Consider the following 114,020-nt stretch of genomic DNA (forward strand, 5'->3'; position numbering starts at 1 on the left):
TAGTCGAAGCCCTTGGAGACGAACTGGGTGAGGATGACCCGGCCGCCGGCGGTGAGGGGCGCGGCCGAGCAGTTGCCCTTGGCCCCGCTGGCCGTGCGGGCGCCGGGGAGCCAGCTGGGGAGGTTGTAGAGGTTGCTGCCGGGGCTGACCTGGCCAACGATCTGTCCCCACTGGACACCGGTGGAATAGATGCCCACGTCCGCGTCGATGCTGTGGAAGAAGTCCGTCATGCCCTCAAGGTCTGCCCTGTTGGCGTCTTTGTTGCCGGACCAGCTGTTGCCCGTTTCCACATCCAGCCACCACAGATAGTCCTCCGGATTAGTGATGCTGCGGAGGTAGGCGTCATCGAAGGCCTTGGCATATCCGTACATGTAGGCGCACGGGACATCCACCTGCCCCTTGCACTCGCCGTAGGGGTTCGGCACGGTCTTGCCACCATAGTTGTTGCTTGTGGGCCACCAGGATCCGGCACTGCCGGGGTTGGCGGTGTTGATGTAGAGGGCCACGCCCGGCTGTCCGGTCAGATCGGAAGAGATGTCATCTGCCCAGTCCAATTGCTGATGCAGGCACGGGTTGGTGGTGTTGGCCAGTCCGTTGTTGACGCCGACGATTGCGAACGCCGGGTCCTTGGGCAGGGCCTTGTTGCACTGCGGCCAGGACACGTCGTTGCCGAGCAGCATGGTGCCGCCTGCCGAGGGCTGGGGCGCGGACGGTTGCGCCAGAGTCGACGGGGCCGCGGGCTGGGCTGGAGCAGCCGGGGCGGTGGCGGACGCCGCGGCCGTAGGCTGAATGATGGAGGACTCCGGGGGAGTGCCATCGTCCAGGCGGGGGCCCGGCACGAAGCCCACCGCCGTGGCTACCACGAAGGAGAGAAATGCGGTGGCCTGCTGCCTGGAGGGGCGCTTCTCGCCGAACACCGCGGAGTTGAAAATGGACAAGGCGGCCTCCCGTTCCCTTAACTGGCCGCAACCGGTAGCGTTAGCTTGCTCCCGATGGCTTCCCGGGTCAAGGCCAGCGGCTGTGTCGGTCCGCCGCCTCGCCAGACCTGGTGGCCTGCGCCTCGCTGCCTGCTGCCGGTAGCCCAACCCGCTCTCGTTATCGCACAGGGCGGGTAAATTCTGGAATTCAACGGGCACCGGCCCGACTTTGCCGCCAAAATACATCATTTGTGATATTTTTTTGTTATGACACAACAGACTGCTGAACACGTTGGACTCATGCTCCGCGACGCCCGCGGGCAGAAGGGCTGGACCCAGGGGCAGCTCGCCGCGGAACTCGGAACCAGCCAAAGCGCCGTCGCCCGAATGGAGCAGGGCAAGCAGAATCTGAGCCTGAAAATGATCCAGCGGCTTGAGGCGATATTCGGCCAGAGCATCGTAAAGCTCGGCAAGTCCCAGATGACCCACCTCCGCGTGGAAGGCGGCCGGACACTCTCTGGCTCCGTTGACGTCAACACCAGTAAGAACGCCGGCGTCGCACTGCTTTGCGCCAGCCTTATCAACCGCGGCACCACCACACTGCGCCGGCTGGCCCGGATCGAGGAGGTCAACCGGATCGTCGAGGTGCTCGTGAGCATCGGCGTCGAATGCATCTGGCTCAACGACAACGATCTCCAGCTCCGCCGGCCCGCCGTGCTGGACCTGGAGTCCATGGACGTTGAGGCCGCCCGCCGCACCCGCAGCGTGATCATGCTCCTCGGCCCGCTGCTGGACGAAACGGCACAGTATCGGCTGCCGTACGCCGGCGGATGTGACCTTGGCACCCGCACAGTGGAGCCGCACATGCAGGCGCTGCGCCAGTTCGGGCTTTCGGTGGAGGCCACCGCGGGCTTCTACACGGTGCAGGCGCCGACGTCGGACGCTCTTGACCGTTCCTTCGTGCTCACCGAGCGCGGAGACACCGTCACCGAAAATGCCATCATGGCCGCCGCCCACCGGGGCGGCACCACCATCATCCGCAACGCCAGCCCCAACTACATGGTGCAGGACCTCTGCTTCTATCTGCAGAGGCTGGGAGTGGAGATCGACGGCGTCGGAACCACCACGCTGAAGATCACCGGCAAGCCGTCCATCGACGTCGACATTGAATACTTCCCCTCCGAGGACCCCATCGAGGCGATGAGCCTCATCACCGCCGGTATTGTGACGAATTCCGAGGTGACCATCCGCCGCGTGCCCATCGAGTTCATGGAAATCGAGCTGGCCACGCTGGAGCAGATGGGCCAGAAGCTCGAAGTTTCGGGAGAGTACATGGCCCGCAACGGCCGCACCCGGCTGGTGGATGTGACCACCAAGCCCTCTGAGCTGCGGGCGCCGGAAGACAAGATCCACCCGATGCCGTTCCCGGGGCTGAACATCGACAACCTGCCGTTCTTCGCCGTGATTGCCGGCAACGCCGAGGGCCAGACAATGATCCACGACTGGGTCTACGAGAACCGCGCCATCTACCTCACGGAGCTGAACAAGCTGGGGGCCCGGGTGCAGTTGCTGGACCCGCACCGGATCTACGTCAACGGCCCCACCCGGTGGCGTGCCGCGGAGATCGGCTGCCCGCCTGCCCTCCGCCCGGCGGCGTGCCTGCTGCTCGCCATGCTTGCGGCGCGGGGCGTGTCTGAGCTGCGCAACATCTACGTCATTGAGCGCGGCTACGAGGACCTGGCCGAGCGGCTCAACACCATCGGCGCCAAGATCGAGTATTTCCAGGACTAGGTTTTCCCAGCACCAACAGAGCGCGAGCGGAGGCTTGAGGCCCTCCGCAGAGCGCGAGCGGACACTTCCGCCCCTCGGGCCAGCCTGCCGCAGGGCCCCCAGTGATCGTTCGCGCTTTTCGTCATGTCAGGGACGTTTCGGCTGGTCTGACGGACAATGTACGCATGCGGACTTTTGGGGTCGAGGAAGAACTGCTGATCGTGGACCCGGGCAGCGGGGAGCCATTGGCGCTCGCTGATGCGCTGCTCTCCGGCCGGAAGCTCGCGGCCGACGACGCCCCGGACAAACCGCGGCTGCTGCAGAAGCAGACCAGACCCGCTTGCGACGACGGGATGGGCTTGAGTGCCGAGCTCAAGCTCGAACAGATCGAGACCCAGACCCGGCCGTGCCTGGATTATGAGGAACTGCTCCGCCAGATACGCGCGGGCCGGGCGATGGCCGATGAGGCCGCCCAGCGGCACGGCGCACGGGTCGCGGCGCTCGCAACCTCCCCTTTGTCCCTCGCAAGCCACACGACGCCGGACCCGCGGTACGCCCGGATGCTCGAGCGCTTCGGCCTGACCGCCCAGGAGCAGCTGACCTGCGGCTTCCACGTCCACACCTTCATCGAATCCCAGGATGAAGGCGTGGCGGTCCTGGACAGGATCCGGGACAAGCTGGCCGTCCTGATCGCGCTCAGCGCCAACTCCCCCTTCTGGCAGGGCGTGGAAACCGGGTTCGAGAGCTACCGTACCCAGGCCTGGAACCGCTGGCCGACATCTGGCCCCACCGCCATTTACGGGAGCCTGTCGGCGTACCGGCGGGTGGTGACCCGCCTGCTGGACAGCGGGGTGCTGCTGGATGAGGGCATGGTCTACTTCGACGCGCGGCTGTCCCGGAACCACCCCACGGTGGAGGTCAGGGTGGCCGACGTCTGCCTCCGGGCCGAGGACGCCGCACTGATCGCCGTCCTGGTCCGGGCGCTGGTGGAGTCCGCCAGCAGGGAATGGCACCAAGGCGTGGAGCCGGCCCCGGTTCCCACGGTGCTGCTGCGCATGGCGGCGTGGCAGGCCAGTAATTTCGGCCTCCGCGGCGAGCTGCTGGACTTCGGCAGCTTCCGGCCCGCGCCCGCCGCGGAGGTGGTGCGCTCGCTCGTGGATTTCCTGGAACCGGTGCTCACCGAGAACGGCGAAATCGACCTGGTGCGGCAAGGGGTCGAGGAGATCCTCTCCCGCGGCACCGGCGCTGCAGAACAGCGCTGCGTCCGGGAGACTGTGATGGAGAAAGCCGCGCCCGACGACGGCGGGCTGGGCGCCGTCGTCGCGCACGCCGTGCGGGCCACGCTGCGGGGGACGGTCGGCTATGCCGACGCGGAAGCAGAGCCCGTGCCGGAGCTGCTGCGGGTCCGCCAGTCCTGACCTCCTATCTGAAGCGCGCCCCGGACATGCGCTGAGTGGCGGGGAGGTTTCCGATGGTCATTTCCCGGCAAACCGCACGAAATATTGTCTGGCTAGGGTGGAAGCACAAGATCCACTCGGGGAAGGCATGACCATGCGTGTAGGTGTCATCCGGGCTTTGACGACGTCAGACCGGCGTCTGCTCAACTCCCACGGAAAGCTGCTGCAGGAATCTTTCGGCTTCGAGGTGACGTCGCGCTGCATTCCGGCCCAGCCGTCGGGCGTCTACGACGCAGAGTCGCTTCGGCTGGCCGTTCCTAAGGTTGTGGAACTGGCGCTCGAAATGGCGGGTGAGGTTGACGCCCTGATTGTCAGCTGCGCCGCGGACCCGGGACTGGCCGAGGTGCGCGCCCTGCTGGATATTCCGGTGGTCGGGGCCGGCTCGTCGGCTGCCGCCGCCGCGCTTACGTTCGGCGGGCGGGTGGGCGTGCTGGGCCTGAAGCACTCGGTTCCCGGACCCATTTCCGACGCCCTCGGCGACCGCATGCTGCTGATCGACGGGCCGGAGGGCGTGGAAACGTCCGAGGGGTTCCTCATGCCGACGGGTATTTTCGATTCCCTCGCTGCGGCCCACATGCTGGTGGATGCCGGTGCTGACGTCATCGTTGAGGCGAGCACCGGCCTGACGAGCATCGGCATGGCGGATGTCTTGCGCCGCAGGCTGGGCATACCCGTTATCGATCCCGTTGTGGCTGCCGGTTCCATGCTCGTCTCTGCGGTGGCGGCCCGGGAGCTGCAGGCAGTCTAAGGGCTTGCTAAGCACCCATCGTGGACGCCTTCGCGCCCGCCACGGCTGACCGGGCCGTCCTCCTGTGTGCCTTCCACCGGTTTGCCGAGCTGGCAACCCGCGTGCACAGGGCCCAGTAGGCCAACCCTGCGGCAAGCGAGGCGGTGACGGCCAGCGCGGGGCTGATCCCGGCCAGCGGCGGAAAGACCAGCCAGTGGACCAAGTAGGCGTACAGAGAAGCGCTGGCCAGCACCACCGTCAGGCGGCGGAGGCCCGTCGGCACAGGAATGGCCGGCAGCCACACCAGCACGAGTATCCCGATGAGGAGTGTTGCTTCCCGGTTCGCGTTGTCGAAGAACCCGGGAACAGTCAGCGCTGCAATGGCCGACACGGCGCAGCGGTGGCCCAGGTTCCGGGACCGCGCAATCGCCCAGCCCAGTGCGAAGAGCCAGAGTGCCGGCGCTGTGTGTGGCACTCCGGGGTCGATAATCCCGAAGCGGGTGAGAAGCCCGACGCCGGTCAATGCCAAGGGGAAGAGCAGGGGGAAGCGCCGCTCGGCACGGCTTGCCCACGGGATGGCGAGCAGGGCGGTCATGCCGACGAGCAGATAGACGAGCACCTCGATGAACCAGAAGTGCCACCGCGTGGTCACGGCCTCGGGCCCGATGATGGCGTTGAGGAGCACCACGTTGGCAGGACTGTATCTGTCCGTGATCAGGTACGCTGCACCGATGAAGGCCATGCTCGGCACCGCCACCTTGGCCGCGCTCCTGAGCTGCCGCCGCAGGCGGGGGAGCCGTTCCCCCGAGAGCTGGAAACGCGCAAAGTTGTAGCCCGCCACGGCCATGAGAACGTGGGCCGTCCCTTGCAGGCTGAACAAGCCGACGTGAGTGCTGACGATGCAGACGATCGCGGCCGCCCTGAGGACGATGCTGGTTTCCAATGGTGCGAAGAACCGCCGCAGCTTCCGGACTGGCACATCCTCGCGGCGCGGTTCCAGATCGCGGACGGGCGTCAGATGCCAGTCCGCCGGAAGACGCCCCAGAGCCTGCTCGAGCCTGACGGATGCCGCCACATAGGACAGGGAATCGCCGCCAAGCGAGACGAAGGTGTCGCTGTCGGAGATGTCCGCACGCTCCAGGGTGTCCTCGAAAATCCTTCTGACGTTGTCCGGCCCCGTTGCGGCGGCGGGCCCCGATGCCGGCTCCGCCGGCTTGGAACCGGAAAGGGCGAGAACTGCCGGGTAGTCCAGCTTGCCGGTGGCCAGGCGCGGGAGATGTTCGACGGCGTGCACCTCGAGGGCCGCCCGCGGCAGCCCGATACCCTGCGCGAGGACCTTGCTGAGCAGCCGCGGGTCGTGCTCGCCCTCGACGGCGACGACGAGTCCCTGGTCCGTTCCCGCACTGGCCGCCTGCACCCCGAGGTCCGCGAGCATCCGTTCCACCTGACCGAGGTCCACGCGCAGTCCCACGATCTTGACGAACCGGCTGCGCCGGCCCACCACCTCGTAAACTCCGGCGGGATGCTGCCTGGCGAGGTCGCCGGTGCGTAGCTCATGGATGGTCCGGCCCGCTGCGAGATCGTCCGGGCTGCCGGCATAGCCCAGCATGACGTTCGGGCCTGTGTAGACGAGCTCCCCGTCGTCCAGCCCTGGGACAGGATCGATGCGGAAGCTCCCGCCGGGCACCGGGGTCCCTATGGCGCCGGGAAACGTGCTGGCGAGTTCCGCGGGCAGGTAGGACATCCTGGCGGTGGCCTCCGTCTGGCCGTACATCACGAATAAATCCCAGCCGTTGCGGCGTCCCAGCTCCGCGTAGCAGCGCACGTTCTCCGGGGCCAGGCGGCCGCCGGCCTGGGTGACGTAGCGAAGGAGGGGCAGGTCCATGTCCGCGAACCCTACCCGTTCCAAAAGTTCAAAGGTGTAGGGAACGGCCGCGAAGGACGTCGCCGCCTGGCTTCGGAACAGGTCCCAGAAGCACGGGTCAACGACGGAGAGGTCAGTGAGCACCAGGCCGGCGCCGCGGAGCAGGTGGCTGTTGATCACGGACAGCCCGTAGCAGTACGACATGGGCAGCGTTGTTGCCGCGCGGTCGTGCGGACCGATGCCGAGGTAGTCGGCAATGGACTCGGCGTTGGACTGCAGATTCTGGTGTGAGAGCCGGACGAGCTTGGGGGAGCCGGTGGAGCCTGACGTGCTGAGCAGGAGGGCAAGATCCGGATGCAGTTGGTGCCGCGTCCCGGGCCGGCGTTCCTCCAGGACGGTCTGCCCGTTCGCGGACCTCAGGATGACGTCGGGATCGTAGGCCGCCACGAGGGACTCCAGGGCAGCCGGTTTGTCCTCCGGAAGAAGGATCAGCGGATGGCCGGAGGTCAGCGCCGCCAGGTAGGCGACGAGCGAGTCGAGGTCGTTGGCGGCGGCCAGCGCCACGAGGCGCCGCTCGGTGCCGAGCCGGAGGGCAAGGGCATCGACGCGGTCCGCCAGGTCCCGATAGGTCAGGGCTTGTCCGTCGGTGAGGATGGCGGGCCTGTCCCCGTGGCTCGCAAGATCCGCGGCAAAGGACGCCCGCGCGAAATCTAGCTGCATGGTCACCCGGACGATGATATTAGCCAAGCCTTACCTAAGTAAAACTGTGACGGGTCTTGTTACGTCGCCTGAAATGTGTCGCTTCAGGCTCCTACAAGGCTGCGGGCGGCTGCGGTGATGTGGCGGGCGGAGATGCCGGCGGCGTCGAGCAATTCCTGGGGTTTGCCGGACGTGGGCAGTGACCTGACGGCAAGCAGGACGGTGTGGAGTTCGGGGGTGTCTGTGCCGGCGAGGGCTTCGAGCACGGCGGATCCGATGCCGCCTTCGGGGTAGTGGTCTTCTGCGACGACGATCCGGCCGCCGGTCTCGAGGCAGGTCCGGCGCAGGGTCTCCGCGTCGATGGGTTTGATGGAGTAGAGGTCGATGACGCGGGCTTTGATCCCGGCTTCGGCCAGTTGCCCCGCCGCCATGAGGCATTCGTGCAGCGTGACCCCGGCACCGATGAGCGCCACGGCGTCATTGGGGCCCGCGCGGTGGACTTTGCATCCGCCGAGCGGGAATTTTTCGTCTGGCCCGTAGATGACCGGGTAGGCGCCGCGGGTGGCGCGAAGGTAGGAGATTCCGGCGGTGTCCGCCATGGTCTGGACGAGTTGGGCGGTGGAGGGGGCGTCGGCGGGGTAGAGCACGGTGGAGGTGTGCACGGCCCGCATGGCAGCGATGTCCTCCAGTGCCATTTGCGACGGGCCGTCCTGGCCGATTTCGACGCCGGCGTGGGTGCCAACCAGCCGGATGCTGGCCTGGGAGACGCCGGCCATCCGAATGAAGTCGAAGGGCCGGGATATCAGGAACGCGGCGAAACTGGCCGCGAACGCCACGTAGCCGCGGACCGAGAGCCCGACGGCGGAGGCGATGAGCTGCTGTTCGGCGATAAACATTTCGAAGTACCGTTCCCGGGCAGCGTCCTCGAATTCACCGGCGTGGGTCGAGTTTCCCACTTCGCCGTCCAGAACGACGGTTTCGGGACGCGCGGCCAGCGCGGATACAGCGGCACCAAAGGCGGCCCGGGTCGCCACCTCGTCGCCCACCTCCCAGCGGGGCAGGCGGACAGATGCCAGGGGGTTGGCGGTGATGGCGGGTGTGCCCGGTTCGGGCAGAGCCGTGGTTATCCGCAGGCTGCCGGGCCCGCCGAGGGCTGCCACGGCGCGTTCGGCCATGTCCTTCGGAAGGGCTTTGCCGTGCCAGCCGTTCTGGTCTTCGATTTCGGGCACGCCTTTGCCCTTAATGGTTTTCGCCAGAATGACGGTCGGCTGGTCGGGATTGGAGCGCGCGCGGGTGAGTGCGTCGTCGATCGCGGCAAGATCGTGGCCGTCGATGACGAGGGCGTCGGCCCCGAAGGCTTCCACGCGCCGGGCGTACCGGTCCATGTCCCATTGGAGTTCCGTGGGCCCGTCCTGGCCCAGGCGGTTGACGTCCACGACGGCTGTGAGGTTGCCGAGCTTGTAGTAGGCGGCCTTGTCCAGGGCCTCCCACATGGACCCTTCGGCCAGTTCGCTGTCCCCGCACAGCACCCACGTCTGGTACCGGAGCCGGTCCAGGTACCGTCCGGCCAGTGCCACGCCCACCGCGGCCGGCAGGCCCTGGCCCAATGATCCGGTGGCCACATCAACCCAGGGCAGGACCGGTGTGGGGTGGCCTTGCAGGCGGCCGCCGAACTGCCGGTAGGTATTGATCAGTTCGTCCTCATCGACCACGCCCACCGCCCGGTACATGGAGTACAGCAGCGGGGAGGCGTGGCCCTTGGAAAAAATGAGGTGGTCATTGGCAGGCAGCGATGGCTGGTCCCAGTCATAGCGGAGGTGCCGCTCGAGCAGGACGGCCATGAGATCCGCAGCCGACAATGATGAGGTGGGATGGCCGGACCCGGCCTGTGTGCTGCACCGGATGGAGTCCACCCGCAGTTGAGCGGCCAGGCTCCCGATGACGCCGGCCTGTGCTGCGGTCATCGGCGCCGGGGCCAGTCCCTGATGTTCGGTCATCGCAAATCACCTTTCGCCGGCTCAAAGGCGCCCTCGTGTCCGGAACGCCTATACCTGTCATACCCGCAAGCCAGTGCCTGCGGAAGACGTGAGTTGTCCGCCACCGCCCATAGACGTGTGTGAGGGGTGGCTGTGTGGTGGCGGCCGGTAGTAAAGTCAGCCCACCAATCAAGGAGGCTCCCATGGCTATGCAAGTCCACCACGTAGCCCAGCTCGACCGGGACGTGGCGCACGAAGTCACCCAATGGCTGAAGTACCTCAAGGGCCAGGTGACAAGCGTTCAGTTCCTCACCACCACCATTCCTGATCCCAAGAACCCGGAGAAGTGGCGGGTGCAGTACGAGGCCTACATCACCTACCAGCAGTAGGCTTCAGGGCTGCAAACTCACTCAGATCTGCTTGAGCGCCTGCTCCAGGTCCGCGATCAGGTCTTCCGGATCCTCCAGGCCCACCGACAGCCGCACCACACCGTCGCTGAGCCCGATGGCTGCACGGCCTTCCGGGCCCATGGCGCGGTGCGTCGTGGTGGCCGGGTGGGTGATGAGGGACTTGGCGTCGCCCAGGTTGTTGGAGATGTCGATGATCTTCAGCGCGTCCAGCAGCGCGAAGGCGGCTTCCTTGCCGGACCGGCCGCCCGACGTCGCGAGTTCCAGTGTGAGCACGGTGCCGCCGGCCTTCATCTGCTTTGCGGCCAGCTCGTACTGCGGGTGGGACTTCAGCAGCGGGTACTTGACCCAGCTGACGGCGGGATGTTCTTCAAGCCATTCGGCCAGGCGCAGTGCGGTGGCCGAGGAGTGGTTTACGCGCAGCGCCATGGTCTCCAGGCCCTTCGTGAGCACCCAGGCGTTGAACGCGGAGAGTGCGGGCCCGGTGTGGCGCATGAGCTGTTTGACCGGCCCGTCGATGAATTCCTTGGTGCCGAGGATGGCGCCGCCCAGCACGCGGCCCTGGCCGTCGATGTGCTTGGTGCCGGAGTAGACGATCACGTCCGCGCCGAGGTCGCCGCAGCGCTGCAGCAGGGGTGTGGCAAAGACGTTGTCGACCACGACGGTGGCGCCGGCCGCATGGGCCAGTCCGCTGACGGCGGCGATGTCTACGATCTCCTGCATCGGGTTGGACGGCGACTCGAAGAAGACGGCGGCGGTGGGCTCCGAAAGGGCAGCGCGCCACTGCTCAAGGTCCGGTCCGTCCACGAAGACCGTCTCCACGCCCCAGCGCGGCAGGATTTCGTTCAGGATCACAAAGCAGGAGCCGAACAGCGAGCGGGCGGCCACCACACGGTCCCCGGCACCCAGCAGGGCACCCAGGGCGGTGAATACCGCCGACATGCCGGACGCCGTCGCAAAGCACGCCTCGGTGCCCTCGAGCAGGCGGAGGCGTTCCTGGAAGGTGGCCACGGACGGGTTGCCGTAGCGGGAGTAGACGAAGCGTTCGTCCTCGCCTGTGAAGGCCCGCTCGGCCGCGGCAGCGGACTCGTACACGAAGCCCGAGGTCAGGAAGATGGGTTCGGTGGTTTCCTGGAAGTTGGTGCGGTCCAGCCCGCCGCGGACGGCCTGGGTTTCGGGGCTCCAGCCGGCGGCATCTTGATTGAAGGTCACTTAGTTCTTTCCCAGGTTCGTTGGGAGGCCGCGGTTCTTCCAGCCGTTGACGGTGCGCTCGCCGTAACGGTCCGGTTCGCCTTCAAAGCCTTCGAGGACGTTATACGAGGTGAAGCCCGCCTGGGTCGCTGCGACGGCGGCCGCGATGGAGCGCTGGCCGGACCGGCAGAGGAAAACGAGCTCCGTGGAGGTGTCCGCCGGAGCCTGCTGCTTCAGCTGCTCGATGAATGCAGGGTTGGGGATGCCGCCCGGGAAGGTCCACTGGATGAACAGCGGGTCATTCCGCTGATCGTTTGCGGTTGCGGTTTCCGGGATGCCGATGTGGGCCCATTCGCCCTCGGTGCGGACGTCCACCAGGATGGCGCCGTCTTCGAGTTTGGCCCATGCCTCCTGCGGCGTGAGGTCTCCCGCGTAGCTCATGCGTGGCCCTCGAATGCTTCGGCGTTGAGGTCATCGTCCGAGTCCAGCCGGTCCACGGCGGTGGCCACCGCTGCGTCGGCCGTGGCGATGGCGGCGGGCAGGATCACGGCCTGCGCCACGATCACGTCCCTGCCGTTGAAGGCGGCTGCGGGGCTGCCGTGCAGCACATACCCCTCCGCCAGGGCAGCGGAGATGCGTTCACAGAAGTCGCGGTTGTCCGGCCCCGTGATGAGGCGGTAGGACAGCTTTTTCTCAGGTTTGTCCTGCTGGGACGGCAGGGTGTCGCCGGCGGGGGCGTCCGACATGACGGATCTCCTTCTCTCACGCTTGCAGCTCGAAGTGGTCGATATGCCGAGTATTCACCTGAGGCACCCCGCCGCGAAAGGGAGGGTTGCCGACCGGCCAGTCAGGGCTTGGCGCCGGTTCTCATTACTCCCCAAAAACGTAACACCGACGACGGCGGCTGGCACCGCCGCCGTCGTCATGTTCCGTAACGCTCGACGCCGGTTGCTTCGGTTACAAAGCCGCTGGCCGGGGGGATAATGACGGGAGATGAACCACCGTAACGCCGGATGAAACCAGGCAACAGTGAACGCGTCGAACGCCAATACAGTCAGTCCCATGCTGCATTTTGGATGGTTTGTGGGCCACGGCTTTGGTGTGCAGGGCTGGGGGACGCCGGGCTACGGCATCGGCTACGACTGGAAGAAGCCCTCGCTGTACCAGCATGCCGTGCGGGAGTTCGAGCGGGCGGGCCTTGACCTGTTCATCATCGAGGACTCCCTCACCGTCCCGGACACCTACGGCGGCAGCGCGGAGGTGAGCCTGGCGCAGGCATCCTTCGCGCCGAAGCACGATCCGCTGGCCCTCGTGCCGTACCTGCTGTCCGCCACCGAGCACCTGGGGATCGTGCCGACTGTCAGTGCCTCGTTCTATCCGCCGTTCACCGCGGCCCGGCTGCTGGCCACGCTCCAGCACTTCTCCAGCGGGCAGCTGGGCTGGAACGTGGTGACGTCCGGCAGCGACCTCGCCGCCCAGAACTACGGCCTGGACCAGCAGATCGAGCACGACCTCCGCTACGAGAAGGCCGAGGAGTTCGTGGACGTGGTCCGGAAGCTTTGGCGGAGCTGGGACGGGGACGCCATCGTGGAGGACGCCCAGGGCGGCGTCTTCGCTGACCACACCAAGGTCCGGCCCATCCACCACGCCGGCGAGTTCTTCAAGGTCCGGGGTCCGCTGAACACGGCACCCCTGCCGGAGGAGCCCGTGCTGGTGCAGGCCGGGGCTTCCCCGCGCGGCAAGGCGTTCGCCGGTGGCAATGCCGACGTCGCCATTGCGCTGGCCCGCGGAGCCGACGGCATGAAGGCGTACCGCGACTCCATCCGCTCCGAGGCGGCCGCCGCCGGCCGGAACCCGGACGACGTCAAGGTGCTGTTCGTGCTCAAACCCACTGTGGTGGGCTCCAAAGCAGAGGCGGAGGACTTGCGTGCCGCGCGGAAGGAACTCACGCAGCGGGACATCGACAGCCAGCTCAACTCGATCTCATACCTGTCCGTCATCGACTTCAAACAGTTCGACCTGGACGAGCCCTTGCCGGACCTCACCACCAACAGCAACCAGGGAACGCTGGAGCACTTCTCCAAGGCTGCCCCGCCGGGCTCGACCCTCCGTGAAGTCCTGCAGGCCCGGAGCGGCGGCGCGGGGGACAGCATCGTCGGCACAGCCGAGGAAATCGCGGACCACCTTGAGGAAACGGGCGCCGCGGTGGGCGGGGACGGCTTCCTCTTCTCCGGCTTCGTTGACCCGGCCACTGTCCACGGGGTGCTGGACAAACTCGCGCCGGTGCTCCGGCGCCGGGGACTGCTGCGGACGAGCTACGGTGACGGCGGGTTCCGCCGGAACCTGCTGGATTTTTAGTGCCATGGCCGGAGTCAGAGCGTCCGGGGGCCTTTTGCCGGGAGTCCGGAGGGGCAGCTTCCTGATCGGAACGGCGCACCTCCGCGCCGCCGACGTCGCGCAGGCCGCCGCTGATCCGTCAGTGGAAGTCGTCCTGAGTGCGGAAGCAACGGAGCTCATGGGGCTGTCCCGCGACGTGGTCCAGGCTGCCATCGATTCCGGCCACAGGGTCTATGGGCTCAATACGCTGCTGGGATCGGGCCGGGACACGGCTGTGGAGGAGGAGTCCATCCTTGCCTACCAGGTTCAGGTGGTCCGCTACCACCACAGCGGCGTGGGGGCGCTGCTCGCGCCGGATGAAGTGCGCGCCGTCATGCTCGCGAGGCTCGTCGGTTTCACCCGCGGCGGCTCGGGCGTCCGCCCCGAAATAGCCAGATTCTATGCCGAACTGCTCAACCGGGGAGTGGTTCCTGCCGTTCCACGCGACGGTTCCGTGGGCTCCTCTGACCTGACGCAGCTGGCCGCGGTGGCCGCCGTCGCCATCGGCGAGGGGCAGGCGCTGGCCCCCGACGGCAGTCTGGTGGCCGGTGCCGCTGCGCTCGCCGAGGCCGGCCTTGAGCCGCTGGTCCTGGCCCCTGGCGAGGCACTGGCGCTGGTCAGCGCCAACTCCTACTCAATCGGCGCCGGCGCGCTCGAGCTCGGCCGGCTCCTGCGGTTTGCCGACCTCGCGGATACCGCTCTGGCCCTGTCGCTGGAGGCAACCGCAAGGTACGACGGCGGCGGGAACCTCAGCCCGTTTTCGCCGGCCGTGCAGTCGGCCAAGGCGGTGGACGGCCAAAGAATCTCGGCCGCCAATGTCCGGCGGCTGGTGCGCGGCGGCTGGCTGGAGGACCCACGGCGTGAAGCCTCGGTGCAGGATGCCTTGTCCTTCCGTGCCGCGCCGCAGACGCACGGAGCCTTCCGCGCCCAGATCACCGCCCTTGCCGATGCGCTCGAGGTGGAGCTCAACGGCCGGGGCGACAACCCGCTGACGGATGTGGTCGCCGGCCGGATGGTTTCCGGCGGGAACTTCCAGCCGATGCAGCTGGCGCTGGCCTTCGAAGCCCTGCGCCTGGGACTGGCGCACGTGGGCATCAGCAGTGAACGGCGGATCGCCAAGCTCTACCCGCCGCAGCGGCTCATCCGGCAGCTGAACCTGGCGGCGGCCCGCAGCGGCACGGCCCTGGCGTCCGAGGAACTGCCGGGCCTGCTCTGGTATTCGGCCGCGGGGATGGCGGCCGAACTGAAGTTCCTCGCGGCGCCTGCAACACTGGGCGCCCCCACGCTGTCCGCCGATGTGGAGGACCACTCGACGCTGGCCCCGCTGGCGCTCCAGCAGCTGGAGCGCTCGGTGGAGGTCGCCGGCAGACTCCTCACGATCGAGGCGCTGACGGCCGCCTATCTGCTGGCGGAAGCGCAGTCAGCGCACACCCGCGGGAGCGAGTCCGCGGATGAGGTGCGGCCGCTCGGCAAGGGGACCGGCGTCGTCGTCGTCCTTTTATCAAAGCTGCTGGCCGAGCAGCTGCCGGCGGCAGCCCTAGTGGAGCGGGGACGGGACGAACTGGGGGAACTGCTGGCGGTGCTCCCGGAGCTGCGACTCCCGCCGCCGGGTGACGTGGACGGGTCGGGAGGAGAAACATGAGCACCATGACAGGCAGGCACGAGCCGCCACGGCATGCGGCGCCAGTCGTGGATCTGGGGGCAGACGCCGGGTCCGTGCTGGCGAAGGTGGGCAACACGCCGCTGGTGCCCCTGCCCGTGCTGAGCCGGGGCCTTGGCAGCACGGTTTTCGCCAAGCTGGAATCGGAGAACCCGGGCGGGTCCATCAAGGACCGGACGGCCCTGAGCATGGTCCGCGCGGCCGAGCGCAGCGGCGAGCTGCAGCCCGGCGGCACGATTGTGGAGAGCACGTCAGGGAACACCGGGATCGGGCTGGCCCTGATCGGAGCCCTCACCGGGCATCCAGTGGTGGTGGTGACAGGCGAGTCCATCTCCACGGAAAAACTTGAGGCGCTGCGGCGCTATGGTGCACAGGTCCTGTTCACGGACTGGAGCGCCCCGTCGGATTCGCCGGCAAATGCGAGGGCGGTTGCTGCCCGCATCACCGCCGAAACCCCGGGCGCGTGGCGGCCGCTGCAGTTCGACAATCCAGCCAACCCGCGGGCGCACTACGACGGGACGGCCCCGGAAATCTGGGAGCAGACGGCTGGAAGGATCACGCACTTCGTGGCGGGGGTCGGCACCGGGGGCACCATCACGGGGAACGGCCGGTACCTGAAAGAGAAGTCCGCCGGCCACGTGGAGGTGATCGGCGCCGATCCGTACGGCTCGGTCTACAGCGGCGGTCACCCCGGACAGATCCTGGTGGACGGCGTGGGCAACTCCTGGCCCAGGCCCGACTGGCCGAAGGTCTTTGACCGCGGCCTCCTGGACCGGTTTCTCCGGATCCCGAACGACGAGGTGTACACCACGCTGCACCGGCTGCTCAATGAGGAGGGCCTGTCCCTGGGACCGTCCTCGGGGCTGACCGTGGCCGCAGCACTCCGCGTGGCGCGGGCGGCGCCGCGCGGGTCAGTGGTGGTGGCGATAGCTCCGGACACCGGCAGCAATTACCTGAGCAAGGCCTTTAATCCTGTGTGGCTGGCGGACAACCACATCCATCTGGCCGCGGACCTGGCAGAGGAGTAGTTCCCCGGCCCGCATCTGCTTGCATCAGGAAGCGGGGCCCTTTGTCAGGAAGCGGGGCCGCTCGCGGCGGACTCGCGTTCAGACTCTGTCCAGGCGTTCCAGTCCAGCGGGTGCACCGACGGCCGGCCCAGGAGATAACCCTGCGCCGCAACGATGCCGAGCTCGGTGACCGCAGCGAGTTCGGCCAGGGTTTCGACGCCCTGTACCGCGAAGGCGGCACCGATGTGACTGGCGAGTTCGGCCATGGCGGCGACTCGGGTCCGCTGTCCCTCCGAGCGATCGATGTCCGCGATGAACCCGCGGTCCAGCTTGATGATATCGGGGTGGAGTTCCAGGACCTGGTCCATGGAGGTGAATCCGGCGCCGGCGCCGTCCACGGCAATCTGCAGTCCGCGGCGGCGGAGCGGTGCCAGGGCTGCGGTCAGCGACTGGTACTGGTCTCGGGGGACTGCGCCGTTCAGCTCGATGACGATCCGGTCGAGGGCCAGCTGGGAATGCTCCAGCAAACCCTGGATCCGGGGATCCATGCACGTGGCCGGCGTGAGGTTCAGCGCGATGAAGAGGTGCGCGGGGACCGTCTGGGCTGCGGTGAGTGCCCGGAGCAGGGCGGCGATTTCGAGATCGGTACCAAGACCAACGGATTCTGCCTCGGTGAACCAGTGGTCGGCGCTGGCGCCGTCATCGCTGACGAACCGGGTGAGGGCCTCGACGCCGATCACGTTCCCGGCCGGAAGGCTGCGGATCGGCTGGAAGGCCGTCATGAGCATCTTGTCGCCAAGGACGGCTTCGATCCGGTTCCTGCTGCGCCGCGTGAATGGAACCGGGACAGGCTCGGCTGCCCGGATTGGCACAACTTCGGCCCCTTCATCCTCGCTGTTGGTGATCGCTGTGGTCGCAGTGAGGTGCTGGAGGAGCGCACGTTCGGGGTGATCGGGATGCGCCGCCACCAGCTCGCGGAGTTTGCTGCGGGTCCAGTCGCTCTCAGGATCGGACTCCGCCAGCAGGACGTCGATAATTTCCTGGGCCTGCCAGCGCACAGTTATTTCACCCACTTCACCTGGCAAGGCTGCCTGGGCCCCCCGGCCCTCGGTGGGTAGTGAGTTTGTCAATGAAGGAAGGGAGGTTTCATCCCTGGACATCGGCTATTCCTTTATGGATACTCGCTCCGGCTGAGCCCGGAACCGGGCCCTGCTCCGCTGCATCCCTGCGGGATGTGGCGGGCGGGCCGTTCTAGAAGCGTACAACGGCTGTGAGCGACTTGTCTGCTTTATTCAGTACCCACATTTCACGTGCAACTTTACGCGCATCAGGGCAGCGGCCTTGGGCGGAGGTCCTTCGCGGCCGGGCCTTGGATGACGGCGCCGTCGATGGCGAACCGGGAACCGTGGCAGGGGCAGTCCCAGCTCACGTCCTCCGCGTTGAACCCGACGGTGCAGCCGAGGTGGGTGCAGACAGCCGAGACGGCCTGAACCCTCCCCGCGGGGTCGGTATAGACAGCTGTCAGCTCTCCGTCCAGGTCAACCACCGTTCCTGCTCCGGGCGCAGGGATTGCGAGGTAGGGCTGGACAGCCGGCCCGGGAGCCGCACTGTCCGGCGGGGCGTCCTCCGCCCGGGATTGTGCCGCCGCCGTCATGGGCGTGGGCCGGCTGCTGTCAAACATCGCCGCCCAGGGGTTGTGCCGGCCGCAGAGGGCGTCCGTGAGGATGAGCGCAGCGGCGGTGCCGTTGGTCAGGCCCCATTTGCGCAGCCCGGTGATCACGTGGACGTGCTTGGCGTCGGGGAACAGGGGGCCGACGTAAGGCAACCCGTCCACGGGCATGGCGTCCTGGGTGGACCAGCGGTAGGCGGCCTCGCCGGCTCCGAGGCGCTCGCGGGAGAAGGACGCCAGCCGGGCATACCGCGGGGCGGAGTCGCCGCCGTCGGACACCCGGTGCCCCTCACCTCCGGTGAGCACGTAACTGGCGCCATCGACGTCGACGGTCAGGATGGAGCGCATCGGCTCGTCAACGCTGATGAAGGTGGCATCCAGGGTTGGCCCGCCGGCGCGGCTGGCGACGATGTAGGAGCGGTGCGGGTAACACCGCGCGTCGAAGGATCCCCGGTCCCCGAACGGCACATTCGTGGCCACGATGACGTCCCTTGCCCGGACGGAACCTTGCTCGGTGTCCACCACGGCCGGCCCGCCGTCCCGGAGGCCCACGGCCCGGGTCTCCTCGAACACGAAGCTGCCGTCGCCGTCGACCGCGTCGGCGAGGCCCTGAAGGTACTTGAGTGCGTGGAGCTGCGCCTGGCCGTCGAAGCGGACGGCGCCCCGTACTGGAAAGGGCAACGGAACATCGGTGGTGAAGGAAGACGGCAGGCCGAGCCCGGCAGCGAGGTCGGCTTCTGTCCTGACCAGGTCCAGGGCCGCCTGCGATTCTGCGTAGGTGTAGTTGGCCACGCGCCGGAAGCCGCAGTCGATGCGTTCCTCCGACACTGTGCGGGCTATGTGCTCGAGCGCGGCCTGGTTGGCCTGCCCGTAGGTGCGCGCGGTGGCGTTACCGTGGCTTTCAGCGAGTTCGGAGTACACGAGCCGGTGCAGCGACGTGACTTTGCCGGTGGTGTGGCCCGTGACTCCGGTGCCCACCCGCGCCGCCTCGATGACCGCGACGGTCTGGCCGGCACGCTTGAGGGCCAACGCCGCCGTCAGCCCAGCCACGCCGCCGCCGATCACCGCAACATCGACCTCGACGTCGGCAACCAGCTGCGGATAGCCGGTGGTTCCGGCGGTCGCCACCCAGAGGGACACCGGCTTGCCTTCGGTCCGCTCAGTCACGGCCCCACCTTTCCTCGGGCGGGGCCTGCCGGCGAGGACCGCTCACGTGTATGACATGTCCGGCTCATTGCCGCTGTCGTCCTGCACCCAGGTGGTGAAGTCCGCCAGCGACATGAAGCAGTAGTAATCGCAGTACCGCAGGTTCTTTTTCTCCGCCTTGCTCATGACAGCTATTCGTCACCCGCGGCTGCAAGGATGGCGGCCGGCTACCAACACGGCCAATGGCAACCAGGGTTATCCAGTCCATGTGAGCTCCTCCTGTGCCAGACCATACCTGTAACGCGTCCGGGAAGGAACGGGCTCGAAGCTACGCGTTGGCGGGACGCGCGCGGCGGATCGGGAACATCGTCTGCGGGGGCCCGGCGGCACCCAGGAACTTCAGGATCAGGGCGTTGACTGCGTCCGGCTGTTCGAGGGGAAGCGCGTGCGATGCGCCCGGTATGACCCCCAGTTGGCCCTCAGGCAGCGCTTCGTAGAGGGCGACGGTATGGGACAGTGAGACGAGGTCGTCGTCGCCGGACAGCACGAGCGCCGGACTGCTGATCTGCGCGACGTCGGCAGCCGTGAGCGTCGGCTCTGCAGCGAACATCGCAAAACTCTTGTTGACGACCTCAGCCAGGTGCCCCGCTCCGTCAGGGGAGCGTTCGATGTAGGCCTTGCCCAGTTCCTGCGCCATCGGCGAATCGGGATCCATCTCCACGGGAACCATGCCGTCGTAGTGGAAGTTCGCCCCGATGACCACGAGCTTCCGCACCAGATCGGGCCGCTGCAAGGCGACGAGCAGGGCGATGATCCCGCCGTCGCTCCACCCCACCAGGTGGGCCGAGCCCTCCACGACATTTTCCAGCACACCGATGGTTTCGGCCGCCATGCCGGCGTAGTGGAAGTCGGCGTCGGTGTCGGCCGTGTATCCGTGGCCGCGGCGGTCGAAGGCGACAACGCGGAAGCTTTCGGAAAGGCCCGGCCCGATGCTGTTGAGCAGCTCGTCGCTGTTGCTGAGGCCCCCGTGCAGCAGCAGGAGCGGTGTGCCTGACCCGCCTTGGTCCTCGACCCATGTCGGGTGCCCGTTGATTTCCACTGTGCTGGCCATGGTTCGCTATTTTCCTCCAGGCCGGCCAGCACCACAACCGCCGGCGGGCGTTTACTCGATCCCGGCGAACAGCTCGTTGAGCTCGGCGGTCAACTGCTTCCGCAGTGCCGGCGTGCCGATCTCTTTGCCGTCGATGTGGTTCACCGGCGCCAGCAGCCTGATGCTGGAAATCAGCCAGACGGCGTCAGCGTCAAACAGGTCCTGGGGCTCCAGCGGGCCGTAGCCCAGCTCCCAGCCGGCCGCCTTGGCGGCCGCGAACAGCGCCCCCTGGGAGGTACCGGCGAGGATGCCGCTGTCCAGCTGGGGTGTGATGAGCCGCTTGGCCGTTTCGCCGTCGTCGGACGTTTCGACGTGCGCCAGCAGAACGGTCGACGTCGGGCCCTCCAGCACACGGCCGTCTGACGATGTGAAGATGACGTCGTCGGCGCCCTGCTTGTGGGCGTGGCGCAGGGCGGCCATATTCACGGCGTAGGAGAGCGTCTTGGCGCCGAGCAGCAGCCACGGGGCGCGTTCGGCGACGTCACTGTCGTAGCCCCGGTCCAACAGGATGACGTCGATGCCCGCCTCGCGCTGCCGGCGTCCGGCGGCGGCCACAGCCGACACCTGGACCCAGCAGGTGGGGGCGGAGGCGCCCTCCGCTCCGCGCGTTACCAGGAGCTTGACCACGGCCTCGTCCTCCTCGGGCGACGCCGCGGGGTTGTCGGAACGGAACGCCGCGACGCCCGTCTCGATGGCCCGCCGCCAGGTCTCCTGGCCGGGGATTTCAAGGTCCAGGGCCCGTGCAGAGCCGCCCAGGCGGTCCAGATGCGCCTGGATCTTGCGGGTCCGGCCTGCCACGGCGAGCATGGACTCGAAAACGCCGTCGCCGCGCGTGGCTCCTTGGTCGGTGGCCATCAGCTGCGGCTGCGCGGGGTCGGCAATCCGGCCGTATTCATAGTCCGGGTCGAGGAATACCAGCACGGTGGCGGAGGCAGGAGAAGTCATGCCTCAAGCTTAGTGCGGGCCGTCCCCGATAGGCTGTGCTGGACCGTCCCTTCCGGAATGCCTCCGAGGGCAAGACATACTGGAGGTTTCACCTGTGTTGTGGCCATTTCCGCTTGCCGGAACCTTGCCGTCCTGGTTGATCCTGCTGCTGGGCACCGCCGACTTCATCATCCGCGTGCTCGCCGTAGGCATCATCCCCGGCAACCGCCGGCCCACCACCGCCATGGCGTGGCTGCTGGGCATTTTCTTCGTGCCGGCCGTGGGCCTGATCCTTTTCCTGCTCTTTGGCAACTTCCGGCTGTCCCGGCGCCGAGTGGAGCAGCAGCAGCTGGTCAGCGAAAGGGTGCGGGCACGCACCTCGGTGCTGTCCGACGTCGGAAGCGACTACTCTGGGCCCGAGTGGGTGCAGTCCGCCGCCGAACTGAACCGCCGGCTGGGCTCGATTCCCATGGTGGACGGCAACTCGGTGGAGCTGATTCCCGGCTACCCGGACTCCATCAGGGCCATGACCGAGGACGTCCGGAAAGCCAAAAGGTTCATCAACGCCGAGTTCTACATCATGAGCACAGACCACGTGACGGATGACCTGCTCACTGCGCTGGAAGAGGCGGCCGACCGCGGCGTCGAAGTCCGCGTGCTCTTTGACCACATCGGCACCCTTCGGGTCAGGGGCTACCGCAAGCTCCTCAAGCGCCTCAGGGCCAGCCGGATCCAGTGGCGGCGGATGCTCCCGCTGCTGCCCATCCACGGCCAGTGGCGCCGGCCGGACCTGCGGAACCACCGCAAGATCATGGTGATTGACGGCGAAGTGGCGTTCACCGGATCGCAGAACCTGATCGAGCCGTCCTACAACAACCCCAAGCACCGCAAGGTGGGGCGTGAATGGGTGGAACTGATGGCCCGGCTGCGCGGCCCCATCGTGCCCACTCTCAACGTCGTCTTCGCCACCGACTGGCTCAGCGAGACGGACGAGTCGCTGGAAGCCCAGCTGCAGGCCCAGCTGGAGCTTCCCGCCGAGACCTCACCCGGCACCGTCACGGCGCAGGTGGTTCCCAGCGGCCCCGGGTTCAGCACGGAAAACAATCTCCGGCTGTTCAACACGCTCATCTACTCGGCCCAGCACCGGATCTCCATCTGCAGCCCGTACTTTGTGCCGGACGACTCACTCCTTTATGCGATCACCACCGCGTCGCAGCGTGGCGTCGACGTCGAACTCTTTGTCTCCGAAAAGGGCGACCAGTTCCTGGTCCACCACGCTCAGCAGTCGTACTACAAGGCGCTGCTCGAGGCGGGCGTGAGGATCTACCTCTACAAGGCGCCCTTCGTGCTGCATGCCAAGCACTTCACCATCGACGACGAAGTGGCCGTCCTCGGCTCCAGCAACATGGACATGCGATCCTTCTCGCTGAACATGGAGGTGTCGGTGATGTTGCTCGGGACGGAGATCGTGAACAGCATGCGTGCGGTGGAGGACACGTACCGTGACATCTCGCACGAACTCAATCTCGAGGATTGGATGCGCCGGCCCCTGGCCGCGAGGTACGTGGACAACGTGGCCAGGCTAACGGCAACAGTTCAGTAGATAGCCCGGGGGATCAGCCGGGGAAGTGGGAGCCCAGCGCGGAAAGCACGCCGAACGCCTTGGTGCGAATCTCCTCGTATTCCTCCTGCGCTGCTGAATCCGCCGTGATGGCGCCGCCGACGCCGAGACTGAGTTTCGCCGTCGGCTCCCCTGCAGTGCGGGCCAGGCCGGCAGCGGTCCCGCCGGCAGCCTGGGCGCCAGCTTCGCCGTCTGCCTGGATCACCAGCGTCCGGATGGCGACCGCCAGGTCCGTGGCCCCGTTGAGTGAAAAGTACCCGATCGCGCCGGAGTAGACGCCCCGCGGAGCTTCCTCGAGCCGGTCCAGGATGGCCATGGTGCTGATCTTCGGCGCCCCGGTCATCGAGCCGGCCGGGAAGCACGCAGCCACGGCTTCAGCCCGGGGCGATCCCGGAAGGAGCTGGGCGTCGATGGTGCTCACGAGCTGGTGGACCGTGGCGTAGCTTTCGATCTCGCACAGCCGGCTGACGGTCACTGAACCCGGCACCGCGAAGTGGCTGAGATCGTTCCGGAGCAGGTCGACGATCATGATGTTTTCGGCACGGTCCTTCAGCGAGCTCTCCAGATCGTGCCGCAGCGCCGCGTCTTGCTCGGGATCGGCAGCCCGGCGGCGGGTGCCCTTAATCGGTTCGGCGCGCATGCCGCCGTCGGACGCTATCCGCAGGAAACGCTCCGGGGACGTGCTCGCCACCGTCAGCCCGCTGAACCGCAGGTAGCTCGCGAACGGTGCCGGGTTCCTCTTGCGCAACGCAAGGTATGTGGGCCAGGGGTCGAGCGCAATTGCGGGCACCTCGGCGGTGAGGGCCGTGGTGAGGCATACCTCGTACGAATTCCCCTCCGAGATCTCATGCTGGGCGTCGGCGATCTTGCGCTTGTAGGCGTCCTCGGTGTCGCGGCTGGTAAACGTTGGGGCAGGAAACCGCCCGACGACGCTACTGGGGGAGCCGGCGCTGGTGGGGGTGCCGGCCGCAGCGGCCACCGAGGCGCGGGCATTGGCGAGCCAGACTGCTGCGTCGGGGGCATCGAGCGCGAGCAGCCAGGCGGCGCCCTCGGCGTGGTCAAGGACCACGGCCCGCCCGGCGAAAATCAACGCCGCGTCCGGGGTATCTGCCGGGACGTCGGAGCCGCCGGTTTCACGCTTGAGTTCGTAGCCCAGGCAGCCAAGCCAGCCCAGGGTGAAATCACAGGGATAGCCCTCGGGGCCGCGGACCGCTTTCCGGCCCCACACGGTCTCCAGCCACCGGAAGAACTGGCCGGGCACTTCGGCGGTGGCAGACCCTGCGGTGATCCGGTTGGTCCCCGAAGTGTGCCGTGCCGACTGCCCGAACGTGCCGCCGTCGTCCGCCAGAATGCTGAACCGGCTGCGCTCCGCGGCGGGCGTCCTGACGCTCAGCCAGTCTTCTGGGGTGGGCGGGACCAGCGAGGAATCGAGCCAGACGGCATTCGCAGATGTCCCGTACATGGACTGGAAGAGGGCCGCCGCGTCCGGCCTGGCCTCGATGCGCTCGGCCAGGAGCCGGAGACCCCGGCGCGCCGAGAGTTCGGGGACCAGCGCGGTGGCGAGGGCCGGAAGGTAGGTGAGCGCCTGCAGGACGTCTGCCGGGGCGGTGTCGTCGGCCAGGTTGAGGACCCGGATGTCTGCGTGGTCCCGCACGTTGTCCGAGGCGAGGAGCTCCGATTCCTGTGCGGCCCACTGTTCCCAGTACGGCTCGTACGTTTGGCCGTCGCGTTCCAGGGCGCGGGTGCGGCGTTCGTGGTCCGGCGAATCAGCCCAGATGACTGCGTCCAGCAGGGGCCTGGCCGCCGCCGCGGCAGCCCCCACCCCCTCCACGATGACAATCTCGGCGGGCAGCGTGACCCGGGCATCGCCGTCGTAATGCCTTTCCCAGTCCCAACTGACCCACGTTGCCGGTTCTCCCCGCCGCAGCGGCGACAGCACGGTGGTGACGTAGCGTTCAACGCCCGCGGCGAGCCCGTTCCAGCCGGGGTAGATGTCCTCAAGATGGAACAGCGCGACTTTGTGGTGGTTCCGCAGCCGTGCCGCGAGTTCAATGGCCAGCGTGGTTTTGCCTGCGCCCGACCGCCCATCAATGGCGATGATCACAGGTGCGGGGGTCATGAAATAGAGCGTACCTGCTGGCTGTTCTGAACCTCGAGTAGGGCCTGTTCTTCTGCGATCGCCGCACGGACAAACTGCACGATGCCGGGCACGGCCGCCTGGACCTGGTCCCACACCGACTCAAAGTCGCTGTGATCCCCGTACCAGGGGTCTTCGATGCCTTGGTCCAGGGGGTCCTTCGATTCGAGGGCGGGATCAAAACTGCGCAGCATTCGGATTTTCTCCCCGGTCTCCCGGTCGGGGGCCGAGGCCCGGAGCCAGCCATAGTGGTCCACGTCCAGGGCCAGGATCAGGTCTCGTTCCGTGTACCACTCGGGGCGCCATTCCCGGGCGATGTGCCGGTCGGAGATGAGATTGTGGGCCCTCAGTTTCCTCGCGGCCCGGGGGTCGATGGGGCGTCCTGCCTCATAGGCGGTGGTTCCGGCGGAGTCCACGACGGCAGCATCGGCGAGCCCTGCCGCTGCGAAGGCCTCCGCCAGCATCAGCTCCGCCATCGGGGACCGGCAGATGTTGCCAGTGCACACCGCGATGATCCGGTAGGGGCTCGACGTTGAGGGCATGCTGCTAAGCATGGGGGATGCCGGCGGCACTTGGCTAGTAAGCAGCCTTATTGTTCAAAACATTTCGTTTAGTGGATCAGCGCCAAAAGGATGCCCACGGCCACGAACAGGACGCCGAAAACCCTGTTCAGGACCTTCTGCCCGTGGGCGTTGTGCGTGAAACGCTGGAACGACTTCGCGGCCGCCGCGAAGAAGAACCACATCACCAGGATGTCGATCGCCACCACGGTGGCAGTGAGGACCATGTACTGCGCCAACAGCGGCCGTTCGGGGAGAATGAACTGAGGCATGAACGCGAGGAAGAACACGATGGCCTTGGGGTTGAGCAGGTTGACCCAGAGGCCGCGGCGGAACATGGACCAGGCTGGCTCGTTCCGAAGTGCGGCCGCCTTCTCCTGGTCAAGGTCCGGCTTGTGCAGGAACTGGCGGATGCCCAGGTAGACCAGGTAGGCGGCGCCGGCGTAGCGGATGACGTTGAAGGCAACGGGCGATCCTGCCACCAGGACTCCGACGCCGAGCGCCACGATGACCACATGAACGATCAGGGCCGCCTGCTGGCCGAGGATTCCCCAGATGGAGCGCCGGAACCCGGAATTTAGCGAGTTGCTCATGGTGTTGATGGCGCCTGCGCCAGGAGTGAAGCTGATGAGGACGCCGGCACCCGCGAGGGCCAGCCAGAGGGAGAATTGCACCAACCAATCTTAGTGCGGGATTCCGGGCGCGGAAAAAACCTAGGCCCGCGCGATGACCTCGCCGTTGGGGATGAGGAACCAGCCGTCGTCCGTGGAGCCCCAGCGGTGCCAGCCGGCGGAGATGCGGGTCAGGTCTGCTTCCTGGGCGAAGCCGTATTCGAGGGCCTGCTCAGCGAAGGCCGAGTGCAGCACCCGTTCCCCCCAGACGCGGGCCTGCCAGCGGCGCTGCTGCCCGGTGGCGTAGAGCCAGTTGCTGCTGGTGGGCGCCACATCCGTAAAGCCGGCGGCCTGCGCCCAGGAGACCAGGCGGCGTCCGGCGTCGGGTTCGGCCCCGTTTCGCCGCGCGATCCGCTGGTACAGCTCCATCCATTCGTCCAGTTCGGGGATGGCCGGGTACCAGCTCATGCCGTGGAAGTCGGCGTCGCGGACCGCCACGATGCCGCCCGGCTTGGCCACCCTCCTCATTTCCCGCAGCGCCCCCACGGGATCGGTCAGATGCTGCAGCACCTGGTGCGCGTGGACTACATCGAATGTGTCGTCCTCGAAGTCGAGGTCGTAGATGTTGCCGGCCACGAAGTCGACGTTCGCAACACCCCGGTCTGCCGCCAGCTCGCGGGCGTGGGTGATCACGTCCTGGGAACGGTCCAGTCCCGTAACGGTTCCGGGGGCCACCAGTCCGGCGAAGTCGCACGTGATGCTTCCCGGCCCGCAGCCCACGTCCAGCACGGTGACTCCGGGGGTGAGGTACGGGATCACGAAGGCCGCGGAATTCTCGGCCGTCCGGGAGGCGTGGGCGCGGATCACTGACTCATGGTGGCCGTGCGTGTACACGTCGTGCGGCTGCTGCTCACTCATAGGGAAACGCTACTCCTTTTCCGAGGCTTCCCGGCCGGCGCGGACGGTGGCATTGATCATCGAGTTCAAGAACCGTGTCACGGTCACCAGCTCTTCTGCGCTGAACTCTGCCATCGCCGAGCCCATCTGCCGCGCCAGCGGGAGGAACATGGCGCTGCCGTCCCGGTAGGCCTTGTCCGTCATCCGCAGCTGGACCTGCCGGCGGTCCTGGCCCTGGCGCTCGCGGACCAGATGCCCTGAACCGCACAGCCTGTCGATCAGGGCGGTGGTGGCCGGCGAGCTCAGGTTGAGTTCTTTCCGCAGGGTGCCCGGGGTGACCACCTGGTCCGCGGCTGAATGCCGCATGATGACGGCCAGCGCATTGAGGTCGGTGCGGTGCATGTCGTTGCGGCCTCCGGCAGCATCCACATACCGGTTGGCCTCCAAGGTGAATTCCTGGAGCAGCCGCACCAGGGGGGGTGCGCCGGGCAGGCCCGAGTGCTCAGGCAAGCCCGAGTGGTCAGACTGGCCGGGCAGACCGGCGGGATTTGAGGCCGCTGGATCTTCGGTCACGTTGGCTTCCCTCTCCAATTTCATGCCTTCCGGAGTTTACTCCAGCGGTCCCGTTATCCTGGTCGGCAATCCTTCCGGCTATGTATCTCCATCGTAGAGATAGTCTATGATGGATCTATTCTACTCCGCCGGATTCCGTTGGTCCCCGTTCCCGAAGAAGGACCCCATGAAGCAGCCATCCCACAGGAAGCCCCGCGCCCCGTTCTGGCTGCGCTGGCTCATCCCCGTTTTCCTCGTCTCCGCATGGCTCGCCGTCGCCGGCGTAGGCGGGCCGACTTTTGGCCGGCTGGATGAGATCTCGTCAAATGACCAGGCATCGTTCCTGCCGGCCGGAGCGGAAGCCACCAAGGCCCAGGGCTGGCAGGAAAAGTTCCGGGATTCGCGCGAGATTCCCGCCGTCGTGGTCATCGAAAGCGACGCCGCCTTCACCCCGGCCCAGCTGGGCGAGGCGGCTGAGCTCAAAGGCAAGCTGGAGGCGCTCAAAGCGGGCAGCGCCGTGATTGGCCCAATCCCGTCCAGCGACCAGAAAGCGGTCCAGCTCGTGGTGCCCATCCCGTCCGCCGGCGAGGTGAAGGACGTGGTCCAAGAGCTGCGGAACGAGGTCATAGCCGGGGCCCCGGCCGGCATGCGGACCTTCATCACGGGGCCCGCCGGACTGACAGCGGACCTGGCCGGCGCCTTCGCCGGCATCGACGGCATCCTGCTGCTTGTGGCACTGGGGGCGGTATTTGCAATTCTCCTGATCGTCTACCGGTCGCTGCTGCTTCCGCTTGCCGTGCTGCTCACATCGGTCTTTGCGTTGTGCGCCGCCATCCTGCTGGTGTTCGGCATGGCGAAGCTCGGCTGGATCCAACTCAACGGCCAGAGCCAAGGAATTCTGTCCATCCTGGTGATTGGAGCCGCCACGGACTATGCGCTGCTTTACGTGGCAAGGTTCCGCGAGGCGCTGACCCACACGACCAACCGGACCGCCGCGGTCCTCACCGCCTGGAGGGCCTCGTTCGAACCGATCTTTGCGTCCGGAGCCACGGTGATCATCGCCCTGCTGTGCCTGCTGTTCTCCGACCTCAATTCCAACAAGGCCCTCGGCCCGGTCGCCGCCGCCGGGATCCTCTGCGCGCTCGTGGCCGCACTGACCCTGCTGCCGGCGCTGCTGGCTCTGCTCGGCCGCACCGCGTTCTGGCCCTTCCGCCCCAGGCTGATGCCGGAAGGGGAGCGCGAGCCAGTCCTGGTGACCGGGCTCGAAGGCCAGAAGGGGCTGTGGCGCGCCACTGGATCGCTGGTGTCCCGGCGTCCGCGGACGGTCTGGGTGGCTTCGGTCCTGTTGCTGCTGGCCGCGTCGGCAGGTCTGCTGCAGCTCAAAGCCAATGGCGTCCCTCAGACCGACGTTATTCTCAGCGCCTCCAATGCCGTCGACGGGCAGGACGCCCTGGCCCGCCACTTCGATGCCGGGAGCGGCAGCCCGGCCCTGATCGTGGCAGCTGAGGCCAAAGCCGGCAGAGTGCTGGAGACTGTGAAAGCGTCCGACGGCGTGGGGAACGCCTACCTCCTGGCTGACGGCACTGTGCCGATCACCGGAGCGCCGGGATCGCCGTCCGTACCGGCCGTCCGCGGCGGGAAAGTGTTGCTCAACGCCACCCTGGACTTCGCGGCAGACTCGACCGACGCTGAGAAGGCCGTGCTGAAACTGCGTGAAAGCGTCGGGGCCGTGGACCCGGGAGCTTTGGTTGGGGGCGTAACGGCCACGGCCCTGGACACCAACACCACCGCACAGCGGGACCTCGCCACCATCATCCCCGTGGTGCTCGGCGTCATTCTGGTCATCCTGATGCTCCTGCTCCGCTCCGTCCTGGCGCCCGTCCTGCTGGTGGCCTCGGTGGTCCTTTCGTATGCGGCGGCCATGGGAGTCTCGGCCCTGGTGTTCAACAACATCCTCGGGTTCCCCGGAGCCGACGCCACGGTGCCGCTGTTCGGCTTCGTGTTCCTTGTGGCACTCGGCGTGGACTACAACATCTTCCTCATGAGCCGGGTCCGCGAGGAGTCGCTGAAACACGGCACCAATGCCGGTATTCTGCGCGGGCTGGGCGTGACCGGCGGGGTGATCACCTCCGCGGGCGTGGTGCTCGCGGCGACGTTCGCCGCCCTGGGAGTCATCCCGATCATGTTCCTGGTGCAGCTCGCGTTCATCGTGGCGTTCGGGGTGCTGCTGGACACGGTGCTGGTCCGCTCCCTGCTGGTCCCCGCCCTGGCTTACGACCTCGGCAGGCGGATCTGGTGGCCCGGCAGGCTGGGCCGCCCGGAGCCGGCTTCCGTGGGCGAGCTTCCGGACGGGGCCGGGACCCGAGAAGCCGGAACCCGAGAAGCCGGCGTCCGTTAGGCCCAGGCCGGTTTGGTCAAGCCGGCAGGCCGGCGTGACCAAACGCCGGCAGGGCGTCAGCGGGGCGTGGGCGCAGTGGAGTTCTCCGCGCGCCACCACTCCACAGTTGCCTTGGCCGCGGCCGCCAGGGGAGTGGGGCGAAGGTCCAGGGCTGCCTCGCTGGCCCCGGAATCCATCACGAACGGTCGCTGGAACTGGTAGAGCGTCTCGCCGAGCTCCCGGATGTCGGCGGAAAACAGGCCTACGGTACGCAGCACCCAGCCCGGCAGGGCGCCGACCTTTGGCCGCGGCATTCCGGCGGCCTCAGCGAACGCGGCGGCAAGCTCCCGCTGCGTCAGGGCCGGATTGGTGGGGGCATGCAGCACACGGTTCCACAACACGGGATTCTGCGCTGCCTTGATCATGGCCGCCGCGAGATCGGGGACGTACGTGAACGAATGCGGCTGGTCCGCGCTGCCCACCACGCGGAGCCTGCGGCCCGAAAGGATTGCGGGCACCATCCGCTCACCAGCGTGGGACATCCGCACTCTGGGTCCGAAAAAGTCGCCGGCAACCACACTGACCGTGCCGGTTGCGCTCGCCTGCCGTGCCTCGAGCAGCGCCGTCCGCACTCCGCGCTTGCCGCCGCTTGCTGCGCGCGGGCTGTCCTCAACCATGACGCGGTCAGGCTCGGTGTACGAGTAGAGACTTTCGGGAAAGACGACGACGGCGCCCGCCTCGCCGGCGGCTGCCAGGAGAGCCTGTTCGGCCATGGGAAGTTCCTGCTCCCAGGCCCTGGCACTGTACGCGGAACCGTGAATGCAGTGGAAGGCCGCTGTGGCACCGCGCATGGACTGCGCCACCAAAGCCCGGTCCGAGACATCCACGGACAGCCTTTCCACCAGCGGATGTTCGGGGCCACTGGCGGACCGTGTCAGCACGCGGACCCTTTTGCCCTGGGCTGCCAGCTGTTCGGCAACCGTCCACCCCACAGGACCTGCTCCAGTCACCGCAAAGAGTTCTTCTGACATGGCTCCAGGCCTTTCGTGGCAACACAATTCGATTGGAAGAGAAGTAGCAGTCCCAATATTTCAGACTGCGCCTGCAGAAAGCGATCATCTCTTCCTCCCTCAGCCTTGGAGAGCGCCCCGGCTCGACCTGCTGGGCCGCAGCGAAGCGACGCCGGCGCGCTCGGTACGCCGAGCGTTCCAACGATGTAACCTCGGGAGGAGAGGCGGGCATTTGTTTGGCGGGAAGGATGACATGGCGATCACCATGCGCGACGTGGCTCAGGTGGCGTCCGTGTCAATCAAGACGGTGTCAAATGTGATCAACGATCACCCAAACATCAAGCCGGAGACGCGCAGGCGAGTTCTCTTGGCGATCGAGAACCTGGGCTACCAGCCCAATCTCTCTGCGCGCGGACTCCGTTCTGGCCGGACCGGCGTGATTAGCCTCATCATTCCTGACCTGAAGAACGCATATTTTGCTGAGCTGGCAGACGCGGTGATGACAGCGGCCTCCAAGAGGGGCCAGGCGGTGATCATCGAGCAAAGCGGTGGGGAGCGGGACCGCGAACTCGAAATCCTCCATGGCCCGCGCATGAGGATGGTCGATGGCGTCCTGTATAGCGTGCTCGGCCTCGGCCAGGAGGACGTGGGCCTTATAGATATCCCGACCCCGATTGTCCTGCTCGGTGAACGTATCTTTAACGGGCCTGCAGACCACGTCACCATGCAGAACGTCGAGGCGTCCGAGGCAGCCACCGGGCATCTCCTTGAACTCGGACGCAGCCGGCCTCTTGCCTTTGGAGCCCACCGCAACGAAGTGATCGGTTCAGCCGGGCTGCGTCTCGAGGGCTACCGCCGGGCCCTGAAACGAGCGGGACTGCCCTACCGAGAGGAGCTCGTTGTCGACGTCCAGACCTGGCATCGGTCCGACGGTGCCCACGCGATGCGGCAGGTATTAGCGTCCGGTGTCACCTTCGACGGCGTGGTGGCATTCAACGACTCCATCGCCCTGGGAGCGATGAGCGTGCTGCAATACGCTGGCCTGAAGGTCCCCGACGATGTAGCCATCATCGGCTTCGACGACATCGACGAGACACGCTACTCCCTGCCAACGCTGTCAACCGTGGACCCCGGACGCCCCCAAATTGCCGAGACGGCCGTGCGCATGCTGCTTGAGCGGATAAACGGCGAAGCTGCGGACATTGCTCCGCGGGAGTTTGAGGCTTCGTTCAGAATTGTCCCCCGTGGATCCACGGGGGAGTCCGGGGCCTCTTTCCCCGAAAGTTAAGTCTTGACTTGTAAGCCGCATCACACCAATATGGATTTACAACGATTACATACATCGATGTAAAAGCTGGCGGAGCCTGCTCCAGGTCTTACCCAAGCCCTTCCCGGGCAGTCCAACGTCCCCGCTGGACAGGCAAGCGTGGAGCCTTCCGCTTCAGACGATGAAGTCCAGAACCTGCAGCACCGAAGGGACCCCTACGTGAACAAGAAAACAGTCGCGGCAGCATTGTCGACGGTCGCCCTGGCGGCGAGCCTCTCCGCCTGCAGCTCCGGTGAGGCCGCTACCGAAAGCGCCAGCACCACCAGTTGCACCAACAAGATTGTCCACGCGGATGCTCCTAAGGTCTCCGTCTGGGCGTGGTATCCGAACATGGCCAAGGTGGTCGACAATTTCAACAACTCCCACACGGATGTGCAGGTCTGCTGGACTGTCGCCGGGCAAGGAGCCCCGGAGTATGCGAAATTCCAGACCGCCATCCAAGCCGGCAAGGGTGCACCCGATGTGATCATGCTCGAAGCCGACCAGCTAACAGGCTTCGAGCTGCAGAATGCATTGGTGGACCTCAGCCCGTACGGCGCAGCTGATGTGAAGAAGAACTTCAGCGACGGCTCCTGGAAGGACGTCTCGCAAGGAGGCTCTGTTTACGCCATCCCCGTCGACGGCGGCCCGATGGCAATGATTTACCGCAAGGACGTGCTCGACAAGTACGGCATCAAGCCGCCGACCACCTGGGCTGAGTACGAGACGGCGGCCCAGAAGGTCAAGGACGCCGGCGGGCCAGCCTTCGGTGACCTGGGGAGCAACGTGCCGGCCGCCCTGACCGCGCTCATGGCCCAAAAGGGCGCGGTTCCGTTCACGTACGACTTGGCGGATCAAAAGAAGATTTCAATCCAGCTGGATAGCCAGCCGGCGAAGGACGTGCTGAACTACTGGGCCGGGCTCGTCAAGAAAGGCCTTGTGGGGACGCAGGACCAGTTCACCACCGACTACATTTCAGGCATGGTCGGCGGCAAATACGCGACGTATGTTTCCGCCGCGTGGGCACCGGGATATCTGACCGGCTCGGGCGTGGGTAAAGGAAAAGAGAAGGGCACGTTCGCCGTGGCAGCCCTTCCGCAATGGGATGCCAGCAACCCCGTTTCTGTGAACTGGGGAGGATCAACTTTTGCGGTCACTTCACAAGCAGGAGACAAGAAGCTGGCTGCCGAAGTGGCCAAAGGCCTCTATGCCGACGACGCGTCGCTCACAGATGGCTGGAAGACCCAGACCATCTTTCCCCTGAACCAGAACGTGCTGAGGTCGGCTGCGTTCATCAACAACCGCGTCGATTTCTTTAGCGGCCAGACGGCCAACAAGGACATCTATATTCCAGCCGAGAACTCCTACAAGGGCTTCAGCTACAGCCCGTTCACCGTCTACTACTACGCGCAACTGCAGGCCGAGACGGTCAAGATCAATTCAGGCAAAGTCACCGGAGACGAGGCGGCCAGCGAGCTGCAGAACACCATGGTGAACTACGCGAAGAGCCAGGGATTCACAGTCAACTAGCAGCCGGGCCTGCTCCGGGGACCTGATGGTTGGCGGAGCAGGCCGGATCGACCGATAGAAAGACGCAGGACAGATCATGGCAGTTCACGGGTCAACGGTGACACCCTTGCCGCAAGATTCTCCACAGGAACTACCGGCTCGCCCGGAGCAGGTGGACAGCAAACGGGCTCCCCGTATCCAGACGGTGATGGCACGGAGGGCGCGGACGGGGTGGCTCTTCATTGCCCCCTTCGGGTTAGTTTTCGTCGCGTTCCTCCTCGCCCCCCTGGCCTACGCCCTTTACCTGAGCCTGTTTACCAAGGGCCTGGCAACCGGTACGCGATTTAGCGGGCTGGAGAACTATTTTCACGCCTTCTCGGATCCGCAATTCCTGAAGGGCGTAGGGTTCGTAGTCCGTTTTTCCTTAGTTCTGATACCGGTGCAAATGGCCGTCTCGCTGGCCGCGGCCCTCGTCCTGGACCACCTCACGACACGACTGGCCAAGTTCTCCCGGCTGATGATCTTCCTGCCGTATGCGGTGCCGGCCGTCATAGGCGCGCTCATGTGGGGGTTCCTCTACAGTCCCTCGTTCGGACCGATGCAGCAAGTGTTCTCCCTTTTTCACGCTTCAGCACCGTTCCTTCTCAGCCAGGACAACGTCTTCTACGGACTGCTGAACGTGGTTACCTGGCAGTGGGCCGGGTACTACATGATTATCGTGTACGCGGCCCTGCAGGGAATCGACCCTTCCCTGTATGAGGCGGCCAAGATAGACGGTGCTTCCACCTGGCAGGTGGCCTTCCGGATCAAAGTGCCCATGGTGTCATCTGCGCTCGTGCTGATTCTTATTTTTGCTCTGATCGGAACCCTCCAGTTCTTCTCCGAGCCGCAGATCCTCGGCCCGGTCGCCAACGGGAGTATCACGCCGGACTTCACGCCCAACATCTATGCATTCAACCTGGCCTTCGGCTACGCCCAGTTCAACTACGCGTCTGCCATTTCCTTTTCCCTCGGCATCATCGTCTTTATCGCCGTGTATGCCTTCATGTTCGCCACCCGTAAAAAAGGGAGCACCCTCTCATGACTGCAGTCACGACCAGCGTCCCCGCCCTGGCCCGGCGACCCAAGCCGCGTCGAAACGTGGTGGCCCATGTGTTTCTGGGAGTTTTGGTTCTGTATTTCCTGGTCCCTATCTGGTGGCTCTTCGTGGCGAGCACGAAGGACACGGAGGGTCTTTTTGCCGGCTCCTCCGGCGCCATGTGGTTCGACAAGAACTTCAACCTGGTGGCCAACCTTCAGGACCTTTTCACGTACAACGGCGGAGAGTACCTGCGATGGCTGGGCAATTCACTGCTATATGCCGTTAGCGGCGGGCTGGGGGCCACCGCGATCTCAGTACTGGCGGGCTACGGCTTCGCGAAGTATAGGTTTCCGGGACGAAACTTGACCTTCTCGTTGCTGCTGGGCGCGGTCATGGTCCCGATGACTGCCCTGGTTATCCCCACCTTTATCCTGCTGTCCAACCTCAAGCTGACGGACACGGTATGGGCCGTCATCCTGCCATCGCTGCTGAGCCCTTTCGGCGTTTACCTCATGCGCGTTTACACCGCCGAGGCCGTGCCGGACGAGCTGCTGGACGCGGCCCGGGTGGATGGTGCCGGCGAGCTCCGCACCTTCTTTCAGGTGGCTCTCCCCCTGCTGCGCCCCGCTCTTGTGACAGTTCTCCTGCTTTCCATAGTTGGGACGTGGAATAACTACTTCCTGCCCCTGGCCATGCTGTCCACTGAAAAGCTCTACCCGCTCACAGTTGGCATTGGGCTCTGGGAGCAACTGGCTTCGTCCAATAACGGCGGCGGTCATTCCCTCTGGAGCCTCATCATCGTCGGCTCCTTCGTCTCCATCATCCCTCTCGTCGTCGCCTTCCTGACCCTGCAAAAGTACTGGCAAGGCGGCTTGTCCCTCGGCAGCCTCAAATAGAACGTCGTCGCTAAGCACGGCGTACCGTTCCGTGCTTCCCCTTACCTGAAAGAAAACTATGGTTTCCGCACGCCTTACCATCGACCCGCAGTTCGCCGTGGGCCCCGTCAATCCCCGCCTGTTCGGCTCGTTCGTTGAACATCTCGGCCGCTGTGTCTACGACGGAATCTATGAACCCGACCACCCCAGTGCAGATGCCGACGGATTCCGCACGGACGTCATCCGGCTCGTCAAGGAACTCGGTGTCTCCGCAATCCGTTACCCCGGCGGCAACTTCGTCTCCGGATTCCGCTGGGAGGACAGTGTGGGGCCCAAGGACCAGCGTCCCCGCCGCCTTGATCTGGCCTGGCACTCGACCGAAACTAATGAAGTCGGTCTGCACGAGTTCGGCTCCTGGCTGGAGAAGGTAGGCAGCGAGCTGATGCTCGCCGTCAACCTCGGCACCCGAGGCACCCTGGAAGCCCTCGACCTCCTGGAATACACAAACATCAGTTCCGGAACGGAACTGTCCGAGCGCCGGGCAGCCAACGGCCGCAAGGAACCCTTCGGCATCAAGATGTGGTGCCTTGGAAACGAAATGGACGGCCCTTGGCAGTTGGGGCACCGCTCAGCTGATGACTACGGCAAGATCGCGTCCCAGACAGCAAAGGCCATGAGGCAGCTCGACCCGTCAGTTGAACTCGTCGTCTGCGGCTCATCCAGCGCCCACATGCCCACCTTCGGCGAATGGGAACGAGTTGTCCTAACCCACGCATACGAAGACGTCGACTACATCTCCTGCCACGCCTACTACGAAGAGAAGAACGGGGACCTGGGCTCCTTCCTTGCCTCCGCCTCCGACATGGACCACTTCATCGAATCTGTGGTTGCAACGGCCGACCACGTCAAGGCAGTCAACGGCAGCTCCAAGACCATCAACATTTCCTTTGACGAATGGAACGTCTGGTACCTCGAGCGATTCCAGCAGGTCGATAAAATCGAAGGAATCGATAACTGGCCCACGGCGCCGCGGCTGCTTGAGGATGCATACTCCGTCGCCGATGCCGTCGTTTTCGGCAACCTGTTGATCTCGCTGCTTAAACACGCAGACAGGGTCGCGTCGGCCTCCCTTGCGCAACTGGTGAATGTGATCGCCCCCATCATGACCGAACCGGGCGGCCCTGCATGGAAGCAGACCACTTTCTTCCCTTTCGCGTTGACTTCCAAACTTGCCAAGGGAGCCGCTCTGGACGTCAAACTGGAAGCCGACGGCTACAGTACGGAGGTCTACGGCACTGTCCCTCTCATCGACGCGGTCGCCACCTTCGACGCCGAAACCCGCACCACCGCGGTCTTTCTGGTCAACCGCTCCCAAACCGAAGAAGCGAACGTGACGATAGACGTAACTTCTCTGAACGGCGCTATTGTCCTGGATGCTCAAACGCTTTCCGATGTGGATGTTTATGCGAAGAACACACTCGACCATCCAGACCGCGTGGGCCTCAACCGGAACAAGAGCGTCGCTGTCCGTGACGGCCTAGTCGCGATCACTCTGCCGCCAGTCTCGTGGACTGCGCTGCATCTCGGCTGACAGGCAAGGCGGGGGCATCCGAACAAAACGGGTGCTCCGCCACTGGCGCCTGGGGCAATTTCCACTTCCGGCCGGCCGGACCCTGAACCCCCGCCACCCCTCCGCAGTGCCCTGTTGCCATCCGCCGCATCTGAGTAGACTTCCAGTGCGTCCGGCCGGACGCGCCCAGTCCTCCCAAGGAGTGATCAAGCGATGACTGAAAACAGCGAGTCCAATACCGCAGGAAAGACACACAACAGCTCCAGGAACCCTGCACTTGAAGGCGAGAGCGGTCAGTACGTAGAAGGCGACTACGGCGACGCCGGCGTGGTGGCCGATGAGGCCGCCGCCGAAAAGGGTGACTACCCGGCCGGTGACTATGGCGATGCCGGCGTGGTCGGTGACGTGCCTGCGGAGGCCGAAGAAGGCGAATACTCCGAAGGCGATTACGGCAAGGCGGGGACATTGGGCCAGGAGCTCCCCGGCGAAGAAGAGGGTGAATATCCCGAGGGCGACTACGGCGCCGCCGGAACCGCGCGGGAGCGGGGCGCCGCCGGTGAGGTGAAGGACGGACTGACGGACGGCCAGGTCAACGCTCCGAGGAATGACGACGGCGGGACCTCCGCCGGGGGCTAGGAGCCGCCGCGAAAGCACCTCCAGAGCAGGTTCACGCAGAGCGAAACTGTGCTCGCGCCGTCGTCGTGGCCCCCGGTGTTCCGCCAAATTCCGCGGATCACCGGGGGCCAATTGTTTGCGCGCGACCACCAAAATGGCAGACTTGAGCCGAGTCGACTCAACTTTGGATTGACTTAAACCGTCCGTTGAGTAAAGTTGAGTGCAGATCGCTCAAGGAGTGGGCGAGCCCCGATTCGACACGCCAAGTACTAGGCGTACATGCTCGAGCATCGGGGCCACACAGTTTCCAAGAAAGAAGGAAGCAACACATGTCACGTGCAGTAGGTATTGACCTCGGAACCACTAACTCCGTCGTCTCCGTTCTCGAAGGTGGCGAGCCCACCGTTATTGCCAACGCCGAGGGTGGCCGCACCACGCCGTCCGTCGTTGCGTTCTCCAAGTCCGGCGAAGTCCTGGTCGGCGAGATCGCCAAGCGCCAGGCCGTCAACAACATCGATCGCACCATCGCCTCCGTCAAGCGCCACATGGGCACCGACTGGGGCGTGCAGATCGACGACAAGAAGTACACCGCGCAGGAAATCTCCGCACGCGTGCTGATGAAGCTGAAGAACGACGCCGAGTCCTACCTCGGTGAAAAGGTCACCGACGCCGTGATCACCGTTCCGGCCTACTTCAACGATGCCGAGCGCCAGGCCACCAAGGAGGCCGGCGAAATCGCGGGCCTCAACGTCCTGCGCATCGTCAACGAGCCCACCGCGGCCGCCCTCGCCTATGGCTTGGACAAGGGCAAGGAAGACGAACTCATCCTGGTCTTCGACCTCGGCGGCGGCACGTTCGACGTCTCCCTGCTGGAAGTCGGCAAGGACGAAGATGACTTCTCCACCATCCAGGTGCGCGCCACCGCCGGTGACAACCGCCTCGGCGGCGATGACTGGGACAACCGCGTCGTTGAGTACCTGCTGAACCAGCTCAAGGTCAAGGGCATCGACCTGTCCAAGGACAAGATCGCCCTGCAGCGCCTCCGTGAAGCTGCCGAGCAGGCCAAGAAGGAACTCTCCTCCTCCTCCAGCACCAACGTCTCCCTCCAGTACCTGTCCGTCACCCCCGACGGCCCCGTCCACCTGGACGAGCAGCTGACCCGCGCCAAGTTCCAGGACCTCACCAAGGACCTGCTCGAGCGCACCAAGAAGCCGTTCCACGACGTCATCAAGGAAGCCGGCATCAAGCTCTCCGACATCGACCACATCGTGCTCGTCGGCGGTTCCACCCGTATGCCTGCCGTCTACGACCTCGTGAAGGAACTGGCCGGCGGCAAGGAGCCGAACAAGGGCGTCAACCCGGATGAGGTTGTGGCCGTAGGCGCAGCCTTGCAGGCAGGCGTGCTCAAGGGCGAACGTAAGGACGTTCTCCTGATCGACGTCACGCCGCTGTCCCTTGGCATTGAAACCAAGGGCGGTGTGATGACGCACCTGATCGAGCGCAACACGGCCATCCCCACCAAGCGTTCCGAGACCTTCACCACGGCGGATGACAACCAGCCGTCCGTGGCCATCCAGGTCTTCCAGGGCGAGCGTGAATTCACCCGCGACAACAAGCCGCTGGGCACGTTCGAACTGACCGGCATCGCTCCGGCCCCGCGCGGCGTTCCGCAGATCGAGGTCACCTTCGACATCGACGCCAACGGAATCGTGCACGTCTCCGCAAAGGACAAGGGCACCGGCAAGGAACAGTCCATGACCATCACCGGCGGCACCGCGCTTTCCAAGGACGACATCGAGCGCATGGTCCGGGACGCCGAGGAGCACGCAGCCGAGGACAAGGCACGCCGCGAGGCAACCGACACCCGCAACACCGCCGAACAGCTCGCCTACTCCGTGGACAAGCTGATCGCGGACAACAAGGACAAGCTGCCCGAAGAGGTCAAGACCGAGGTCCAGGCCGACGTCGACGCCCTCAAGAAGGCACTCGAAGGCACCGATGACGCGGCCGTAAAGACCGCGTTTGAGAAGCTGCAGGCTTCCCAGACCAAGCTCGGCGAAGCCATCTACGCCCAGGCCGGTTCCCCGGACGGCGCCACCGGCGCAGCAGGTGCCGAAGGCGCCCCCGCCGGCGACAAGGCAGGTTCTTCAGATGAAGATATCGTCGACGCCGAAATCGTTGACGAAGAAGAGAAGAAGTAGCCATGCCTCATCACGGTAACGAAGAAGAGCACAGCTCTTCCCGGGATCAGGGCGGGCAGCGCGACGAGCCTGTTATCCGGGACCACCGCAAGGTGGACCCGGTGACCGGGCAGGCCCGCCACCCCGAGGGAGAGCAGCCCGCCGATCCGGCTGGTGCTTCCGCGGATTCGAACGGCGACGCCCTCGCCCAGGCTGAGGAAATCCTCAACCAGGTGGAGGTGCCGGCGGAGGAATCCGTGGCCCAGGGAACTGACGCCGCGGCTGCTGCGGAGCTGAAGAACGATCTGCTGCGCCTCCAGGCGGAGTACGTCAACTACCGCAAGCGCGTCGAACGCGACCGTGCCGTGGCAGGGGAGATGGCCGTCATCGGCGTCCTGAACTCGCTGCTGCCGGTGCTCGACGACGTCGACGCCGCCCGCCAGCACGGTGACCTGACCGACGGCCCGTTCGCCGCGATCGCCGCCAAGCTGGAGAACGCGCTCAAGACGTACGGCCTGGTGCGCATCGATGAGACCGGCGTGGAATTCGATCCCACGATCCACGAGGCCCTCATCCAGCAGCCCGGCGCGGACATCGAGGTTGACACCGTCAGCCAGGTGCTCCGATCCGGCTACAAGTCAGGCGAGCGCGTCCTCCGCGCGGCACAGGTTATCGTGGCAGTCCCTGCATAAGGTGAGCTGACACGATCGCGAAGCGGAACATGGGCCCTGGGAGTGGCATCGGGCCTGCCGGAGCGTGGTGGCTTGGTCCGTAAGGACCAAGCCGAAGCTCGCGCGCCAGCACCACCCGGATACGAACTCCGGTGACGCTGCTTCGGAGAAGAAGTTCAAGGACATCTCTGAGGCGTACTCCGTGCTGTCCGACCCCGAGGAGCGCCAGCAGTATGACGCCATCCGGGCCATGGGCGGCGGGGCACGGTTCGCTCCGCACGGTGCCGGAAGCACGGCCAACGGCGGCTTCGAGGACCTTTTTGGCGGGCTCTTCACCGGCAACGCCGGACGCCAATCCGGCGGCTTCAGCACGCCCGGCGGCGTCCCGCCCGAGTTCGCCGACCTGTTCGGCGGCGGCTTTGGCGGCGCCGGGGGTCCTGCCGGGTACCAGCGCGCGCCGCAGAAGGGTGCGGACCGCACGGCAACCACCAGCATCTCCTTCGCCGGTTCCATCCGCGGCACCACCATCGGCCTGCGCGAGCCGGACGGAGAAGTCATCGACGTCCGTGTTCCGGCCGGCATCAAGGACGGCCAGAAGGTCCGCGTCCGCGGAAAGGGCCAGTACGGTCCCGCGGGCAACGGCGATCTCATGGTGACGGTCAACGTCAAACACCACGACTTTTACACGCGCGACGGCGACAACCTCCGCATCCATGTGCCGGTCACCTTCGCGGAAGCTGCTCTGGGCGCCGACATCGAGGTTCCCACGATCGACGGCGAGCATGTCCGGGTCCGCGTTCCCGCTGGCACGCCCGCGGGGCGCACTCTCCGGGTCAAGGGCCGCGGCGTGAAGACCTCCAAGGGCACCGGCGACCTGCTGGTGACGATCGACGTCGCCGTTCCGAAGAACCTGAGCAAGGAAGCCGAGGAGGCCGTGAAGGCGTTTGCCGCCGCCACCGCCGGCGCGGACGTCCGCGAGGGCCTGGCAGCCAAGGCCCGGCTCTAGAAACGGGCGTCAGCCGTGGACATTAACTTCGATCAGCCGATCTTCGTCATCTCGGTGGCGGCCGAACTGGCTGACATGCACCCGCAGACGCTTCGCCAGTATGACCGGCTGGGCATCGTCTCGCCCAGCCGTGCGCCGGGCAAGTCCCGCCGGTACTCGCAGCGGGATGTCAACATGCTGCGCGAGGTGCAGCGCCTGTCCCAGGAAGGCGTCTCCCTCGAAGGCATCAAGCGCATCCTGCAACTGGAGAACCAGGTGGCCGCGCTGCAGCGGCGGGTGGGCGAGCTGACCGAGGAACTCGCCCGACGTCGAGACTCCATTGACTCCCGGATCTTTGCCGCCGGTGCCGCCGGGGACGTCGTCAGTCTTGCCCGCGGCCAGCGGCCCCGGCCACGGTCACAGGCCGTGGTGGTGTGGCGCCCCCGGGGAGCGAACAACCCATAGATCGCTGTGATCCTGCATGCCAGAATGGGATGAACCAGGCGCAGCGCGGCGTCTCGTTCAGGGCGTAAGTGGCCCGGGCAGAAGGGATGCACGGTCGTGACCTACATCAAGGACTTTGACCAGCTCGGGCGCGGCGACGTGGAGGAAGCCGGAGGCAAGGGAGCCAACCTCGGCGAACTCACCCAGGCAGGGTTTCATGTGCCACGGGGCTTCGTGCTCACCACAGCCGCCTACGCTGACTTCGTCGAGGCCAACGGACTCGGTGCGCGGATCCTGGAACTTGCCACTCTTCCCGCCGACGCGCCGCAGCAGGACTACGACGGTGCGGCGCAGCAGATCCGCTCCCTGTTTTCGGACCGCGTGATGCCACCCGGAATCGCCCGCGAACTCAGCGAGGCCTACAGCCGTCTCGGCCACGCCCTTCCGGACGCCTCGGGTGAGGATATCCCGGTGGCGGTCCGGTCCTCGGCCACGGCCGAAGACCTGGCCTCCGCAAGCTTCGCCGGCCAGCAGGACACCTACCTGAACATCCGCGGTGCTGAGGCCGTGGCTGCCTCGGTCATTGCCTGCTGGGCATCGCTGTGGAACGCCCGCGCCATGGCCTACCGGGCCCGCGAAGGCCTCGACCCGGCCACAGTGCGGCTGGCGGTTGTGATCCAGCAGATGGTCGAGTCCGACTCCGCCGGAGTGATGTTCACTGCCAACCCGGCCAACGGCCGCCGCGACCAGGTGGTGGTCAGTGCCTCCTGGGGGCTGGGGGAGTCCGTGGTCAGCGGTGCCGTGACCACCGACGACATCGTGGTGGACCCTGCCGCGGGCCGGATCCTGTCGCGGCTCACTGCTGACAAAGAGGTCATGACGGCCTACTCCGAAGATGGGACCGCTGAGCAGCCGGTTCCGGGGCCGAAGCGCCGGGAGCCGGTGCTCGACGACGCCGCGGCGGCCGCTCTGGCGCGCCAGGGAACGGCCATCGCGGAGCATTTCGCGGCGCCGCAGGACATCGAATGGGCGCGGGCGGGCGGGGAGTTTTTCATCGTGCAGGCCAGGCCGATCACCGCGCTGCCTGAACCGTCGGCCGATACCCCGACTGACTGGGAGCTGCCCTATCCGAAGGGTCTGTACTTCCGGGCGAGCATTGTGGAGCAGTTGCCGGATCCGCTCTCACCGCTGTTCGCCGACCTCATCGACGGCTCGGTGACCCGGTCCCTCAAGGCACTGCTGAGGGAGGCGGTCGGCAGCGACGTCGTGCGGGACGGAGACGTGTCCCTGCCCACGATTAACGGATATGCGTATTACTACTACAGCTCCGCCGGAATGTGGCGGGTGATGGGCAAGTCCCTGACCGCCGTTGCCGCGTTGGCCCGCGGCAAGGCGCATATGGGCATCAGGGGATGGCGGGACCATTCCCACCCCCGCTACCGGGGCACAGTGAAGTCGTGGGCATCCAAGCCGCTGACGGACCTGCCGGCGTCGGAACTGTTCAAGGGGATCTCGGCCCTGCTGGACGCCGGCACCGTGTACTACACCGCGGTGCAGTCGGTCATTCCGATCGCAGCAACGAGTGAGATCCTGTTCCGGGCGTTTTATGACCGGCTGGTCCGCCGCGACGGCGACCCGGCGGGCCAGACTTTCCTGCTGGGTTATGACAGTGAGCCCATCCGGGCGGAGAAGTCGCTCTACGACCTGGCGGCCTGGGCCCGTGGACGCCCGAATCTTGCCGCCGCCATCACGGAGGGTTCCGCCGCCGCGGTAGCGGCGGCAGTCCGCACGGGGACTCCGCCAGCAGGCGTCGACCCCGCCGCGTGGGAGCAGTGGACCAAGCGGTTTCAGCGGCATCTGGACCAATTCGGACACGCCGTCTACAACCTTGACTTCGTCAATCCGGTTCCGGCCGATGATCCTTCGGCCTTGCTGGAAACCCTGAAATTCTTCGTGCGCGGGCAGGGCAACGACCCCTACCAGCGCCAGCAGCTCTCGGCGTCCCGCCGGGAGGACCAGAGCCGGCTGGTCCGGGAGCGGCTGGATCCCGCCCGGCGCGCCTCGTTCGACCGGCTGCTGCGCTGGGCACAGAAGGCAGCGCCCGTCCGTGAGGATGCCTTGGCGGACATCGGCCTGGCCTGGCCGCTGATGCGGCGGATGCTGTTGGAGCTTGGACAACGGCTGGTCGGCTCGGGCGTCATCACAGAGCCCGGGGACATCTTCTGGCTGCGGCTCGACGAACTCCGACATGCCATCGACTTCGGACTGGCCACTCCCGGTGCGGCCATCAGCGGTGCCGGGCAGCCCGTCCGCGCGGAGGCCGTGGCTCAGCGCAAGATGCTGTGGCGCGGGCAGCGGAAGGCCGCGGCGCCGCAGATGCTGCCCGAAAGCCGCTGGGCAGACCGTGCGTTCGGAAAGATGATGCCGGCCGGTTCCCAGCAGCAGCGCGGCGACCAGATCTCGGGGACCGGCGCCAGCTCAGGTCAGGTGACCGCGCCAGCACGGCTGCTGGCCGGCCCCGAAGACTTCGCCACCATGCAGCCCGGTGAGGTGCTCGTCGCCCGCATGACCACTCCGGCCTGGACTCCGCTGTTCGCCATGGCTTCGGCGGTGGTCACCGACGTTGGAGGCCCTTTGAGCCACAGCTCAATCGTGGCCCGGGAGTACGGCATCCCCGCGGTCCTCGGCACCGGCGTGGCCACCCAGCGTCTGGCCAGCGGCCAGCTAATCCACGTGGACGGCGATGCCGGCACCGTCACGGTTGAACGGGAATGAACGCCCGACGGCGGCCCTCCCGGACCGCGTGACCGCTGCGGTTCGTCAGGGCGTCAGCGTCCGGACCGGGGCGCCGTCCAGCCAGGCAGTTACATCCTCGATCGCGCCGCCGAAGAAGGCCCGGTAGCTCTCCTGTGTGACATAGCCCAGATGGGGCGTCAGGAGCGTCCGGGGCGCGGCCAGCAGGGCGTGTCCTGCCGGCAGCGGTTCCTGGTCGAACACGTCAATGGCCGCCCCGCGGATCCACCCCTCCTGCAGGGCGGAGACGAGAGCAGTCTCGTCGACGAGCGCGCCGCGGGCGGTGTTGACCAGGACACCTTCGGGGCCGAGGAGCTGCAGCTCGCGTTCCCCAACCGTCCCCTCCGAACGCGGCGACAGGCGCAGGTGCAGGGACACGACGTCGGACTCCATGAAGAGTTCTTCCTTGCTGACCCTGCGGGCGCCGGCCGCCGCGGCGGTTTCCTCCGTCAGATTCTGGCTCCAGGCCAGCACGTCCATCCCGAAGGCGCGGCCGTAGGCGGCGATGCGCTTCCCGATCTTTCCCAGCCCGACGATTCCCAGGGTCTTTCCGGACAGCTCGAACCCGATGGCGGTCTGCCAGTGACCGGAGCGCAAGGAGGCCTCTTCCGCGGTCAGGTTCCGGGCGAAAGCCAGCAGCAGTGCCCACGTCAGTTCAGGCGCGGCTGTGGGTGAGCCGCCGGTGCCGCACACCACGATGCCGTGGTCGGTTGCCGCCTCCAGATCGATGGCCGCATTGGCGGCGCCCGTGGTCACCAGCAATTTCAGCCGGGGCAGCTGCCCGATGACGCTGCGGGGAAACGGCGTGCGCTCCCGCATGGCTATGACGATGTCAAAGTCCGCGAGGGCCGCCGCGGTTTCGGCTTCAGAGGCGAAATGCCCGCCGAACACCGTAACGGCGACGCCCCGCTGCGTCAGGGAGCTCCACGGGGCGAAGTCCTCCGCGACGCCTTGATAGTCGTCCAGAATGGCTAGCCGGTACTGGTTCATGGCTTTACGGTACCGGACGGTTGAGCGTTGCCCAGTTGGCCGCGGGTTCACGGGGCGGCCACGTTGGACGGGCCCGGAGATCGGGGGCGCAAACAGTCATGATGTCCTTTCAAAGCGCCTCGGGCCGGTATCCGGATCCCAATGGATCGGACATCGGCCCGAGGCGTGGTTGTTGACGGGGTGCGTGTGGCGGGCTGGTGATTACTCCGCCGCAGCGTCAGGCGCCGGCCTTGACCGCCAGCACCGGGCAGGAGGCTTCGAGCAGGATCTGCTGCGCCGTGCTGCCCATGATCAGCTTTCCCACCGGCGTGCGCTTCCGGAGGCCGATGACAATCAGGTCGGCGCGGTACTTCTCTGCGGCTTCCAGCACCTCGTTGGCTGCATCATTCCCGCGGACCGGCTGCAGCACGAGATGCTCTACACCCTCTCGTTCCAGCCGCTCGGTGACTGCGTTGAGGTCCTCGGCCTGGACGTAGCGTTTGTCCACCAGGGCGTCGCCCCGCGAGGAATTGATGATGACGAGCCGGCTCTGGTTTCTCCGGGCCTCGGCGATCGCCCGGTCCAGGGCTGCTGCGCCCTCTGCCGTGGGAACGTACCCGACGATGATGCTCACTGTTTCTCCTGTCCGTTGCTGACGTGGGTGACCGCGTGGGTGTCCGCGTTTTCCTGGCCGTCGGTGGCAACTGCCTGCCTGTCGCGGGCCGCCGTTGAGTCGGCCGCCGTCGGGCTGTGCGCCGTCGACCGTGCCGCCGTAGGGCTGTCCGCGAGGGGGCCGTCCACAAGGGGGCTGTCAGCGAAAGTACCGACGGCTGCCAGCTGGCGGGGGCGGGCGCGGCGCCACGCCTTCAGCAGCAGCGGCCAGACCAGGATGATTCCCACCAGGATGTACACGACGACGGCGATCGGCTCGCTCCAGAGTCCGGAGACGTCGCCGGCGGAGAGCTGCAGCGTCTGACGGAGCTGCTTTTCCAGGCGCGGCCCCAGTATCACGCCGAGAATGAGGGGCAGCACCGGCAGGCCGTAGCGCCTCATCATGAAGCCGAGGGCGCCCAGGACCAGCAGGATCACCAGGTCAAACGACTGGAGGTTCACGGAGTACGCGCCCAGGGTGGCGAAGAACAGGATGCCGGCGTAAAGGTACGGGCGGGGGAGCCGCAGGAGCTTCGCCCACACCGGGGCCAGCGGAAGGTTGACCAGCAGCAACAGCGTATTGCCGATGAACAGGCTGGCGATCAGCGCCCAGACCAGCGGGCCTTCGTTGGCGAACAGGAGGGGTCCGGGCTGGATGCCGAACTGGACGAAGGCGGCGAGCATGACGGCGGCCGTGGCGTTGGTGGGCAAACCGAGGGCCAGCATCGGGGTCAGGGTGCCCGCTGCCGCGGCGTTGTTGGCCGCTTCGGGTCCGGCGACGCCTTCGATGGCGCCCTTGCCGAACTCCTCCGGGTGCTTCGAAAGCCGCTTCTCGGTCACGTAGGAGAGGAAGGTGGGGATCTCCGCGCCGCCGGCTGGGAGCGCGCCGAAGGGGAAGCCGAGGGCCGTCCCGCGCAGCCAGGGTTTCCAGGACCGCTTCCAGTCTTCCTTGCCCATCCAGGGCCGGCCGACGGGAATGATCTGCAGCGGAGTGCGGCGCAGGTGCGCCGCCACCCACAGGGCCTCGCCGACGGCGAAGATGGCGACGGCGACCACCACGATGTCCAGCCCGTCGGCCAGCAGGGGCTGGCCGAAGGTGAGGCGCCGCTGACCGCTGACGGAATCGATGCCCACGAGGCCGATGGCCAGGCCGAGACCCAGCGAGGCAAAGCCGCGCAGCCGGGAAGCGCCCAGGACGGCGGTGACGGCCAACAGGGCCAGGATCATGATGGCGAAGTAGCTGGGGGAGCCGAGGCTGACTGCGAACTGGACCACGATGGGGGCGAAAACCACCAGCAGCGCCGTGCCGATGGTGCCGGCCACAAAGGAGCCGATGGCTGCCGTGGCCAGGGCCTGCGCGGCCCTGCCTGCCTTGGCCATCTTGTTGCCCTCGATCGCGGTAATCACGGACGACGACTCACCCGGAGTGTTGAGCAGGATGGAGGTGGTGGAGCCGCCGTACATGCCGCCGTAGTAGATGCCGGCGAACATGATGAAGGCGCTGGTTGGTTCCAGGACGTAGGTCACCGGCAGGAGCAGGGCCACGGTCATGGCCGGTCCGATGCCGGGGAGGACGCCGACTGCAGTGCCGAGGATGACGCCGATCAGGGCGTAGAGGAGGTTGATGGGGGTCAGCGCCGTTGCGAACCCGTCCATCAGTGAGGACAGGATGTCCATCTAGAGAATCCCTTCAAGGAGTCCGGCCGGAAGGGCGATGCCCAGGCCGAGGTAGAAGCCGTAGAACGTCAGCAGCGCCAGGGCCAGCGAGATGAGCCCGTCGCGGACATAGTGGCGGCTTCCGAGGGCCCAGACGCTGCCCCAGAAGAGCACCGTTCCGGAGATGACCCAGCCGGCCCAGTCGATCAGAAGGATGTTGGCGATGAAGGCGCCGGCCAGCGGGAGGACGGTCTTCCAGTCCGCGGGATGACTCAGGTCGACGTCTTCCCCGGCTTCGGCCTCGCCGTGGCCGCCGCGGAGGACATTCACGGCCAGCATCACGGCGGAGACGAGCAGGAGCGCTCCCACGATGACGGGCAGGGTCTTGGGGCCCACGGGGTCCGACTGGGAGTAGGGCGTGACCAGGCGCGCTGCATCCAGGAGGACCAGGGCGCCGGCCGCCCCGAGCAGGGCGGCGACGCCCAGCTCGGAGCGGCCTTTGAGGCGGGATGACAAGGAGGTCACGCCAGGCCGAGCTTCGTCAGAACGTCGGCAACGCGCTTGTCCTGTTCCGTGAGGAAAGACTTGAATTCGTCACCGGTGATGAAGGCGTCGGACCAGCTGTGGGTCTTCAGGGTTTCCTTCCAGGACGCCGACTCGTGCATCTTCTTGAGGGTGGCGATCAGGGCGTCACGGTCGGCGTCGCTGATTCCGGGAGGAGCCACGATGCCGCGCCAGTTCGTGAAGACCAGGTCGATGCCGGACTCCTTGAGCGTGGGGGCATCCACGCCCTCAAGCTTCTTTTCGCCGCTGGTGGCCAGGACGCGGATGTCTCCGGTCTTGATCTGCTGGAGGTATTCCCCGGCGCCTGAGGCAGCAAAGCCCAGCTTGTTGCCGAGGATGGCGGGGAGCAAGTCACCGCCGCCGTCGTAGGAGACAAAGTTGACCTTGGTGGCGTCGATGCCCACCGCACCCGCGAGCTGCATGGGCAGGAGGTGGTCCGGGCCGCCGGGGGAGGAGCCGCCGCCCACGCTTACCTTGGACGGGTCCTTCTTCCAGGCGGCCACGAGGTCGTCGATGGTCTTGTACGGCGAGTCCTTGGACACCATGATGGCGCCCGGCTCCTCGATGAGGCGGGCCAGTGGAGTGGTCTCGGTCAGCTTCGACTCGGACTTGTTGGTGTAGCTGGCTCCGACGACGCCCAGACCCATCAGCATGGTGAGGTCGCCGTTGGCCTTTTCGTTCACGATGCGGGCCAGGCCCACCGTGCCGCCTGCGCCGGCCAGGTTGAAGACCTCCGGGTTCGTGGCGAGCTTCTCGTCTTCGAGGACCTTCGCCGCTGCTCGGGCCGTGGTGTCGTAGCCACCACCGGGAGTGTTGGGCACCATGATGCGCAGCCCCGCCAGGGGGGAGCTGTCCGCAGCGGCGGTGGACGGGCCTGCGGCAGTCTTGCCGGTTGCTCCGCAGCCTGTAGCCAATAGGGCGATGCCTGCAGCGACCGCAGCTACGCGCAATGCGCTGAATCCGCGCATGTTGTTCCTCTTCTCGTTGATCCATTTGATCGGGGTTCTCCGATGCTAGGGCCCAAAGTGATGCGGCTCACTCTTGTGTAACCAGAGAAAGTTAAGTTCATTGCGTTCACGTTTCCGGGCTGCAACCAGACGTGCAACGGGGCGCAAACGGAGCCGCGGTAGCGCTCGAAGAAGCCTCGCATGCCGGCGAAAATCAGCCGGCCGGTGTGGGGTATAGTTCACCCCACCGCGATGCAGACGGCGCGGAACCGCGGGCGCGGTGAAGACCTCCCGCCCCACCTGAAAACACAAGGAAGACAGCAGCACATGACTCGACGGCGAGGAATGTCCCTCGCGGGGCAGTATCTCAGGCTCCAGCTGCTGATTGTGCTGGCAGTGCTGGTGGCGGTGGTGGCAATCTCGCTGGCGCAGTCCGCTGCAACCTTTGAACGGATCGAAGGGCGCCGTGCGCTGTCGGCCGCCGAGACGCTGGCTGCCAATCCGACGGTCCGCAGCCTGCTGGCAAACGCCCAGCCGGGCAGCGGGTCCGCACTCCCCTCGGTTGCAGAGTCGGTGCGGACCATCTCGGGTTCCTCGCAGGTTACCCTGGCCCGCGCTGACAGGACGGTAGTGACGTCCTGGGACCCATCACAGGAGGGCCGCGAGATGGAGCTCGGCGACAGCGTGGTGATGTCCGGGCGGGCCTGGACCGGATTGGTGGGGAGCGGGGCCTCGGAAGCGCTCTCGGCTCACGTGCCAGTGCTGGACGACCGGGGCAAGATGGTGGGCATAGCCGCCGTCGGCAGGAACTTCCCGTCCGTTCTGGAGCGGCTGGGCGATGCCGTTCCGAACCTGCTGACCTACCTGGGCGTTGCCAGCGTCCTGGGCGTGGCGGGATCGCTGCTGCTGGCCCGGCGGGTCAAGCGTCAGACCCTGGGCATGGAGCCGGATGAGATCACCGGCCTCGTCGAGAACCGCGAAGCCATGCTCCACGGACTCAAGGAGGGAGTGGTGGCGCTCGACCCCCAACAGCGGATCTCTGTGGTCAATGACAGTGCCCGGCGCCTGCTGGGCCTGCCCGACGACTGCGTGGGCAAGAGTCTTGGCAGCCTGAGGGTGCAGCCCGCCCTGAAGGAAGTGCTGACGCAGGACCAGCCCGGTCCGGACCGCCTGGTCTTGGTGGGGGAGAACCTGCTGGTGCTGAACCGGATGCCCATGCGCTCGCACGGGCGCGTCATCGGTTCGGTGACCACGCTGCGCGACCGGACGGAACTGGCCTCCCTCGAACGGGAGCTTGGCACGACGCGGACGGCCACGGACACCCTCCGCGCGCAGGCGCATGAATTCGCCAACCAGCTCCATACGATTTCCGGGCTGATCCAGATCGGCGAGTATGACGCCGTCGTCCAGTTCGTGAACGGCACGACGTCCAACCGCACGCGCCTCAACGATGAAGTGACCAGCCGGATTGAAGATCCAGCCCTGGCAGCCCTGCTCATCGCGAAGTCGAGCCTTGCCGCCGAGCGCGGCGTTTCGCTGGAACTTGCGCCGGACTCCAGGCTGGGCAGAGTGGATGAGGAGCTGTCCCGGGACCTCACCACCGTGGTGGGCAACCTCGTGGACAACGCGCTCGATGCAGTCACGAATGCCGCTTTCGACGCCGAGGCGGAGGTGCTCATCGAGGAGGCCGACGGCGGTGTGCGGGTGGTGGTGCGGGACTCCGGTCCGGGCGTCCCGGCGGACGTCATGGATGACATCTTCCGGCAGGGATTCAGCACCAAGAATTCGTCCGACGGCGGCCGCGGCTACGGCCTCGCGCTTGCGCGGGTGGTCTGCCAGCGCAGGGGCGGACGACTCACGGTACACAACGACGCCGGCGCAGTTTTCACGGCGGAGCTTTTTCCCATCGGTCACAAGGGTAAGGGAGGGCGGCCATGATCAGTGTCCTGATTGTTGACGACGACTTCATGGTTGCCAAAGTCCACGCCGGATTCATCCAGCGCACGCCGGGTTTCGCCGTCGTCGGGGTTGCCCATACCGGGGCCCAGGCGATTCTGGAAACGACCAGGCTCCAGCCTGACCTCGTACTGCTGGACATCCATCTCCCGGACATCAACGGGCTTGACCTGATGCACCGCCTGCGGGAGGTGGCGCCCGAGCTGGACGTCCTGGTCATCAGCGCCGCCCGGGAAGTGGAGACGGTGCGGCGTGCCCTGCGCGGCGGGATCGTGCATTACCTGATCAAGCCGTTCTCCCAGACGGACCTGCAGGAACGCCTGGAGCATTACCGGAATGCCTACCAGAGCCTTGCCTCCTCGAAAGATGTGGCGGAACAGGCCGACGTCAACCGGGTATTCGGCCTGGAGCGCGGGGACCGGCCACTGCCGAAGGGATGCAGCGCCGAGACGCTGCAGGTGGTGGAGCGGGCGCTGCACGCGGCCACGGGGGACGTTTCCGCGGCTGAGCTGGCCGTCCTGGTCGGCACTTCCCGGGTGAGTGCGCGGCGCTACCTGGAGTACCTCAACGATGAGGGGCTGGTGGATGTGACCCTCAAGTACGGCGTCGGACGTCCCGAGCGGCGGTATGCGTGGAAAGCGGTGTGAAGCGCCCGCGGCTGGAGAAATGCGCCGGCGCGGCTGTCAGGTGGCCGTCCGCGCTTTGACGGTTTCGATCCCCTTCAGCGCGCTGGCGGTGACGTGGTCGACGTCGGCGGTGCCATCGACGGAGACCAGTATGCCGCGTCGGCCGTAGCGTGCGATGACGGGCTGGGTCTCTTCGCGGTAAAGCTGCAGGCGGTGACGGATGACGCTCTCGGTGTCATCGCTGCGCCCTTCGGCCCGGGAACGGAGCAGGAGCCGGCGGACGATCTCGTCGTCATCAGCGGTGACTTCCAGAACAGCGTCCAGGGTTTTCCCGCTGCTCTCGAGAATGCCGTCCAGGTTCTCCATCTGGCTCAGGGTTCGGGGGTAACCGTCGAGCAGGAAGCCATTCCCCGTGTCGTCCTGCTGCAACCGCTCCCGCACCATGGCCGTAGTGATGTGGTCGGGCACAAGGTCGCCGGCATCGAGATATTTTTTGGCCTGGTTGCCCAGAGGCGTTTGGTCACTCAGGTGGCTTCGGAACATGTCCCCGGTGGAGATCTCCGGGATGCCCAACTTTTCGCTGAGGCGGTGCGCCTGGGTGCCTTTGCCCGACCCGGGAGGGCCAGCGATCAACAGTCTCGTCATGCGTCTGTCCGTTCTGGTCTGTCGGCTGACGTTGCGCGGTGGCGTGACCGCCGCACGGAGGCGCTGGGTGCCGGAATTGCAACCATGACATGCGTGCCGGCAGCGGGTCAAGCATCGCTTCCGGGGATGCTGCACCCAGGCGCCGACTGCGGACTGCCTGCGTACTGCCGAGTAATTCCGGGTAGTTGCGGCGCAAAAGACGGGTAGCTGCCCACGGTGACTTAAGCGTTCGGCGGGTCGTTGAATTGGTCTGGCAGGGCAACAGTCACAGTGACGGGGGCAACGAAATGTACTTTTCGGGCAGGCGGGCCGGGTCCCGGCAAGGATCCGCGGCATCCGGTCTTGAATCGTCCTGGAGCAGGCCATGAGCTCCGGACTGGCATCGGCGGTGCAATTCGCAGCCTCCCTGCCGGGCACGGTCCTTCTGACACTGGGGCAGGTCCTCGTCGTCGTGTGCGCCTGCTTCGACATGGTCCGGGTGCTCTCAGTGCCCCGTTCCCACCGCCGCTACGTGGCCAACACCGTCTTCCGGACGCTGGCGCCGCCGGCGATCCTGGTCACGGCGATCAAGGTGCTGATCGCGGCGGCGTCCGGCGTATGGCCGGACGTCACTGCCGGGATGTTTGTGCTGGTCGTCGTGACCTACCGGTGGTACACAGACAACGATGAGGACAGCTGGTGGAAGGGCAAGGGCAAGGCGCTGGGCCGGCGGCTCATGAAGCTGGCTGCGCTGCCGCCCCGGACTGCACCGGCCGCGGCCTGATTCGTGTCGTCCCGGCAGGTTGTCAGTCGTTGAACAGCCCGGCCAGGTCCTCAGCGGTCAGCGAACCGCCGGACAGGGCATCGCCTTCCATCACGTCGGCGAAGAGCTGCGACTTCTTCGCCTTCAGCGCCATGACCTTCTCCTCGATGGTGTCCTTGGCCACCAGCCGGTAGACCATCACGTTCCTGGCCTGGCCGATGCGGTGTGTGCGGTCCACGGCCTGGGCTTCGGAGGCGGGGTTCCACCACGGGTCCAGCAGGAACACGTAGTCGGCCTCGGTCAGGTTCAGCCCGAAGCCGCCGGCCTTGAGGCTGATCAGGAACACCGGGGCCGCGCCGTTCTTGAACTCGTTCACCACGTCGGTGCGGTTCCGGGTTCCGCCGTCGAGATAGCAGAACTCGATGTTCTCCTCGACGAGGCGCTCACGGACCTTCCCGAGGAAACCCGTGAACTGGCTGAAGATCAGCGCCCGGTGGCCTTCGGCCACCAGGTCCTCGAGCTGTTCGAACAGGACGTCCAGCTTGCTGGACCGCACACCGGACAGCGACGCGTCCACCAGCGACGCATCCAGGCTCAGCTGCCGCAGCAGTGTGAGCGATTGGAAAATGGTGAAGCGGTTTTTGTTGACGTCGTCGATCAGGCCCAGGATCTTCTGCCGTTCCCGCTGCAGGTGTGTCTGGTAGACCTTCTGGTGCCGGGGGTTCAGCACTACTTCAAGGATCTGCTCCTGCTTGGGCGGCAGGTCGTGGATGACCTGCTCTTTCGTCCGGCGCATCATCAGGGGGCGGACCCGACGGCGGAGCTTCTCCAGCTGCCCCTTGTCACCGTTTTTCTCCACCGGCTTCTGGTAGTACTCGGCGAACCGCTTGGGACTCGCGAACAGGCCGGGCGCCACGATCGATGTCAGCGCCCAGAACTCCATCAGGTTGTTCTCCAGCGGGGTGCCGGTGATGGCGAGCTTGAACGCAGCCGGCAGCTTGCGGGCGCACTGGTAGGCCTTTGACTGGTGGTTCTTCACGAACTGCGCCTCGTCCAGCACCAGCCCGGCCCACTGCCGCGAGGCGTAAGCGTCGTAGTCGATCCGGAACAGCGCATAGGACGTGATGATGATGTCCGCCCCGGCCATGGCCTCGGCGGGGTCCACCCCGTTCTTCGCGAAGGTCTCGCCGATGGCCCGCACGGTGAGGCCCGGCGCGAAGCGCGCGGCCTCCGCCTCCCAGTTGCCCACGACGCTCGTGGGCGCCACCACCAGGAAGGGCGCGGCGCCGTCGGGCGTTGCCGTGTCCTCAACCGGAGCAGCACCAGCAGCGGCGTGGTCCTTGGCGGCGCACATCAGCGCCAGAGCCTGGACGGTCTTGCCGAGGCCCATGTCGTCCGCCAGCACCCCGCCCAGCCCGTGCCGGTACAGGAAGGTCAGCCAGTTGTAGCCCTCCAGCTGGTAGGGGCGCAGGTCGGCGTTCAGCGTGGCAGGCAGCGGCAGGCCGTTCACTCCGCCCTCAAGCAGTCCGCCTACCGCCTCACGCCAGGCGGCCGCCTGTTCGTCCACGATTCCCAGCTGCGCCAGCTCGTCCCACAGGCCCGCCTGGAAGCGGCTGATCTGCAGCGGGGCGTCCTTGTTGTCCTGCAGTGCACGGGCTTCATCAATCAGCGCCCGCAGCTGGTGCAGCTCGGGGAGGTCGAGGGAGAAGTACGCACCGCTGGGGAGCAGCATGCGTGTCTGCCCGGCCGCCAGCGCCGAGAACAGCGCCGCGAAGGACACAGGTTGGCCCTCAAGGGTGATCACGATGCCGAGGTCGAACCAGTCCCGCTGGTCCGTCGCCTTCGTCGAAATCGCCACCACCGGGGCTTCCTCGGCCTCGCGGTAGTCTGCGATGTCGCCGGATGTGTCCACATCGACGCCTGCGGTGTTTTGCAGGCGGGGGAGGACTTCCTCGGTGAAGGCCAGCGTGTCCAGGCCGCTAAGTTCGGCGGTGCCCGCAAGCCGCGGCGTGCCCCAGCCGCCCGTGGCGGATTCACCCAGCGCCGGCACAACATCCCATGGCTGACCCACGGCCTCAAGGATCCTCGCTTCGGCGGGGTCGTCCCGGTAGCCGTGATCACCCGGGTGCCGCCAGAGCGGCTGCGCGGTGACGAGGTTTCCGGACTTGTAGTGCCACTCCCAGTGCAGCCTGAGGCGGTGGTCGGCGCCGTAATTGGCCAGCAGGGACAGGGTGGGGATGGCCAGGGTGGGCAGTTCAACCGACTCGTCCGACGCCGTAACCCGGGCCGTCTGCTTCAGCTTCGGGTAGAACCCTGTAAGGAAGCGGCTTTCGTCGTGGGCTGGGATGTGAAGGGTGCTCCCGGCCGTGACGAACGTCAGGAGTTCTTCGCTCAGGCCGCTTTCGAGCGGCGCCAGGGTGATCAGGGTGTCCGCCGCAACGCCGGGCAGCGCATCCCCGCCGGAGGTTATGAAGATGCCATGCGCCGGGCGGCCGATGGTTCCCACCGATGCCGGATCCACCTCCGCGCCCTCAACGGTGATGGTGGGCGCAAGCTCCAGCCCGCCGCCGTCGGGCGTCCTGGACCTGGCGCCATTCGCCGCCGCGTTGTCAGTCGCCGCTGCGACATCCACCGCTGCACCATCCACGCCTGAGCCGTATCGGCTCAGATTAAGGCCGACGGCGGCAGGCACTTCTGCGATCCGTACCGGCTCCTGCCCGCGGCTGTGGACCAGGGCCACGCCGATCTTCTTGGCCTCATCCAGCAGGCTCCACAGGTTCTTGCCGGCAAAGGTGTTCATCCCCAGCCACAGGGCGGACGACGAGTGCACCCGGCTGGCGGCCGAGGTATGGGCAGCGAGGAAGGCCTGCATCCACTCCACGTGGGCCTCGTTGCATTCGCGCCGGAAATTCAGGTAGCTGAGCGTGTTCCAGGAGACATCGCCACGGATCCACTTGCCCTTGGCCCCCATGATCACCGGGCGGGCCTTGAGCTGGCGGACGCTGCGGAGCGGATCCCGGCGGCCGGTGTAGGAGAAATGCGGGGCCGGTTCCTCCACCTCGAACTGGAGGGCCAGCGGGATGCCGCCGGCGGACTGGGTAATGCCCGGTTGTGAAATCAGCGGGCTCAGCGCCTGTTCCCAGTCCGCGAGCTCCGGACCGGACGGCTCGCGCGACAGCCGGGAAACCTCCGCCGGAGCCAGCAGCTTCACACGGATGGCAGGATTGTCCTCGGCGGCGAACAGCAGCGCGGCCACATGCTTGCAGTCCTTGCGGACGGGACAGCTGCAGACACCCACCGTGCAGCTCCAGCCTGCGGCTCTCCGCACGAGTTTCGCCGTGGTCGAATACGGCACTTCGGCGCCGCCGCGCACCTTGCCCAGCATCAGCCCCGTGACGGCGTCGAACGAGATCCCGGACACGCGGCTGCCCATGGCATACGCGAGTCCGGCCGCGAGGGAGCGGTCGTTGATCGCGGGGGTCTGGATTGCCAGTGCCGCACTCTCGTCCGGTTTGGATGGCATGGTGCGCGCTACTTTCAGCAGGTCAAAAATCTGCAGGTTATCTGATCCATCTTAGTCAGCCGGGAGGTGCCCTGAAACTTCGCCTGGCGTTCACCTCCCACTCAACCGCCGGGCAAGTGTCGGCGCGTACGTTGAAGGGGTCCTGAGCACCACCGGCTTTCTGCAGTGAGGATTTCCCATGACTTCCAGCGAATACCCTGTCGTTTTGACCCTTGAAGGCACCGAGGCCAGCAACGACGAGATTGTTGACGCCAACGTCTCCGTGGTGAACACGATGTACCAGGAGCTCCTCAACTCCGGGGAGATCGCGCCCAACGCCCTGCGCAGCTACTTCGTGGACTTCTACGTGACCCAGTCACTGGGCGGCGGCTTTGCACAGTACGTCTTCACCGCGCCGGAGCGTGAAGAGCTGGATACCTACGTCCGCGACGGCCTCGAAGGAATGGGCGCCACAGCCCACCTGGAGCTGTTCAACCGCGCCGCGGCGGCCTTCGATTCCCTCGCGGACGAGGAAGCGGACATCTACCTGGACGGCGAATGGGACGCAGAGTCTGACGGGGAACTGCCGGAGGCCGTCCAGGCCATGGAAGACCTCGACGCCGAATTCGAATCGCTGCTGGAAACCGAGGACGTCACCGGCCTCAACGCAGCCTGGCTTCGGGGCCAGGAGGGACTGCTGGTCCTGACGGAGGTCGAGCTCACCGCCCATATCGCGATGCGCGTGGCCCAGATCCCGGACCTCGACGAGCGCCGTGCCGAAGCCGAGGAGGAAGCACTGGATAACGCCCCTGAGTTCGAGGTCATCATCCGCGAGCTGTGCGGCATCGCAGGTTACGCGCTGCAGAAGATCACCATGGGCGATCCCAACTACGAGCACAACGGCGAGACGGTCCTGGCCTGGCACTTCAGCACGGACCACGGCGACTTCCTCATGATCGAAGAGGACGACGAGGCCTTCATGCTCAACCCGGAGACCAAGGAAATCGTGGCGGCCGTGGAGTTCGAGGAAGTGGACGAGGACCTGGTGGACGCGTAGCGAAGCAGGGCACGGGGCCCGGGCACCCCCATTCGGGGGACCCGGGCCCCGCTGTCTAGGTTTTCCGCAGGGTCGCTTTCCGATACTGGCATCCACATCGGGCCATGGACCTGATGTGCATCACCGGCGGGCTGGGGTTCAGCCAGGTGAAGTCTGGGCCTTTGGAGGGGAGCTTTCCATGAATTCTGCACGCAATCGTCAGCGCTTGGCAACGGGAATCACCGCGGGGGCGCTTGCCGTCCTCGCCGTGCAGGCCGTGGCCGTTCCGGGTTCAGCCGTGATCAGTGACCCGGGTGCGCACATTATTACTGTTTTCCCGGAACGCGACATGGTCTCCGCCGAAGGGTACGCAGCCGGCGACCGTCCCACCATCCAGGTGCTTCGCGGCGGTGCAGTCATCGGCACGGCGTCGAACCTGGTGCCCGTGGCCGGCATCGTGGAAGTCAACCATCCCGGCGGAGGCTGCTGGGAAGGTACCACTCCGGACATCCGCTCGGGTGACGTGATCCGTGTTCTGACAGCGCCCGACGTCGGCGACCAGACTTTCGTGGGGAACGTCATCGTCACGCAGCCGGCCACGAAGGTCAACGCCAGCACCGTGGTAATGAAGGGCACCGCTGTTGCGCCCGGCGGCGGGCAGCTTCCGGCGGACCAGCTCGAAGCCAGGGTCGTGGCCGCCAACCAGTCCTTCGTGGTCAACGGGCGCCGGACACTCCGTGCAAGCTCAGTCGCCGGCGACGACGGCACCATCGCCTACGACGGCCCGGGTGTCACCACCTGGACGGCCACGTGGACGGGCCTCACCGGCGTCGGGACGGACGGCGTGTCCGACGCAGACCGCGCTGCATCCCCCACTAGCTCGGAAAGCCGGGGAATGTGGCTGGGACGCAACGCCGCGGTCGGCAACGAAGTCACGATTTTCGAGTATGCGGCCCTCGGCGGCCCGGCCGGGCCCGAATGCACGGCACCCCTGGCAAAGGGGCCGAGCACACCTGACCTGACGGCCGCCAGCGATACTGGGCGTTTGAACACGGACAACATCACGCGCAGCACCAACCCAAGCTTCACGGGTGCGGCGGCGTTGCCGGACGCCGCGAGCGTCAACCTCTACATTGACGGTGTGGCCAGCGGCTCGGCAACAGTGGCCGCGAATGGCAGCTACTCGATCACGTCCAACCGCGCGCTGGCCAACGGGCGGCACACAGTGACGGCCGGCGAAGTCAGCCCGGCCGGCGTCGAGACACGGTCCGTCGGATCCCTGGCCCTCACCGTCGACACCGTGGGCCCCGTTGTTACCACCAAGGCTCCGGCCACCAACTCGCTGATGGCCAGCCAGACCGCCAACGTCACGGCAACCTTCAACGAGGCGATCGCAGGACTGGGAACGGCATCCTTCACCCTGAAGAACTCGGCAGGAGCGCTCATCGCCGCTCCGGTCACGTGGAACGCCACCACCAGGGTTGCGACGCTGAACCCGACGGCTACCCTCGCTGCAGACAGGAAGCACACCGCAGGCCTTACCGCGGGCATCACGGACCTGGCGGGCAACCCGCTTGCTGCGTCCTCCTGGGCCTTCACCACCGGCCCGCGGCCGACGGTGACCGGCAGGACGCCTGCAGTCAACGCAACCGGGGTGAGCCGGACGGCCAACGTCACTGCCACCATCAGTGAGAAAGTGACGGGTGTCAGCGGCGGAACGTTCGCACTGCGGAACGCGGCCACGGGAGCACTCGTCAGCTACGCGGTCAGCTACAACGCCACGACGCGGGTCGCTACGCTGAACCCCAACGTCACCCTGGCGGCAAACACCAGGTACACGGTGGTCTTGTCCACGAGTATCAAGGATGCTGCGGCAAACCCGCTCATCGGAACGTCCTGGAGCTTCACCACAGGCCGGTAGCGGCACAGCTTCACTCGACGTCCGGCCCGGTGCCGCCCGCAAGGGCGGTCCCGGGCCGGACTCATGTGGGGGCACGGGCTCGCCCTGGCTGAGCTTGTCGAAACCTGGATCCCGGCCTGCGCTGGTTGAGCTTGTCGAAACCTGGGTCCCGACAGGCGCTGGTTGAGCTTGTCGAAACCTGGGTCCCGACAGGCGCTGGTTGAGCTTGTCGAAACCTGGGTCCCGACAGGCTCGAAGGGCGCGTACACGGTGTGTACAAATGTACATAGCACTGTGTACGCTTGTACGCATGACTTCCGACTACTTCGCAGGCGACACCCGGACCAACCACGAGCGCATGCTGGCAGGGGACCTCTACATCTCCGACGACCCCAACATTGCCGCCCGGCAGCAGCGCGCAGTCCGCCTGGCCGTCGAGTACCAGGCAGCCTATGCCCGCGATATCGACTCGGCGCAGCCGATCATCAGGGAACTCTTGGGTGAACTTGCCGACGGCGCCCACATCCGGCCGCCGCTGTTCGTCGACTACGGCACCTACATCCGGGTCGGCAAAGGCACGTTCATCAACTTCAACCTCACAGCCCTGGACGTTGCGCCGATCACCATCGGCGAGGACTGCCAGATCGGCCCCAACGTCCAGCTGCTGACGCCCACGCATCCGCTGGAACCCCGGCCCCGGCGGGACAAGCTCGAAGCGGCCCAGCCGATCACCATTGGCGACAACGTCTGGATCGGCGGCGGGGCCATCATCCTGCCTGGGGTCACAGTGGGTGAAAACAGCGTCATCGGCGCCGGGGCGGTGGTCACCCGCGATGTGCCGCCCAACGTCGTGGCCTTGGGAAACCCGGCCCGCGTGGTCCGTGAGCTATGACGGCGCCCCAGGGGCCGCCGTCGGAAAAACCGCGCTCTCGCCGCCATGATCCGGGACGCCGGGAGCGTCTGATTGACGTCACGCTGGATGTCATCGCTGAAAACGGGGTTGCCGGCACAACGCACCGGAAGGTCGCGGCGGCCGCAAACGTCCCCCTCGGCTCCATGACGTACCACTTTCAGGGCATCGACGAGCTCCTGGCGGCCGCCTTTACGAAGCTCGCCGACCTTACGGCAGACGGCTTCGAAGCGGCGCTGTCGGCGGCGGACGGTCCCCGGCAGGCGCGGGAGGCCGTCGTCGGGCTGATCACCGGTGACCTGCTGGGGGAGCGGCGAAGCATCCTGCTGACGTACGAGCTGTATGCGCTGGCCGCCCGCCGCCCCAACCTGCGGCTGGTGACCGACACCTGGATGGCGCGGAGCCGGGCAGCACTGGAACGGCACTTCGATCCGGACACTGCCCGGATGCTCGATGCGCTGATTGAGGGCCTGTCCATTCACCGGGCGCTGGCCCTGAACCCGATGCCCGTACAAACGGTCCGCGAGGCCGTCGAAAGAATTGCACCCGACTCATGAGTTCAGCTTTTGTCCCTGCCGACGCGCCCCAACTGTCCCCCCAGCGGCTACAGCGCGCCCGGTTCGCCGTGGCGGCACTGTTTCTGACCAATGGCGCGCTCTTCGCCAACCTGCTGCCCCATTACCCGGCAATTATCGACGATCTCCAGCTGAGCAACGCCCAATTCGGCGTCGCCGTCGCGTCATTTCCGTTGGGGGCAATTATTGCCGGCCTGGCGTCGGGGGTCCTGGTGCGCCGCTTCCGATCATCGCGCGTCGCGACGGCGGGCACCTGGCTGATCGGGGTCGCTATCCTGCTCGCGGGGATCGCCCCGTCCTGGTTGGCCCTTGCGGCAACGCTGTTTGTCGCCGGCGCAATGGACGCCGTCACCGACGTGGCCCAGAATTCGCACGGGTTGCGGGTGCAGCGGCTGTACAACCGGTCCATCCTCAACTCGTTCCACGCAGTCTGGAGCATCGGCGCCGTCCTGGGCGGCCTCATGGGTGCAGCGGCAGCCGGACTGGACATCCCGCGGGGCCTGCATCTGGCGGTATCGCTGGTCGTCTTCAGCGCGCTGACTCTTACCTGCTACCGCTACCTGCTGCCGGGACCGGAGCCCGTCGAAGTGCCGGAGGCGGCCGGAGCGCCCGGACAGAACCGCCGCGCTGCCCGGGGCGCGCCGGCGAAGTACTTCATTCTCGCGGCGCTTGTCCTTATCGCAGCGGCCGGGACTCTGGTGGAAGACGCGGGCAGTTCCTGGGCCGCGGTCTACCTGTCCGGCCCCCTCGAAGCTTCCGCGACAGTGGCGGGGCTTGGCTTCGTTGCCCTGACTGGCATGCAGTTCATCGGCCGCATGTTCGGAGACCGCCTGGTTGACCGCTTCGGTCAGCGGCTTGTCGCGCAGGCCGGAGGGACCGTTGCTGCTGCCGGAATGGGCACGGCCCTGCTCTTTCCATCCGTCGCAGGCACTATCACCGGCTTCGGACTGGCGGGCCTCGGGGTGGCGACCCTTGTGCCCGCCGCCATGCACACCGCTGACGAACTGCCCGGGCTCAGGGCGGGAACCGGACTGACCGTCATCAGCTGGCTCATGCGGCTCGGATTCCTGCTTTCACCGCCCGTTGTCGGGGCAGTCGCGGATACCGCAGGCCTCCGTACCGGGCTGCTGGTCATTCCGTTGGCCGGTGCCATCGTTCTGGCCGTGTCTCCGGCGCTTGCCTCCCGGGCCCGGGCAAACCTCCCGGAGCCGGCGTTGCCTGAACCCCTCGGGCAACGCCACTAACCGCCCGTCCGGCAGATCCGGCCGGATCCCCTCGGCCGGGTGATGTCGGCCCGCGCGGGTTGACACTTGCAAAACGTTTTGTGTACTGTGGGTCACACAAGCCCACAAAACGTTTTGCAAAGGACAGTCGATGGCGACCAAAGTTGGTATACGCGAGGTGGCGAGAGCCGCCGGGGTCTCGGTGACCACCGTGTCGCACGCGCTCAACGACGCCACCAGCTTCCGGGTCAAGGCGGAAACCCAGCAGCACGTCCGGGACGTGGCCAAGGACCTTGGCTACGCCCCCAACCGGCTCGCCAGCGGATTGCGCAACCAGCGGTCCCAGATTCTTGGGCTCGTCAGTGACGAGATCACCACCACCCCTTTCGCCGGCGCCATGATCCGCGGAGCGCAGGACGCCGCCTACGAACGCGGCTACGTGGTCATGGTGGTCAACTCGGGCCTGGACAGCGAACTGGAGGCCCGGGAAATCCGGATGCTCCAGCAGCACCAGGTGGACGGCGTGGTCTACGCCAGGCTGTACCACCAGGGTGTCCAGGTTCCTGCCGAACTGGACGGCCTTCCCACGGTGCTGCTTGATGCCGTCACCGGCGACACCGCGGTCTCGTCAATTGTCCCCGACGAGGTCGGTGCCGCCGAAACCGCCGTCGACGCCCTCATCCGGGCCGGCCACACCCGGATCGGGATGATCAACAACGTGGACGACATCCCGGCAACCCACGGCCGGCTGGAAGGCTTCCTCAACGCCCTGCGCCGGCACGGGCTGGAACACGATTCCCGGCACTTAGTGATCGGGAAGCCCGACACCAAAGGCGGCCGGGAAGCCGGGCTGGCGCTGCTCGGCCAGCCGGACCGTCCCACCGCCCTGTTCTGCTTCAGTGACAGGGTTGCCATGGGCGCCTACCAGGCGGCAACGGCACTGGGACTGCGCATCCCGGAAGATGTCTCCATTGTGGGCATCGACAACCTGGAGCTCATCGCGGACTCACTGTGGCCGGGGCTGACTACTGTGGCCCTGCCGCACTATGACATGGGGCGCTGGGCAGTCAACCGCATCCTGGACGACATCGAGAATCCGGGCATGCCGGCGGCCCAGACGCAGTTGGAATGCCCCCTGATTGAGCGGGGGTCGGTGGGCCCCCCGCCAGGCTAAGCCACAAGGCACACACACCAACCATCAGTTCCACCACCGGGAAACCGTCAAAAAAAGGGGGACGCAGCCGTTGCACCGGCCGCGCCCCCGACGGACCCCGGGCAATCATCCACGCACAAATTCAGCAAAGGATTGACCATCATGAACAAGCGATTCACGCGGGTCCTGGCCACCAGCATAGCCGCGGCGGCACTCGTAGGCAGCCTCGGCGCCTGCGGCAAAGGCAGCGCCTCGGCATCGACCGAGGGCTCCAATGAAATCACCATGTGGACCCACAACGCCGGCAACCCCGACGAGCTCAAGGCCATTCAGGGAATCGTCGATTCCTACAACAAGAGCAGCGGCGCCAAGGCCAACATCAAGGTCCAGGCCTTCCCGCAGGAGTCCTACAACGACTCCGTGGTCTCCGCGGCTGCCGCCGGCAAGCTGCCCTGCATCGTGGACATCGACGGCCCGAACGTCCCCAACTGGGCCTGGGCGCAGTACCTGACCCCGCTCAAGCTCTCCGCCGACGTCTCCAAGAACCTGCCCAGCACCGTGGCCAAGTGGGAGGGCCAGACCTACGCCGTGGGGTACTACGACGTAGCGCTGGCGATGCTTGCCCGCGCCTCGGACCTTAAGGCCGCCGGAGTCCGCGCCGCCACCATCGACAAGCCGTGGACCAAGGAAGAGTTCCAGGACGCGCTGACCAAGCTCAAGGCCCTCGGCAAGTGGCAGTACCCCCTGGACATGGGGACGGCCGGCGCCGGCGAGTGGTTGCCCTACGGTTACTCGCCGCTCCTGCAGTCCTTCGGCGGCGATTTGGTCAACCGTGACGGCTTCCAGTCCGCGGACGGCGCCCTCAACGGGGACAAAGCCGTCGAGTGGGCCAACTGGTTCCGCGGCCTCGTGGACCAGGGCTTCATGGCCAAGAAGAGCGGCAAGGATTCCACCCAGGACTTCCTGAACAACAAGAGCGGCCTTCTCTACACCGGTTCCTGGGCAGCGGACAAGGCCCGTACTGCACTCGGCAAGGACCTGGTGGTCATGCCGACGGTGGACCTGGGCAACGGTCCCAAGATCGGCGGCGCGTCGTGGCAGTGGGGTGTGACGAGCGGCTGCAAGAACGCTGACGCCGCCATGGACTACCTGTCCTACTCCCTGAAGCCGGAAAACCTGGCCGCAGTGGCCAAGGCCACCGGAACCATCCCGGCCACCGATGAGGCCGCCGCGCTCCTTCCGGCCTTTGCCGAGGGCGGCGCCAACCGGGTGTTCATGGAATTCTCCCGCAAGTTCGCGGTCATGCGGCCGGAGACGCCCGCCTACCCGTTCATCGCCACCGAGTACGGCAAGGCAGTCCAGGACATCCTGGCCGGCGCCGACTCCAAGACCGTACTGGACAAGGCGGTCAAGGCGATTGACGCCAACATCAAGTCCAACGGCGGCTACAAGCGCTAGCCAGCTGCCCAACGGTCCGACGACGGCGGCCGGCACCTGCCGCCGTCGTCGGACCACCGGCACCCACTGTCAACGGAGACCCCATGACAACCACCCAGCTTCCCTCCCGCCGCCGCCCCGCCGTCACCGGCACGGCCGCAACGGCCCAGTCCCCAACCCCGCGGCGCAAACGCCCCGGATACCTGCGCGAACAGCTCAGCGGCTGGGGGATGATCACCCCGGCCGCAGTCCTCCTGCTCGCCTTCGTCTTCCTTCCCGCGATCCTGGGCTTCGGCCTCGCGTTCACGAATGCCCGCCTCATCTCGCCCCGTCCCGTGGAGTTTGTCGGAACGGACAACTTCGCCAGGCTCTTCAGCGACCCCACGTTCTGGCGTGCTTTGCTGAACGTCAGCTACTTCGCCGTTGTGGTGGTCCCCGTCCAGTCTGGCATCGCCCTGGCCATGGCGCTCCTGATCAACAAGAAATTCCGCGGCGTGAACTTCTTCCGCACCATCTACTTCCTCCCGGTGGTCACGTCCATGGTGGTGGTGTCCCTGCTGTGGCTGTTCATGTACCGCAAGGAAGGCCTGATCAACGAGCTGCTGTCCACCTTCAGCTTCGGACTCATCCAGGGCGCCGACTGGCTCAACGATCCGGCCACCGCCATGCCGGCCATCATCGCTCTGTCCATCTGGCAGGCGGCCGGATTCCACATGATCATCTGGCTCGCCGGGCTGCAGAGCATCTCCGGCGACCTGTACGAGGCCGCGCAGCTCGACGGAGCCAGCCGCTGGCACCAGTTCCGCTACGTGACCTGGCCGGGCCTCAAGCACACCCGCAGCCTGGTCCTGGTGACCATCACCATTCAGGCCCTCGGTCTCTTTGACCAGGTCAGTGTCATGACCCAGGGCGGACCGCTCGACTCCACCACCACCATCATCTATGAGGCGGTCCGTTCCGGCTTCAAGCAGCAGGAAACCTCCTACGCCTCGGCAATCTCGCTCGTATTCTTCGTCCTGGTGCTGCTGATCTCCGCGGTGCAGCGCTACCTGACCCGAGAGAAGGACTGACGTGAAAAACGCTCTTCGACTCACCAGCGCAGCGGCCATGGCCGTACGGATCCTGTTCGCCGCCGTCGCCGCTTTCCCCATCGTGTTCATGCTGGTGTCCTCACTGAAGCCGGACACGCAGATCTTCGGCGACATGTCGTCCGTGGCGGCCTTTCTGCCGATAGGAAACATCTCGCTGGACAACTACACGGCAGTGTTCGACCGCGTCCCGGCAGCCCGCTTCCTGATCAACTCCATCGGTGTCTCCACCATCACCGTAGTGCTGGGCATCTTCATCAACAGCCTCTGCGCCTTCGCGCTGTCCCGCATGCAGGTGCGCGGCAAGCGCGTGGTCTTCACCGCCATCCTCGCCACCCTCATCGTGCCCTTCCAGACGCTGGCGCTGCCCTTGGTGTGGTGGGTGAACCAGCTGCCGTACTTTGAGCTCAACGGGTTCAGCCTGGAGATCTCGAAGGGCTGGCTGGACACCTACCAGGTGCAGATCATTCCGTTCATTGCCAACGCGTTCTCCATCTACCTGTACCACCAGTACTTCGAATCCATCCCGAAGGAACTGGACGAGGCAGCCAGAATCGACGGCGCCGGCTGGTTCAAGATCTACCGCCAGGTGGTCATGCCGCTCGCCGGACCGGCCACCGCCACCGTTGCCATCCTGACCTTCCTGCCCGCCTGGAACTCCTACCTGTGGCCGCTCATGGTGGTCCAGTCCGAGGAGCTGCGCCCCGTGATGATCGGCATCCAGTACTTCTTCCAGCTCAACGTCTCCTGGGGCGAAGTGATGGCGTACGCGTCCCTGATCACTATTCCCGTGGTGATCATGTTCATCGCGTTCCAGCGCTCCTTCATCAACAGCATCGCCTCCAGCGGCGTCAAGGGCTGACCACGGCCGGCTCCCAGTGCGAAAGACAGATATCCCCATGAACACAATTACCCAGCTCGACTGCCGGTTCCGGCCGAAGTGGCACTACGCCGCGGAACGCAACTGGCTGAACGATCCCAACGGACTGGTCTACTCCAACGGCACCTACCACCTCTTCTACCAGCACAACCCGCACGGCGATGTCTGGGGCAACATGTCCTGGGGCCATGCCACCTCGGCTGACCTCCTGAACTGGGAAGAACAGCCCGTCGCCATTGCCTGTGACGACGAGGAGGCCATCTTCTCCGGCTCAGCTGTGGTGGACGTGCACAACACCAGCGGCTTCGGCGCCGGCGGAGTTCCGCCGCTCGTAGCCATCTACACCAGTGCCTACGCGCCCGCCTCGCCCTTGGCCGGCCGGCAGGCACAGTCCCTCGCCTACAGCACGGACGACGGCGCAACCTGGACCAAGTACGACGGCAACCCGGTGCTGGACCGCGCATCCGCCGACTTCCGCGACCCGAAAGTTTTCTGGTACGACGGCGACGCCGGGAGCTACTGGGTGATGGTGGCCGTCGAAGCCCTGGACCGGGAAGTGGTCCTGTACAAGTCGGCAGACCTGAAGTCCTGGGAATACCTCAGCAGTTTCGGGCCGGCCAATGCCACAGACGGCGTGTGGGAATGCCCGGACCTGTTTGAACTGCCGGTGGACGGCGATGCGCAGAACACCCGCTGGGTGCTCGTGGTTAACCTGAGCCCCGGCGGAATCGCCGGCGGTTCCGGCGGCCAGTACTTCATCGGAACGTTCGACGGCGTGGAGTTCCGTTCCAAGACCACCGTCACCGAGGGCCTGCAGCCGGATGGAAGCCGGATGGCGGAGTACGGCTGGCTGGACTGGGGCCGGGACTACTACGCGGCGGTGTCCTTCAGCAACGTGCCCGCCGGCCGCCGGCTCATGGTCGGCTGGATGAACAACTGGCAGTACGGGGCGTCAACGCCTTCGGACGGCTGGCGCAGCGCCATGTCCCTGGTCCGCGAAGTACGGCTGGTCTCCCGTGGCGGGCGTCCTGCGCTGGTGCAGGCCGCCGTGGACCCGTTTGCTGCCGCCGGGATGGAACTGTTCGCCTTGGACCGGCGGCGGCTACCCGAGGGCGTGACCTGGCTTCCGGCCGAGGCGTCCGGCGAAGTACTGCGCATCGACGCCGAGTTTGAACCCGGCGCGGCCGGCCGGACGGGCCTCGTGCTGCGAGCCGGCGGGGATTTTGGTGCCGGGGCCAGCGGCGGGGAGCGCACGGTGCTCGCTTATGACTCCGTCGCGGGGGAGCTCACACTGGACCGGACGGCGTCCGGCAACGTGGGCTTCCACGAGACGTTCCCGTCCGTGGAAAGGGTGGCCGTTCCCCTGGAGGACGGCCGGCTGCGGCTCAGGATCTTTCTGGACCGCTGCTCCGTGGAGGTCTTCGCCCAGGGCGGCCTGGCCACGATCACTGACCAGGTGTTTCCCGCAGGCTCAAGCACCGCCGTCGGCCTGCTCGCTGAAGGCGACGGCGGCACCTTGGTAAACCTCTCCGTCACCGGCTGACCGCTGGTTGAGCTTGTCGAAGCCGGTGGCTGGTTGAGCTTGTCGAAACCGGGGGGTGCGCTGGTTGACCTTGTCGAAACCGGCAGTGTCCACATAGGCGTTACGAAGTCTTGCACTCATTTTGCTCGGTAACCATGCTCGAAGGATGCCTCACGTATACATGCTGCGGTGCTCTGACGGTTCCTATTACGTCGGAAGTACCGTGAACCTCGAAATCCGGCTCAGCCAGCATCAATCAGGAGAAGGTGCGGCCTACACCCGTCGCCGGCGTCCGGTGGAACTCGTGTGGGCAGTCGAATTTGACCGCATTGATGAGGCGTACGTCCGCGAAAAACAGGTGCAGGGATGGGGCAGAGCGAAGCGTGAGGCCCTGATCGAGGGGAACTATGGAGCCCTACCACGACTGTCTGTCAGCAAACCGACGCCCGATTGAGACTGTGGTCGGGGGGCCTTGATCTCGACAGGCTCGATCAGCGGTTGCGTCCCGACCCGCGGTTTGGTGAGCCAGCGGTTCTGCAAAGTCACGCCGGTGGCTGTGCAGTGAGACGTGGCCCTTGCGCATCTGTATCCACGCACCGCCTGTGGCTGCGGCCCATGCCAAGAGGGCGTCGGCAATGGGCCGCAGGTGCGGGTGGTCTTCGTATTGGCCATCTACTCAGAGGGTAGTGCCGGCGCCCGCACAGCAGGCGCCGGCTTTCCCAGTGTTGTTGCCCTACTTCATCATTGCGCCGTCGGGAGCCACGAGGTACCAGACATTCCCGACGCCCTGGCCGGTGATGTCGCCCGGGGCCTTGTCCTTCTGCCACAGGTAAACCGGCATGCCGTCCACCGTCACCTGCTTCTTGCCGTCGGGCGTGGTGATGGTGCCGACCTTTCCGGTCACGCCCTCAACCTTGGGTGCGTCGCTGGTGGCGATGACCGGCGGCCACTTGACGAGGCAGTCACCGGTGCAGTTGCTCTTGCCCGAGTCCTTCACGTCCTTCGTGAAGTAGTAGACGCTCATGCCCTTGCCGTCCACCACAATGTCGCCCTTGCTCGACGATGCGGTCTTGAGGTCCACCGTTGCTGCTTCGCTTGCCGTTGCCGTGGCCGATTCGCTGGCGGACGCTGCTGCCGATTCAGTGGCGGGTGCCGCCGTCGTGGGCGTTGAGCTGGTTCCACCGCCACAGGCGGTCAACGAGGCGGCAAGTGCCAAAACTGCAAGACCAACGCTCAATTGCTTGTTCATGTGCTGCTCCTTGGCTCGGGCCGGCAACTGGGAGACCGGCGCTATCTGGAAGGACGCACAAAGGTGAAGAATGGTTCAAAGCTTCGCCGACAGACCCGAATGAACTTTTTGGGTGCCGCCTGCGTCGTATAGGCCATGAACGCCGGCTCGCGTGGACCGGCTTCAACGAGTACAGCTGGAGGTCCTGGTGGCGCTAGACGAAGAAGTGGTTGCCGCGATCTACCGCGAGCACGGGACGGCCCTTCGCCGGTTCGTGATCAGTGCCTCCCACGACCCGCTCCTCGCAGACGACATCGTCCAGGAAACGGTGTTGCGCGTCTGGCAGCAGGCGCCGAAGATTACCGGCAGCATGCGCAGCTACCTGTTCCGGACAGCCCGGAACATCATGATCGACAATTACCGGAAATCCCAGCGCCGGCCGCAGGAGGCCGAAGAGCGCGACCTTGCCGACCCGGCGGAGGCCACCGGAAGGGTCGACGAACTGCTGACCAGGGTGCTGATGGAAGAGGCCCTGCTCCGGTTGAGCACGGAGCACCGGGACGTGCTGGTGGCACTGCATTACCGGCGCTTCACGGTGAGCGAGGCGGCGGTCCAGCTGAACATTCCAAGCGGCACAGTGAAATCCAGGGCCTTCTACGCGGTGAAGGCTATGCGGACAATTCTTGATGAAATGGGTGTGGAACGGTGAACGGCAAGGAACTCCATGAGTTGCTGGGGGCATACCTGTTGGGAGGCCTCGACGACGCTGACAGGGCGCGCTTCGAAGAACATCTCAAGCAGTGCGGAATGTGCCGCGACGAACTCGCTGATCTCGAGACCCTGCCCGGGCTTCTGAACGTCGTGCCGGTGCCCGACGCTGTGGCGCTCGCCGTCCCCGCTCCCCGCGGGGCCGGCTCCGGGGCACCGGAGACCAGCGTCCCCAAACCCGTCTTCGACGAGTTGGCAGCCCGACGCCGCAATACCCGACGGCGGTTGACCGCCCTCATCGGGGCGGTCGCCGCAGCTTGCCTGGCCTTGGGATTTGCCGCCGCACCGCTCCTCGACCCGGCCAACAAGCCCGACGTCAGTTACTCGGTTCAGGCCGACACCGGGATCCAGGTCACAGTGGGCATGGTCAAAAAGACCTGGGGCACCGAACTGGCAGTGGACGGCAAGAGTCTCCCGCACAAGGGAACGCTGTCACTGTGGGTCAAGGACCGTGCCGGAGCGGCGGATCGCGCCTGCGCCTGGATGGCGACGCCAAGCGGCAAAGTCAGGGTGACGAGTGCGACTCCGTTTCAGTACACGAGCATTGCCAGCGTCGAGCTGCGGAACGAACAGCAGCAGACAATTGCCGTGATCGCCGTGCCGGGCGCCTGAACAGCCCATTTTGTCTGACCCTCCTGTTCTACTGGTGTCCAGCAGCACCTTGCTGCCGGACATCGCGGTTGGTACCCAGGGCGAAGCGGACGGAGATTCGATGGAGCAGCGACGGCGGGACCGCGGAAACGGCGGCCGGAGCCCCGGGAACCGCATTGAGGATGATCCCGTCGGGGTTGATGGTGCTTACGAGGTTGTCGCCTCCGGTGAGCAGCTCGCTCGGACCCTCACCGCAAAGGGCCGCACACGTCCGGGGGCGGTGATCGCCTGGCACCCCGCCATGCCCCAGAACAAGATCGACGTCGCTCACATAGCAGGCGCTGCGCCATCCAGCGAGAGCACGTCGCACCGCCCGTGCGCTTGGACTGGATGCTTGATCCGGGGCAGCCGGTGGCCGGCCTGTAGGATCCCGTCGGCAGGACCCTGGACATCAGTGGGGCGAAGACAGTTCCGCGGCTCACGGATCTCTACTCTTCGGACGACCTTGTACTGGCACTGGTGGAGGAAGTGACCTGCAAGGCAGCTACCCTCACTCTCTTTCCCGGGTCCAGTTGGTCGGTGCCCGTCGACCGCATGTCGTCCAACCCCCTCGACACCGCAGACAGCCTCGTCACGGAGGGGGAGGTGGTGGTTGTCCGGTTCCTCCGTGACAAGGGTGCCGTCGTTCTCTCCCTCATCGACGTTGATGACGACGAAGAGGTCCGGGCAGCGCCGGCGCTCGTGCGGGGCGGGACTGCCTGGTTGCAGGCAGGACGGCATCTGCAGGAACGGGCGAAGACGGCCACCGGAGAGGCCTCGGCGGCATCCTCAGGGGCAGGGCTGCCCGCCGGACCGGCGGGGGTGACGGGGCAGCCAGTCCCGCCAGCCCCAACGGGAAGTGCGGCCGGCACGCCGGCGGCTGCCCTGATGTCGGTGCAGCTTTCCCTTGCCACCGGAAAGGCCGAGGTGGGCAGGTTGCGGGAACTGGTCAAAGCTGGGAGCAGCGCCGGTCCGGAGCTCCTTCGCCTGGAGCGCGAGGTGGCGGCACTGCACGAAGAGCTTGGGCTGGAGCGCCGGCAAGCGGCGGCGAGCGGGGCGCACCTGGCCGGTTTGGCCGCTAAGAATGCCAAGCAGTTGGAGGATCTGCGCACGCTGCGTGCCCGCAATCGCGAAATGCAACAGGGGATGAAGCGGTCCCGCGACGATCAGACCGGGGCTTTTGAAACGGCGGAGGAACGAGTCCGGCACGATATTTATCTGGCTTGGGTGCGCAACGTTCCTGCCGACGACAAGTCCAGATTTCCCTTGCCGGCGGGATTCAGCATGGGTCCGGAGTTCGCCGCTTCACTGTATTCGCGGACGGAAAAGGGAGCCGTCGCCAAAGCATTGAAAGCGGTGGTGGTGGTCTTGACGGGCATTGCGGAGCGGAGTTCCGCCCGGTGCTTCCGGGCATCGATCGAGCGGGGCGTCGCGTCCGCGCGCAGACTGCACTACTGGAGGACGGAGGGCGGCGTGGAGCTGTCCCGGGTGGTGGTCCACGACGACTTCAAGCCATAGTCTGCCCGGGCCCGGTCACAGCATCGGCCGGGCCGGCTACATCCGGGCGAGCCTCGCGCGGACCACCATGTACGCCCCGTAGCAGATGAGCCCCAGCCCCACGGCTGCTAGCAAATACACGCCGAATGGCTGCTCGCGCAATCCCCTGAGCGCGCCGTCCAGCCCAGTTGATTCCTGGGGGTGGGCCGTGACCGCGGCAACGACCACCAGGAGACCCGTCACAAAGAGGGCCACGCCCTTGGCCACGTATCCGGCCATGCCAAGGCCGCGAACGCCCTTCCGGGCGCTTGGCGAAGACGGCATGCGGATGCGCTTCTCGAAGGACTTCCGGAATCCGCGGACGGCGTAGACGATGCCGGTGATGGCCACAGCCGCGCCAATCAGCACGAGGAGCAGGACTCCGCCCGGCGCCTTCATCAGCGTGACGGTCATGTCGCTGGTGGACTCCCTGTTGTCCTTGCCACTTCCGCGGGCAAAGGAGGCAAACGTAAATGCGAAGGCCGCATAGACCACGGCCTGGGCTCCCGCCTGGAACTTACGGGAGGCTTTCTCCTTGGACGGCAGATTGCTGAAATCGAAGATCGCATCGCTAGCCTGCCACAGGGCCAGAGCGATGCAAGCGGCGAAGCTAACCCACAGCAGCAATGGCCCGGCCGGCTGGCTGGCCAGTTCCGCCACGGCCCCGCTGACGTCAGCCCGGCCGCCCTTGCCAACCGCCAGCCCGATGGCGATGGTCCCTACCAGGACGTGAAGCAGCCCGCTCACGGCAAACCCTGCCCTGGCCATCAACTCAAGTGTGCGGGAGTTGGTAACCTCCTGGGCTTTGTCCGATGCGCCTTGCAGTTCTCTTTTGATGATCGTTCCTTTGCGCCGGCACCGTCGTGCAGTTACTGCGGTTTCCCGCCCGCTAAGGCTAATCGTGCCACGGGAAGGCGCTCGGCGACAGACCGCCGTGGTGCCCAAAACAGGCCGATCGAGGACCGGCGGCGGCCGCGCCCAAGGCACGGCTGGGAACTATATCCGCCGGTAGCAGAGATCGAAGATCATGCGGCCGGCCTCGTGTGCCTTGTTCTCGAAGCTGGTGCGGATGCGGCCCTCGAAGCGCGGCGCCCAGCCGCCGGTTTCGTCGATGCCTTCGTTGGGTCCGGTGTGCTCGGTGCTGACAGGCGCCCGGCCTTCCTTCACCGGAGCGCCGCCGACCAGCGATTCGACGCCACTCTGCCAAACGTGCGTGAGAGGGCTCTCGGGACCCCTGCGCTCGCCGTTGTGCAGGTTCTCAAAGGCCGTGGAGCTGGCGAGCACGTCCCGCACATGCACGGCGTAGTTGGACCAGTCCGTGGCGATCCGCCAGAGCCCGCCCGGCTTCAGTGCCCTGGCGGCCAGCTCGGCGAACTCGGGCTGGATGAGCCGGCGTTTGTGGTGCCGGGACTTGTGCCAGGGGTCGGGGAAAAAGATCCACAGCTCGCTGACCGATGCTGGCGGAAGCATGCTCGCGAGGACCTCAGGGGCATTGGCCTCCACGACGCGGACGTTGGTGAGCCCCCTGCTGTTGATCTTGATCATGGTGTTCGCCAGCCCCGGCGTGTAGACCTCCACAGCGAGGAAGTCCTGGTCCGGGTTCTCCTCGGCGGCATGGCAGACGGCATCACCCAGGCCGGAGCCGACCTCGACGATCAGCGGGGCCCTGCGGCCGAACTCGGCCTCGGCATCGAAAGTGTAATCCGGGTGAACCGAGGTGTTGGCGACATGGCGCGGAACGTCTACCGCCCAGCGGTCCGAGTGCTCTTCCCAGGCGGCCTGCCGCCGGCCCTGAAGGCGGGTTCCGCGGCGCACGAAGCTGACCGGCCGCCCGCCGTACGTGCCGAACGACGCCTGGCTGCCCGGCGTGACGGGCCGCGGCGCGTTGGGATTTTCGGGCTGCTCGTTCCTAGGCTGCTGGGGGGATTCTGGAGTTTCACTCATCATCTCCAGAATAGTGGAGCCGACGGGCCGATCGCCGCCGTCCCGGCAATCGCAGGCGACCAGCGCAGCTGGCCGGGAGAGACCGATGGCAAGATGGCTGGCACGGCCAGAGACATCGGCCGGAGCGCGGCCGGCGGGCGTACGTGATGTGAAAAGGGCTCTCCAGCGGTTCAGGACATGAGGGTGATGATGCCTTGGACGACCGCCGGGATGATGAAAAAGGCGGCCTCCGTCCCTACGATCCATAACCCGGCGACCCCGCTTCTCCAGGCCTTGGTGCCACTGTGGTTCCGTCTGACCGCGAGGATGCCAAGGACCGTGCCAAGGAGTCCGAACAGCACGGGCAGGCTAAACAACACCGCCGGCGCCACCCAATCCAGGCCGCTGGTGCCGGTGTCCGGCCGCGTAAACAGAACGGCGAATACGGTGGGCACAGCCGTGAGGACCATGCTGGGGATGGCCAGAACACTAAACACGAGACTCGCGCTCCCCTCCCCGGAGCCCTGCTGGTCGTCACGGGGAGGCTGGGGCCCGTCGCGGTACATCGGCGCATTTGGAAAGCTCATGGGTCTCCCAACAGTTGGCGATTGATGACACGGAACCGGAAACTTTCAGTCCACACTATTCGCGGACCCGGGCAGACGTGACTGGCTTTTTTGCCTAAGTGGATAACTGCCCCCCGGGCGTCCGGCTGGCTCGTTGGGCCCCAGTCCGGCCTGTTTGGACAAGGACCGCCGCTGCCTGAGCGCCTGTAAGAATGGGCGAGTGAGGGAAGCGAAGAACACAGCAGCGACGAACCAAGAAATGCCCGGAGCGACTGGCAGGCGTCCTGGCATGCTGGTGGACGCCGAGATCGATGAAATCCCTGCCGCCGAACCCACGCAGGTTGGCGGCCCGCGGGCGCTGGCATACCTTGGCCTGTGCCTGGTGCTGATTGGGCTGAACCTGCGCACGGTGTTCTCAAGTTTTTCGGCCGTGCTCCCCGAAATAACGTCGGACGCCGGACTGCCTGGCTGGACAGTCGTTGTGCTCACCACTGTCCCGGTAACGCTTCTCGGCGTGTTCGCGCCGCTGGCACCCGTGCTGGGGAGAAGATTCGGTGCCGAGCGCGTGCTGCTCGGTGCAATGGCCGTTTTGACGGCCGGGCTCCTCCTGCGCCCGGTGGAAGTCCCAGGCGGCGGGCACCTGCCCACCTTGCTCGCAGGTACGGCCGCGTGCGGGGCGGCGATTGCCCTGTGCAATGTCTTGCTGCCCGGGCTCGTGAAGCGTGATTTTCCGCACCGGCTGGGCCTAATGGGCGGCCTGTACACCACGGCCATCTGTGCGTCCGCTGCCCTCGGTGCGGGTTTCACCTACCCGGTCTTCATCGCGACGGGACAGTGGACCTCGGCGCTGTGGTTCTGGGCGTTGCCGGCCGCCGTCGTTCTTCTGCTTTTCCTGCCGGTCGCCGTACGGCAGCGGAACGGGCAACACAAAGCCGTTCACGACGGCGTGAACGTGTGGCGCTCCGCAATCGCCTGGCAGGTCACCATCTTCATGGTGCTGCAGGCCATGATGTCCTTCAGCGTTTTTGCCTGGCTGGCCCCGATCCTCCGCGAACGCGGGGTGGACGGCGGCACGGCCGGGCTGATCGTGTCCGCATCGATCGTGCTGCAGATGCTGGGCTCGCTCTTCGCACCCGCCCTGGCCGCGAGGTTTCGTGACCAGCGCATCATCAACACCGTGGTGGCGCTCATGACCGGCGGCGGCTTCGCGCTGAGCATCTTCGGTCCGCAGGAGCTGATCTGGGTGTGGACCGGCCTTCTCGGCTTGGGCCAGGGGAGTCTCACGGCCGTGGCCCTGACCATGATCATGCTCCGCACACGGGACGGGCAAGCAGCCGCACACTTGTCGGGCATGATGCAGGGCGTGGGCTACGGGCTGGGATCAACGGGAACGCTCCTGGTGGGCCAGCTGCACCAGTCCACCGGCTCGTTCACTGCTGCCGGCGTGCTGTTCCTCGTGGTGGGTTCGCTTGCCGCCTTCTTCGGATACCGGGCCGGGCGGAACCGCTTCATCTGACTCGCTGGTTAAGCCTGCCTGGACCAAGCTCAACCAGCGGATTGCCAGCTGGCTAGTGCGTCAGGTCCTTGCCCTTGGTCTCGGGGATGGTGAAGATGAACGCCGCGCTGATCGCCAGAAGCACCACCGCATAAACGTTGAACAGGTTGGGCAGCTGGAGCGTCGTGCCAAGCCACTGCTGCAGGTAGGGAGCTGTTCCGCCGAACACCGCCACGCAGATGGAATACGGCACACCCACGCCCACGGTCCGGATGCTGGTGGGGAACAGCTCCGCGTAGACGGCGGGCACAATGGCCGCGCTCGCGGCGATGAAGATGAGCATCACGGACATGCTGACCGCCAGCTGCCAGGCAGAATCCTTCAGCAGCCAGGTCATGGGGAAGTGCATCACGGCCGCACCGATGGCGCCGGCCCACAGGACCTTCTTGCGGCCGATCCGGTCGGACAGCTTGCCCCAGAACGGCAGGGCGGCGATGAACACGATGTTGCCGACCACGCCGGCCCACAGCGCTTCGCCGCGGTCGATCTTCAGGGCGGTGGTGGCATAGCTCGGCGCCACCACACCCCAGATGTAATAGATCACCGTGAGGCCGACCGTCAGCCCGATGACCTGCAGCGCCTGCTTGCGGTAACGGACAATCTGCGGCCAGATCGGCGCGCGCTTCTCGGTGGTTGTCTCGCCTTCGAACACGTCCGACTCGTGCAGCCTGGACCGCATGATGAGCGCGTACAGGCCCATGGCGGCGCCGATCAGGAACGGAATGCGCCAGCCCCAGGCGTTCATGACCTCGGTACTCAGCGCCATGTTCAGGACCGCCCCCAGCAGCGTCCCAAACAGGATGCCCACCGTGCCCGAGGTGTAGATCAGCGTCGCCCAGAAGCCGCGGCGCTCCTTGGGTGCCATCTCGGACAGATACGTTTGCGACGACGGCAGCTCGCCTCCGTGCGCCAGGCCCTGAACAAGCCGGGCCACCAGGAGCATGAGTGAAGCCCACGCGCCGACGCTGGCAAACGTCGGCGCAACGCCGATCATTAGGCTGCCCAGAGACGCCAGCCCGACGGCGAGCGTCATGGAGGTCTTGCGGCCCACCCTGTCGCCGATCCAGCCGAAGAGGAACCCGCCGAACGGCCGGGCCACAAAGCCGACAGCGAAGATCGCCAAGGTGGACAGCACCGCCGACGCCGGATCCGCCTTGCTGAACAGCTGGCTGGCGATGAATGGGGTGAACGTGGCGTAGATGGCCCAGTCGTACCATTCGACTGCGTTGCCGATGCCTGTGCCGATGATGGTCTTCGCGGTGGACGCTCGGCCCGTGCGCTGCTGATTAAAGGTGGTGGTCATGGTTCTCTTCCTCAGGTGGGCGGGGCTAGGAGGCCGAGGCGGCGGCCGGAACGGCGGAGGCGCGGGCGGGGGACGCCGCCGCAGACAGCGTGGCCAGCCGCGAAACGGCGAGTTCGGCATAGAGCGCGGCCCCGTCAGCCAGCACGCCGTCGTCGAACGTTGCGTACGGTGAGTGGTTGAACGGGGAGGTGGCGTGGTCCGCATCCCGGGGCACGGCGCTCAGGCCGATGAAGGTGCCGGGCACCTCGGCGAGCACCCGGGAGAAGTCCTCGGAGCCGCTGAGCGGGGTGGCCCAGCGCGCGAGCCGCGATTCGCCGAAGAGGCCCGCGATGACGTTCTCGGCCGTGTGCGTTTCGTCCTCGTCCGTGATGGTGAGGGGGTATTCCTGCTGGTAGTCGACGTCCACGTCGAGCCCGTGTGCGGCGGCGATACCCTTGAGCAGACGAGGCACAGCGTCCATCATCTTCTGCCGGGACTCTTCGGAGAACGTCCGGATCGTGGCCTCGATGCGCGCCGTTTCCGGGATGACGTTGCGCTTGGTGCCGGCGTGGAGCACGCCCACGGACAGAACCACCGGATCGAACATGTTGAACTGCCGGGTGACCATGACCTGCAGGGCCGTCACCATTTCGGCCGCCGCCGTGACGGGGTCCTTGGCCGAATGCGGGGCTGAGCCATGGCCTCCGGCGCCCAGCACGGTGACCACCAGCCCGTCGGAGGAGCTGAGCATGACGCCCGGCTTCGTGCAGAACGTGCCGTGGGGCTCGAGGGAGGAGAAGACGTGCATGCCGTAGGCGGCGTCCACCCGGCGGCCGGGTGCGTCCAGAACGCCCTCACGGATCATGTAGCTCGCACCGTCGAAGCCCTCCTCGCCCGGCTGGAACATCAGCACCACGTCGCCGGCCAGCTGGTCCCGGCGTTCTGCCAGCAGCGTGGCGGCTCCTGCCAGCATGGACGTGTGGAGGTCGTGGCCGCACGCGTGCATGGCGCCGTCGATGGTGGAGGTGTACTGGACGCCGGTCTTCTCCTGGACTGGCAGCCCGTCCATGTCCGCGCGGAGGAGGACTGCGGGCCGGTCAGCCCCGGTGGTGCCGGCGGCGCCGGGTGAGCCGCCGCGCAGGACCGCGGTGACGGACGTCGTGTCCTTGCCCAGGGTGATCTCGAAGGGCAGCCCGTCCAAGGCCTTGAGGACCTTTTCCTGCGTCCGCGGCAGCTCCAGGCCGATCTCCGGCTCCCGGTGCAAGTCGTGGCGGAGCCTGGCGAGGTCTCCCTGCAGTTCCTGGGCATCGGCGGCAATTGGCACGTGCACTCCTTGTCTTCGGTTTTATGCTCGGTGCGTCTATTCTGAAGTGGCCTGCTTCACACTCCGAAGAAGTGCTGGAAGAATGCATTTGTATTGGATTATCTGCAGGATTCATGCAGGACGGAGGCTCATTTGGAGCTCAGCGAGGATGACCTGGTTCTCATCAACGCCCTGCAGATCGCGCCCCGGCTCAGCTGGGCGGATGCATCCGGGGTTCTGGGCGTTCACGCCACGACGCTTGCCAACCGGTGGGAGCGGCTGCGCTCCGGCGGGGCCTCGTGGGTGACGGCCCATCTCATCGGCGACCCCAAGCAGATGTGCCTCGCCTTCGTGGCCGTGGACTGCGAGATGAACCGCCGGGAACGTGTCACGGCCAGCCTGGCGGCGATGCCGGAGATCGTCACGGTGGAGGAGGCCGCCAGCAACCGCGACCTGATGCTCACCGTCATTACCCGGTCGCTGGAGGAATTCAGCACCAATGTGGTGTCCCGGCTGAAAGACATCGAGGGCCTGGTGAAGTACCAGACGGCACTGTGCACCCGGCTGCACACCGGCGGCGATGCCTGGCGGCTCAACGTGCTGAGCCGGGCGCAACAGGCGGCTCTTCGGGAACTCGCGCGCCCCGCTGGTCCCGGCACCGAGCGCCAGGGCGCCGCCCGGGAACCGCTGCCCGCGAGCCACCTGGATCTGCTTCCGTACCTGGCCAAGGATGGGCGCGCAACCGCGGCAGACATCGCGCGCGCCCTGGGCCGCAATCCTGCCACTGTGCAGCGCCAGCTGAACCGCGTGCTCGCCAGCGGAATCCTGTCCTTGCGGTGCGAGGTGGCGCAGCGGTACTCGTCCTACCCGGTCACCTGCCAGTGGTTTGTCAACGTTCCGGCCGGCCAGCATGAGGCCGCCGCCGCGGAGATCCGGACCATCCGGAACGTGCGCCTCAGCGCCTCGACCACGGGGCCCACCAATTTCGTGATCATCATGTGGCTCCAGTCGCTGGCCGACGTCATGACCGCCGAAGTCGCCCTGCAGCAGAAGGTCCCGGGCATCGAGCTGGTCGAAAGCGTCGTCATGCTCAGCACCGTGAAGCGGGTCGGCTGGTTGCTTAACAAGGACTCCACGGCGAGCGGCGCGGTCGTCGTCGATGCCGGGGGCCTCGAGCTCGCGTATTAGCCCGCGGGTTCCCAGCGCAGCGGACCTGTGCCGGGTGCGTTGCGCCGCCTCGTGTGGCATGCTGTCGCCGTGCACGAATCCGCCCCGCCACTTTCCGCAGCACCCGCCGCAGGGATCCTCCGGCACCCCTATCTCCTAGTGACCGTCGGCTCGTGCGCCCTGGTGTTCCTGGCCGCCTTCGAATCGCTGGCCGTGACCACCATCATGCCGATCGTCAGCCGCGAGCTCGACGGGGCAAGCCTGTACGCCCTGGCGTTTGCCGGCCCGCTGGCCACCGGGGTGATCGGCATGGTGGGCGCCGGCAACTGGTCCGACCGGCGGGGTCCTCTGGCGCCGCTGTACGCTTCCGTGGCCGTGTTCGTTCTGGGGCTGCTGATTGCGGGCACGTCCGGCAGCATGGCCGTCCTGGTCGCTGGCAGGCTGGTCCAGGGCCTGGGCGGCGGCGCCATGACCGTGGCCCTCTACGTGGTGGTGGCCCGCGCCTATCCGCCCGAGCTTCATCCTAAAATCTTCGCCGCGTTCTCCGCAGCGTGGGTCATCCCGTCCCTGGTGGGGCCGTTTGCCGCCGGACTCGTGGCGCAGCTGGCCGGCTGGCAGTGGGTGTTCCTCGGCGTGGTGGCCCTCGTTGTCCCCGCCCTGGCCATGCTGGTCCCGGCGCTGCGCGGGGTCCGGTCGGGACCGGAGGAGCAGCTGGCACCGTGGGCCTTCGGGCGGCTGGCCTGGGCTGCCCTCGCCGCCATCGCGGTATTGGGCCTGAACCTGTCCTCCCGGATTCCGGTGGCCGGCGCGCTCGTCGCGGCTGCCGCCGTCGTGGTTGCCCTGCTGGCCGTCAGGCCATTGGTGCCCCGCGGAACCCTGACCGCCCGCCGCGGGCTGCCCAGCGTGATCCTTACCCGGGGACTGGCGTCGGCCGCGTTCTTCGGCGCCGAAGTCTACCTGCCGTACCTGCTGGTGGACCGCTACGCCTTCTCGCCCACCTTCGCCGGACTCACGCTGACCGGGGGAGCTCTCGCCTGGGCCGCGGCCTCCGGTATCCAGGGTCGCCTCGGCGGACGGCTGCCGAGCCCGGTCGCGGTCCGGATCGGTTCGCTGCTGGTGCTGTCCGCGATAGTCCTCGCCCTGGTGACCACCGCCTTCGGCTGGCCGGCCGCCATCGCGATCGCCGGCTGGATCCTTGCCGGCGGCGGCATGGGACTGATGTATCCGCGGCTGAGCGTTATGACGCTCGCGCTCTCGACGCCGGACACGGAAGGCTTCAACAGCTCGGCGATGTCCATTTCCGATTCCCTCGGCGGTGCCCTCGCCCTCGCCACCACCGGCATCGTGTTCACCGCGTTTACGACGACGGCGGCATCGTTCGCCGGGGTGTTCGCCCTGACGGCCGCGGTCGCCGCAGCCGCTGTGGCCATTGCACCCCGGGTGGCCGACTAGCGCCGGAGCCTGTTAGAGGCGGGGGAGCACTTTGTAGGCGTCTGCCCGGGTGGCGCGCAGCACGGCGTCGGCCAGGAGCGCCATCTGTCCGTCCGGGCCGGTGGCCTCGCGTTCCCTGGCCTCAGCCACGTCCACCCGCCATTCCGGCGCCGTCAGCCTGAGCTCGGACACGAGCTCCTCCGCCGTGAAAAACCGTCCCGCCGCGTGGCCCGCTCCGCCGTCGTCGGAATGGCTATGACCGGACCAGGGTGGCAACCCCTCCGGATGGTGCCCCACGATCAGCAGTGTGCCGCCCGGCCGCACCGCGCCCGCGGCAATCCGGTGGGACCGCTGCCACGGCATTTCCGTGGAGTGCAGGAACTGCGCGGAGACGAGGTCAAACTGTTCCTGCGGTTTCCACGTCTCCAGGTCCTGCCGCAGCCAGGTGATGCGGCGGCCCGCCTCTAATTCCGCTGCATGCGCGGCGGCCCGTTCCAGCGCGACGGCGGACACGTCCACCGCGGTCACCGTCCAGCCCCGTCCGGCGAGCCACAGGGCATCGGCACCTTCGCCGCAGCCGAGGTCCAAAGCCGTTCCCGGTCTCAGCCCGGCCGTTTCAGCGACCAGTTGCGGGTTGGGCCGTCCGCTCCAGATGCGCGGACGGCTCCGGTACATTTCGTTCCAAAGGTGGGCGGCGCCGTCGTTCTTTGCCGCGTAGTGCTCTGCATTGGCGCCGTCCGCGGAATGCTGGTGGGAAGGTGAAGGCATCCGGTTATCCGCCGCTCTTGATCTTGCGCCAGCCGCCGGCGCGGTTGTTGGCGATGACAGCCCTGAACAGTTCCGTCAGGGCAGGTGCATTGATCGCTTCGCCTTCGTAGAAGGCCACCGTGCGGGCCGTCTTGTTCTCGTGTCCACCGGTGATGAGGTGGCCCGGGTCAGGCACGATCCCGCCGTCGTACAGGAAGACGTTGACGTGGTCCTTGGCCGCGAGGAGGGCGCAGATGTTGCCCTGGAGTTCAAAGTAGGGTTGCCGCGTGCGCTTGATGGTCTCCGTCACTTCCGGATCGGCGGCATGGACCAGCTCGCGGACTTCCCGGCACACCGCCTGCTGCCATTCGGGAAGCGCGCCAATGTAGGCGTCCACGCGCGGATCTGCGGTGTAGTCCATGGGGAACACCCTGCCACACAATCCGCAGTTGGAGACAGTGTCAGGGGAGCTGCAGGATGATGTTCCCCTCGCCGTCCGCGTGCACCGGATAGCTGCGCAGCGGGCCGGCTCCGGTGGTGGAGCAGCCGGTGTCCAGCTCGAAGGAGTGCTGGTGCAGGGGACACATCACCAGGGCCTGGTCGATGGTGCCGTCGGCTATGGGGCCGCCCTTGTGGGGGCAGACAGCGGAAAGCGCCCGGAGGGACCCGTCCCTGAGCCGGAATACCGCGATCTGCTCACCGTCGACGCCGAACGCGCGGCCCTCGCCGACGGGAACCTGGTCCAGCCGGCCGAGGACGTGCAGGCCGGCGCTCTGCCCGGCGTCGGAGAGTCCCGTTTTGGAGAGTCCCGTGCTCATCGGACCGGCACCTGGGGAAGAACCTCAAGCGGGAGCGAAGTGCGGAACTGGCCGGGGGTGAACGGATCGTCGCGTTCGGTCCAGGGGTCGACGTAGGCGTCGACGGACTCCTGCATGGCGGCGTCGAGCTGCGCGGCGATCCCTTCGGCGTCGTCCACGATCACCGACCGGAGGTGCTCAATGCCGACGCGCGGCACAAACGCGTACGTGCGCTCCAGCCAGTTGGCGCGCTCCCGGTAGTACTGCATGAAGCGGCCGGTCAGCAGCTTCACGGTCTCGGGGCTGTCCACGGTGGCAAGCAGGTCGCCCTTGCGGATGTGGGCCCCGGCCGCGCCGCCCACGTAGATCTCCCAGCGGCCGCCCTCCACGGCCACCACCCCCACGTCCTTCACCAGCGATTCGGCGCAGTTCCGCGGGCAGCCGGACACGGCCAGTTTCAGTTTCGCCGGCGACTCGATGCCTTGGAAGCGCGACTCGATCTCGATGCCCAGCCGGGTGGAATCGCCGGTCCCGTAGCGGCAGAACTCCTTGCCGACGCACGTCTTCACGGTCCGGAAGCTCTTGCCGTAGGCATAGCCGGACGGCATGTCGAGGTCGGCCCAGACCCTGGGCAGGTCCTCCTTGGGAACGCCGAGCAGGTCGATCCGCTGCCCACCGGTGAGCTTCACCATGGGAATCCTGTACTTGTCCGCGACGTCGGCAATCCGGCGGAGCTGCTCAGGGGATGTCACGCCGCCCTTCATCTGCGGCACCACCGAAAACGTGCCGTCCCGCTGGATATTGGCGTGGACCCGGTCGTTCACGAACCGGGCGTCACGCTCGTCGACGTATTCACCGGCCCACATCATCTTCAGCAGCGAGGCCAGGCCCATCTTGGATTTCGCATCCTCGGTTCCGCCGGGAGCCAGCGCGGCGAATACCGCAGACACCGAATGCAGATTCTGTTCGCGGATGGCCTTCATGAGGGCAGCCTTCTCCAGCGGCACGCCCGGCACGTAGTAGCTTGCCGCGGGATCTTCCGCCACGGCGCCGTCGGCGGCCCACTCCACCACCTGCCGGACCAGCAGTTTGCAGGAGCCGCAGCCCTTGCCCGCGCGCGTCGCGTCCATCACGCCGGCCAGCGTGTTGCAGCCGCCGGCCACGGTGTCCACCAGGGCCTGCTTGCTGACGCCGTTGCAGTTGCAGACCTGCGCGTCACCGCCCAGTTCGGCCACGCCCGCCTCCTCAGCCGGCCCGCCGACGTCGAACAGCAGCGAGACGCGTTCCTCCGGCAGCGGCAGCCCGCGGTCGAACGCCTGCGTCAGGTAGGCCACTTTGCGGCTGTCCCCGAGCAGCGTGGCACCCACGATCTTGCTGTCCCGGATCACGATGGACTTGAAGACTCCGCGGCTCGGCTCCGAGAACACCACGTGTTCGTCGGTGTCCCGTTCCGGGGCCTGCAGCCCCATGGAGGCGACGTCGACGCCGGCCACCTTGAGTTTCGTGGCCGTCCGGGTGCCCAGGTAGGCCGCTTTCGGATTGGCGCCCGTCACGTGGTCGGCCAGGACGGAGGCCTGCTCCCATAGCGGCGCCACGAGGCCGTACACCTCGCCGCGGTGCTGGACGCACTCGCCCACCGCGTAGATCTCGTCCTCATCCGGCACGCGCATCTGGTCGTCAACCACGATCGCCCGCTCCACCGGCAGGCCGCTCGTGACGGCCACCTCAACGTTGGGGCGGATGCCTGCCGCCACCACCACCATGTCGCAGCCGATGTCCGGCATGTCCCGCAGCCGGACGCCGCGCACCCTGTCATCGCCCAGGATGGCCGTGGTCCGGCTGCCCGTGTGGACCCTGATGCCGAGCGCTTCCACGCTTCGCCGCAGGACCGCGCCGCCGTCGGGCCCCATCTGGGCGTTCATCAGGTGACCTCCAGAGTGGACCACCTCGACGTCGATGCCGTGGCTTTGCAGCCCGCGCGCGGCTTCCAGCCCCAGGAGTCCGCCGCCGATCACCACTGCCCGGTGGTGGTGGTCCTGCTGGGCGTAGGAGACCATGCCGTGTGTGTCGTCGATCGTGCGGAACGCGAAAACGCCCGGCCGCAGCAGCCCTCCGGGGGTGTACAGTCCGTCCATCGGCGGCAGGTGCGAGCGGCTGCCCGTGGCAATGACCAGGACGTCGTACGGCGTGGCACGGCCGTCGTCCGAAAATACCAGCCTGGCGAAGCGGTCGATTTTTTCTGCCCGGACGCCCGCGTGCAGCGTGATGTCGTTCTCCCGGTACCAGGCCAGGGAATTGAGGAAGATATCGCCGGCGCTTTCCTCGCCGGAGAGGACGTGGCTGAGCATGATCCGGTTGTAGTTGCCGTACGGCTCGTCCCCGAACATGGTGATCCTGTACTGCACGCCGCCGCCGCGGGCCAGGATCTCTTCGACGGCCCGCGCCCCGGCCATGCCGTTGCCGATCACCACGAGCCGACGGCGGGAATCAACAGTTTTCGTCCGGGCGGACCGGCTCGCCACCGCTGTCATCAGTGCTCCACCATGCCCAGATCGACCACCACTGAACCGCTCACACCCGTGTCCGCCAGCAGCCTGAGTTCGATCAGCGAGCCGCCCTCGATGTCCTCCACCACGCGGAGCGGGACGTGGACATCGCTCTTTGCACCGATAGGGAAGTACCGCATGGGAATGCCGTCCCGCATCAGGACCACCGTGATCAGCTCCGGGGAGGAGTTACCGCCCCTGAAGTACAGCGTCTGGTTGATCACTCCGTCCGGAACGTAGTGCGACAGCTGGCTGTGGATGGGCACGGGCTTTTCCAGGCCGGCGCCGTCGAAGGGGAAGATGCCCTGGAGGAAGAGGTTCTTCAAGATCACGGTCAGATCCTTTCGGCAGAGAATCGCTGACCTGGTGGCGATCAGCCGGGCATACGACCATGGTGCTCCGGGGTTGTTTCGCGCTTCCGCGCGCGAGGTAATTTCCGTATAACACCTTCCTCACCACCGCCTGCTTTTCGGGCAGTGACCGGGAGCGGAGGCCGCAGATGGTAGACTGGTGGAACTTGATGTGCAGTGATGCCCACTTTGTTCCGGTCCATCAACCGGAATCCCGCTTAGGATCCGTCCGGCAGGGAGTGGGCTTTTTTCATGTGAGAGGCACATCCTGCGTCGATGAACGCTATTTGGTCCCAGCCGCAAAAACCGGCCGGTTGATCACCTGACTTTTCTTCGGCGACCCCCTGAGCCAACCGGCATCGGGGGCCGATATCCGCTTGGATACCGCCTGAAAGACCCTGATAAACACATGACTACTTTCGCTGCCCTCGGCACGCCCAAGGCACTCGCCGACACCCTGACAGCACAGGGGATCGAAACACCGTTCCCCATCCAGGTCAAGACCCTTCCGGACACCCTTGCCGGTCGCGACGTCCTGGGCCGCGGCCGCACCGGCTCCGGCAAGACCATTGCTTTCGCCATCCCGCTTGTAGCACGACTCGCTGAGCGGGAAGCCAAGCACTTCCGCAAGCCCGGCCGCCCCATGGGCCTCGTTCTTGCACCCACCCGTGAGCTGGCCACCCAGATCAACGCCACCATCGAGCCGATGGCCAAGGCCATGGGCCTGACCACCACCGTGATCTACGGCGGCATCTCCCAGGCCCGCCAGGAAAAGGCGCTGCGCGCCGGCGTCGACATCGTCATCGCCTGCCCGGGCCGCTTGGAGGACCTGATCCGCCAGCGCATCCTGACGCTCGAAGCCGTGGAGATCACCGTCCTGGACGAGGCAGACCACATGGCCGACCTCGGCTTCCTGCCCGTGGTCAAGAAGCTCATGGACATGACCCCGAGCCAGGGCCAGCGCCTGCTGTTCTCGGCCACCCTGGACAACGGCGTGGACAAGATCGTCCAGCGCTACCTGTCCAACCCGCTGACCCACTCCGTGGACGATCCGCAGGCCGCGGTGACCACCATGGAACACCACGTGCTGGTGGTCAACGACCAGACCGTCAAGAAGCAGCTGATCGTCGAGCTCGCCTCGGGCGCCGGCCGCCGGGTGCTCTTCATGCGCACCAAGCACCACGCCCGCAAGCTGGCCAAGACCCTGACAGACGCCGGCATCCCCGCCGTCGATCTGCACGGCAACCTGTCGCAGAACGCCCGTGACCGGAACCTGGCCGAGTTCTCCTCCGGTGACGTCCGCGTCCTGGTGGCCACCGACGTCGCCGCCCGCGGTGTCCACGTGGACGACGTCGAACTGGTCATCCACGTTGACCCGCCCACCGAGCACAAGGCTTACCTGCACCGCTCGGGCCGAACGGCACGCGCCGGTTCGGACGGCACCGTGGTCACGCTGACGCTCCCGGAGCAGCAGTCGGACGTCAAAAAGCTGATGAAGGCTGCCGGCGTCGAGGTCAACTTCGAGCGCGTCACCGCCAACTCGCCGCTGGTTGCAGAACTGGTGGGCGAAATGGCCGACAAGATCGATCCGCGCACCCGCGCCGCACTGCTCGCCGCGAAGGCGGCACAGCACGGCGGCGGCACCTCCACCGGTGCCAACGCCGAGCGCAAACGCGCACGCCGCCAGGCTCCACCCACCACGGGTGGCCGGGGCGGTCGCGGCGGACGCGGACGTGTTTCCGCCGAGGCTCCCCGCACCGATCTTCCCCGCGCCGAGCGCCGTGCCGCGGCCTACGAAGGCCAGGCTGCCGCACGGAACGCCGCAGACCGCGTCATCGAGCAAAACGAAGACCGGGCCCAGGCAGCAGCAGCTGCACGCCGCAACGCACGTGGCCGTGGCACGGCGTCCACGCACCGCAACGACGTTCCAGCAGCTGGTGGCCGTCCGTCGGCTGGCCGCGGTTCGGACGGACGTTCCGAATCCCGCATAACCCGCAGCGATGCTCCCCGTGGCGGCACCGGCCGTCCGGCGACCGGCGGCCAGCGCAGCGGACGCCCGGCAACAGGCCAGCGTGCCGCGGGAGCCCCTGCCGGCACCGGCGCCCGTACCGGCGGCGGCAACACCGGCGGCCAGCGCGCTGCCGGCGGTAACACCGGCGGCAACAAGGCTGTCTGGTCCTCCAACACTGGCGGCACCTCGGGTGGATCCTACGCAGGCGGCGGCAACGGCCGTTCCGGCGAAGGCCGTCCGGCACGCAGCGGCCCCCGCCGCGCCTCGGCTCCGGCTTCCAACGAACGCCGCAGCCGCTAAAAACCCGCACAACCACCATCGAGTGCTCCGTAACTGCCGTTTGGAGGGTTCATAACGGCAGTTCTGGAGCACTCGATGAGGTTTCAGGCCTCACCAGCCGCGGGCGCGCCACTCCTCCAGATGCGGACGCTCCGCGCCGAGGGTAGTGGGCTTGCCGTGGCCCGGGTGCACTATGGTGTCGTCCGGGTAGGCATCGAACAGCCGCTCGCTCACATCGGTGATGAGCTGGTTGAACCGTTCGGCATCCTTCTGGGTGTTGCCCACGCCGCCCGGGAACAGTGAATCGCCCGAAAAGATGTGGGCCGGGCCCTCCGGGTCCTGGTACACCAGTGCCACCGAGCCGGGGGTGTGCCCGCGCAGGTGCACTGCGGTCACGTCGAAGCCGTCGAAGTTGCCGACGTCCCCGTGGTCCAGCAGCACATCCACCGGCACCGGCAGTCCGGGGGCGTCATCCGTGCCGGCCGCCGTCTTGGCGCCGGTCGCAGCCACAAGCTCCGGAAGCGCACGGACATGGTCCCAGTGCTGGTGCGTGGTGGCAATCAGTGCCAGTTTGGGCGTTGCCGCTGTATCCGCTGCAGCGTCCGCGACCAGGCCCTGGATTGCGGGCAGGTCATCCGCGGCGTCGATCAACAGCTGCGCGCCGGACTCCTTGGCGGTGAGCAGATACACGTTGTTGTCCATCTCGCTGACAGAAATGCGGCGGATGGTGATGTTCCGGAGTGAATGAATGAGCGTGTCCATGCGCTTCAGTCTACGAAGGTTGAGCGCTGACGCTCTTGCAGGGCCGCCGCGCCCTCCGCGGATTCCACTATCGGAATGCGGAGGGGCGGCGTTTCTGCGTCTGCCGCCGGTGCGCCGCCTACTCGCGGCCCTGGGACACCCACTGCGGATCAGCGGACCGGGAGCCGACGACGGCGTCCGCGGCTGCGTCGAGCGTCTCCAGTTGCGTCGGGGTCAGTTCCAACGCAAGGGCGCCCAGGTTTTCGTCGATGCGGCGCGCTTTGCGCGTGCCGGGAATCGGGACGACCGGCAGGCCAAGGCGCGTGCCGTGGGCGAGCAGCCAGGCCAGCGCAACCTGTGCCGGCGAGGACGCCAGCTCCGACGCTACGGACTGCACTGCCGCCACGACTTGCTGGTTGGCGTCCAGCGCACCTTCGGCGAAGCGCGGGATCTTGCGCCGGAAGTCATTTTCACCCAGCTGCGAGGCGTCAACGGTTCCGGTGAGGAATCCCCGGCCCAGCGGCGAATACGGCACGAAGCCCACGCCAAGCTCGGCCGCTGCCGGAACCACGTTGCGTTCCACATCCCGGCTCCAGATGGACCATTCGCTCTGGACGGCGGCGATGGGGTGGATGGTGCTGGCCTCCCGGAGTTCATCGGCTGTTACTTCCGACAGGCCCAGGTGCCGGACCTTCCCCTGCTCCACCAGCTCCGCCATGGCGCCCACGGTTTCAGAGATCGGAACCCGGACGTCGCGGCGGTGCATGTAGTAGAGGTCGATGACGTCCGTGCCAAGCCGCTGCAGGCTGCGGTCCACGGCTGCCTTGACGTAGGCGGCATCCCCGCGGATGTCACTGTAGCCAGTGGACGGTGAGCCCACGAGGCCGAATTTGGTGGCCAGCTGGACCTCACCGCGGCGGTCACGGAGCAGCTGCGCGATCAGCTCTTCGTTGTTTCCGCCGCCGTAAATATCGGCGGTGTCGATGAAGCTGATGCCTGCGTCCACCGCATGGTGCAGGGTCCGGAGGGCTTCGGCCAGGTCCACCTCGCCGTACACGGGGGTGAGCGCCATACCGCCGAACCCCAGGGGGCTGACAGGGAGGCCGTCGCCCAGGTGCAACGATGCTGCCAGGTTGTTCGTCATCTCAATCTCCGTCTCCAGGGAAGTGCTGTCCCAGCCAAGAACCAAGGCGGCCGGGCAGGTATTCCGGCAGCCCGTTCCAGGACGCGCCGGGAGTGCCGCTCAAAGGTGGGGAGGTTCAGCGCCGGTGCTTGACGGCGCCGGAGGCAGCAGCTTCAGTCCCGCGGCACAACCGACGATCCCGGCGATGAACAGCACCTTGAGCACGCTGACAGGCTCGACGCCGGTGGCCATGGCCCAGCCGACCGTCAGCGCCGCGCCGATCCCCACCCAGACGGCGTAGGCCGTGCCGAGCGGGATGCGTTTCACCGCCAGGCCGAGGCCCAGCATGCTGAGCGTCGCCGCCGCGGCAAACACGAGCGAAGGCACCGGCCGGGTAAAACCTTCGGACAGCCCCAGCGCCGTCGCCCAGACCGCCTCAAGGACGGCGGAGGCCAGCAGGATGAGCCAGGCAGTGCCAGGTTTCGAGGTCATCACGCCACCACCTTCAGGCCAACCACGCAGGCGGCGATCCCGCCGAGCAGCAGCAGCCGGGCCGCCGTCGGCCGTTCAACCCTGGTGACAATCGCGTAAGCGGACGTCAGCACGACGCCCACGCCGACCCACACCGCGTAGGCGGTGCCGGTGGGAATGGACTGCATCGCGATGGCGAGGCCGCCCGTGCTGGCCAGGACCGAGGCGAGGAAAAGGGCTGCGGGGGCAATCCGGCGCCGGCCCGAAGACTGGAAGGTGCGGTGCAGCGCCGCCGCCCACACAGCCTCAAGGGCACCGGAGAAAATGAGAATGAACCACGACATGACAGATCCTTTGGCCAGTCTTGTCGCGTGCCGGGTACTGAACCGTCGTCCGGAGGTCCGCCGAACGGGACCTTGTGTTTCAGCCTAGCAACGCACGACGGCGGGTGGCCAGCTGGGTTGATTGGCCAGCTGGGTTGATTGACCAAGCGGGGCGGGTGGCTAGCCTACGACCGGGCCGGTGGACGCTGAGCCGCGGGATCCGGCATTGCTGGATCCGGCGTCGGGGGACACGGCATCGATGGACACCACGGCCAGGAACCCGCGTCCCAGGATTTCAGGCGTCCGCGCGTCTGAACCGACCACGGCGTCGTAGCGGCCGAGCGGCTCCGCGTCACCCGGACCGGCTTCCGGGCCGGCATCGTCCGGTTCCGTGCCAGGACTGACCGTCGCCTGGCCTTGGAGCAGGATGCCAAGCTGCCCCTCAAATACTGGATGTGCCCGCTTCTTGGAGAGCTCCACAATGGACGTGTACCCCTTGAAAGCGCCGGTCCGGGCGATGACGTTAAGGTCGCGGATGTCACCCGTGGGCAACGCGCCGGAGGCCGCCGCTTCGCCGGAGAAGCGGAAGGGCCGGTATTTCTCGAGCGGATGTTCGCCGCCGTCGACGGTCAGCAGCAGGAGCTCACCGTCGATGACCGTCAGCACGCGCTCCATGCCGGGGAAGGACGAGAAATCGCCGGCTTCGGCGACGTCGGCGATGCTGACTCGCCAGTCCCAGGCGCCGTCCTGTGCAGAGGCGGCCAGGGGATGGCTGGCCAGCTCCCGGGTCACCCCGCCGCCGTTGCGCCACGGTTGCGGTCTGAGGTCTGCGAAGCGAATGATCTCCATCCGCCCAGCCTAGCCGGGGCGGCGTCCGGCACGGCAGCCAACCGGCTGGACGTTGCCGGGTCTTTCGTTGCCCGCGGGTGGTGGCCCGCGTAAAGTCAGCGCTGTGAAACCACGCAACTGGGGGACACATCAACCAAAGGAGCCGGTGAATGTTCGTCAAAGTGTGCGGGTTGAGTACGCCTGAATCGATCCGGGAGGCAGTGGAGGCCGGAGCGGATGCGGTGGGCTTCGTACTGACCGCCAGCCCCAGGGTTGTCTCCCCGGCGCAGGTCATGCAGCTGCTCCGCAGCGTTCCCGAAAGCGTCGCCGCCATCGGCGTTTTCCGACACGAACCGGCCGGGGACGCCGTGGCCATAGCGCGCGCGGCCGGCCTGGAATGGATCCAGCTTCACGGCCGCCGCACCCCCGAGGACGTAAAGACAGCGCATGACGCCGGGATGAAGGTCATCCGGGCAGTCACCATGGATGACGCCCCGGACGCGTTCGGGAGCTGGGGCGAGGAGCTGCTCCTGGTCGATGCCGCCGTCCCCGGATCAGGCGAAAGCTGGGACTACGGCTCCATGCGCACCAAGGGCCTCGATGGCCGGAACTGGCTCCTCGCCGGCGGGCTGAACCCTGCAAACGTCGCAGAAGCGGCCCAAGCGGCGGGGGCGTGGGGCGTGGACGTCTCCTCCGGCGTCGAGAAGTCCCGGGGCGTCAAGGACCTGGCGAAAATCCGCGCGTTCGTGACGGCCGCGAAAGCCTGACAACGGCGTGGGCTCCTCTCCGGCTGTGATTGCCCAGGCGCCCTTGGCCCCGCTGTATGCGGCGGGTTTCGTTACGGCCTTTGGAGCCCACAGCGTTGCCGCGGGCCTGGGCGCGCAGAGCGGAAACATCGGCCTGACCCTGCTGAATCTGGGCGTTCTGCTCGCTGTCTATGACGTCTCCGAAGTCTTTCTCAAGCCCGTTTTCGGGGTGCTGAGCGACAGGGTTGGAGCCAAACCGGTCATTGTCGGCGGCCTGCTGGGCTTTGCCGTTCTTTCGCTGATCGGCCTCTGGGCCGCGGATCCGCTCCTGCTTGGCCTCGCCCGCCTAGGGCAGGGCGCCGCGGCTTCGGCGTTCTCGCCGGCCTCCTCGGCCATGGTGGCTCGGCTGACGGCGGGCAAGAGCGCCGGAACGGTGTTCGGCAGATACGGCTCGTGGAAGAGCCTGGGCTATGTGATCGGACCACTCCTGGGTGCCGGCCTGATCCTGGCGGGCGGTTTCGCATTGCTGTTCGCGGTGCTTTCGGTCTTGGCCGCGGGCACCGCTGTGTGGGTCATGGCGGCAGTGCCGCACCTTGCGCCGCTCCCGCGCCGGCGCTACACCGTGCTGGATCTGGCCCGGCAGGTTTCCGAGCGCAGCTTCCTGGTGCCAACCCTGGCGCTGGCGGCCTCCATGGGGGCCATGGGGGCAGCCATCGGATTCCTTCCTGCACTGGCCGTGAGGGACGGGCTCGATCCGCTGGCGGGCACGGCAGCTGTCAGCGTGCTGGCCGTCGCCTCGGTGCTGGTGCAGCCCCGGATAGGCCGGCTTCGTGACCGGCACCGGATCGGCGACGCCGTCGGCATGCGGGCGGGCCTGCTGCTCACCGCAGCCGGGGCCGCCCTCCTGGCGATCGCCCCGTCTCCCGTCACCGATTTCGTGGCTGCGGCAGCGATAGGCACCGGCGTGGGCGCCGCCACCCCATTGGGCTTTGCCCATCTGGCGGACGCCACTCCGCCGGAACGGATGGGACGGACCATGGGCTCAGCCGAACTCGGGCGCGAACTCGGCGACGCCGGCGGACCTCTCCTTCTCGGAGGAGTGGCCACCCTGGCCGGACTCCCGCTCGGCCTCGGCGTGCTCGCGCTGCTCGTTGCGGCTGCCAGCATCCCCACGTTGCGTTCAAGGTCGGTCAGTTCAGGGTTAAATCAGGGCGGACCCCGAGGCTCCAACAGCTCTTCGAGGGGCAGAATGGACTGATGAAGACACTTCTCAACATCATCTGGCTGGTGTTCGGCGGCCTCTGGCTGTCGATTGGCTACTTCCTTGCCGGCGTGGTCTGCTGCCTCCTGATCGTCACCATCCCGTGGGGCATCGCGTCGTTCCGGATCGCCTCGTACACGCTCTGGCCGTTCGGCCGCATGGTGGTGGACAAGCCGGGAGGAAACGGTGTGTTCGCCCTGCTGGGAAACGTAATCTGGCTGCTCGTAGCGGGCATCTGGATCGCCATCGGGCATGTGGTGACGGCGTTCGCCATGGCCGTCACCATCATCGGAATCCCGCTGGCCATCGCCAACCTCAAGCTCATCCCGGTCTCCCTCATGCCGCTGGGCAAGCAGATCGTTCCCACCAACACGCCCTTCGTCAGCAGCTACCGCTGACCGATTCAACAGTTCATGCAGCCCCACGGAAAGTGAGGAAGAGCCATATGTCTGAAGCCCAGACCACCAGATCGAAAAGCACGCCCACCGAGGAACCGATGCTGGTGATCACCCGCCACTTCGAGGCCCCGGCCAGCCGGGTATGGTCCGCCCTGACCGATCCTGACCAGGCGCCGTCCTGGTGGGGGCCGCACGGATTCCACACGCCGCGGGAGACCATCGAGACGGACTTCGAAGTAGGCGGCCGGTACCGGGCCTGCATGATCAAGGACGAGACCGGCGAGAAGTTGTGGTGGAGCGGCATCCACACACGGATCGACCCGCCTGCCGTCTTCGAATTCACCTATGCCTGGGACAACGAGGACGGCACCCGCGGCTACGAAACGGAAGTGGCCGTCGAACTCGAGGAAGAGCCCGGCGGCACCCGGATGACCTTCACGCAGGGCCCCTTCGAATCAGTGGAAAGCCGGGACGGGCACGGCGCCGGCTGGGGCGAGGCGTTCGACCGCCTGGCAAGCCACGTCAGGACTGACGGCTAACCGCCCACAGTCCGGCACGCGCCTGCGCTCAGCGGCCCGCCGTGTCGAGCTCGCTGCGGAGGTTCCGCCGGGCGGCGTCCAGCCACAGCGTGCGGGCGCGGCCGGTGTGGAACAGCGGATCGAGCGCGAGCAGCTGGCGGACGACGGCGGTCCTGCCGGCCGCGAAGTCAGCGTCGCCAATGTGCGCGTAGTCTTCCCGGACGGCGGCCACATAGCGGGCGTAGGACTCGGGTTCGCCGCCGAGAACTGACAGGTCCGCATCGCAGAGGAGGGCGCCGCCGTCGTCCCCGGATGCCGGCCGGTGGTCGGAGGTGAGGCGGACCAGCCGCGCCACCTCGGCGACGTCATCCGCGGGCAGGCCTGCTTCGGCAAGCCTGACTTCGGCGAGCCGGGCCGACTCCTCCTCGTCCTGGCCGGCGATGCCTTGGTAGACGGCGTCGTGGAACCAAGCTGCGAGGAGCACTGTGAGCGGCGGTTCGTCGGGTCCGGTGAGCAGGTCCAGGGCCTCAAGAACCGCAAGCAGATGGGTACAGCCGTGGTAGCGGCGGTGGCTTTCGCTCCAGCGGTCCAGAAGGTCCAGGAAGAGGGCGTCGTGGCCCGGCATCACCGCGTTCCAGCGGTTCAGCAGCGGAACTTTCAGGGATTTGTTGCGCTCGCGGGCGGGGATCCTGAGTCCGCTCGCAATGAGTTTCCGGACCAGGACCCGTGCCTCCACGGGAATGGCGCCTGCCACCACCAGGTCGTCGAAGCGCCGCTCGGGCACGTCGTAATGGTCGCCGTCGAAGGCCCGTTCAGGGATCTCCGCCGCTGCGGCGAAGGCGTGCAGTTCCGCCAGCGAGGAGTCCGAGATCAGGTGCGAGAAGTGTGTTCCGTGCGCAGGCCAGAGAGGCGGATCCAGGTAAACGGCCATGGAGGAAGTCTAGTCCCCGGGGCCATCGGGATCCCGCGCCCAAGGGCCCCGGTGATCCCGGCAGGCGGCCGGTAGCCGCCTGCCGTTCTGGAATGTGCGCGGAAGGACGAATGTGCGCGGAAGGACGCTTCGTACTGCACGTCCGGGTCGGTCGGGCCGGCGCTATGAGCTGGACCGCTTGACCACGACGTCGTCGATGTATTCATCTCCCATCTGGCGGGAGTGTTCGGCTCCGAGCTGCACGGCGCTCACACTCGAGGCGCCCAGGTTCTGTGCGGTGCTGGAGAATTCCTGGAGACCGTCGAACCACACCTTGATCGTGGAGGTGCTGCCGTTGGCCCTGACCTGCATCGTGGCCCGGTGCCAGGTGTTCAGCGGAATGGTGGAGGACTTCAGTTTCGTGTAAGTAAACGTCCCGCTGGGGCCCGTCACGCGGAGCCAGAGCTGCCCGTTGCTGTTGTAGCGGTAGATATCCGCAATCCGCGTGCCGCCCGAGAAGAACCGGATGTAGGGGACGTCGTTTCCGGCGAGCCCGGCGGTGGTCACATTGAACCAGCCGTCCACGCCGGCTGTCTTGGTCCCGGCTGCCAGAGGCAAAGACATCAATGCGACGGACCCGGAATCTGCCGTCACGTGCAGTTTGGCCGAACACAGGCCGACATGGTCCGTGGTGCTGCTGACGGCGGCTGTGCCCGTCCCCGCCGTGCTCGGAAGGAACGGCGAGAGGGATCCTTCGAAGCTGGTGGCTGCGACCGTCGTTCCGGTGATCGTGCTGCTGGTTGGAGTGGTCTGTGGCGTGCGGCAGGTGACCGCGCTGGCCGCCTGCGCGGAACCGAAGACCAACCCGCCGGTAATGATCACCCCGAGGCTGCCAATGGTGCCGAGTTTCTTAAGCTTGCTCATTTCTGTGTCCTCACTATCTTGTTCGGGTCTTGGATTACCGGTCCCCTACGGCGGTCCCGGCCCTGCAGCTAGTTAGGCCGCGCCGGGTGCGAAATGCTTTAAAACAGCTGGATAAGCCGTGCCACGAGCGAAACGCAGATCAGGGAAAGGAGAGCTGCAGCAGTGTAGATTGCGGCTTTCGGAAGCGGTGTGTCCGGCCGCCTGATGCGGAGGACGTCGCACGTGACCAGGGTCACGACGGTGGCAAATCCCGTCAGGAAGATGAGCATTATGCACCTACCAGGGCTTCACGGGACCGCTTGGCGCCGAGCGCCAGGAGGCCAAGGGTGATGAGTGACAGCAGGAGCACGGCCACAGGCGGGGACCACATCCGCGCAAAGACCATGGCGGTGGCCACAATGGTGGAAAGCGCCAGGCTGGACGCGACCGCGATTGCTATGGCCAGCGGGAGAGTACTGTGCTTCTCCACCTGGTCCGGGGATCCGAACCGCAGAAGCATGACCAGGGCTGTTCCCGGTCCCGCGAGCAGGAACAGGCCGATCACCACCAGCCGGAGTCCTTCGGGGCCGACGAATGAGAGGGGTATCGCGGCCACGGCCACGGCGGCCACAGCGTAGCTTGCGTATTTTTGATCAAATGCCATTGCCTGCTCCTTTGATGTGGAAGACCACGCCGCCGGCGTTTTCGAAGACTTTCGACCAGCCGGGGCTGGTGCCGCACGTCGCAATGAAGTGGTCGAGATCGCCGGGGGGAGTGGTGCCGAGAAGATCCGCGGCGCGTTTTTGGCTGGTTGTGACGATCAGGTAGGCGCCCGACCGTTGGGCGATTCTGTTGCTCGCATCGCAGGTCAGAGGATCCGGATTGGTCCTTGGCTGGGCCGCGAGGAGTGCCCGGTAGTCATACTCGGCGTATTTTTGGAACTGCCACGGAGTATTTCGTATGGCCTCGATCAGGATTGAGCCGTTCGGTGCCGTGGCGTAGAGGCGGTTGACGAGGGAAACTTCGTCCTGGGTGAATTTTTCCATGCTGTCATTGCCATAGCGGGTAACCACTGTGGCCGTGGCAAGGACCGAGCCGAGGAGCAGCAGGGCGAGCGCCCTGCGCCAGCCCGGGGTGCCGTTCCGGTCCGGGATGAGGGTGAGGACCGCCAGGCAGGCCGCGAACGGCAGGCTGAACATGTACAGGCGGAGAAGCAGTTCGCCGCCGTAGGGCTGGCCGGGAATCAGCGCCAGCGGCGCCACAGCCCCGAGCGCCGCCGTGAGCCAGGCTGTCCGCCGCCGGTGGGCCATGAAGGCGCCCAGTGCGGCCAGAATCCACACAAATGCCACCTCGGCAAGGCGAATGTAGACCACCAGCACATGGGAATCGCTGCCGGAGACGCGCTGGGTGACGGCACCGAGCGTGTTGGCCTGGACGTCACCGAACGATCCGAAGAGCTGGCTCAGGTGGCCTTCGAAGTAAGCCGAGGCCACGAACACCAGCCAGGCCAGCGGCAGTGCGACCGCGAGGAGGGGAAGGAAAGGCAGTCGGAGCCGGCCGCTCAGGAGGAAGACCGCCAGGATCGGGATGACCGCGAACGGCGTGAGCTGGTGCGAAGCGGTCATGGCGACGAGGAAGCCCGCGCACACCACTACCAGCACGGCTGCGTCGGCCGGGGGAGGACTCGCCATGCCCTGGTGCGGAACGGTCGGGTCAAGCTTCGATACGCCGCGCGCCAGCGATGCGGTGAACCTGTTGGTGCCGGTGGGCCACGCCCAGCCGCTGAACGCACTCAGCACACAGGCAAGCAGCGTGACGAGCAGCAGGAAGGCGTAGGCCTGCGGGGACAGGTAGTCCTGCCCCACCCAGCTGGTGAGGAAAAAGATCCAGACGCCGGCCCAGGCCTGCCGGGGCTGGGAGGTGATCCTTGTTGCCAGGGCCAGCAGGGGCGCCAGCAGCAGCAGGTTGATTCCCAGGGGGGCCCAGGTGGCGACGCCGATCAGGTCCTTGACACCGGTTGCTCCGGAGACCAGCCCCAGGAAGTCGAAGAAGCCCGGCCAGTTGAAGTAGGCGTCGAGGTTCGGATCCAGCTGCCCGGACTTTGCGATGTGGTCTGCAATGCCCAGGTGGCGGTAGCTGGCCTCGAGCCGCGGCAGGCCATGGATGATGGGGTCGGCGGAATGCAGGATGACCACCATGACCAGGACCTGCCCGGCCAGAAGCGCCGGCGTGTGCCGCCGCAGATTCAGGGTGGCCACAAAGCCCGTCAGGCTGAGGGCCAGGGCCACGAAGAAGGCCGGCGGCAACGCTTCAATGAGCCCGGTCCCGCCAATCCGCTCCGGATCGACGTTCAGCAGGCTCCAGATGCCGAGGGCAAGGGCAGTCGCGGCCAAGGCTGCCAGCGCTGCCAACTTCCAGGGCGGTGACGGCTCATGATGGACGACGGCGGGTGGAACCGTGCCGCCGTGCTTGGCACTGCTGTGCTTGGTTTCGGCATGCTTGATTTCGCTGTGTTTTGCGTCGCCATGTTTGGTGCCGCCATGCTTCGTTTCGGCGTGCCGGTGGGGCGCGGGTGCCGGAGGGGCGGTCGGCGTGGGTTCGGGTGTCATGGTTGCTCGATTCCAGTCGGCTGGTGGAGTGCCGCTGACGGAACCTGGGCCGGTTCAGCGGCGGGCGTGGCCGAGGTGAGATTCCTCAGGCGCCAGAGGGCGATCAGCGCTGCGGCCGCCTGGGCCGCGGACCAGAGCGCGGATACGCCGGTGAGGCCATATTGCTGGGCCACAACGGCGGCGGGTGCCACCACCAGCACGGCGGCCAGAACGGCTACTGCCGTGGCTTCGACGAGACGGCCCTGCGCGCGGCACAGGCCGAAGTAGACCTGAGTGATGCAGCTCAGAAGCAGGGCTGGCACCAGGACTGGCAGCAGTGTCCAGGCGGCCGCGTACTGCGCGCCCAGAAAACCGAGGAGGTAGGGGCCGGCCAGGAGCAGGATGGCTCCGGCTGCCAGTGTGAGGGCGAGGCTGCTTCTGAGAGCCGAGGACACGAGGCCAGGTTTCGACCGGTCGCCCGCCAGGGCGGTCTGAAGCGAGAACCCGGCGGACTGCGGCACAAAGAAGACCGCCGACGCCATCATCCACACGATGTACCAGGACGCTGTCGCCGAGGTTCCGAGCGTGGCAGCGACGATCAGCGGCAGCAGGTAACCGGGTGCGCGGTCCGCGAGCATCAGTGCGTGGTTCGGAAGCCCCGGCTTCAGCAGCTTCACGGCGGGGCCAAACCGGAACCCGCCTTTCCAGTCCGGGGAGGTGCTGGCCTGGCGGAGCTGGCGCAGTCCTACGAGCACGCTGGCCAGGGCACCGGCCGCCACCGCTCCCACCACAACCGTCAGCTCGCGGGCGCCTGCCGCCAGGGAAATTCCAAGGAACGCCAGCTGGACCAGGCTCTGGGCCAGACTCCGGACCAGGGTGCGGTCGGCGCGCTCCTGCGCCACTCCCACGTGGTCCAGCTGATAGGCGGAGGCCGCGAAAAGCGCGGTTGCCATGAAAATGATGGTGACTGCGGGGTCGTTCCAGGCTTCACCAACGCCCGCGCCGAGCGCGTGCGTCACTGCGGCCACTGCGCCGGCAACAACCACCGACGCGACCCCCACTGTCAGCAGGCTGCTCGCGATCAGGCGGCGTCCGCCGTCGGACTGTGCCGGAAGAAGGGTGAGCGTGGCCGGCCCGACGCCGAGCATCCCGAGCTGCACGGTCAGCAGGGCCGCGGCAACCACGGCGGAGCCCATCCCGATTTCCGCCGGCGGCATCGCAAGCGCCGCGAGCGCCCAGAACAGGAACCCCGTGACCATCGGTGCCACCCGCGCTGCGGTCAGCCACGCGGCATTTCCGCCGACGGAGAGGCCGGCGCCTGGCGGGCGGAGGATTTCGCCGAACATCGAGCGGTAGTTGTACAGGAGGAAACCGGCCCAATACGGCAGGAAGCGCGGCGCGTGCAGGAGCGACAGGCCAACCCCGCGGACCGTTGCCAGCAGCGGCAGGGCCACAAGCCAGCCGGCGCGGGCCGGGTGCTTGCGGATGGTCCGTGCCAGGCCGGCGCCGTCCTGGAGCCACTGGTCACGGGCGCAGTCGAACGTGTCGATGAAGCGGTGCCGCACTACCGTGGTGCTGGAGACGCCCAGCCGGTAGCCGGCTTCCTCCAGCCGTATCCTCAGCTCGATGTCCTCGCCCGAGCGGAAGGTGTCGTCGAAGGCAACCGACATCAGTACTTTCCGGCGCATCAGGGTGGCGCAGACTCCGAACCACGACCGGACCCGGCTGTGGTTGTGGTGCCAGGCCAGGGCCGCCCCCCAATATCCGGGACCGTCGGATTCGCTGGCGAGGCCGAACTGGAGCCCGTCGTAGCCGCCGGCCTTGAACTCGTCCAGCAGGCCGCCCAGGGAACCGGGCGGAAGAACCACGTCGGCGTCGATGAGCGCCACGGCATCGCAGCAGGCGTTCTCGACGCCGAGCATCCGGGCCGCGGGCAGCCCGCGGCCCTCGTCGGAAATGACTCTCGCTCCGAACGATCGTGCGATCTCGGCCGTGTCATCCGTAGAACAGCCATCCACCACGATGATCTCGCGCGGCTTTTCGCTGCGGATGGATTCCAGGCATTCCGCCAGCCACTGGGCGGCGTTGCGCGCGGGAACCACCACCGATACTTCAAGATCGCTGACGTGGCGCCTCATCTCACTCCTCCAGCTTTGAGCTGATCAGGTTCGCAACGTAATCGGAGGTCCGGTCCGCGGACCACGAGGCGGGGATCCGCAGCAGGGAACACGGGACGCCGTCGAGGGCTTGCCGCACCACTGCTGCCTTGTGGGCGAAGTACTCCTCCAGAGGAACGAGGCCGGTAGCGCCCAAAGCCTCCACGAGCCGCCGCGAAACCATGGGCAGCTCAGAGTGGAAGTTCCCCACGATGCGCGACGTCATCCATTCGGTGCTGCGTGTTTCCAACCGCGCATCGGAACCGTCGAAGCGTTCAAGGAAGATCGCCAGCCTGGTAAGCGCCCCCGATGAGATGCGGCCCGGGCCGAAAACCTCCTCGGGATGCACCATCCTGTGTTCAGGGGACCAGCGGCGGGTGAAGGCCGCCGTCTTTGGATATCTCACGATCACCGGGTGCACCGCGGTGGCAAGCCGGGCCACTGAATTGGTGAGCCAGCCCGGCGCCAGCGGCTTGCGGGCACCACTGAACATGTCCGGGTAGATGGTCTTGTGGTGGGGCTTGAGGAACATCGGTTTCGCGTACCCCATGAGCATGCCGTCGGAACCCAGGAAGGCCCAGTCATCGGCCATGAAGCGCACCCCGGGTTTGGCCACCAGCTTGGCCACTGTGCTGGTCTTGCCCACACCGCCCCACGCAGGAAGCAGAACTCCGGAACCGCGGTAGTCCACCACGGCCGCATGAATCATCGCGGCGTTCTCCCTGATGCAGAGGGCGTCGAGCAGCGGGATGACAGCCGTCAGCAGCTCGCCGTTGCCCTGAACGGCATAGCCGTCACGGGTTTCGATGATCTGTACTCGGTCCGCGGGAAGGTAGAGCGAGTCTGCCGTGAAGCGGTAGGCATCCTCGGCGTGCGACTGGTCTGTCACCGCCGTCATCTCTCCGCTGACATGCAGGCGGAGTGGCGCGTGGGATCCGCCGAGAAACGGGCCAAGCATGTCCCGCAATTGCGATTCGCCGGGAGTGCCGGGGGCCACGTCGATACCCACGAGACCGTGGACATCAAAGCTGGCGCCTGCGGGCGCACCCGATTCCTTCGTTACGCTGCGCTCAGACTGGCTCATGATCTGCGCTTCCGGCTGGCGTGGCGGTTAAGGCGTGGCTGTGTTTTGGATTAATGCAAATCAATTGACTTCCCTCCAGCTGGGTCGTGCTCCGTTTTGCTTCGATTCCGCGTCTATGGGGGCTGCTGGCAGGCGCCGCCCGCGGACGTACCCGCAGGTGGTGACGGCCAGTACGGCGATGATGGTCATGGCGCGGCCCAGGCCCGCCGGATCCTTGCCCTGGACCCGATCCCTGATGCCGACGAACACCGCACGGGGCAGAATCTGCCGGACGTAGCGCCGTTCCGGTCCGAGTGCCCGCTTGTGCCCGACAATCTTGCTGACCTGTGCCTTGGAAATGCCCTCGGACCAGGCGCGCCGCAGCATGTAGTTCAAGGTGCCGCGCTGGGCGGGAACGAAGTGATGCACGAGGGCAGCGGGTTCGTACACCACACGGGCGCCCGGCGTGCCGATGACCGCCCTGATGCAGATCTCCGTTTCCTCGCAGCCGAGCGGCAAGGAATTTTGTCGGCCCAGGGAGGTGTTGAAGCCACCCACGACGTCCAGTACCTCGGAGCGGAATGACATGTTCGCGCCGATCACGTTGCGCACTTCCGCGGCCACCCTTGGCATCCCCCGGTGGGTGCAGCCGACGATCCAGTCGAGCTCCTCCGCGAAATAGCCCGGACGCCCCTTTTCCCACACGGGAACGGCTCGTCCGCCCACCGCCAGGACATCGTGGTCGTCGTAGAGCGCCGTCAGGCGTTCCAGCCAGTCCGGTGCCGCCTGGGCGTCGTCGTCCAGGAAGGCAACGATGCCGGCGGTGGCGGCGGCGGCGCCCGTGTTGCGTGCCCCGGACAGGCCCTTTGGGCCGGTGTTTTCCAGGATCACGACGTCCGACACCGTGAAAATGAGCCTCTTGTAGAGGTCCATGTTGTAGTCGACAACCACAATCGTCTGCTCCGGCGGAACCGACTGGCCCCGGACAGACTCAACGGCTGACATCAGCAGGTCCCAGCGATCCTCCGTGTAGGAGCAGATCACGACGGAAACCGCCGGCAAGCCCTCAGTATGATGCATGTTAGTCGCCCGCCATGAGGCCCAGGACAGTCTGGGGATCGGTTGGAATGTGAGGAAGGGAAATGCTTGGGTACTTGTACTTCACGCGCCTGAGTGCCTCCGGCCGGGCGCCAGCCGTGGGCGCCTCCCACCCGACGCACTCGCGGGCAAGGGTCCGGAGGACGCGCCAGCCGTCGCGAAAAGTGTGGAGGTTCGAGTTGCCGGAGATGCGGTTGAGCTCGTTGCTGGGGACCTCTGCGATCCGCAGCCCGGCCCTGGAGGCACGGACAATCAGTTCCGTCTCAATCTCGAAGCCCTCAGACTGGAGCTCCAGGATCTGCAGGCACTCACGGCGCATCGCGATGTAGCCGTAGCAGAGATCCGAGAAATCGCTGTGGAGCACGAGGTTGGCCAGGCCGGTCAACGCCCGGTTGCCGGTGCTGCGAAGCAACGTGATGTCCTCGGAACCTCCGCCCGTGACGTAGCGGGAACCCTTGACGAAGTCGAATTCGTGCTGAAGCGGGGAAACGAACCAGCCGATCTCCTGGGGGTCCATGCTCCCGTCTGCATCGAGCATGACGATGATGTCGCCGGAGGCTGCGGCCAGGCCGGCCCGCACCGCGAAGCCCTTGCCGGCCTGCGGTTCGGAAACCACCACGACGTCGAGGCGGAGGGCGCGGGCGACGTCTACTGTGCTATCCAGGGAACGGCCGTCGACGATCACCACTTCGTCTACATAGGAGGGCATTCGTCGAAGGACCCAAGGAAGATTCTTGGCCTCATTCAGGGTGGGGATAACCACGCTGACCGAAGCCAAGGGCGATGGAGCAGGTAAGTCTGCGCGCAGACTGGAAACAAGAACAGGGATGGTCACTAGCCTCACCACTCAATGGAGTTGTATGCCTTTGCCAACCCGCAGCAGCCTTCCCGGTCTCCCGGGAAGTAGACCAAAGCGTTTGCTGCTGCGTCGGAGGCAACTTGCGTGCACTCCCCCTCGTTTATGTTTTATTTATCAACTTGGGAAAACCTTGGGGTTCCTTGGGGTCACCCCACTTTTGGGGGTCGATGAACGCCGGGATCGGCGCAACCCCCAGTTTTGGGGGTCGCTAAATCCTAGGAAGCGTGAAGTTCGCGGTGCCAGACTTGCCGCATGTTTTTCTCAGCCCAGTGGAGCATCCGTCCGCGCAGGGGCCGTCCGCGCCGGGGCCGGCGGCGCCGTTACGGCCTCCGGAGCCTGGCCACGCTCGCGGCGATGGTGATGCTCGCCGGATGCGGATCCGTGGCCAACGAAGCCCGGCGGTTACCGCTCGGGGAGCTGCCCCCTGTCGACCCCCTCATCAGCAAACTGCCGGTGGGTGACCTGCCCGGCTGGAAACAGGTGTTCCTCGAGGACTTCGACAAGGGCAACGTTCCCGTGGGCAGTTTCCCGGGCGATGCGTACGGCCAGATGTGGAGCGAGGGATACAAGGACGGGACCCCTGACACGGCGGGACAGACGGGAACGAAATCGGGCTACTACCCGTCCAAGGTGCTGAGCGTGAAGGACGGGACCCTGGACTGGTACCTCCATTCCGAGGACGGCGTCTCCATGGGCGCCGCGCCCACACCCAAGATCCCGAATGACAGTTCGAACCCGCACCGGGCCAACAGCCTGCTCTACGGAAGGTATTCGGTCCGCTTCAAGGCCGATTCCCTGCCGGGCTTCAAGACAGCGTGGCTCCTGTGGCCGGACAGCGGGGCGTGGCCGCGGGACGGCGAGGTCGATTTCCCTGAAGGCGATCTTTCCAAGACTTTCTACGGTGCCGTGCACAAAATGGGCAAAGACCCGCAGGACCAAGACCTGTTCGACTCCCAGGCAACGTTCGAGACGTGGCACGTCGCCACGATGGAGTGGAGCCCGGGCAAGGTCGAGTTTTTCCTCGACGGCCGCTCACTCGGAACAGGAACGGAGAGCACGCCGACGACCCCCATGCACTACATCCTTCAGACTGAGTCCTGCCTGCGGGGATGCCCGGAGCCCGAGACGGCGGGACACGTATCCGTGGACTGGGTGGCCGTCTGGAAACGCGGCTGAGGGGAGTGGTAAGAACTACTTCCGTTCAATGGTGAAGTCGTCTGTGAAGCTGTAGCCTTCGGCGGGGACGAACCTGGCGGAGAGCCGGCCTGCCGTGGCGGTGACGTCCAGGGTGCCCAGTGCCGCATCGCGGTTCCTGCCCGACATGGCGGCAAAGTACCGGGCTTCGGAATCGTCGCCGTGCACGTCGTAGAAGCCCACCCCGCCCGTGCCCACAGTTGCGAAAACCGTTCCGGCACCGTGGACCATGCTTTGATCGGAATCAGCAATGCAGCCTGTCGAAAAAGCGTCGGGCACGACATTGGCACACGGAACACCGACGCGGAGCTGGTGCGTCCGCTGGTACGTGTGTTCATGCCCCGTCAGCACCAGGTCAACGTTCTTGTCCACCAGCAAGTTCATGAAGTCCTTGCCCGGCTGGCACTCGTACTTGCCCACGCTGAGGCAGGGTGCGTGCATGCCCACCACGGTCCAGGGAATCCGCTTCGACTCTGCTCCGTCCAGGGCCGCCGCGGTCCAGCGCCAGCGCTCGCTGTTCCTTGAATAGTCCAGGTTTTTTCCGTCGTGGAAGTCAATGCCGGGAGACACCATGACGAACCGCACCAGGGGGTTCCGTTCCGGGACATCGACGTACCACTGCGTGCCGTAGTCCCCCTGGAGGCCCGGCAGTTTGTTGGGCAGGCACCTGACGATGTTCTGGATGTCGCCGTCGTGGCCATCACTTTCGTGGTTTCCCGTGACGACCTGGTAGGGAAAATCGGAGCCCAGTTTACCCGTGACCATGTCGCAGAACTCCTGCTCGAGCCCGGCCTCGTAGGAGTAATCCCCCAGTCCGAGATTCAGCTGCGGCCGGAGCCCGGCAATGGTGTCCAGAACGCGCCGGGCCCCGTCGCCGAGGCCCACGTCGCCTTGCGCCGTGAAGTGGACAGAGGGTTCTGCCGGCTCCGACTGAGTGGGCGTTGCGCTGGGGCTTGGTGTTTCGGTCGGCCGCGATGTTGCGGTCGGGGAAGGCGCTGGCGGGCTCGATGTTCCCGGCGAACCGGTTGTGGGTGGCGGGCTCGACGGCGGGGGCTGCGGCGGGTCTTGCTGGCACCCGGTCAGGAGCAACGCCAAGGCCAAGACGGCGGCCGGAACCCGTCCTGCCAGCTTCCGCGGAGTGGACGGTCCAGTCATGATCCCTCACATCACAGAACGGCACCTGATGACGCGGATCAGCCCGAGGCGATAGCGCGACAACTGCTTGGCCCCAGAGTAACGCCGGCTGCGCAGCTTAGGCCATAGCAGAGGCTTCGCCCGTCATCCCGCGTCGCCTCCCTCCGTTACATGCCCGGGATGTCGAGGGCCTCGTAGACCTGGATGTTGGCGCCGGGCATCATCAGGTGCGGGTGGCCCTCGAGCAGGGCCAGGGCGCCGTCCATGTCCTCTGCCTGAAGGATGCCGTACCCGCCCACGTTCGTGCTGGTGTCGGAGGTTCCGGTGGCGCTGACCTCTTTGCCGGCGCCCAGCGGATTACCCATGTCCACGATGCCGCCACCCGCCCGCTGGGCCCACTCCATCCAGGCCTTCATGCCTTCTTGGGCGGCCTCGGGGGTGCTCTCAGCCATTTGCGCTTGTGCCGACTGCGGGGCGTTGTAAAGAACAACAAACTTCGTCATGTCAGGTCCTCTTCTCGAGTGTGCTGATGAAACCATCATCGCTGGTCACGGGTCGATCCTAGGGGGATTCCGGTGGCAGGGATACAGTTCAAGGGCGATGGTTTTCCCGAAGTTCATCTGCCCCGAAAGGGCCGTTCGCTGTGGGCAAACTGGGACCTCTCAGGCTCTTTTGGCAAAGTTGAGCGTATTAGACTCAATTTACTTAATCGCATCCCGGAAGGAGCTCTCTTTGGACGCCAAATTCACCACCAAGAGCCAGGAGGCTCTCTCTGCGGCAGCCATGAACGCGTCAACGGCCGGAAATCCCCAGGTGGAGCCGGCCCACTTGCTGAAGGCGCTGATGGACCAGCGGGACGGCGTCGCCGTCGCCCTGCTCCGCGCCACCGGGACGGACGCGGATGCCGTCAGCGTGCAGGCCAGCACGGCCATCAAGAAACTGCCCGCAACGTCGGGAAGCTCCGTCCAACAGGCGCAGCTGTCCCGCACGGCCCTGCAGGCCATCCAGACCGCGCAGAACGAGGCGGACAGGCTCGGGGACTCGTTTGTCTCCACCGAGCACCTGCTGCTGGGCCTTTCGGCCGGGAGCGACGGCGTCGGAAAGCTTTTGCGCGACGCCGGCGCCTCCCACGAAGCGCTGCTCGCCGCGGTGCCCGGGGTGCGCGGGGACCGCACCGTCAACAGCCCTGATCCCGAAAACACGTTCCAAGCCCTGGAAAAATTCGGTACGGACCTGACCGCCATGGCCCGCTCCGGGAAGCTGGACCCGGTGATCGGCCGCGATACGGAAATACGGCGCATCATCCAGGTGCTGAGCCGGCGCACCAAGAACAACCCCGTGATCATCGGCGAACCCGGCGTGGGCAAGACGGCCGTCGTCGAGGGCCTGGCCCAACGGATCGTGGCCGGCGACGTGCCGGAAAGCCTGCGCGGCAAGACCCTCATCGCGCTGGACCTCGCGTCCATGGTGGCCGGTGCAAAGTACCGCGGCGAGTTCGAGGAGCGGCTCAAGGCCGTATTGGAGGAAATCAAGAACTCGGACGGCCAGATCGTTACGTTCATCGACGAGATCCACACCGTGGTGGGCGCCGGCGCCACGGGCGAGAGCTCCATGGACGCCGGCAACATGCTCAAGCCCATGCTGGCCCGCGGCGAGCTGCGCCTGATCGGTGCCACCACGCTTGACGAGTACCGCGAGAACATCGAAAAGGACCCCGCTCTGGAGCGCCGCTTCCAGCAGGTGTACGTGGGTGAGCCGAGCGTGGATGACACAATCGGCATCCTCCGCGGCCTGAAGGAGCGCTACGAGGCCCACCACAAGGTGGCCATCGCGGACTCCGCGCTGGTGGCGGCGGCGTCGCTTTCCAACCGGTACATTTCCGGGCGCCAATTGCCGGACAAGGCCATCGACCTCGTGGACGAGGCCGCCTCCAGGCTGCGGATGGAGATCGACTCCGCGCCGGAGGAAATTGACCAGCTGCGCCGACAGGTGGACAGGCTCACCATGGAGGAGCTGGCCCTCGCCAACGAGAAGGACGCGTCCTCGGTGGAGCGTCTTGCCGCGTTGCGCGCGGACATGGCGGACAGGAAAGAGGAACTCGCCGCCCTGAACTCCCGCTGGGAGGCGGAGAAGGCAGGCCTGAACCGCGTGGGAGACCTGAAGGCCAAGTTGGACGAGCTTCGGTCCGCCGCGGACAAGGCCCAGCGTGAAGGCGACCTCGAGACCGCCTCGCGCGTACTCTACGGCGAGATTCCGGCGCTGGAGCGCGAACTGAACGCCGCCGCAGAAGCCGAGGCCGCCGTCACGGACAAGTCCGGTCAGATGGTGGCGGAGCAGGTCACTGCTGACGACATCGCCGAGGTCATCTCGGCCTGGACCGGCATCCCCGCCGGCCGCATGCTGCAGGGTGAAAGCCAGAAGCTGCTCCACATGGAGGAGGAACTCGGCAGGCGCCTGATCGGCCAGTCCAAGGCCGTGGCCGCCGTGTCCGACGCCGTCCGCCGCGCCCGCGCCGGCATCAGCGATCCGAACCGCCCCACCGGCTCCTTCCTGTTCCTCGGCCCCACCGGCGTGGGCAAGACCGAACTGGCCAAGGCGCTCGCGGACTTCCTGTTCGACGACGAACGCGCCATGGTGCGGATCGACATGTCCGAGTACAGCGAGAAGCATTCCGTGGCGCGGCTCGTGGGGGCGCCCCCCGGCTACGTGGGCTACGAGGAAGGCGGTCAGCTGACCGAGGCCGTCCGCCGTCGGCCGTATTCCGTAGTGCTGCTCGACGAGGTTGAAAAGGCGCACCCGGAGGTCTTCGACATCCTTCTGCAGGTGCTCGACGACGGCCGCCTCACCGACGGCCAGGGCCGCACCGTGGACTTCCGCAACGCGATTTTGGTGCTGACGTCCAACCTGGGCAGCCAGTTCCTGGTGGACCCCATCCTGGACGCCGAGGCCAAACGCAATGCCGTGATGGCTACGGTGAACGCGTCCTTCAAGCCGGAGTTCCTGAACCGGCTGGACGAGGTGGTGCTGTTCGACCCCCTGACAGTGGACGAACTCGCCAGGATCGTGGAGCTGCAGGTGGCAGAGCTGTCCGGCCGGCTTTACGAGCGGCGGCTCTCGCTCGAAGTGACCGACAGTGCCCGCGCCTGGCTGGCGATGTCCGGCTTCGACCCGGCGTACGGCGCCCGCCCGCTGCGACGGCTGGTCCAGCGCGAGATCGGCGACCGCCTCGCCAAGGCCATCCTCGCCGGCGGAATCGCGGACGGCGACACTGTGCTTGTGGACACGGCCGCCGACGTCGACGAACTCACCATTGAGGGGCTCGAGGCTATGGCAGGACCCGGTGGCGGCGCTCCCGCCGGAAGCGGCCTTTCGGTCCGCCGCAAGGGCTAGTCGCCGCCCGCCCGCGCCTAGGGGACGCCCGCCCGCGACTAAGGGAGCAGGCTGGCCTTGATGATGTTGCCCGCGTCCGCGATGACGTAGCAGTCGACGCGGCGGTCGCCTTGGCCCCAGCTGTCGCTGCTGGGGTAGGCAAGCCTGTAGCTCAGCACATAAGCGTTGGATTTGCTGGTCAGGGCCGCAGCTTGGCAAGCCTCCCGCGCCTTGGCTTTCATCGCTACCCTGCCGGGGTAGGAGTCCCCGGCAGGGTAGCGGTGGGCTGCCACGAGCTGCGCCGAGTGCTCGGTGGTGCACGCCACCACGGTGGCGCCGGTTGCTGATGGGTCAAAATCCTTGAAACAGTCGCCAACCCTGAAGTCCAGCGGGCTCACGCCCTTGAGTGGGAGCTTGGGGCGCGGCGATGCGGACGGAGCGGCGGCGGAGGCCTGCCCGTTGGAGGCACCCGGCTGTTTCGCGGCCTCCAGCGTTGCGGTGGCCAGCAGCGAAGTCAGTGTCCAGGTGAGCAGGCCGGCCACTCCGAGCAGTGCCACCACGAAGGCCGCCTTGAACAGGTTCTGCCTCAGTTCGGCCCTTGGCTCCGGGGCCGGCCGGGCTCCGGGATATGGCGAGATATCCTCCGGGGCGGTTTGCGGCGGCGCAATTCTGGGTGGGGCAGCCGGGGGCGGCGGGATGGCCCGCGGCCCGGCGCCGGGGACTGGATTGTCATCATTCACTTGGGGCGGCACCCCTTTCCAAGACCGGATATTTCAGTCGTTCATGAGACTCTATCGAACAAAAAATCCGTGCAACCCCCTGATTACGGCGGTTGTTGCCCTCCACCGGCCCGGCCGACGCGCCCGTGGCGAGCAGTTGCCGCCGAAAGCATGTAATCTAGGGATACGACAAATTGACCAAACATTCCGGGGCCTCACCGATAGCCAAGGTGACCACCTCCGGTCCAAGTACAAAAGGGGGTCACGCCATGGGGCGCGGCCGTCAAAAGGCAAAAGCTACCAAGCAGGCTCGGGACATTAAGTACTACTCCCCGAACACTGACTATTCGGCCCTTCAGCGTGAGCTCACGGGCCCGGGAAGTCGTGCTACGAGCCATTTCGCGAATGAACCGGTCGAACCGGACTATTCAGCCTACGTGGATAAGTACGCGGACGATTTGGAAGACGACGACGACGAGGTTGACTCCCGTCGGATCGGTTAGTCGTTACAGCCTGAACCTGCCGTAAGGCAGTCAGCTGCATGCTGCCGTCGTGCACCTTGTGTGCGTCGTTTGTGTGCGTAGTTCAATTCCGGCACCCCGTTTGGAAGTCTTCTTTCCAAAGACCAGGTGCCGTCGCAATCATCAAAGCCCGCCGGGCATGCCAGTTAGTGGCGTGCCCGGCGGGCTTTTTGCTGTTCTGGATTCCGCCTTCACCGGCGGGCCTGTTCACGTCTAGGCTGAAGAAGGTTTCTCTCCAACGAAGGGATAAGCGGCATGGTTCAGCGCAACGGATACACACGAGGCGAGTTGTGTTGGGCCGACGTCCAGACGCCGGATGTGGCGGCCGCGAAGTCGTTCTATGCGGCGGTGTTCGGCTGGCGTTACGAGGATCTGCCCACGCCGGACGGGCGCAGCTACGGCCAGGCGTTCGTGGACGGTGATCTGGTGGCAGTCGTCGCGCCGCAGCCTCCGCAGCAGCAAGGCACGCCGGCGCAGTGGAACGTCTACTTCGCTGCTGATGACGCCAAGGCCGTGGCCGAGGAATCCCCCCACGCGGGCGGAACCGTGGTCTTCGGCCCCGAGGAAGTGGGGGACACCGGCGTCATGGTGTTCGTGGAGCCGCCCGGCGGCGGCAGCACCGGCGTCTGGCAGGCCGGAACGCACACGGGCAGCGGGCGGTACAACGAGCCCGGCGCGTTCGCCTGGGCCGAACTTCTCACGCCCGAGCCGCAGGCCGCCGTCGGATTTTTCCAGCAGGTGTTCGGCCACGAGGTGACGGAATATCCGCAGGACGACGGCGGCACGTACACCACGCTGATGGTGGACGGCGCGGAGGTGGCCGGCGTCGCCCCGGCGCCCGAGGCAGATGAAAGCGCCCACTCCGAGGCTGGGGATTCGCCCGACTCAGACGGGGCCGAAGCCCGGGCGCGCCTGGGCTGGCAGGTCTACTTCGGTGTCTCCAGCGTCAAGGAAGCCGTGCTGGCGGCCGTGGCTGCCGGTGCGGAGGTTCTCGTGGAGCCGGAGTTCGATGAGGACGCCGGAACCATCGCCACGCTGAAGGATCCGCAGGGCGGAGTGTTCAGCGTCCTTGAGGTTTAAAAACGCATCGAGTGCTCCGTAACTGCCGTTATGAACCTTCTAAACGGCAGTTATGGAGCAATCGATGACGACTTTAGGCGTAGGTGTTGACCATGCGGACGGCGCCGCCGTCAACGCCCTTGGCGCCCTGGACGTAGTCCGGACCGGTCTTGAGGATGGAGTCGGAGTCCGCGCTGACCGTGCCCATGATCCAGGACGGCAGGCCTCGCTCGTTCAGGCGGGCCACAGCGGCGTCGGCGACGTCGGCGGAGACGATCGCCACCATGCCCACGCCGAGGTTGAGCGTGCGCTCGAGGTCTGCGAGGGGTACGCGGCCGAGTTCGGAGACCAGCTTGAAGATGGCCGGCAGTTCCCACGTGGCGCGGTCCACCGTGGCCACCAGACCCAGGGGCAGGACGCGGGCCAGGTTGGCTGCGAGGCCGCCGCCGGTGACGTGGCTGAAGCCGTGCACGGCTCCGCGGCCTGTGGCAGTGTCAGTGGCCACCGGGAAGGCGCGGGCGAGGTCCAGGCAGTCAGCGGCGTAGACGCGGGTGGGCTCCAGCAGTTCCTCACCCAGCGTGCGGCCGAGTTCGGAGACTTGGCGGTCCAGGGCCCAGCCGGCGTGGTTGATGACGCGGCGGACCAGGGAGTAGCCGTTGGAGTGCAGGCCGGAGGAGGCCATGCCGATCACCACATCGCCGGCGCGGACCCGATCCGGGCCCAGGAGGGCGTCGGCCTCGACCACGCCGGTGGCAGCGCCCGCAACGTCGTATTCGTGCTCGCCCAGCAGGCCAGGGTGCTCGGCGGTTTCGCCGCCCACGAGGGCGGTGCCGGCGACGGAACAGGCCGCCGCGATGCCGCGGACGATGTCCGCGATGCGCTCCGGGACCACCTTGCCGCAGGCGATGTAATCGGTCATGTAGAGCGGTTCGGCGCCCACCACCACGATGTCGTCAACCACCATGCCCACGAGGTCGAAGCCGATGGTGTCGTGGATGTCCATGGCCTGGGCGATGGCCACCTTTGTGCCCACACCGTCCGTGGACGTGGCCAATAGCGGGCGCTTGTAGGTGAGAAGCTTCGAGACGTCGTACAGCCCGGCAAAACCGCCGACGCCGCCAATCACCGACGCGTTGTGGGTCGCCTTGACGGCGTCCTTCATGAGTTCGACGGCGCGGTCGCCCGCTTCGACGTCGACGCCGG

103 protein-coding genes and 2 riboswitches (2 of these 105 cut by a window edge) are annotated in these 114,020 nt (G+C 66.4%); of the genes, 49 read left to right on the forward strand and 54 right to left on the reverse strand.

All coding sequences use genetic code 11. The annotated features are described in order from the left end of the window. Window positions 1-938 carry the 5' portion of a glycoside hydrolase family 25 domain-containing protein gene (locus AC1DD3_RS14230; RefSeq protein WP_230119191.1) on the reverse strand. Its footprint begins 19 nt before the window's first position, so 938 of the gene's 957 nt are visible here — the first part of the coding sequence; the start codon lies at window positions 936-938; its stop codon lies off the left edge, out of view. Between the two features lie 246 nt (window positions 939-1,184). On the opposite strand from AC1DD3_RS14230, the gene AC1DD3_RS14235 reads away from it, so the two are divergent. The 3 genes from AC1DD3_RS14235 (at window position 1,185) to AC1DD3_RS14245 (ending at window position 4,892) form a co-directional block, all read left to right on the forward strand. Continuing rightward, a complete protein-coding gene (locus AC1DD3_RS14235) occupies window positions 1,185-2,708 on the forward strand; it encodes a UDP-N-acetylglucosamine 1-carboxyvinyltransferase (protein ID WP_230119192.1) in 1,524 nt (507 codons plus the stop codon). Window positions 2,709-2,872: 164 nt separating this feature from the next. After that, the gene (locus AC1DD3_RS14240) at window positions 2,873-4,105 is read left to right on the forward strand and encodes a glutamate--cysteine ligase 2 (protein ID WP_230119193.1); all 1,233 of its coding nucleotides are present in this window, start codon (window positions 2,873-2,875) and stop codon (window positions 4,103-4,105) included. A 127-nt stretch (window positions 4,106-4,232) separates the two neighbouring features. Continuing rightward, a complete protein-coding gene (locus AC1DD3_RS14245; protein WP_230119194.1) occupies window positions 4,233-4,892 on the forward strand; it encodes an aspartate/glutamate racemase family protein in 660 nt (219 codons plus the stop codon). 7 nt (window positions 4,893-4,899) lie between these two features. Here AC1DD3_RS14245 and AC1DD3_RS14250 read toward each other — a convergent pair whose 3' ends face one another. Next, complete coding sequence (locus tag AC1DD3_RS14250) at window positions 4,900-7,455, reverse strand: AMP-binding protein (protein ID WP_476882011.1); 2,556 nt, start codon at window positions 7,453-7,455, stop codon at window positions 4,900-4,902. 83 nt (window positions 7,456-7,538) lie between these two features. Then, a complete protein-coding gene (locus AC1DD3_RS14255; RefSeq protein ID WP_476881969.1) occupies window positions 7,539-9,431 on the reverse strand; it encodes a transketolase in 1,893 nt (630 codons plus the stop codon). 182 nt (window positions 9,432-9,613) lie between these two features. On the opposite strand from AC1DD3_RS14255, the gene AC1DD3_RS14260 reads away from it, so the two are divergent. Next, window positions 9,614-9,799 (forward strand): hypothetical protein, encoded by a 186-nt coding sequence (locus AC1DD3_RS14260; RefSeq protein ID WP_230119196.1) that lies wholly within the window; start codon window positions 9,614-9,616, stop codon window positions 9,797-9,799. A 21-nt stretch (window positions 9,800-9,820) separates the two neighbouring features. Here the strand turns inward: AC1DD3_RS14260 and AC1DD3_RS14265 are convergent, their stop codons facing one another. From AC1DD3_RS14265 to AC1DD3_RS14275, 3 genes are read right to left on the reverse strand one after another with little or no spacing between them, the layout of a single operon-like run. Further along, entirely contained in the window at window positions 9,821-11,029 is a 1,209-nt protein-coding gene (locus tag AC1DD3_RS14265; protein WP_230119197.1) for an O-succinylhomoserine sulfhydrylase, read from the reverse strand. After that, a complete protein-coding gene (locus tag AC1DD3_RS14270) occupies window positions 11,030-11,449 on the reverse strand; it encodes a rhodanese-like domain-containing protein (protein WP_230119198.1) in 420 nt (139 codons plus the stop codon). Continuing rightward, window positions 11,446-11,754, reverse strand: coding sequence for a DUF1737 domain-containing protein (locus AC1DD3_RS14275; protein WP_230119199.1), 309 nt, complete (start codon window positions 11,752-11,754; stop codon window positions 11,446-11,448). The genes AC1DD3_RS14270 and AC1DD3_RS14275 overlap by 4 nt, the downstream gene beginning before the upstream one ends. 13 nt (window positions 11,755-11,767) lie before the next feature. Continuing rightward, window positions 11,768-11,883, reverse strand: a riboswitch (SAM riboswitch). Between the two features lie 187 nt (window positions 11,884-12,070). Here AC1DD3_RS14275 and AC1DD3_RS14280 point away from each other — a divergent pair. Genes AC1DD3_RS14280 through AC1DD3_RS14290 form a run of 3 tightly spaced genes read left to right on the forward strand, consistent with a single transcriptional unit; the run spans window position 12,071 to window position 16,072 of the window. Next, window positions 12,071-13,366 (forward strand): NtaA/DmoA family FMN-dependent monooxygenase, encoded by a 1,296-nt coding sequence (locus tag AC1DD3_RS14280; protein WP_476881970.1) that lies wholly within the window; start codon window positions 12,071-12,073, stop codon window positions 13,364-13,366. A gap of 4 nt (window positions 13,367-13,370) precedes the next feature. Next, a complete protein-coding gene (locus AC1DD3_RS14285) occupies window positions 13,371-15,026 on the forward strand; it encodes an aromatic amino acid ammonia-lyase (RefSeq protein WP_230119201.1) in 1,656 nt (551 codons plus the stop codon). Continuing rightward, window positions 15,023-16,072: a PLP-dependent cysteine synthase family protein gene (locus AC1DD3_RS14290; RefSeq protein WP_230119202.1), complete on the forward strand. Its 1,050-nt coding sequence runs from the start codon at window positions 15,023-15,025 to the stop codon at window positions 16,070-16,072. The genes AC1DD3_RS14285 and AC1DD3_RS14290 overlap by 4 nt, the downstream gene beginning before the upstream one ends. 44 nt (window positions 16,073-16,116) lie before the next feature. On the opposite strand, the gene AC1DD3_RS14295 is transcribed toward AC1DD3_RS14290, so the two are convergent. From AC1DD3_RS14295 to AC1DD3_RS14315, 5 genes are all read right to left on the reverse strand, one after another. Next, complete coding sequence (locus tag AC1DD3_RS14295; RefSeq protein ID WP_230119203.1) at window positions 16,117-17,124, reverse strand: EAL domain-containing protein; 1,008 nt, start codon at window positions 17,122-17,124, stop codon at window positions 16,117-16,119. Between the two features lie 254 nt (window positions 17,125-17,378). Next, window positions 17,379-18,887 (reverse strand): FAD-dependent oxidoreductase, encoded by a 1,509-nt coding sequence (locus tag AC1DD3_RS14300; protein ID WP_230119204.1) that lies wholly within the window; start codon window positions 18,885-18,887, stop codon window positions 17,379-17,381. Window positions 18,888-18,929: 42 nt separating this feature from the next. After that, window positions 18,930-19,052, reverse strand: a complete 123-nt coding sequence (locus tag AC1DD3_RS14305) for a hypothetical protein (protein ID WP_290369768.1) — start codon at window positions 19,050-19,052, stop codon at window positions 18,930-18,932. 142 nt (window positions 19,053-19,194) lie between these two features. Next, window positions 19,195-19,977 (reverse strand): alpha/beta fold hydrolase, encoded by a 783-nt coding sequence (locus tag AC1DD3_RS14310; RefSeq protein WP_230119205.1) that lies wholly within the window; start codon window positions 19,975-19,977, stop codon window positions 19,195-19,197. Window positions 19,978-20,028: 51 nt separating this feature from the next. Beyond that, window positions 20,029-20,961, reverse strand: coding sequence for an aminodeoxychorismate lyase (locus AC1DD3_RS14315; protein ID WP_230119206.1), 933 nt, complete (start codon window positions 20,959-20,961; stop codon window positions 20,029-20,031). Window positions 20,962-21,055: 94 nt separating this feature from the next. On the opposite strand from AC1DD3_RS14315, the gene cls reads away from it, so the two are divergent. Beyond that, complete coding sequence (gene cls, locus AC1DD3_RS14320; RefSeq protein WP_230119207.1) at window positions 21,056-22,543, forward strand: cardiolipin synthase; 1,488 nt, start codon at window positions 21,056-21,058, stop codon at window positions 22,541-22,543. 13 nt (window positions 22,544-22,556) lie between these two features. Here the strand turns inward: cls and AC1DD3_RS14325 are convergent, their stop codons facing one another. The 5 genes from AC1DD3_RS14325 to AC1DD3_RS14345 form a co-directional block, all read right to left on the reverse strand. Continuing rightward, entirely contained in the window at window positions 22,557-24,680 is a 2,124-nt protein-coding gene (locus tag AC1DD3_RS14325) for a chorismate-binding protein (RefSeq protein ID WP_230119208.1), read from the reverse strand. After that, window positions 24,677-25,240 (reverse strand): low molecular weight protein-tyrosine-phosphatase, encoded by a 564-nt coding sequence (locus AC1DD3_RS14330; RefSeq protein ID WP_230119209.1) that lies wholly within the window; start codon window positions 25,238-25,240, stop codon window positions 24,677-24,679. Before AC1DD3_RS14330 ends, AC1DD3_RS14325 begins: the two co-directional genes overlap by 4 nt. 68 nt (window positions 25,241-25,308) lie before the next feature. Next, window positions 25,309-25,932, reverse strand: a complete 624-nt coding sequence (locus tag AC1DD3_RS14335) for a LysE family transporter (RefSeq protein WP_230119210.1) — start codon at window positions 25,930-25,932, stop codon at window positions 25,309-25,311. A 39-nt stretch (window positions 25,933-25,971) separates the two neighbouring features. Further along, window positions 25,972-26,787 (reverse strand): methyltransferase domain-containing protein, encoded by an 816-nt coding sequence (locus AC1DD3_RS14340; protein ID WP_230119211.1) that lies wholly within the window; start codon window positions 26,785-26,787, stop codon window positions 25,972-25,974. 9 nt (window positions 26,788-26,796) lie between these two features. After that, on the reverse strand, window positions 26,797-27,276 hold the full coding sequence (locus AC1DD3_RS14345) for a MarR family winged helix-turn-helix transcriptional regulator (RefSeq protein ID WP_230119224.1): 480 nt from the start codon (window positions 27,274-27,276) through the stop codon (window positions 26,797-26,799). A 229-nt stretch (window positions 27,277-27,505) separates the two neighbouring features. Between AC1DD3_RS14345 and AC1DD3_RS14350 the strand changes: the two genes are divergently transcribed. Further along, window positions 27,506-29,716 (forward strand): MMPL family transporter, encoded by a 2,211-nt coding sequence (locus tag AC1DD3_RS14350; protein WP_476882012.1) that lies wholly within the window; start codon window positions 27,506-27,508, stop codon window positions 29,714-29,716. Between the two features lie 56 nt (window positions 29,717-29,772). On the opposite strand, the gene AC1DD3_RS14355 is transcribed toward AC1DD3_RS14350, so the two are convergent. Then, window positions 29,773-30,726, reverse strand: coding sequence for an NAD-dependent epimerase/dehydratase family protein (locus AC1DD3_RS14355; RefSeq protein WP_230119212.1), 954 nt, complete (start codon window positions 30,724-30,726; stop codon window positions 29,773-29,775). Window positions 30,727-30,958: 232 nt separating this feature from the next. Between AC1DD3_RS14355 and AC1DD3_RS14360 the strand changes: the two genes are divergently transcribed. The 11 genes from AC1DD3_RS14360 to AC1DD3_RS14410 all read left to right on the forward strand — a co-directional run bounded on the left by AC1DD3_RS14360 (window position 30,959) and on the right by AC1DD3_RS14410 (window position 44,716). Then, complete coding sequence (locus tag AC1DD3_RS14360) at window positions 30,959-31,993, forward strand: LacI family DNA-binding transcriptional regulator (RefSeq protein WP_230119213.1); 1,035 nt, start codon at window positions 30,959-30,961, stop codon at window positions 31,991-31,993. A gap of 198 nt (window positions 31,994-32,191) precedes the next feature. Beyond that, a complete protein-coding gene (locus tag AC1DD3_RS14365) occupies window positions 32,192-33,541 on the forward strand; it encodes an ABC transporter substrate-binding protein (protein ID WP_230119214.1) in 1,350 nt (449 codons plus the stop codon). 76 nt (window positions 33,542-33,617) lie between these two features. After that, window positions 33,618-34,604: a carbohydrate ABC transporter permease gene (locus tag AC1DD3_RS14370; RefSeq protein WP_476881971.1), complete on the forward strand. Its 987-nt coding sequence runs from the start codon at window positions 33,618-33,620 to the stop codon at window positions 34,602-34,604. Then, window positions 34,601-35,497 carry a carbohydrate ABC transporter permease gene (locus AC1DD3_RS14375; RefSeq protein ID WP_476876235.1) on the forward strand — a complete coding sequence of 299 codons (897 nt, stop codon included), beginning with the start codon at window positions 34,601-34,603 and terminating at the stop codon, window positions 35,495-35,497. The genes AC1DD3_RS14370 and AC1DD3_RS14375 overlap by 4 nt, the downstream gene beginning before the upstream one ends. 58 nt (window positions 35,498-35,555) lie before the next feature. Further along, complete coding sequence (arfA, locus tag AC1DD3_RS14380; RefSeq protein ID WP_476881972.1) at window positions 35,556-37,067, forward strand: arabinosylfuranosidase ArfA; 1,512 nt, start codon at window positions 35,556-35,558, stop codon at window positions 37,065-37,067. A gap of 192 nt (window positions 37,068-37,259) precedes the next feature. Continuing rightward, the gene (locus AC1DD3_RS14385; protein WP_230119218.1) at window positions 37,260-37,682 is read left to right on the forward strand and encodes a hypothetical protein; all 423 of its coding nucleotides are present in this window, start codon (window positions 37,260-37,262) and stop codon (window positions 37,680-37,682) included. A gap of 308 nt (window positions 37,683-37,990) precedes the next feature. Beyond that, window positions 37,991-39,862 carry a molecular chaperone DnaK gene (gene dnaK / locus AC1DD3_RS14390; RefSeq protein WP_230119219.1) on the forward strand — a complete coding sequence of 624 codons (1,872 nt, stop codon included), beginning with the start codon at window positions 37,991-37,993 and terminating at the stop codon, window positions 39,860-39,862. 2 nt (window positions 39,863-39,864) lie between these two features. Next, a complete protein-coding gene (locus AC1DD3_RS14395) occupies window positions 39,865-40,533 on the forward strand; it encodes a nucleotide exchange factor GrpE (protein WP_230119220.1) in 669 nt (222 codons plus the stop codon). A 67-nt stretch (window positions 40,534-40,600) separates the two neighbouring features. Continuing rightward, on the forward strand, window positions 40,601-41,518 hold the full coding sequence (locus AC1DD3_RS14400) for a DnaJ C-terminal domain-containing protein (protein WP_476881973.1): 918 nt from the start codon (window positions 40,601-40,603) through the stop codon (window positions 41,516-41,518). Between the two features lie 15 nt (window positions 41,519-41,533). Further along, window positions 41,534-41,962: a heat shock protein transcriptional repressor HspR gene (locus AC1DD3_RS14405; RefSeq protein ID WP_290369769.1), complete on the forward strand. Its 429-nt coding sequence runs from the start codon at window positions 41,534-41,536 to the stop codon at window positions 41,960-41,962. A gap of 96 nt (window positions 41,963-42,058) precedes the next feature. Beyond that, the gene (locus AC1DD3_RS14410; protein ID WP_476881974.1) at window positions 42,059-44,716 is read left to right on the forward strand and encodes a PEP/pyruvate-binding domain-containing protein; all 2,658 of its coding nucleotides are present in this window, start codon (window positions 42,059-42,061) and stop codon (window positions 44,714-44,716) included. 45 nt (window positions 44,717-44,761) lie between these two features. Here the strand turns inward: AC1DD3_RS14410 and AC1DD3_RS14415 are convergent, their stop codons facing one another. The 5 genes from AC1DD3_RS14415 to AC1DD3_RS14435 form a co-directional block, all read right to left on the reverse strand. Further along, entirely contained in the window at window positions 44,762-45,724 is a 963-nt protein-coding gene (locus tag AC1DD3_RS14415) for a D-2-hydroxyacid dehydrogenase family protein (protein ID WP_476881975.1), read from the reverse strand. A gap of 217 nt (window positions 45,725-45,941) precedes the next feature. Then, the gene (locus AC1DD3_RS14420) at window positions 45,942-46,337 is read right to left on the reverse strand and encodes a universal stress protein (protein WP_230121354.1); all 396 of its coding nucleotides are present in this window, start codon (window positions 46,335-46,337) and stop codon (window positions 45,942-45,944) included. Further along, the gene (locus AC1DD3_RS14425) at window positions 46,334-48,031 is read right to left on the reverse strand and encodes a tripartite tricarboxylate transporter permease (RefSeq protein ID WP_476881976.1); all 1,698 of its coding nucleotides are present in this window, start codon (window positions 48,029-48,031) and stop codon (window positions 46,334-46,336) included. The genes AC1DD3_RS14420 and AC1DD3_RS14425 overlap by 4 nt, the downstream gene beginning before the upstream one ends. After that, a complete protein-coding gene (locus AC1DD3_RS14430) occupies window positions 48,032-48,535 on the reverse strand; it encodes a tripartite tricarboxylate transporter TctB family protein (RefSeq protein ID WP_230121352.1) in 504 nt (167 codons plus the stop codon). It lies immediately after the preceding gene. Further along, complete coding sequence (locus AC1DD3_RS14435) at window positions 48,532-49,542, reverse strand: Bug family tripartite tricarboxylate transporter substrate binding protein (RefSeq protein ID WP_230121351.1); 1,011 nt, start codon at window positions 49,540-49,542, stop codon at window positions 48,532-48,534. Before AC1DD3_RS14435 ends, AC1DD3_RS14430 begins: the two co-directional genes overlap by 4 nt. Window positions 49,543-49,866: 324 nt before the next feature. On the opposite strand from AC1DD3_RS14435, the gene AC1DD3_RS14440 reads away from it, so the two are divergent. Both AC1DD3_RS14440 and AC1DD3_RS14445 read left to right on the forward strand, forming a co-directional pair. Next, window positions 49,867-51,459, forward strand: a complete 1,593-nt coding sequence (locus AC1DD3_RS14440) for a sensor histidine kinase (RefSeq protein ID WP_230121356.1) — start codon at window positions 49,867-49,869, stop codon at window positions 51,457-51,459. After that, window positions 51,456-52,124, forward strand: a complete 669-nt coding sequence (locus tag AC1DD3_RS14445; RefSeq protein ID WP_230121350.1) for a response regulator — start codon at window positions 51,456-51,458, stop codon at window positions 52,122-52,124. Before AC1DD3_RS14440 ends, AC1DD3_RS14445 begins: the two co-directional genes overlap by 4 nt. Window positions 52,125-52,160: 36 nt before the next feature. Here AC1DD3_RS14445 and AC1DD3_RS14450 read toward each other — a convergent pair whose 3' ends face one another. Beyond that, on the reverse strand, window positions 52,161-52,748 hold the full coding sequence (locus tag AC1DD3_RS14450; protein WP_230121349.1) for an adenylate kinase: 588 nt from the start codon (window positions 52,746-52,748) through the stop codon (window positions 52,161-52,163). Window positions 52,749-53,112: 364 nt separating this feature from the next. Between AC1DD3_RS14450 and AC1DD3_RS14455 the strand changes: the two genes are divergently transcribed. Further along, on the forward strand, window positions 53,113-53,511 hold the full coding sequence (locus tag AC1DD3_RS14455) for a hypothetical protein (protein WP_476876223.1): 399 nt from the start codon (window positions 53,113-53,115) through the stop codon (window positions 53,509-53,511). Between the two features lie 22 nt (window positions 53,512-53,533). Here the strand turns inward: AC1DD3_RS14455 and AC1DD3_RS14460 are convergent, their stop codons facing one another. After that, window positions 53,534-57,013, reverse strand: a complete 3,480-nt coding sequence (locus tag AC1DD3_RS14460) for a DEAD/DEAH box helicase (RefSeq protein WP_476881977.1) — start codon at window positions 57,011-57,013, stop codon at window positions 53,534-53,536. A gap of 178 nt (window positions 57,014-57,191) precedes the next feature. On the opposite strand from AC1DD3_RS14460, the gene AC1DD3_RS14465 reads away from it, so the two are divergent. The 11 genes from AC1DD3_RS14465 (at window position 57,192) to AC1DD3_RS14515 (ending at window position 69,170) form a co-directional block, all read left to right on the forward strand. Beyond that, window positions 57,192-58,049 carry a DMP19 family protein gene (locus AC1DD3_RS14465; RefSeq protein WP_476881978.1) on the forward strand — a complete coding sequence of 286 codons (858 nt, stop codon included), beginning with the start codon at window positions 57,192-57,194 and terminating at the stop codon, window positions 58,047-58,049. A gap of 178 nt (window positions 58,050-58,227) precedes the next feature. Beyond that, window positions 58,228-59,949, forward strand: a complete 1,722-nt coding sequence (locus AC1DD3_RS14470) for an Ig-like domain-containing protein (RefSeq protein ID WP_476881979.1) — start codon at window positions 58,228-58,230, stop codon at window positions 59,947-59,949. A gap of 289 nt (window positions 59,950-60,238) precedes the next feature. Continuing rightward, window positions 60,239-60,820, forward strand: coding sequence for a sugar O-acetyltransferase (locus AC1DD3_RS14475; protein WP_476881980.1), 582 nt, complete (start codon window positions 60,239-60,241; stop codon window positions 60,818-60,820). Further along, window positions 60,817-61,395, forward strand: coding sequence for a TetR/AcrR family transcriptional regulator (locus AC1DD3_RS14480; protein WP_230121401.1), 579 nt, complete (start codon window positions 60,817-60,819; stop codon window positions 61,393-61,395). The genes AC1DD3_RS14475 and AC1DD3_RS14480 overlap by 4 nt, the downstream gene beginning before the upstream one ends. Continuing rightward, a complete protein-coding gene (locus tag AC1DD3_RS14485; RefSeq protein ID WP_476881981.1) occupies window positions 61,392-62,657 on the forward strand; it encodes an MFS transporter in 1,266 nt (421 codons plus the stop codon). Before AC1DD3_RS14480 ends, AC1DD3_RS14485 begins: the two co-directional genes overlap by 4 nt. 130 nt (window positions 62,658-62,787) lie before the next feature. After that, window positions 62,788-63,810 carry a LacI family DNA-binding transcriptional regulator gene (locus AC1DD3_RS14490; RefSeq protein ID WP_230121399.1) on the forward strand — a complete coding sequence of 341 codons (1,023 nt, stop codon included), beginning with the start codon at window positions 62,788-62,790 and terminating at the stop codon, window positions 63,808-63,810. Between the two features lie 141 nt (window positions 63,811-63,951). Continuing rightward, window positions 63,952-65,247: a sugar ABC transporter substrate-binding protein gene (locus AC1DD3_RS14495; RefSeq protein ID WP_476881982.1), complete on the forward strand. Its 1,296-nt coding sequence runs from the start codon at window positions 63,952-63,954 to the stop codon at window positions 65,245-65,247. A gap of 83 nt (window positions 65,248-65,330) precedes the next feature. After that, on the forward strand, window positions 65,331-66,296 hold the full coding sequence (locus AC1DD3_RS14500; RefSeq protein WP_476881983.1) for a carbohydrate ABC transporter permease: 966 nt from the start codon (window positions 65,331-65,333) through the stop codon (window positions 66,294-66,296). 1 nt (window position 66,297) lies between these two features. Then, window positions 66,298-67,176, forward strand: a complete 879-nt coding sequence (locus AC1DD3_RS14505; RefSeq protein ID WP_230119823.1) for a carbohydrate ABC transporter permease — start codon at window positions 66,298-66,300, stop codon at window positions 67,174-67,176. 37 nt (window positions 67,177-67,213) lie between these two features. After that, complete coding sequence (locus AC1DD3_RS14510) at window positions 67,214-68,737, forward strand: glycoside hydrolase family 32 protein (RefSeq protein ID WP_476881984.1); 1,524 nt, start codon at window positions 67,214-67,216, stop codon at window positions 68,735-68,737. Between the two features lie 145 nt (window positions 68,738-68,882). Beyond that, window positions 68,883-69,170, forward strand: a complete 288-nt coding sequence (locus AC1DD3_RS14515; protein ID WP_476881985.1) for a GIY-YIG nuclease family protein — start codon at window positions 68,883-68,885, stop codon at window positions 69,168-69,170. Between the two features lie 279 nt (window positions 69,171-69,449). Here AC1DD3_RS14515 and AC1DD3_RS14520 read toward each other — a convergent pair whose 3' ends face one another. Continuing rightward, window positions 69,450-69,965: a COG4315 family predicted lipoprotein gene (locus tag AC1DD3_RS14520; protein WP_230119820.1), complete on the reverse strand. Its 516-nt coding sequence runs from the start codon at window positions 69,963-69,965 to the stop codon at window positions 69,450-69,452. Window positions 69,966-70,152: 187 nt separating this feature from the next. Between AC1DD3_RS14520 and AC1DD3_RS14525 the strand changes: the two genes are divergently transcribed. Next, the gene (locus AC1DD3_RS14525; protein ID WP_230119819.1) at window positions 70,153-70,653 is read left to right on the forward strand and encodes a sigma-70 family RNA polymerase sigma factor; all 501 of its coding nucleotides are present in this window, start codon (window positions 70,153-70,155) and stop codon (window positions 70,651-70,653) included. Beyond that, window positions 70,650-71,324 (forward strand): zf-HC2 domain-containing protein, encoded by a 675-nt coding sequence (locus AC1DD3_RS14530; protein ID WP_230119818.1) that lies wholly within the window; start codon window positions 70,650-70,652, stop codon window positions 71,322-71,324. Before AC1DD3_RS14525 ends, AC1DD3_RS14530 begins: the two co-directional genes overlap by 4 nt. A gap of 28 nt (window positions 71,325-71,352) precedes the next feature. Here AC1DD3_RS14530 and AC1DD3_RS14535 read toward each other — a convergent pair whose 3' ends face one another. Continuing rightward, the gene (locus tag AC1DD3_RS14535; RefSeq protein WP_476881986.1) at window positions 71,353-71,634 is read right to left on the reverse strand and encodes a hypothetical protein; all 282 of its coding nucleotides are present in this window, start codon (window positions 71,632-71,634) and stop codon (window positions 71,353-71,355) included. 248 nt (window positions 71,635-71,882) lie between these two features. On the opposite strand from AC1DD3_RS14535, the gene AC1DD3_RS14540 reads away from it, so the two are divergent. Further along, window positions 71,883-72,860 (forward strand): hypothetical protein, encoded by a 978-nt coding sequence (locus AC1DD3_RS14540; RefSeq protein ID WP_476881987.1) that lies wholly within the window; start codon window positions 71,883-71,885, stop codon window positions 72,858-72,860. 36 nt (window positions 72,861-72,896) lie between these two features. Here the strand turns inward: AC1DD3_RS14540 and AC1DD3_RS14545 are convergent, their stop codons facing one another. The 3 genes from AC1DD3_RS14545 to AC1DD3_RS14555 form a co-directional block, all read right to left on the reverse strand. Then, on the reverse strand, window positions 72,897-73,703 hold the full coding sequence (locus AC1DD3_RS14545; protein ID WP_476882013.1) for a DUF1206 domain-containing protein: 807 nt from the start codon (window positions 73,701-73,703) through the stop codon (window positions 72,897-72,899). A 171-nt stretch (window positions 73,704-73,874) separates the two neighbouring features. Beyond that, window positions 73,875-74,822 (reverse strand): tRNA (guanosine(46)-N7)-methyltransferase TrmB, encoded by a 948-nt coding sequence (gene trmB, locus AC1DD3_RS14550; protein WP_230119815.1) that lies wholly within the window; start codon window positions 74,820-74,822, stop codon window positions 73,875-73,877. A gap of 170 nt (window positions 74,823-74,992) precedes the next feature. Then, on the reverse strand, window positions 74,993-75,388 hold the full coding sequence (locus AC1DD3_RS14555; RefSeq protein ID WP_230119814.1) for a hypothetical protein: 396 nt from the start codon (window positions 75,386-75,388) through the stop codon (window positions 74,993-74,995). A 238-nt stretch (window positions 75,389-75,626) separates the two neighbouring features. On the opposite strand from AC1DD3_RS14555, the gene AC1DD3_RS14560 reads away from it, so the two are divergent. Then, window positions 75,627-76,883, forward strand: coding sequence for an MFS transporter (locus AC1DD3_RS14560; RefSeq protein WP_230119826.1), 1,257 nt, complete (start codon window positions 75,627-75,629; stop codon window positions 76,881-76,883). A 52-nt stretch (window positions 76,884-76,935) separates the two neighbouring features. On the opposite strand, the gene AC1DD3_RS14565 is transcribed toward AC1DD3_RS14560, so the two are convergent. Beyond that, entirely contained in the window at window positions 76,936-78,225 is a 1,290-nt protein-coding gene (locus tag AC1DD3_RS14565) for an MFS transporter (RefSeq protein WP_230119813.1), read from the reverse strand. 25 nt (window positions 78,226-78,250) lie between these two features. Next, window positions 78,251-79,528: a M20 metallopeptidase family protein gene (locus AC1DD3_RS14570; RefSeq protein WP_230119812.1), complete on the reverse strand. Its 1,278-nt coding sequence runs from the start codon at window positions 79,526-79,528 to the stop codon at window positions 78,251-78,253. A 132-nt stretch (window positions 79,529-79,660) separates the two neighbouring features. Here AC1DD3_RS14570 and AC1DD3_RS14575 point away from each other — a divergent pair, with 132 nt between their 5' ends. Both AC1DD3_RS14575 and AC1DD3_RS14580 read left to right on the forward strand, forming a co-directional pair. Continuing rightward, window positions 79,661-80,695: an Lrp/AsnC ligand binding domain-containing protein gene (locus AC1DD3_RS14575; RefSeq protein ID WP_476881988.1), complete on the forward strand. Its 1,035-nt coding sequence runs from the start codon at window positions 79,661-79,663 to the stop codon at window positions 80,693-80,695. Between the two features lie 69 nt (window positions 80,696-80,764). Beyond that, on the forward strand, window positions 80,765-82,126 hold the full coding sequence (locus AC1DD3_RS14580) for an MFS transporter (protein WP_230119810.1): 1,362 nt from the start codon (window positions 80,765-80,767) through the stop codon (window positions 82,124-82,126). Window positions 82,127-82,138: 12 nt separating this feature from the next. Here the strand turns inward: AC1DD3_RS14580 and AC1DD3_RS14585 are convergent, their stop codons facing one another. Genes AC1DD3_RS14585 through AC1DD3_RS14605 form a run of 5 tightly spaced genes read right to left on the reverse strand, consistent with a single transcriptional unit; the run spans window position 82,139 to window position 86,527 of the window. Then, window positions 82,139-82,873: an SAM-dependent methyltransferase gene (locus AC1DD3_RS14585; RefSeq protein ID WP_476881989.1), complete on the reverse strand. Its 735-nt coding sequence runs from the start codon at window positions 82,871-82,873 to the stop codon at window positions 82,139-82,141. Between the two features lie 4 nt (window positions 82,874-82,877). Continuing rightward, window positions 82,878-83,273 (reverse strand): DUF1801 domain-containing protein, encoded by a 396-nt coding sequence (locus AC1DD3_RS14590; protein ID WP_230119809.1) that lies wholly within the window; start codon window positions 83,271-83,273, stop codon window positions 82,878-82,880. 40 nt (window positions 83,274-83,313) lie between these two features. Further along, window positions 83,314-83,670: a Rieske (2Fe-2S) protein gene (locus AC1DD3_RS14595; RefSeq protein ID WP_230119808.1), complete on the reverse strand. Its 357-nt coding sequence runs from the start codon at window positions 83,668-83,670 to the stop codon at window positions 83,314-83,316. Beyond that, window positions 83,667-86,180 (reverse strand): nitrite reductase large subunit NirB, encoded by a 2,514-nt coding sequence (gene nirB / locus AC1DD3_RS14600; RefSeq protein WP_230119807.1) that lies wholly within the window; start codon window positions 86,178-86,180, stop codon window positions 83,667-83,669. The genes AC1DD3_RS14595 and nirB overlap by 4 nt, the downstream gene beginning before the upstream one ends. After that, window positions 86,180-86,527: a molybdopterin oxidoreductase gene (locus AC1DD3_RS14605; protein ID WP_230119806.1), complete on the reverse strand. Its 348-nt coding sequence runs from the start codon at window positions 86,525-86,527 to the stop codon at window positions 86,180-86,182. The genes nirB and AC1DD3_RS14605 overlap by 1 nt, the downstream gene beginning before the upstream one ends. Before the next feature lie 427 nt (window positions 86,528-86,954). On the opposite strand from AC1DD3_RS14605, the gene AC1DD3_RS14610 reads away from it, so the two are divergent. Further along, window positions 86,955-88,856 carry a DEAD/DEAH box helicase gene (locus AC1DD3_RS14610; RefSeq protein ID WP_230119805.1) on the forward strand — a complete coding sequence of 634 codons (1,902 nt, stop codon included), beginning with the start codon at window positions 86,955-86,957 and terminating at the stop codon, window positions 88,854-88,856. Between the two features lie 90 nt (window positions 88,857-88,946). Here AC1DD3_RS14610 and AC1DD3_RS14615 read toward each other — a convergent pair whose 3' ends face one another. From AC1DD3_RS14615 to AC1DD3_RS14635, 5 genes are all read right to left on the reverse strand, one after another. After that, window positions 88,947-89,597, reverse strand: a complete 651-nt coding sequence (locus AC1DD3_RS14615) for an MBL fold metallo-hydrolase (RefSeq protein ID WP_476881990.1) — start codon at window positions 89,595-89,597, stop codon at window positions 88,947-88,949. 118 nt (window positions 89,598-89,715) lie between these two features. After that, window positions 89,716-90,720, reverse strand: a complete 1,005-nt coding sequence (locus AC1DD3_RS14620) for an aldo/keto reductase (protein WP_230119803.1) — start codon at window positions 90,718-90,720, stop codon at window positions 89,716-89,718. A 99-nt stretch (window positions 90,721-90,819) separates the two neighbouring features. After that, the gene (locus AC1DD3_RS14625) at window positions 90,820-91,191 is read right to left on the reverse strand and encodes a DMT family transporter (protein ID WP_230119802.1); all 372 of its coding nucleotides are present in this window, start codon (window positions 91,189-91,191) and stop codon (window positions 90,820-90,822) included. Then, a complete protein-coding gene (locus tag AC1DD3_RS14630) occupies window positions 91,191-91,514 on the reverse strand; it encodes a DMT family transporter (RefSeq protein WP_230119801.1) in 324 nt (107 codons plus the stop codon). Before AC1DD3_RS14630 ends, AC1DD3_RS14625 begins: the two co-directional genes overlap by 1 nt. 9 nt (window positions 91,515-91,523) lie before the next feature. Further along, window positions 91,524-91,590: riboswitch (guanidine-III (ykkC-III) riboswitch) on the reverse strand. Window positions 91,591-91,673: 83 nt separating this feature from the next. Further along, window positions 91,674-92,342: a HutD/Ves family protein gene (locus AC1DD3_RS14635; protein ID WP_230119800.1), complete on the reverse strand. Its 669-nt coding sequence runs from the start codon at window positions 92,340-92,342 to the stop codon at window positions 91,674-91,676. 149 nt (window positions 92,343-92,491) lie between these two features. On the opposite strand from AC1DD3_RS14635, the gene AC1DD3_RS14640 reads away from it, so the two are divergent. From AC1DD3_RS14640 to AC1DD3_RS14655, 4 genes are read left to right on the forward strand one after another with little or no spacing between them, the layout of a single operon-like run. Next, entirely contained in the window at window positions 92,492-93,088 is a 597-nt protein-coding gene (locus AC1DD3_RS14640) for a phosphoribosylanthranilate isomerase (RefSeq protein ID WP_476881991.1), read from the forward strand. A 25-nt stretch (window positions 93,089-93,113) separates the two neighbouring features. After that, window positions 93,114-94,325, forward strand: coding sequence for an MFS transporter (locus AC1DD3_RS14645; protein ID WP_476881992.1), 1,212 nt, complete (start codon window positions 93,114-93,116; stop codon window positions 94,323-94,325). Continuing rightward, window positions 94,325-94,726, forward strand: a complete 402-nt coding sequence (locus tag AC1DD3_RS14650; RefSeq protein ID WP_230119797.1) for a YccF domain-containing protein — start codon at window positions 94,325-94,327, stop codon at window positions 94,724-94,726. The genes AC1DD3_RS14645 and AC1DD3_RS14650 overlap by 1 nt, the downstream gene beginning before the upstream one ends. Before the next feature lie 47 nt (window positions 94,727-94,773). Continuing rightward, entirely contained in the window at window positions 94,774-95,265 is a 492-nt protein-coding gene (locus AC1DD3_RS14655; protein WP_476881993.1) for an SRPBCC family protein, read from the forward strand. Between the two features lie 28 nt (window positions 95,266-95,293). Here the strand turns inward: AC1DD3_RS14655 and AC1DD3_RS14660 are convergent, their stop codons facing one another. The 9 genes from AC1DD3_RS14660 to AC1DD3_RS14700 all read right to left on the reverse strand — a co-directional run bounded on the left by AC1DD3_RS14660 (window position 95,294) and on the right by AC1DD3_RS14700 (window position 104,809). Further along, on the reverse strand, window positions 95,294-96,175 hold the full coding sequence (locus AC1DD3_RS14660) for a DUF4031 domain-containing protein (protein ID WP_230119795.1): 882 nt from the start codon (window positions 96,173-96,175) through the stop codon (window positions 95,294-95,296). A gap of 162 nt (window positions 96,176-96,337) precedes the next feature. Then, window positions 96,338-97,078: a polysaccharide lyase gene (locus tag AC1DD3_RS14665; RefSeq protein WP_230119794.1), complete on the reverse strand. Its 741-nt coding sequence runs from the start codon at window positions 97,076-97,078 to the stop codon at window positions 96,338-96,340. Window positions 97,079-97,176: 98 nt separating this feature from the next. Further along, the gene (locus AC1DD3_RS14670) at window positions 97,177-97,347 is read right to left on the reverse strand and encodes a hypothetical protein (RefSeq protein ID WP_230119793.1); all 171 of its coding nucleotides are present in this window, start codon (window positions 97,345-97,347) and stop codon (window positions 97,177-97,179) included. Beyond that, window positions 97,347-97,721: a hypothetical protein gene (locus AC1DD3_RS14675; protein ID WP_230119792.1), complete on the reverse strand. Its 375-nt coding sequence runs from the start codon at window positions 97,719-97,721 to the stop codon at window positions 97,347-97,349. Before AC1DD3_RS14675 ends, AC1DD3_RS14670 begins: the two co-directional genes overlap by 1 nt. Next, window positions 97,711-99,666 (reverse strand): hypothetical protein, encoded by a 1,956-nt coding sequence (locus AC1DD3_RS14680; protein WP_230119791.1) that lies wholly within the window; start codon window positions 99,664-99,666, stop codon window positions 97,711-97,713. Before AC1DD3_RS14680 ends, AC1DD3_RS14675 begins: the two co-directional genes overlap by 11 nt. Then, entirely contained in the window at window positions 99,663-101,783 is a 2,121-nt protein-coding gene (locus AC1DD3_RS14685) for a glycosyltransferase (RefSeq protein WP_476881994.1), read from the reverse strand. Before AC1DD3_RS14685 ends, AC1DD3_RS14680 begins: the two co-directional genes overlap by 4 nt. A 1-nt stretch (window position 101,784) precedes the next feature. Continuing rightward, window positions 101,785-102,885 (reverse strand): hypothetical protein, encoded by a 1,101-nt coding sequence (locus AC1DD3_RS14690; protein ID WP_230119789.1) that lies wholly within the window; start codon window positions 102,883-102,885, stop codon window positions 101,785-101,787. 60 nt (window positions 102,886-102,945) lie between these two features. Then, window positions 102,946-103,926: a glycosyltransferase family 2 protein gene (locus AC1DD3_RS14695; protein ID WP_230119788.1), complete on the reverse strand. Its 981-nt coding sequence runs from the start codon at window positions 103,924-103,926 to the stop codon at window positions 102,946-102,948. Between the two features lie 19 nt (window positions 103,927-103,945). Next, on the reverse strand, window positions 103,946-104,809 hold the full coding sequence (locus AC1DD3_RS14700; RefSeq protein ID WP_476881995.1) for a glycosyltransferase family 2 protein: 864 nt from the start codon (window positions 104,807-104,809) through the stop codon (window positions 103,946-103,948). A gap of 264 nt (window positions 104,810-105,073) precedes the next feature. Here AC1DD3_RS14700 and AC1DD3_RS14705 point away from each other — a divergent pair, with 264 nt between their 5' ends. Beyond that, window positions 105,074-105,997 (forward strand): glycoside hydrolase family 16 protein, encoded by a 924-nt coding sequence (locus tag AC1DD3_RS14705; protein ID WP_476881996.1) that lies wholly within the window; start codon window positions 105,074-105,076, stop codon window positions 105,995-105,997. A 15-nt stretch (window positions 105,998-106,012) separates the two neighbouring features. Here the strand turns inward: AC1DD3_RS14705 and AC1DD3_RS14710 are convergent, their stop codons facing one another. Both AC1DD3_RS14710 and AC1DD3_RS14715 read right to left on the reverse strand, forming a co-directional pair. Next, a complete protein-coding gene (locus tag AC1DD3_RS14710; RefSeq protein ID WP_476881997.1) occupies window positions 106,013-106,900 on the reverse strand; it encodes a metallophosphoesterase in 888 nt (295 codons plus the stop codon). 416 nt (window positions 106,901-107,316) lie between these two features. After that, window positions 107,317-107,652: a YciI family protein gene (locus AC1DD3_RS14715; RefSeq protein ID WP_230119784.1), complete on the reverse strand. Its 336-nt coding sequence runs from the start codon at window positions 107,650-107,652 to the stop codon at window positions 107,317-107,319. A 229-nt stretch (window positions 107,653-107,881) separates the two neighbouring features. Between AC1DD3_RS14715 and clpB the strand changes: the two genes are divergently transcribed. Beyond that, the gene (clpB, locus tag AC1DD3_RS14720; RefSeq protein ID WP_230119783.1) at window positions 107,882-110,539 is read left to right on the forward strand and encodes an ATP-dependent chaperone ClpB; all 2,658 of its coding nucleotides are present in this window, start codon (window positions 107,882-107,884) and stop codon (window positions 110,537-110,539) included. A 38-nt stretch (window positions 110,540-110,577) separates the two neighbouring features. On the opposite strand, the gene AC1DD3_RS14725 is transcribed toward clpB, so the two are convergent. After that, window positions 110,578-111,078, reverse strand: a complete 501-nt coding sequence (locus tag AC1DD3_RS14725; protein WP_476876186.1) for a septum formation family protein — start codon at window positions 111,076-111,078, stop codon at window positions 110,578-110,580. Between the two features lie 428 nt (window positions 111,079-111,506). Here AC1DD3_RS14725 and AC1DD3_RS14730 point away from each other — a divergent pair, with 428 nt between their 5' ends. Further along, window positions 111,507-111,740 carry a DUF3073 domain-containing protein gene (locus tag AC1DD3_RS14730; protein WP_230120272.1) on the forward strand — a complete coding sequence of 78 codons (234 nt, stop codon included), beginning with the start codon at window positions 111,507-111,509 and terminating at the stop codon, window positions 111,738-111,740. 273 nt (window positions 111,741-112,013) lie between these two features. Further along, entirely contained in the window at window positions 112,014-112,838 is an 825-nt protein-coding gene (locus AC1DD3_RS14735) for a VOC family protein (protein ID WP_230120268.1), read from the forward strand. Window positions 112,839-112,911: 73 nt separating this feature from the next. Here AC1DD3_RS14735 and purM read toward each other — a convergent pair whose 3' ends face one another. After that, on the reverse strand, window positions 112,912-114,020 hold the 3' portion of the coding sequence (gene purM, locus AC1DD3_RS14740) for a phosphoribosylformylglycinamidine cyclo-ligase (RefSeq protein WP_476881998.1). It continues 85 nt past the right edge of the window; the window shows 1,109 of its 1,194 coding nt (coding positions 86-1,194); the start codon falls outside the window, past its right edge; it ends in the stop codon at window positions 112,912-112,914.

It is taken from the genome of Arthrobacter sp. 05T444 (assembly GCF_056395905.1).

Bases quoted from the DNA above. Each gene is read 5' to 3' on its own strand.
- AC1DD3_RS14235 (WP_230119192.1), top strand. From the start codon at position 1,185: ATGACACAACAGACTGCTGAACACGTTGGACTCATGCTCCGCGACGCC.
- AC1DD3_RS14240 (WP_230119193.1), top strand. From the start codon at position 2,873: ATGCGGACTTTTGGGGTCGAGGAAGAACTGCTGATCGTGGACCCGGGC.
- AC1DD3_RS14245 (WP_230119194.1), top strand. From the start codon at position 4,233: ATGACCATGCGTGTAGGTGTCATCCGGGCTTTGACGACGTCAGACCGG.
- AC1DD3_RS14250 (WP_476882011.1), bottom strand. From the start codon at position 7,455: ATGCAGCTAGATTTCGCGCGGGCGTCCTTTGCCGCGGATCTTGCGAGC.
- AC1DD3_RS14255 (WP_476881969.1), bottom strand. From the start codon at position 9,431: ATGACCGAACATCAGGGACTGGCCCCGGCGCCGATGACCGCAGCACAG.
- AC1DD3_RS14260 (WP_230119196.1), top strand. From the start codon at position 9,614: ATGGCTATGCAAGTCCACCACGTAGCCCAGCTCGACCGGGACGTGGCG.
- AC1DD3_RS14270 (WP_230119198.1), bottom strand. From the start codon at position 11,449: ATGAGCTACGCGGGAGACCTCACGCCGCAGGAGGCATGGGCCAAACTC.
- AC1DD3_RS14275 (WP_230119199.1), bottom strand. From the start codon at position 11,754: ATGTCGGACGCCCCCGCCGGCGACACCCTGCCGTCCCAGCAGGACAAA.
- AC1DD3_RS14280 (WP_476881970.1), top strand. From the start codon at position 12,071: ATGCTGCATTTTGGATGGTTTGTGGGCCACGGCTTTGGTGTGCAGGGC.
- AC1DD3_RS14285 (WP_230119201.1), top strand. From the start codon at position 13,371: ATGGCCGGAGTCAGAGCGTCCGGGGGCCTTTTGCCGGGAGTCCGGAGG.
- AC1DD3_RS14290 (WP_230119202.1), top strand. From the start codon at position 15,023: ATGAGCACCATGACAGGCAGGCACGAGCCGCCACGGCATGCGGCGCCA.
- AC1DD3_RS14305 (WP_290369768.1), bottom strand. From the start codon at position 19,052: ATGAGCAAGGCGGAGAAAAAGAACCTGCGGTACTGCGATTACTACTGC.
- AC1DD3_RS14310 (WP_230119205.1), bottom strand. From the start codon at position 19,977: ATGGCCAGCACAGTGGAAATCAACGGGCACCCGACATGGGTCGAGGAC.
- AC1DD3_RS14315 (WP_230119206.1), bottom strand. From the start codon at position 20,961: ATGACTTCTCCTGCCTCCGCCACCGTGCTGGTATTCCTCGACCCGGAC.
- AC1DD3_RS14325 (WP_230119208.1), bottom strand. From the start codon at position 24,680: ATGACCCCCGCACCTGTGATCATCGCCATTGATGGGCGGTCGGGCGCA.
- AC1DD3_RS14330 (WP_230119209.1), bottom strand. From the start codon at position 25,240: ATGCCCTCAACGTCGAGCCCCTACCGGATCATCGCGGTGTGCACTGGC.
- AC1DD3_RS14340 (WP_230119211.1), bottom strand. From the start codon at position 26,787: ATGAGTGAGCAGCAGCCGCACGACGTGTACACGCACGGCCACCATGAG.
- AC1DD3_RS14350 (WP_476882012.1), top strand. From the start codon at position 27,506: ATGAAGCAGCCATCCCACAGGAAGCCCCGCGCCCCGTTCTGGCTGCGC.
- AC1DD3_RS14355 (WP_230119212.1), bottom strand. From the start codon at position 30,726: ATGTCAGAAGAACTCTTTGCGGTGACTGGAGCAGGTCCTGTGGGGTGG.
- AC1DD3_RS14360 (WP_230119213.1), top strand. From the start codon at position 30,959: ATGGCGATCACCATGCGCGACGTGGCTCAGGTGGCGTCCGTGTCAATC.
- AC1DD3_RS14370 (WP_476881971.1), top strand. From the start codon at position 33,618: ATGGCAGTTCACGGGTCAACGGTGACACCCTTGCCGCAAGATTCTCCA.
- AC1DD3_RS14375 (WP_476876235.1), top strand. From the start codon at position 34,601: ATGACTGCAGTCACGACCAGCGTCCCCGCCCTGGCCCGGCGACCCAAG.
- arfA (WP_476881972.1), top strand. From the start codon at position 35,556: ATGGTTTCCGCACGCCTTACCATCGACCCGCAGTTCGCCGTGGGCCCC.
- AC1DD3_RS14385 (WP_230119218.1), top strand. From the start codon at position 37,260: ATGACTGAAAACAGCGAGTCCAATACCGCAGGAAAGACACACAACAGC.
- dnaK (WP_230119219.1), top strand. From the start codon at position 37,991: ATGTCACGTGCAGTAGGTATTGACCTCGGAACCACTAACTCCGTCGTC.
- AC1DD3_RS14395 (WP_230119220.1), top strand. From the start codon at position 39,865: ATGCCTCATCACGGTAACGAAGAAGAGCACAGCTCTTCCCGGGATCAG.
- AC1DD3_RS14415 (WP_476881975.1), bottom strand. From the start codon at position 45,724: ATGAACCAGTACCGGCTAGCCATTCTGGACGACTATCAAGGCGTCGCG.
- AC1DD3_RS14425 (WP_476881976.1), bottom strand. From the start codon at position 48,031: ATGGACATCCTGTCCTCACTGATGGACGGGTTCGCAACGGCGCTGACC.
- AC1DD3_RS14435 (WP_230121351.1), bottom strand. From the start codon at position 49,542: ATGCGCGGATTCAGCGCATTGCGCGTAGCTGCGGTCGCTGCAGGCATC.
- AC1DD3_RS14440 (WP_230121356.1), top strand. From the start codon at position 49,867: ATGTCCCTCGCGGGGCAGTATCTCAGGCTCCAGCTGCTGATTGTGCTG.
- AC1DD3_RS14445 (WP_230121350.1), top strand. From the start codon at position 51,456: ATGATCAGTGTCCTGATTGTTGACGACGACTTCATGGTTGCCAAAGTC.
- AC1DD3_RS14450 (WP_230121349.1), bottom strand. From the start codon at position 52,748: ATGACGAGACTGTTGATCGCTGGCCCTCCCGGGTCGGGCAAAGGCACC.
- AC1DD3_RS14455 (WP_476876223.1), top strand. From the start codon at position 53,113: ATGAGCTCCGGACTGGCATCGGCGGTGCAATTCGCAGCCTCCCTGCCG.
- AC1DD3_RS14460 (WP_476881977.1), bottom strand. From the start codon at position 57,013: ATGCCATCCAAACCGGACGAGAGTGCGGCACTGGCAATCCAGACCCCC.
- AC1DD3_RS14465 (WP_476881978.1), top strand. From the start codon at position 57,192: ATGACTTCCAGCGAATACCCTGTCGTTTTGACCCTTGAAGGCACCGAG.
- AC1DD3_RS14470 (WP_476881979.1), top strand. From the start codon at position 58,228: ATGAATTCTGCACGCAATCGTCAGCGCTTGGCAACGGGAATCACCGCG.
- AC1DD3_RS14475 (WP_476881980.1), top strand. From the start codon at position 60,239: ATGACTTCCGACTACTTCGCAGGCGACACCCGGACCAACCACGAGCGC.
- AC1DD3_RS14480 (WP_230121401.1), top strand. From the start codon at position 60,817: ATGACGGCGCCCCAGGGGCCGCCGTCGGAAAAACCGCGCTCTCGCCGC.
- AC1DD3_RS14485 (WP_476881981.1), top strand. From the start codon at position 61,392: ATGAGTTCAGCTTTTGTCCCTGCCGACGCGCCCCAACTGTCCCCCCAG.
- AC1DD3_RS14490 (WP_230121399.1), top strand. From the start codon at position 62,788: ATGGCGACCAAAGTTGGTATACGCGAGGTGGCGAGAGCCGCCGGGGTC.
- AC1DD3_RS14495 (WP_476881982.1), top strand. From the start codon at position 63,952: ATGAACAAGCGATTCACGCGGGTCCTGGCCACCAGCATAGCCGCGGCG.
- AC1DD3_RS14500 (WP_476881983.1), top strand. From the start codon at position 65,331: ATGACAACCACCCAGCTTCCCTCCCGCCGCCGCCCCGCCGTCACCGGC.
- AC1DD3_RS14510 (WP_476881984.1), top strand. From the start codon at position 67,214: ATGAACACAATTACCCAGCTCGACTGCCGGTTCCGGCCGAAGTGGCAC.
- AC1DD3_RS14515 (WP_476881985.1), top strand. From the start codon at position 68,883: ATGCCTCACGTATACATGCTGCGGTGCTCTGACGGTTCCTATTACGTC.
- AC1DD3_RS14520 (WP_230119820.1), bottom strand. From the start codon at position 69,965: ATGAACAAGCAATTGAGCGTTGGTCTTGCAGTTTTGGCACTTGCCGCC.
- trmB (WP_230119815.1), bottom strand. From the start codon at position 74,822: ATGAGTGAAACTCCAGAATCCCCCCAGCAGCCTAGGAACGAGCAGCCC.
- AC1DD3_RS14555 (WP_230119814.1), bottom strand. From the start codon at position 75,388: ATGAGCTTTCCAAATGCGCCGATGTACCGCGACGGGCCCCAGCCTCCC.
- AC1DD3_RS14560 (WP_230119826.1), top strand. From the start codon at position 75,627: ATGCCCGGAGCGACTGGCAGGCGTCCTGGCATGCTGGTGGACGCCGAG.
- AC1DD3_RS14565 (WP_230119813.1), bottom strand. From the start codon at position 78,225: ATGACCACCACCTTTAATCAGCAGCGCACGGGCCGAGCGTCCACCGCG.
- AC1DD3_RS14585 (WP_476881989.1), bottom strand. From the start codon at position 82,873: ATGCCTTCACCTTCCCACCAGCATTCCGCGGACGGCGCCAATGCAGAG.
- AC1DD3_RS14590 (WP_230119809.1), bottom strand. From the start codon at position 83,273: ATGGACTACACCGCAGATCCGCGCGTGGACGCCTACATTGGCGCGCTT.
- AC1DD3_RS14595 (WP_230119808.1), bottom strand. From the start codon at position 83,670: ATGAGCACGGGACTCTCCAAAACGGGACTCTCCGACGCCGGGCAGAGC.
- nirB (WP_230119807.1), bottom strand. From the start codon at position 86,180: ATGACAGCGGTGGCGAGCCGGTCCGCCCGGACGAAAACTGTTGATTCC.
- AC1DD3_RS14610 (WP_230119805.1), top strand. From the start codon at position 86,955: ATGACTACTTTCGCTGCCCTCGGCACGCCCAAGGCACTCGCCGACACC.
- AC1DD3_RS14615 (WP_476881990.1), bottom strand. From the start codon at position 89,597: ATGGACACGCTCATTCATTCACTCCGGAACATCACCATCCGCCGCATT.
- AC1DD3_RS14620 (WP_230119803.1), bottom strand. From the start codon at position 90,720: ATGACGAACAACCTGGCAGCATCGTTGCACCTGGGCGACGGCCTCCCT.
- AC1DD3_RS14625 (WP_230119802.1), bottom strand. From the start codon at position 91,191: ATGACCTCGAAACCTGGCACTGCCTGGCTCATCCTGCTGGCCTCCGCC.
- AC1DD3_RS14630 (WP_230119801.1), bottom strand. From the start codon at position 91,514: ATGTCGTGGTTCATTCTCATTTTCTCCGGTGCCCTTGAGGCTGTGTGG.
- AC1DD3_RS14635 (WP_230119800.1), bottom strand. From the start codon at position 92,342: ATGGAGATCATTCGCTTCGCAGACCTCAGACCGCAACCGTGGCGCAAC.
- AC1DD3_RS14640 (WP_476881991.1), top strand. From the start codon at position 92,492: ATGTTCGTCAAAGTGTGCGGGTTGAGTACGCCTGAATCGATCCGGGAG.
- AC1DD3_RS14650 (WP_230119797.1), top strand. From the start codon at position 94,325: ATGAAGACACTTCTCAACATCATCTGGCTGGTGTTCGGCGGCCTCTGG.
- AC1DD3_RS14655 (WP_476881993.1), top strand. From the start codon at position 94,774: ATGTCTGAAGCCCAGACCACCAGATCGAAAAGCACGCCCACCGAGGAA.
- AC1DD3_RS14660 (WP_230119795.1), bottom strand. From the start codon at position 96,175: ATGGCCGTTTACCTGGATCCGCCTCTCTGGCCTGCGCACGGAACACAC.
- AC1DD3_RS14665 (WP_230119794.1), bottom strand. From the start codon at position 97,078: ATGAGCAAGCTTAAGAAACTCGGCACCATTGGCAGCCTCGGGGTGATC.
- AC1DD3_RS14670 (WP_230119793.1), bottom strand. From the start codon at position 97,347: ATGCTCATCTTCCTGACGGGATTTGCCACCGTCGTGACCCTGGTCACG.
- AC1DD3_RS14675 (WP_230119792.1), bottom strand. From the start codon at position 97,721: ATGGCATTTGATCAAAAATACGCAAGCTACGCTGTGGCCGCCGTGGCC.
- AC1DD3_RS14680 (WP_230119791.1), bottom strand. From the start codon at position 99,666: ATGACACCCGAACCCACGCCGACCGCCCCTCCGGCACCCGCGCCCCAC.
- AC1DD3_RS14685 (WP_476881994.1), bottom strand. From the start codon at position 101,783: ATGAGGCGCCACGTCAGCGATCTTGAAGTATCGGTGGTGGTTCCCGCG.
- AC1DD3_RS14690 (WP_230119789.1), bottom strand. From the start codon at position 102,885: ATGAGCCAGTCTGAGCGCAGCGTAACGAAGGAATCGGGTGCGCCCGCA.
- AC1DD3_RS14705 (WP_476881996.1), top strand. From the start codon at position 105,074: ATGTTTTTCTCAGCCCAGTGGAGCATCCGTCCGCGCAGGGGCCGTCCG.
- AC1DD3_RS14715 (WP_230119784.1), bottom strand. From the start codon at position 107,652: ATGACGAAGTTTGTTGTTCTTTACAACGCCCCGCAGTCGGCACAAGCG.
- AC1DD3_RS14730 (WP_230120272.1), top strand. From the start codon at position 111,507: ATGGGGCGCGGCCGTCAAAAGGCAAAAGCTACCAAGCAGGCTCGGGAC.
- AC1DD3_RS14735 (WP_230120268.1), top strand. From the start codon at position 112,014: ATGGTTCAGCGCAACGGATACACACGAGGCGAGTTGTGTTGGGCCGAC.